Below are 115343 nucleotides of genomic sequence, written 5' to 3'. Positions count from 1 at the left end.
AGCCACAGGGTCAGGAAGATGAACAGGATGTTCAGGCCGCCATAGACCCAGAAGGTGTTGGCGCTGCCCAGCGAGTTCAGCATGGTCAGGAAGGTCGCGCCGACGATCATGTTGGCAATCCAGTTGGTGGCCGTTGAGCAGGTGATACCGAAATCACGCCCTTTCAGCGGCTGGATTTCGGAGCACAGCACCCAAATCAGCGGGCCGGCGCTCATCGCAAAGCCAACGATAAACATCAGCAGCATCAGGACGGCAAAGTACTGCGCCGTGGCGGAGTGGATGCCGATATGCATCATGCTGCCCAGTACGCCCATGCCGAGCGCCATAACGATAAAGCCGAGGATCAGCGTCGGCTTACGGCCCCAGCGGTCAACCAGTCCGATGGCGATAAAGGTCGCCAGAACGTTGGTCAGCCCCACGATGACGGTTCCCCACATCTGTTCGGTGGTGTTGGTATAGCCCGCCAGTTCAAAAATCTTCGGCGCGTAGTACATGATGACGTTCATACCGGTGAACTGTTGCATCACCTGCAGCAGGACGCCGAGGAATACCGCACGGCGGAAGTTGCTGTTTTCTTTAAACAGCGACCAGCCGGACTGTTTTACCTTCAGGCTTTCGCGGATCTCATCCAGCTCGCGTTTCGCTTCAGCGCTGGTGTCGCGCAGGCGCAGCAGGACGCGTTCGGCGTCGACAAAGCGGCGCTTAGCGGCAAACCAGCGCGGGCTGTCAGGCAGGAAAACCACGCCAATCAGCAACAGCACCGCCGGGATAATAATCACCCCGAGCATCCAGCGCCAGGCGCCGCTGTAGCTGAATGCCGTATCGGAAAGATAGGCGCCGAGAATACCAATGGTAATCATCAGCTGATACATCGAAATCATGCTGCCGCGGATTTTTTCCGGGGCGATTTCAGACAGATACAGCGGGGCGGTGTAGGAGGCGACGCCCACGGCCAGGCCGAGCAGCACGCGGGAGAGCAGCAGCACTTCCACGTTCGGTGCGGCGGCGGAGAACAGCGAGCCGGCAACGAACAGGATGGCGCCAATCATCAGGCTTTTTTTACGCCCGAGTTTGAAGGAGAGCCAGCCGCTGCCCACCGCGCCGACGGCGGCGCCGAACATCATAGAGCTGACCACCCACTCCTGAGTGTGGGCGCTTATCTGGAACTCGTTGGCAATAAAGGGTAAGGCACCCGCAATAACACCGATATCAAGGCCGAACAGCAGGCCAGCCAGTGCGGCAAGGAAACAGACAAAGAACGTCATCGTCTTGTTGGAACGCCCTTGTTTTTTGTTGTCAGGCATAACGCCCTCCGGTTGAGTTATTGATCTTGTCGATGCGTAGGGTAGGTAAATACGTCGTAAAAAAATGTGATAGTAATCACGGCCGTGTAATCGGTTACACTAGAGTAAAGAAACGTAATGACTATAAACGCATTTAAATCAGTATATTAATTAAGTTTAGCTCAAGAAATTAAAAGCGCTAATCGGACTTTACTGAAATATTGTGTAACAAAGTGAAGTCTTATTACATTTTGCATGCAATAACGGAAAAGGTTTGCTCTGCATATGATGTAATCGCTTCCATAAAAGGGAGTTGCAGGCGGTATGCCGGGCGGCTGAGGGGCGTAAAATAAAAAGGCCAGCGCGAGGCTGGCCTTGAAAGCGAGGAGAGCGGCGTCTTATTTCAGACCGGACGCTTCGCGCAGCTGGGCCGCTTTGTCGGTTTTTTCCCACGGGAAATGCTCGCGGCCAAAGTGGCCGTATGCCGCCGTCTCTTTGTAGATCGGGTGCAGCAGATCCAGCATCTGAATCAGGCCATACGGACGCAGGTCAAAGAACTCGCGCACCAGCAGGGTCAGCTGCTCAGAAGGCACTTTTTCGGTACCGAAGGTTTCAACCATGATTGAAGTTGGCTCCGCCACGCCGATGGCGTAGGAAACCTGGATTTCGCAACGATCGGCCAGGCCGGCGGCAACGATGTTTTTCGCCACATAGCGCGCCGCGTAGGCCGCAGAACGGTCCACTTTAGACGGATCTTTACCGGAGAACGCGCCGCCGCCGTGACGAGCCATGCCGCCGTAGGTATCAACGATGATTTTACGCCCGGTCAGGCCGCAGTCGCCCATGGGGCCGCCGATAACAAAACGGCCGGTTGGGTTGATAAAGAATTTGGTTGCGCTGTTCAGCCACTCGGTCGGCAGAACCGGTTTGATGATCTCTTCCATCACCGCTTCCTGCAGCGATTTCTGATCGATGCTTTCGGCGTGCTGTGTGGAGAGAACGACCGCATCAATACCGACAACTTTGCCGTCGTCGTACTGGAAGGTGACCTGGCTTTTCGCATCCGGGCGCAGCCACGGCAGGGTGCCGTTTTTACGCACTTCAGCCTGACGCTGCACCAGACGGTGCGCATAGGTGATCGGCGCCGGCATCAGCACGTCGGTTTCGTTAGTGGCGTAGCCAAACATCAGGCCCTGGTCGCCCGCGCCCTGTTCCAGCGGATCGGCACGGTCAACGCCCTGGTTGATGTCCGGAGACTGTTTACCGATGGCGCTCAGCACCGCGCAGGAGTTGGCGTCAAAGCCCATATCGGAATGCACGTAGCCAATTTCACGGACCGTGTTGCGGGTGATCTCTTCGATATCAACCCATGCGCTGGTGGTGATTTCACCACCGACCAGAACCATACCGGTTTTGACGTAGGTTTCACATGCTACGCGCGCTTTCGGATCCTGTTCGAGGATCGCATCCAGCACGGCGTCGGAGATTTGGTCAGCAATTTTGTCGGGATGCCCTTCTGATACGGACTCTGACGTAAAGAGGTGTTTTGCCATGTTTTATTTCACCTGTGGACGATTCGGGTAGCTCATACTGTTGTGTAGAATGGCTTTGACGGATGACTCTACCAAAGCTTGCAGGTAGTGACACGAGCAGTCTGAGTGTTAATCAGTATAGATGGATTAACTTCTGGACGGCTATTTTAGGGCAGTTCTTGACCCCATTTCCAGCCTTTTTTGATATTCGTCGCATTTATAGAAAAAGGGCAGTGGCAATTTTTCCTGACAATACCCGGCAACGCGCATATTTTTATTTTGCTTTTTACCCCGCTTCTCGGTATAAAACGCCGCGCGCGGCTCATTAAAACAGCGCACGAGCACTCACCTCGTGACGCCACTTCCAGCCGGGTTAAGCAGTCTCTATTGACAGAGTCCCGCAGCGGCGTTTTCGCTGGCTGTCCGGAACCTATAGCTTTGGCTTGTCGCTGGCCCGACTCGGGGCAGTGTGGAGGTGATACCAGATAATGAACCCACGTTTTTCGCCTGATTCGTCGCGTCGTTCCGTCGCGCGTCACTACTCCTCAATCCGCATCTCTCTCATGCAAACCAGCCGATGTTCTACCCATCTCGGCGCTTCTCAGGATTCCCGGGCCGGCAGGCTGCTGGAAAACTGAACAAGGGCGCTCTTGCGATAGCAAGGGTTTTCTCGTGGTTTCTCCGGACTGTCATACTCCGTTCGGGTACGTGTTTTACGATGATATGAATAAGAAACCGGTCGCTCAGCCGCAAGACCAGCACTATCTACTGGGATTTCGGACTGTTTATGGGTTGTTATCGCTTCTTCGGATTGCGATAGTAGTCAACTGTTTTACACTTGTTACTAAAATTTGAGGTTCGCTATGTCTGACGACATGTCTTTATCTTCGCCTTCGTCAGCAGGCGATCACGGTGTACTACGTTCCATGCAGGAGGTTGCGATGAGCTCCCAGGAAGCCAGCAAGATGCTACGTACTTACAATATTGCCTGGTGGGGTAATAACTACTACGACGTTAACGAACTGGGCCATATTAGCGTCTGCCCGGATCCTGACGTCCCGGAAGCGCGCGTTGACCTTGCCGAGCTGGTGAAAGCGCGTGAAGCTCAGGGGCAGCGCCTGCCTGCGCTGTTCTGCTTCCCGCAGATTTTGCAGCACCGCCTGCGTTCGATTAACGCCGCCTTTAAACGCGCGCGCGAATCTTATGGCTATAACGGTGACTACTTCCTGGTTTATCCGATCAAGGTTAACCAGCATCGCCGCGTGATTGAATCGCTGATCCACTCCGGCGAGCCGCTGGGCCTGGAAGCCGGCTCGAAGGCCGAGCTGATGGCAGTACTGGCGCACGCCGGTATGACCCGCAGCGTGATTGTCTGTAACGGTTATAAAGACCGTGAATATATCCGCCTGGCGCTGGTGGGCGAAAAGATGGGCCACAAGGTCTATCTGGTCATCGAGAAAATGTCCGAAATCGCCATCGTGCTGGAAGAGGCCGAGCGGCTGAACGTGGTGCCGCGTCTCGGCGTGCGCGCGCGTCTGGCTTCGCAGGGCTCCGGTAAGTGGCAGTCCTCCGGCGGCGAAAAATCCAAATTTGGCCTCGCGGCGACCCAGGTTCTGCAGCTGGTTGAAATTCTGCGCTCAGCCGGGCATCTGGACAGCCTGCAGTTGCTGCACTTCCACCTTGGCTCGCAGATGGCCAATATTCGCGATATCGCCACCGGCGTGCGTGAATCGTCGCGTTTCTACGTTGAGCTGCACAAGCTGGGCGTGAATATTCAGTGCTTCGACGTTGGCGGCGGTCTCGGCGTCGACTATGAAGGGACCCGTTCGCAGTCCGACTGCTCGGTGAACTATGGCCTGAACGAATACGCCAACAACATCATCTGGGCGATTGGCGATGCCTGTGAAGAGAATGGCCTGCCGCACCCGACGGTGATCACCGAATCCGGCCGCGCGGTCACGGCGCACCACACCGTGCTGGTATCGAATATTATCGGCGTTGAGCGTAACGAATATACCGAGGCGACCCCGCCCGCGGAAGACGCCGCGCGTCCTCTGCAAAGCATGTGGGAAACCTGGCAGGAGATGCAGGAAACCGGCAATCGCCGCTCGCTGCGCGAATGGCTGCACGACAGCCAGATGGATCTGCACGATATTCATATCGGCTACTCCTCCGGCACCTTTAATCTTCAGGAGCGCGCCTGGGCCGAGCAGCTGTATCTCAATATGTGCCATGAAGTGCAGAAACAGCTCGATCCCAGCAACCGCGCGCATCGCCCAATTATCGACGAACTGCAGGAGCGTATGGCGGATAAGATCTACGTCAACTTCTCCCTGTTCCAGTCGATGCCGGACGCCTGGGGTATCGATCAGCTATTCCCGGTGATGCCGCTGGAAGGGCTGAATATGGTGCCGGAACGCCGCGCGGTGCTGCTGGATATCACCTGCGACTCCGACGGCGCGATTGACCACTATGTGGATGGCGACGGTATTGCGTCCACCATGCCGATGCCGGAATACGATCCGGATAACCCGCCGATGCTGGGCTTCTTTATGGTAGGCGCCTACCAGGAGATCCTCGGCAATATGCACAACCTGTTCGGCGATACGGAAGCCGTCGACGTGTTTGTCTTCCCTGACGGCAGCGTCGAAGTGGAGCTGTCTGATGAAGGGGATACCGTCGCGGATATGCTGCAGTACGTGCAGCTCGATCCGAACACGCTGTTGACCCAGTTCCGCGATCAGGTGAAAAAGACCGATCTCGACGCTGACCTGCAGCAGCAGTTCCTTGAAGAGTTCGAGGCCGGTTTATACGGCTACACTTATCTGGAAGACGAGTGATCTATGCCCTCTCCGTAGCGGAGAGGGAAGAGGGAGGGAGAGGCCTGGTTCACCACTTGCCAGACTCACTTGAACGCGTAGACATTTACGGCGATAATTCGGCCAACTAAGCAGTAAACTCATTCAAACCCTTCCTCGTCGGGCCTAACGACGCGGAAGGGTTTTTTTATATTTGTATTTCAATACAACGACTGTAAAAGAGGTCATACCCATGAGCACCTTAGGTCATCAATACGATAACTCCCTGGTATCCAACGCATTTGGTTTTCTGCGTCTACCGATGAATTTCATGCCGTACGACAGCGATGCGGACTGGGTCATCACCGGCGTACCGTTTGATATGGCGACCTCCGGACGCGCGGGCGGCCGTCATGGCCCGGCGGCGATCCGCCAGGTGTCGACGAACCTTGCGTGGGAGCACAACCGCTTCCCGTGGAATTTTGACATGCGCGAGCGCCTGAACGTCGTGGACTGCGGCGATCTGGTTTACGCCTTTGGCGACGCGCGTGAAATGAGTGAAAAGCTGCAGGCCCACGCGGAAAAACTGCTGGCGGCAGGAAAACGCATGCTCTCTTTTGGCGGCGACCACTTTGTGACGCTGCCGCTGCTGCGCGCTCACGCGAAGCACTTTGGCAAAATGGCGCTGGTGCATTTCGACGCCCATACCGATACCTACGCCAATGGCTGCGAATTTGACCACGGCACCATGTTCTACACCGCGCCGAACGAAGGCCTGATCGATCCGAATCATTCGGTGCAGATCGGTATCCGTACCGAGTTTGATAAAGACAACGGCTTCACGGTGCTGGATGCGGGCCAGGTCAACGATCGCAGCGTTGACGATGTGATTGCGCAGGTGAAACAGATCGTCGGCGATATGCCGGTGTACCTGACCTTTGATATCGACTGCCTGGATCCGGCGTTTGCCCCGGGTACCGGTACGCCGGTGATCGGCGGGCTGACTTCCGATCGTGCGATCAAGCTGGTGCGCGGCCTGAAGGATCTGAACATCGTCGGCATGGACGTGGTGGAAGTCGCGCCGGCCTACGACCAGTCAGAAATCACCGCCCTGGCGGCGGCGACGCTGGCGCTGGAAATGCTCTACATTCAGGCGGCGAAAAAAGGCGAGTAATTAGGTCGCTCACAGCGTGCGTTTTCCTCGAACGACCTGGAGGCGCAGTGCTTGCACCGGCCTAAGAATAAGTGCAGATTGTGTTGCCGGGTAAGGTGTGAGCCGCTACCCGGCATACCGATAAGCTCCCCCAATTCTGTTTGTTATGCCACTTGGGGAGCCGGGGCTTACTTAATCCCGTCGGCCTTCATGCGATCGCGGATATGCTGAGCGCGGGCTTCCGATGCCGGGTGGTCATCAAACATGGAGCTTTGGCGTCCGGCTTCCAGCTGCGCCAGTTTCTCGAAGCTGGTGGCAAGTCCTGCCGGATTAATGCCGCGCTTGCGCAGCAGATCGTACGAGTAGTCGTCCGCTTCCGATTCCTGACGCTGGGAGAACTGCGAGTTCACCAGCTTCTCGCCCAGATCGCCCAGCTGCGACTGCGACAGGCTGCCGACGATGCCGCCCGCGGAGGCCGCCGCCGCGCGTACCGCGTTGGTGCCCAGCGCTACCTGCATCCCTTTCTTCACGTGGCCCAGCGCGACGTGGCCCATTTCGTGGCCGATAACCGCTTCGACTTCATTATCATTCATCAAATCCATCAGTCCGCTGTAAACGCGGATGCAGCCGTTAGCCATGGCGAAGGCGTTAACGTCTTTAGTTTGATACACCTTGTAGTTCACCGGCTGACCGTTAATGTTATCCCCCAGCGCGGCGGCGATTTTACTCAGGCGTTTGCTGTATTCACTGCTGGCAGGCGCGATAGTCGCTTTCGCATCCATCTCCTGACAGGCTTTGTCGCTTAAGGTTTTCACCTGCTCGTCGCTGAGCGAATAAGCCTGGAAAGCCTCCGCGCCGGAGCTAAGCAGGCCGTTGGAATCCATGTTCTGGCATCCGGTAAGCGTGGCTGCGATCCCAAGGGCAAGAAGAGCTGAGCGAATTTTCATTTTTTTATCTTCCACAATCTTATGGTTATTTATCCGAAAAAACGGCGATGGCTGCCTGCCGTATCCTGTGCAAATTATAAATACTATATGAGAATGCGGGCGAGAGGATTACGCCGTAGCACAACGTGTTCCAGAGATTTCTTAAACGGCAAAAGGATGCTCCATGTACATGCTTTGCCGCTTAGGTTACATTGTTCACACTTTTTTCCGGCGTAGCCCAAAACGCGCTGTCGTCAAGTCGTTGCGGGCATGGCCTTCATTATCCGATCTGGAGTCAAAATGTCCTCACGTAAAGAGCTTGCTAACGCTATTCGTGCGCTGAGCATGGACGCAGTACAGAAAGCCAAATCCGGTCACCCGGGTGCCCCGATGGGTATGGCTGACATTGCCGAAGTCCTGTGGCGTGATTTCCTGAATCATAACCCGCAGAACCCGTCCTGGGCCGACCGCGACCGTTTTGTCCTGTCCAACGGCCACGGTTCCATGCTGATTTACAGCCTGCTGCACCTCACCGGTTATGATCTGCCGATTGAAGAGCTGAAGAACTTCCGTCAGCTGCACTCTAAAACCCCGGGTCACCCGGAAGTCGGCTACACCGCGGGCGTGGAAACCACCACCGGTCCGCTGGGGCAGGGTATTGCGAATGCGGTTGGTATGGCCATCGCGGAGAAAACTCTGGCGGCGCAGTTCAACCGCCCGGGCCACGACATTGTTGACCACTTCACCTACGCGTTTATGGGCGACGGCTGCATGATGGAAGGTATCTCTCACGAGGTATGCTCCCTGGCCGGTACCCTGAAACTGGGCAAGCTGGTGGCGTTCTATGACGACAACGGCATCTCTATCGACGGTCACGTGGAAGGCTGGTTCACCGATGACACCGCGAAGCGTTTTGAAGCCTACGGCTGGCACGTGGTGCGCGGCGTTGACGGTCACGATGCTGACTCGATTAAACGCGCGGTAGAAGAAGCGCGTGCGGTCACCGACAAACCGTCCCTGCTGATGTGCAAAACCATCATCGGTTTCGGTTCGCCGAACAAAGCCGGTACCCACGACTCCCACGGCGCGCCGCTGGGCGACGCGGAAATCGCGCTGACCCGCGAAGCGCTCGGCTGGAAACACCCGGCGTTTGAAATCCCGTCTGAAATCTATGCCCAGTGGGATGCCAAAGAAGCAGGCCAGGCGAAAGAGTCCGCGTGGAACGAGAAATTCGCCGCCTACGCCAAAGCCTTCCCGCAGGAAGCTGCCGAGTTTACCCGCCGTATGAAAGGCGAGATGCCGGCTGATTTCGACGCGAAAGCGAACGAATTCATCGCGAATCTGCAGGCTAACCCGGCGAAAATCGCCAGCCGTAAAGCATCCCAGAACGCCATTGAAGCTTTCGGCCCGCTGCTGCCTGAGTTCCTCGGCGGCTCTGCTGACCTGGCGCCAAGTAACCTGACCCTGTGGTCCGGCTCTAAGGCCATCAACGAAGACACTGCCGGTAACTATATCCACTACGGCGTACGTGAATTCGGTATGACCGCGATTGCCAACGGCATCGCCCTGCACGGTGGTTTCCTGCCGTACACCTCCACCTTCCTGATGTTCGTCGAGTACGCGCGTAACGCGGTACGTATGGCGGCGCTGATGAAACAGCGTCAGGTGATGGTCTACACCCACGACTCCATCGGTCTGGGCGAAGACGGCCCGACGCACCAGCCGGTTGAGCAGGTGGCTTCCCTGCGCGTCACGCCGAACATGTCCACATGGCGTCCGTGCGACCAGGTGGAATCCGCCATCGCGTGGAAATACGGCGTAGAGCGTCAGGACGGCCCGACCGCGCTGATCCTCTCCCGTCAGAACCTGGCGCAGCAGGAGCGTACCGAAGAGCAGCTGGCGAACGTCGCCCGCGGCGGCTACGTGCTGAAAGACTGCGCGGGACAGCCGGAGCTGATCTTCATCGCCACCGGTTCTGAAGTGGAGCTGGCGGTTGCCGCTTACGAAAAACTGACTGCCGAAGGCGTGAAGGCGCGCGTGGTTTCCATGCCGTCCACCGACGCGTTCGACAAGCAGGATGCCGCTTACCGTGAAGCCGTGCTGCCGAAAGCCGTCTCTGCGCGCGTGGCCATCGAAGCGGGTATCGCCGACTACTGGTTCAAATACGTGGGCCTGAACGGCGCGATCGTTGGCATGACCACCTTCGGTGAGTCTGCGCCGGCGGAGCAGCTGTTTGAAGAGTTTGGCTTCACCGTGGATAACGTGGTCGCGAAAGCGAAAGCGCTGCTGTAGTTCTTTTACCGCCTCCGGGCTACGGGCCAGCGCGGTCGGGTAGCCCGGGAAGGTGCGCAGCACCGCCTCCGGGTAAAAACTCTGGCTGCCACCGTAAAAAACGGGTCGCTCTGGCGGCCCGTTTCTTTTTCAGACCATCCTCAGCACTCTGCCTTTTTCCAGAAGCACCCGGCGGGAAAAGTGCCGCCGTGTAAACGCCTCATCGTGGCTGATGGCCACTACGCTGGTCCCTCTTTTGCGGCAAACCGCCAGCCACGCTTCAAATATTGCCAGCCAGTGCTGGTCAAAATCGCGGCTGGGTTCGTCAAGCAGCAGTATTTCTGGCGCCATGGCTTCCAGAGAGGCGACGGCGACCATCCTGCGTTGGGCGGTATGTAAATCCAGCGGATGCGCGTCGGCTACGCTCTCCAGCCGGCATAATTTCAGCGCCGCCGCGGTGCGTTGCGCAACCTCCGCAGGAGGCAATTTCTGGAGCCGCAGCCCAAAGGCGACCTCTTCCGCGACTTTGCTGTGGAAGAGCTGGTTTTCGGCCTCCTGAAACAGCACGCCGATGATATTGGCGCGTTGACGGTTTTTGTATTGCGCAATCGGCTTATCCAGCAAATTGACGGTACCGGACGTGGCGGGTAGCAGTCCGGCCATCACCCGCAGCAGGGTGGATTTTCCCGCGCCGTTATCGCCGGTGAGCGCCAGCCATTCCCCCTGGCCGAGCGCCAGCGAGATATTTTGCAAACAGTCAGCCGTCGCGCCGGGCCAGCGCCAGGTCACCTGATTCAATGTTAGCATAGCGGGGAAAGCGCTCCATCGTGCAGTCGCCATCCCTGCTGACACCAGGCAAGAAAAGGCGAAGGGGGGCGTTCAAAAAGGATAATCAACGAACGCTGCGCCAGCGCCCAGTGCCCCAGGCGCTCCAGAAGCATAGCGCTTGCCTGCGCCGTCAGGCGGCTAAAGGCTTCGTCAAGGATCAGTAGCGTTGGCCGCATAGCCAGCGCGCAGGCGATCGCCACGCGCTGGGTTTCTCCCCCGGATAGGGTGGAGGGGTGGCGATGTCGTAACGCCTGGCACGCCGTCAGCGTCAGCGCTTCGTCAATACGGCGCATAATCTCCTCTTCGCTGAGGCAGAGATTTTCAGGGCCAAAAGCGACCTCTTCTTCGACGCTGAAGGTACAGCCGGAAAGCTGGAGATAGGGTGATTGCTGGACCAGCTGGATGGTCTGCGCCCGTTCGACCAGCGATTGCTGCCCGATGGGGATACCAAGCAGGGTGCCTTTACCTTCGATATCGCCGGGCAGAAAATCCGGATACCAGCCCGCCATAATCTGCGCCAGAGTGCTTTTCCCGCTGCCGCTATCGCCAAAAATCGCCACAATGCCGGGCTGCGAATAATGAAAATCAAAGCATGCCGCAGATCGCGCCGCCTGGGTCGGGTGATAGCGGAATTGTTCTAACGTAACCATAGCCAGGCTCCAGCTTCAGCGACCATCGCCAGCAGCATGCCGTAACGCGCCAGACGTTGTAAGGCGCTGTCTTTCGGCGCCCAAAGCGTGGTGCGCCGACGATGTAAACGAAATGCCCGCATATCCAGCGCCGCTCCGCGTATCGCCAGATCGTTAAGCGCGTTGTGGGTCAGAGGGATAATGAGCGCAGGCATAGCGCGCAGCCGCTGATAGCCGTTCTCGTCCAGCGGTACGCCGCGGGCGCGTTGGGCCTCGTGGATAATCGTCAGCTGGCGCTTTAGCTGTTCGACAACCAGCAGCGGGCCAGCGAACAGATAAGCGACGCCCGGCGGCAGGCGTGAAGCAAACAGGGCGCGAATAAAGCGTTGTACCGGTACGTACTCCATCCACAGCTGTGACGTTGAAACAATCGCCAGAATTCTCAGCCACAGCGTGATGGCGCTGGCCCAGCGCTGCGGGTCGCGAGGGTGGCCGCTCAGCCACTGGGTAAACCAGCCGCCGTGGACCAGCCACAGGCCAATGCCCAGCGAGAAGAGGAGCCAGGCGACGTATTTTGCCCGTCGCCGCGTCGCCCTGAACAGCAGCAAGCTGAGAAACGCCGCTGCGCTATAAATCGGCAGCGCCGTCTCTGCGGGCAGCAGCAGCGTAGTCGCCGCCGCCAGCGCCCAGAGAGTTAATGACGTAAAAGGGTGCATTAGCGTACGGCAGACATCGCAGGAAACTGACGCAGCGTGCGCAGCGGCAGCTGGCGCAGCAGGATCCAGACGATAATCGCGGTAAGGATTTTATCCACCAGATTAGCGCCTAAGACGGTAATCGCCACCGATTCCAGCAGATTCTGACCTGCCGAATGGATCCAGGCGACAAACAGATCCGCGCCGCTGCCCGTCACGCCGCCGAACAGCGCCGTACGCAGCGGTACGGCGACCGCGGTCACGGCGAGGGTAATGACAACGCCGCTAATGACCACCTTCGGTAAGGTGCGGAACCATCCCGCGCGCGCCAGCCATCCGGCGACCAGACCAATCACCATCGCCACCGGCGCAAAGGCGGCGGCAATCGGATCGGTCAGCAGCCCCCACAGGAGGTTGGTCAGTAACCCGGTCAACATGCCAATGACCGGGCCGAGTAAAACCGCGCTGATTAAGGTGCCGATCGAATCGAGAAAGATGGGAAGCTTTAACAGACTGATGAGCTGTCCGCCGATCATATTGATGGCGACGGCGATCGCAATCAGCACCAGGGACTGGCTGGTAAATTGGCGACGAGCCATAGAAACCTCTTTAAGGGGAAAAGTTATCGGGATGAAATGACCAGTTCGTCATAGCCGGAAACCGCGCACGGCTGACGGCTAAACGCCAGGGAGGTCAGTTCGCCTATCACCAGCTCAAGGGTGGTGCGGACGGTACAGCCGGGCATCATATGGCCGCCGAGCATGGCGCCTTGCGGATCGGATATCGCTAAATGGAGATGTTCACCTTGCCATTCCAGCGTGCCGTTCAGGGAGATAACCTCATAGGTTCCGGTCAATAAAGTTGTCTCATCCTGGCCGGCAAAACGTAATGCCGCATCGCTTAAGCTGCCGGTACAGCCGGCTATCCAGGCGGCCTGAATCTGTTGCTCTTGTATGAAGGCGCGCAGGCGTGAAAAAACCTCATCGCCCGGAAGTAAGCGAAGCGCATAGTAACGAGCCGCAGAGGGCTGCAAGTGGGGGATTGTCATTTTTTCGAGGGACTCCGAGACTCGGACGTAACGGTCATCATATCGCCGCTGTACGGTATAGTTTCTGATATAAATCAGTGTTTGCCGCCCGGCAACGAAAAGATTTTGCTACGCTTATTCGTCATTGTGGAATAGGGAATAAATTCCGCGGCAGAGAGGGTAAAAGTGTGATGTAAGTCAGATAAATGGTTTCTCCGGCTGGACAATCATTCCTTTTATTCCTTGTTTGGCTTATTCTAGCTGAAGCGTTTCAGTCGTCTAAATGTTCGACAATTAATCAATCAGTCGCAGTTTGCGACAGGTAAGGTTTCCCTTAGAGCGTTGCTGCATTACTCTGTCAGCCACCTCATATCATGGATAGCCTTGCAGGAGACCTATGACCATACGCATTGCGATTAATGGCTTCGGTCGCATCGGGCGTAACGTGGTTCGTGCTTTGTATGAATCCGGGCGTCGTGCGGAAATTACCGTGGTGGCAATCAATGAACTGGCGGATGCTGCCGGCATCGCGCATTTATTGAAATATGACACCAGCCATGGGCGCTTTGCCTGGGATGTACGTCAGGAGAGAGAGCAGCTGTTTGTTGGCGACGATGCCATTCGTCTTCTGCATGAATCTTCCCTTGAGGCGTTGCCCTGGCGGGAACTGGCGGTTGATGTGGTGCTTGACTGTACCGGCGTTTACGGCAGCCGCGAGCATGGCGAAGCCCATCTTCAGGCCGGCGCCAGAAAAGTGCTTTTTTCACACCCTGGCGGCAACGACCTCGACGCGACGATCGTTTTTGGCGTAAACCATGCTGAGCTCAGAACCGAGCACCGTATCGTCTCCAACGCCTCCTGCACCACCAACTGCATTATTCCGGTCATTAAGCTGTTAGATGATGCCTACGGCATAGAGTCAGGAACGGTAACCACGATCCACTCATCAATGAACGATCAGCAGGTCATTGATTCCTGGCATCCGGATTTACGCAGGACGCGAGCGGCCAGCCAATCAATCATCCCGGTTGATACTAAGCTTGCTGCGGGGATCACGCGTTTTTTCCCTCAGTTTAACGATCGCTTTGAAGCGATCGCGGTTCGTGTACCGACGATTAATGTGACGGCGATCGACCTTAGCGTAACGGTGAAAAAACCGGTAAAAGCAAGTGAAGTCAACCAGTTGCTGCAAAAAGCAGCACTGGGTGCATTTCATGGTATAGTTGACTATACGGAATTGCCGTTAGTCTCGATAGATTTCAACCACGATCCCCATAGCGCCATCGTCGATGGCACACAAACGCGGGTAAGTGGCGCGCATTTGATCAAAACGCTGGTCTGGTGCGATAACGAATGGGGCTTTGCTAACCGGATGCTCGACACTACGTTAGCGATGGCCGCACAAGGTTTCAGGTAAGGCGCTCAGGCGCCTGCAAAACTTTATCAAGAATCAACGAGAGGATTCACCATGTCTGTAATTAAGATGACCGATCTGGATCTGGCTGGTAAACGCGTTTTTATCCGTGCGGATCTGAACGTACCGGTTAAAGAAGGGAAAGTAACCAGCGACGCGCGTATCCGTGCTTCTCTGCCGACCATCGAACTGGCCCTGAAACAGGGTGCGAAAGTGATGGTCACTTCCCACCTGGGTCGTCCTACCGAAGGCGAGTACAACGAAGAATTCTCTCTGCTGCCGGTTGTTAACTATCTGAAAGACAAACTGTCTAACCCGGTACGTCTGGTTAAAGATTACCTGGACGGCGTTGAAGTCGCTGCCGGTGAGCTGGTGGTTCTGGAAAACGTTCGCTTTAACAAAGGCGAGAAGAAAGACGACGAAGCGCTGTCGAAAAAATACGCTGCGCTGTGCGATGTATTCGTCATGGACGCGTTCGGTACCGCTCACCGCGCGCAGGCTTCTACTCACGGTATCGGCAAATTCGCTGACGTCGCTTGCGCAGGCCCGCTGCTGGCCGCTGAGCTGGACGCCCTGGGTAAAGCGCTGAAAGAACCGGCTCGTCCGATGGTCGCTATCGTGGGTGGTTCTAAAGTTTCTACCAAACTGACCGTTCTGGACTCCCTGTCTAAAATCGCTGACCAGCTGATCGTCGGCGGCGGCATCGCCAACACCTTCGTTGCCGCTCAGGGCCACAACGTCGGTAAGTCCCTGTACGAAGCCGATCTGGTTGACGAAGCGAAACGCCTGCTGACAACCTGCGATATCCCGGTTCCGACTGACGTTCGCGTGGCAACCGAGTTCTCTGAAACCGCAACCGCTACCCTGAAATCTGTTAACGACATCAAAGATGACGAGCAGATTCTGGACCTGGGCGATGCTTCCGCAGAGAAACTGGCTGAAATCCTGAAAAACGCGAAAACCATCCTGTGGAACGGCCCGGTCGGCGTGTTCGAATTCCCGAACTTCCGCAAAGGTACTGAAATCGTGGCTAACGCCATCGCAGACAGCGAAGCGTTCTCCATCGCAGGCGGCGGCGACACCCTGGCGGCAATCGACCTGTTCGGTATTGCTGACAAAATCTCCTACATCTCCACCGGCGGCGGCGCATTCCTCGAATTCGTGGAAGGTAAAGTTCTGCCGGCAGTAGCCATGCTCGAAGAGCGCGCTAAGCAGTAATTCAGTTCAGGCGGGGAGACCCGCCTGTTTTTCAGCGCGCGTAAAAGCTCGCGAACCTTCTTCAACGGTCGAAGATACAGATACAGGACTACGTAACATGTCTAAAATTTTTGATTTCGTAAAACCGGGCGTCATAACTGGCGACGACGTTCAGAAAGTGTTCCAGGTAGCTAAAGAAAACAACTTTGCTCTGCCAGCGGTAAACTGCGTGGGTACTGATTCCATCAACGCCGTTCTGGAAGCAGCTGCAAAAGTTCGTTCTCCGGTTATCGTTCAGTTCTCTAACGGCGGCGCTGCGTTCATCGCGGGCAAAGGCGTGAAAACTGACGTTCCTCAGGGCGCAGCCATCCTGGGCGCTATCTCTGGCGCGCATCACGTGCATCAGATGGCTGAGCACTACGGTGTTCCGGTTATCCTGCACACTGACCACTGCGCTAAGAAACTGCTGCCGTGGATCGACGGTCTGCTCGACGCGGGTGAAAAACACTTCGCCGCAACCGGCAAACCGCTGTTCTCTTCTCACATGATCGACCTGTCTGAAGAGTCCCTGCACGAAAACATCGAGATCTGTTCTAAGTACCTGGCGCGTATGGCCAAAATGGACATGACTCTGGAAATCGAACTGGGCTGCACCGGCGGCGAAGAAGACGGCGTGGACAACAGCCACATGGACGCTTCTGCTCTGTACACCCAGCCGGAAGACGTTGATTACGCGTACACCGAGCTGAGCAAAATCAGCCCGCGTTTCACCATCGCCGCTTCCTTCGGTAACGTACACGGCGTTTACAAGCCGGGCAACGTGGTACTGACCCCGACTATCCTGCGCGACTCTCAGGAATACGTTTCTAAGAAACACAACCTGCCGCACAACAGCCTGAACTTCGTATTCCACGGTGGTTCCGGTTCTTCCGCTCAGGAAATCAAAGACTCCGTAAGCTACGGCGTGATCAAAATGAACATCGATACCGATACCCAATGGGCAACCTGGGACGGTATCCTGCAGTACTACAAAACTAACGAAGCTTACCTGCAGGGCCAGCTGGGCAACCCGAAAGGCGAAGACCAGCCGAACAAGAAATACTACGATCCGCGCGTATGGCTGCGCGCTGCACAGACGTCCATGGTGACCCGTCTGGAGCAGGCATTTAAAGAGCTGAACGCGATCGACGTTCTGTAAGAAAGGTTTGTTGCTTACCCGGAAGCCCGCAGAAATGCGGGCTTTTTTATTATCTGAACAACATGAAATGTTGCTAAATAAATGTGATCAATTTGGCAAAACGCACTCTTATTGTTTACCCTTAACCTGTTTGTAATTATCAGGTTTGGTTATTTTTTCCCCGTCCGGGTATCCATAAGGAAAGTTGAATGGAAGATTTGAACGTTGTCGATAGCATAAATAACGCCGGTTCATGGCTGGTGCGCAATCAGGCGTTACTGCTGAGCTATGCCGTCAACATTGTCGCGGCTATCGCGATTATTATTGTCGGTTTGATCGTGGCGCGGATTGTTTCCAACACCGTCAATCGCCTGATGCGGGCGCGGCATATTGATGCCACCGTTGCCGATTTTCTCTCTGCGCTGGTACGCTACGCCGTTATTGCTTTTACCCTGATCGCCGCTCTCGGCCGCGTGGGCGTGCAAACCGCCTCGGTGATCGCGGTGCTCGGCGCCGCGGGCTTAGCCGTCGGTCTGGCGCTGCAGGGCTCGCTGTCTAACCTTGCCGCTGGCGTCCTTCTGGTGGTCTTTCGCCCGTTCCGAGCCGGTGAATACGTTGACCTTGGCGGTATCGCGGGAACCGTGCTGAACGTGCAGATTTTCTCCACGACCCTGCGCAGCGCGGATGGCAAAATCGTGGTGGTGCCGAACGGTAAAATCATTGCCGGGAATATCATCAACTTCTCCCGCGAGCCGGTGCGCCGCAACGAGTTTATCATCGGCGTGGCCTACGACGCTGATATCGATAAAGTGAAGCAGCTGCTCACCAATATCATCGAATCGGATGAACGTATCCTCAAAGATCGTGAAATGACCGTGCGTCTCAATGAACTGGGCGCTTCTTCGGTGAACTACGTGGTGCGCGTATGGAGTAAGAGCAGCGATCTGCAAAGCGTATACTGGGACGTTCTGGAGCGTATTAAGCGCGACTTTGACGCCAATGGCATCGGCTTCCCGTATCCGCAGATGGACGTTCACGTCATTCGTCCGCAGGAAAAAGCAGAGTAATTCTCCTCTTTTATACAGGCCGGTTTGTCCGGCCTTTTTTCTGCGCCCTATTAGTAGTTCTTATTAACGATTAAAATTTTCAATTTCCTCTAATGATTTCCGCGCGCTATATTCCCCGGCATTGACTCTTTCAGTGGAAATCACTTGCGATGTTATCGTATTACTTTCAGGGCCTTGCCCTGGGAGCGGCCATGATTTTGCCGCTCGGTCCGCAAAACGCCTTTGTGATGAATCAGGGCATTCGTCGTCAGTACCACCTGATGATTGCTCTGCTGTGCGCCATCAGCGATCTGCTGCTGATCTGCGCCGGGATTTTTGGCGGCAGCGCGCTGCTGATGCAGTCACCGTGGCTGCTGGCGCTGGTGACCTGGGGCGGCGTCGCTTTTTTATTGTGGTACGGCTTTGGCGCGCTGAAAACGGCCTTGAGCAGCAATCTGGCGCTGGCCAGCGCGGAAGTGATGAAGCAGGGACGCTGGAAAATTATCGTCACCATGCTGGCTGTCACCTGGCTGAATCCGCACGTGTATCTGGATACGTTTGTGGTTCTCGGCAGCCTTGGCGGGCAGTTGGCGATGGAGCCGAAGCGCTGGTTTGCCTTAGGTACCATCAGCGCCTCATTCTTATGGTTCTTTGGGCTGGCCCTGCTGGCCGCCTGGCTCGCCCCGCGCCTGCGTACGGCAAAGGCGCAGCGCGTTATCAACGTGCTGGTCGGTCTGGTGATGTGGGTCATTGCCTTCCAGCTGGCGAAGGACGGCTTCGCTCATGTGCAGGCGCTGCTTAACTAAGCCTTGTCCGATGGACTTTCTCCGCGTACGCGCTAAGCTTGCAGGCATGCGTCTGCGTATAGACGACCAATGTAAGATGGAGAAACGACAGTGAAGTTAAAAGTCATGGCCCTGGCGGCGGCACTCGGATTTAGCGCAATGGCAGTTCAGGCAAATGAGTTGCCAAACGGCCCACATATCGTCACTTCAGGTACCGCCAGCGTCGCTGCGGTTCCTGATATCGCTACGCTGGCGATTGAAGTAAACGTCTCCGCGAAAGACGCGGCATCCGCTAAAAAGCAGGCCGATGAGCGCGTGGCCCAGTATCTCTCCTTCCTGGAGAAGAACGGCATTGCGAAGAAAGACATTAACTCAGCTAACCTGCGTACCCAGCCTGATTACGACTATCAGAACGGTAAAAGCATTCTTAAGGGCTACCGCGCGGTGCGTAGCGTTGAAGTGACGCTGCGCCAGCTGGATAAGCTCAACGGTCTGTTAGATGGGGCGCTTAAAGCCGGTCTGAATGAGATCCGTTCGGTTTCACTGGGCGTGGCGCAGCCGGACGCTTATAAAGATAAAGCGCGTAAAGCGGCGATTGATGATGCCATTCACCAGGCTCAGGAGCTGGCTACCGGGTTCCACGGCAAACTGGGGCCCGTCTACAGCGTTCGCTATCATGTCTCCAACTACCAGCCGAGCCCGATGGTGCGGATGATGAAAGCCGATGCGGCGCCGGTTTCTGCTCAGGAAACCTACGAGCAGGCGACCATTCAGTTTGATGACCAGGTGGACGTGGTGTTTGAGCTGCAGCCGACACAGCCTGCGCCAGCACCTGCGGAACCGGCGAAACCCGCTGAAGAACCCAAAGCCGCGCAGTAATCCTGTCGCCCGGCCTTCGCGCCGGGTTTTTTCTGTCACTATCTGTAAAATTGAGAGCGCGACAAAAGTCTTTTCCCTGAATAAAGTAAGGATATATCCCTGTTCTACGATGAGGTGAGCATGGATATCTTTATTTCGAAAAAGATGCGCAATTTCATTCTGCTGGCGCAGACCAATAATATTGCCAGAGCGGCGGAAAAAATTCATATGACCGCGTCTCCCTTCGGCAAAAGCATCGCTGCGCTGGAGGATCAGATCGGCTATACGCTATTTACCCGTAAAGATAACAGCATCAGCCTCAATAAAGCGGGGCAGGAGCTCTATCAGAAGCTGTTTCCCATTTATCAGCGCTTATCGGCCATCGATAACGAAATTCACTATTCCGCGCACCGCTCGCGCAACATCGTTATCGGCATCGACAATACCTATCCAACGATTATTTTCGATCAGCTCATCAGCCTGGGCGATAAATACGATGGCGTAACCACCCAGGCCGTGGAGTTCAGCGAGAATGGCGTGATTGATAACCTGTTCGATCGCCAGCTGGATTTTATTATCTCGCCGCAGCATGTTTCGCCCCGCGTGCAGGAGCTGGAAAATTTGACCATTAGCGAACTGGCGCCGCTGCGTCTGGGGTTTCTTGTTTCCCGCCGTTATGAAGATAAGCCGCCGCAGGATCTGTTACGTGAGCTGCCCTGGCTGCAGATGCGTTTCCAGAACCGGGCCAATTTTGAGGCGATGCTGGACGCGTATATGCGCCCCAGCGGGATCAACCCGACGATTATCTATCGCCCCTACAGCTTTATGGCCAAAATTAGCGCCGTAGAGCGCGGGCAGTTTTTGACGGTTATTCCTTACTTCGCCTGGCGTCTGGTGAATCCGGCGAAGCTGAAGTACTTCGACGCGCCCGGCAGCGCGATGTATGTGCAGGAGTATCTCTATTCGCTGAAAAATCATCGCTATACCGCCACGATGCTTCAGCACATTACTGAAGATCGCGACGGCGCGGAGGGCTAGCCGAGCATTGAACCGTGCTCAAGCAGATTACGATGCAGGTCGAAGGTGTGGGCGAGGTCGTGGTGAATATGTCCGCCGGGAGCGCTCTCCAGATAGCGATGTAAATAGTCCCGGTAGAGCGGATGCGCGCAGTTATCAATGATGGCGCGGGCGCGCTGCAGCGGCGATAGCCCGCGCAGATCGGCGATACCCTGCTCGGTAACGATCGCCTTCACGCTGTGCTCGCTGTGATCGACATGGCTGCACATCGGCACGATGGTGGAGATCTTCCCGTCCTTGGCGATGGACGGCGCCATAAAGATAGAGAGCCAGGCGTTGCGTTCAAAATCGCCGCTGCCGCCGATGCCGTTCATCAGATTCACCCCGGCTACGTGCGTCGAGTTGGCGTGACCGTAGATATCAAACTCCAGCCCCACGTTGAGGGCGATAACCCCCAGACGGCGGATAATTTCCGGATGATTGGAGATCTCCTGCGGGCGCAGGACAATGCGGCTGGCGAAGAAATCCATATTGTCGTAAATCTTGCGCAACGAACCGGCGGATATCGTCAGGCTGGAGGCGCTGACGCCGGTGATTTTCCCCGTTTCCAGCAGATGAACCACCGACGCCTGTAAAACTTCCGAGTACATCATAAAAGCGGGGATATCCGGATTTTCGCCCAGCCGCGCCATGACCGCGTTGTTGATATTGCCCACGCCGCTTTGCAGCGGCAGAAATTCAGGCGGGATGCGTCCGCGAGCCACCTCTTCCAGCAGAAAGGTGACCACGTTATCGGCAATTTTCTGACAAACCGGATTATTGTTATCCAGAACGTTTCCGGCGTCGGGCAGCTCGGTCTCCACCACAGCGACAATCTTTTTCGGATCGATTTGCACGTACCGGCTGCCCACGCGATCCATCGCATGAAAGATGGCGATACTGTTGCGCCGCGGCGGGGCGCCGGGGATCACGATATCGGCCAGCTCGGCAACCCGCGGGCTGTGGTAGTGATTCAGCTCAATGATCACTTTCTTCGCCCGCAGCAGCCAGGTTGGCGCGTTGCCGATACCGCTGGTGAGCCAGACCCGTCCGTCCGGCGCGATAGCCGAAGCTTCGATCACCGCGACATCAATCTCGCCAAAGAACCCATAGTTGACCATTTGCGCCACTTCGCTCAGGTGCAGATCGACAAACTTCACCTGCCCCTGGTTGATTTTTTGCCGCAGTCCGGAGGCGGTCTGATACGGCGCGCGCCACGAGACGGCATCGGCTGCCGATAGCGCATCATCGGCGGCGGCGCTGATGGAGGCGCCGGTCAGCAAGCGGATCTGAAAAGGCTTCTGCGCCCGATGTAATTCATCAGCGCGGCGAGCGATGGCCGCGGGCAGCGCTTTAGGCGAACCGGCGGGCGTGAATCCGCTGAACGCCACCATCTGGTCGTGCTGGATAATCTCCGCCGCTTCATCGGCGCTCATCCGTTTCATTTTATACTCCTTAATCCGGCGTGATTAATGGCCGACGAACTCAGGTTTACGCTTTTCCATAAACGCGCTCATGCCTTCCTGATAATCCACGCTGTCGTAGACGGCGCGACGCATTCCCTGAATACGTTCGAACTCATCGGAATTCATGGTGTGGGCTTCGCCAAGCACGCGCAGCTCTTCCTTAATGACCGCGATCGCCAGCGGCGCTTTCTCGGAGATGTGGTGCGCCATCTGCAAGGTAAAATCTTCCAGTTCGTCGGCGTCCACCACGTGATTGAGAATACCGACCGCCAGCGCGCGCTGGGCGGTAATCGGCAGGGCGGTGAAAATCAGCTCTTTCACGATATGAAAGCCGGCGTCGCGGGTCAGATTGTGAATGCCGACCAGGTTGTAGGGCACGCCGAGATTCACCGGCGTCATAGAGAACGTGGACGTGCTGGCGGCGATGATCAGATCGGAGCTCATGATCATCTCAAACGCGCCGCCCCAGACGCTGCCTTCGACCATGGAGATCACCGGTTTCGGATACTTTTGGATCATACGGGTGATCTGACGCAGCGGATCGTCATACGAGAGCGGATCGCGGCGCCCGCCGGGCAATTCGTGGATGTCATGGCCGGCGGAGAAAACCTTTGCTCCCCCGGGCGCGCGTAAAATGACGCAGCGAATTTCCGGCCGGTTGAGGTCGCTCAGCGCCTGCATCAGATCGTCGATGAACACCTTGCTTAAGGCGTTGAGCTTGCGGCTATAGTTGAACTCAATCACCGCAACCTTGCGGATAATTTCGACATTAACATATTGATAAGACATAAATATCCTTTTACGCAAAGTAATGATTCTGGAGGAATTCGCTAATCTGCCGCAGGCCGGTGCGCGGCGAGAGGCCGTTGTTTTTTACCGCCTGTAGCGTTTGCTGGAAGTAGCGCGCAAAGTCGGTTCGGGCAAACAGCAGGTGCAGCGCCTCGGTTTCGGCCTGTTTTTGCAGCCACTCCAGCGCCTGGCGCTGGCGCAGTTTTTCCAGATCGCCGCTGTCGGTGAGGGTGGTTTTGAAGTCAAGAATTGCGAGCCAGACGGCTTCGATGCCGCGCTGCTCCAGCGCGCTACAGCTCAAAACGCGCGGCTGCCACGCGGCGTGCTTGCGGCGCAGAATATGCAGGGCGGATTCATACATATGACGGGTGATTGCCACCCTGGCGCGGTTCTCGCCATCATCTTTATTGATAACCACGATATCCGCCATCTCCATAATCCCCTTCTTAATGCCCTGCAGATCGTCACCGCCGCCGGCGATCTGCAGCGAGATAAAGCAGTCCACCAGCCGGGAGAGTTCCGTTTCCGACTGGCCGACGCCGACGGTTTCGACAATCACCGCGTCATAGCCCGCCGCTTCGCACAGCAGTATCAGCTCCCGCGCGCGCAGGCTGGTGCCGCCCAGATGGCCGCTGGAGGGCACCGGGCGAATAAAGGCCGAATCCGATCGCGCCAGTTCGATCATGCGCGTCTTGTCGCCAAGAATGCTTCCGCCGCTGACCGGGCTGCTCGGATCGACCGCTATCACCGCGACCCGCAGGCCGTGGCGAATCAGCAGCATGCCGAAAGCTTCCAGAAAAGTGCTTTTTCCGGCCCCCGGCGTGCCGGTGACGCCGAGGCGCAGGGCGTTGCCGGTGAAGGGCATAATGGCATCCAGCAGCTGTGCGCTTAGCGCCTGATGGCGGGGATGCTGGCTTTCCACCAGCGTCATGGCCTGGGCGAGCGTGGCCCGCTCGCCCAGGCGTAGTCGCCGCACGGCGTCCGTCAGCGTGGCGTGGTTAATCATGATATTGGCTAATCCTCATCAGGACGTCGCGTACGCTCTCCAGCATCGGCGTACCGGGGCCGTAAATGGCGGCCACGCCGCGCGCCTGCAGGAAGGCATAATCCTGCGGCGGGATGACGCCGCCGGCGATGACGCAGATATCTTCCCGCCCCCATTTTTTCAGGGCATCGACCAGCTCGGGGATCAGGGTTTTGTGGCCTGCCGCCAGCGAGGAGGCGCCCACCACGTGCACGTCGTTTTCCACCGCCAGGCGGGCGATCTCTTCTGGCGTGGAAAACATCGGGCTCAGGTCAACGTCGAAGCCGAGATCGGAATAGGCGCTGGCGATCACTTTGGCCCCGCGATCGTGACCGTCCTGACCCATTTTGGCGATCAGAATGCGCGGGCGGCGGCCGCGTTCCGCGAGGAATTTTTCGGTTTGCGCAACAATAGCGTCGAACTCGCCGGCGGCTTTGTCTGACTGGTGGTAGCTTTGCGCAATCACGCCGGTGACGCACTGGCTGGGCACCAGGTAGCGGTCAAACGCCGCCTCCAGCGCGTCGGAAATTTCGCCCAGCGTGGCGCGGACGCGGGCGGCGTTGATGGCGGCGGCCAGCAGGTTTTCACCATGCTGCGCGGCGTGGGTGAGGGCGTTCAGCGCGGCTTTTACCGTCACGTCGTCCCGACTGGCGCGAATTTTTTTCAGCGAGGCGATCTGTTCGTTGCGCACCTTGACGTTGTCGATCTCCAGTACCGCCGTTTCATCTTCTTTTTCCAGCTTGTACTTATTGACGCCGACGATGACGCGCTTGCCCTGGTCGATCAGCGATTGTTCGCGGGCGGAGGCCTCTTCGATCATCCGTTTCGGCAGTCCGGCCTCGATCGCCTTTGCCATTCCGCCCGCGTCGTCGATCTGCTGCATAATGGCCCGCGCCTGCTTAACGATCCGATCGGTCAGCGATTCGAGGTAGTACGATCCGGCCAGCGGGTCTACGGTGCGGCAGATCTCTGACTCCTCCTGGATGATGATCTGCGTATTACGCGCGATACGGGCGGAAAAGTCGGTGGGCAGGCCAAGCGCCTCGTCGAAAGCGTTGGTGTGCAGCGACTGGGTGCCGCCGAGCGTGGCGCCGAGCGCTTCGATAGTGGTGCGGATTACGTTGTTATACGGATCCTGCTCGGTGAGGCTCCAGCCGGAGGTCTGGCAGTGGGTGCGCAGGGCTAAGGATTTCGGATTGGTAGCGCCGAAGCCGCTTACCGCTTCGCTCCACAGGTAGCGTGCGGCGCGCAGCATCGCGACGTTCATAAACAGATCCATACCGATGCCGAAGAAAAACGACAGGCGCGGGGCGAAGTCATCGATTTTCAGCCTGGCCGAGAGCGCGGCCTTGATGTATTCGATACCGTCGGCCAGGGTAAAGGCCACCTGCTGCACGCAGTTGGCTCCGGCTTCGCCCATGTGGTAGCCGCTGATGCTGATGGTGTTAAAGCGCGGCATGTTGCCCGAACACCAGGCGATGATGTCGGCGATAATGCGCATTGAGGGCTTTGGCGGGTAAATATAGGTATTCCGGCACAGGTACTCTTTCAGAATATCGTTCTGGATCGTGCCGGTGAGCTGTTCAGGCTCCACCCCTTGTTCTTCCGCCGCGACGATATAAAACGCCATTATCGGCAGCACCGCGCCGTTCATGGTCATCGATACGGACATCTTATCCAGCGGGATCCGATCGAATAAAATCTTCATGTCTTCGACGGTATCGATCGCCACGCCGGCTTTCCCCACGTCGCCCGCCACGCGCGGGTTATCGGAGTCATAGCCCCGGTGGGTCGCGAGGTCGAAGGCGACGGAAAGCCCTTTCTGCCCGGCGGCGAGGTTGCGGCGATAGAAAGCGTTGGACTCTTTAGCGGTAGAGAAACCGGCGTACTGGCGGATGGTCCACGGCTGTGCGGTGTACATGGTGGCGCGCGGGCCGCGAACGTAAGGCGGCAGGCCGGGTAGGGTGCCGGTCACTTCCAGATTATCAAGATCGGCTTCGGTATACAGCGGCTTAACGTCAATGCCCTCTGCCGTCTGTTTTACCAGGGCATCGACGGTTTTTTCCCGCCGGCTGAGCTCTTTGTTGGCGAGCGTTTGCCACTCCCGTAACTCTGACATGTTGTGCTCCGTATGCGCAATGAAATGGGATATTGCGAATACGGTGAGCTTTTTCATCGCCCCTGTCGCCAGCAAAAAATAGCCATCGATGCGTCGTTTTTTGCCGCATGAAATGTTTTATTTTGTGATGTATTTCAAAGATATGAACAGGAGAAGGTGGGTCATACAGGCCGGACGGCGCCGGCCTGCTTGCGGGGGTTAATCTTGTCTCAACACCTTGTGGCCGTAATCGATTAGCGCATCGGTCACCCGGCGCATCATGCGGCTTTCCGGAGCAAAACGGTGCCAGTAGAGCATCCGGCGCTGGAACAGGCCCGGCGTGAGGTTAATCAGTTCGCCGCTGTTCAGCTCTCTCTCAATTTGCAGATGCGGGATCATACAGCAGGTTGTTCCCTGGCGGGCCAGCTGCACAAAGGCTTCCGAGGAGTTCACGATATGGCAGGGCACGCTGCCCGGCGGCAAATCGAAGTTCTGCTGCAAAAAGGCCTGGTGCATATCATCGAGATGATCGAATGCCACCACCGGCGCTTTCAGCAGCGCCGAGCGGGTCACCCCGTTGGGGAAATAGCGCTGGGCAAACTCCTTCGAGGCGACGAACAGGTAGTCGAGGGCGCCGAGCTGATCGACCAGGCAGCTGGGCAGCGCCTGCGGCTGAATACTGACCGCGCCGACCACTTCGCCGCGGCGCAGACGTTCCTGGGTCCGGGTCTCGTCTTCCACCTGTAGGTTCAGCCGAATAGGGGAGTCGGAAAGCACGCTGGAGAGCGCGGGCAGCAGCCAGGTGGCCAGGCTGTCGGCGTTGACCGCCAGCGATAGCAGCAGCGGCGTGGAGCCGGTTTGTTCATCGCCCAGCCACTCCTCTTCCAGCAGTTCGACCTGACGCAGCAGGGCCAGCAGCTTTTGCCCCTGTTCGGTGGGACGCGGCGGTACGGTTCGCACCAGCAGCGGTTGTCCAAACATGTTTTCCAGCTGTTTGATGCGCTGAGAGACGGCGGACTGCGTAATACAAAGCTTCTGCGCGGCGCGCTCAAACCCTCGTTCCCTGATTACCGCGTCCAGCGCCTGTAGTGTTCTGTAGTCCGGTCGTTTCATTGCTCTGGCGTGCCCCCTAATACTTTTCGTTAACTCGCACTATGACATAAATTTGTTTTTGATGAAGATGAAAAATTGGCGACCGCGTTGTGTGATCGCCGTCGCAGGGACAATGACCCCCCTGATGTTCTATAATGCGCCTCAGGAATTCACATCTCGGACCATAATCATGACGCAAGATGAACTGAAAAAAGCGGTAGGCTGGGCGGCACTGCAGTATGTACAACCGGGCACTATCGTTGGGGTCGGTACGGGCTCGACGGCGGCGCACTTTATCGATGCGCTGGGTACCATGAAAGGGCAAATAGAAGGGGCGGTTTCCAGCTCTGATGCCTCTACTGAAAAACTGAAAAGCCTCGGTATCACGGTTTTTGATCTGAACAGCGTTGATCGTCTTGGTATTTACGTGGACGGCGCAGATGAAATCAACGGCCATATGCAGATGATCAAGGGCGGTGGCGCAGCGCTGACGCGTGAGAAAATTATCGCTTCGGTCGCCGACAAATTTATCTGTATCGCCGATGCTTCCAAGCAGGTGGATATTCTGGGTAAATTCCCGCTGCCGGTGGAAGTGATCCCGATGGCGCGCAGCGCCGTGGCGCGTCAGCTGGTTAAGCTGGGCGGCCGTCCGGAGTATCGTCAGGGCGTCGTGACCGATAACGGCAACGTGATCCTCGATGTGTTTGGTCTGGAAATTCTGGACGCTATTGCGCTGGAAAATACCATTAACGGTATTCCGGGCGTCGTGACCGTCGGCCTGTTTGCGAATCGCGGTGCGGACGTTGCGCTGATTGGCACCGCTGATGGTGTAAAAACTATCACTAAATAGTCTGATCCGAGGGAGCGAATCGCTCCCTCGCAAATATTTTTTCTCCAGGCCTATTTTGGTGACTTCTGTCACATTTATGCGCCTTGTCTTAGTAACAATCTACCTTTCTTTTACTTTCTGGTGTTTTGTCCTGCTATTTCCCGCTGATTGATATTTCTTCAGGTTGCCGACGCAAACGTTCATATTGCCGCAATAGTTTTTTTTGATATGTTGCTGAGAAGAACTTTCGTTCCGCACGACATCAGTTAAGACAAAAACAGGACGGGGAAATGGCTAAGGTATCACTGGAAAAAGACAAGATTAAATTTCTGCTGGTTGAAGGTGTGCACCAAAAAGCGGTGGACAGCCTTCGCGCAGCGGGCTACACCAATATCGAATTTCATAAAGGCGCGCTGGATAGCGAAGAGCTGAAAGCGTCCATCCGTGATGCCCATTTCATCGGCCTGCGTTCCCGTACTCATCTGACTGAAGAGATCTTCGCGGCGGCGGAGAAGCTGGTCGCGGTTGGCTGCTTCTGTATCGGTACCAATCAGGTTGATTTAAACGCGGCGGCGAAACGCGGTATCCCGGTGTTTAACGCCCCGTTCTCCAATACCCGTTCCGTTGCTGAACTGGTGATCGGCGAACTACTGCTTATGCTCCGCGGCGTACCGGCGGCAAATGCCAAAGCGCACCGCGGCGTATGGAACAAGCTGGCGGTCGGCAGCTTTGAAGCGCGCGGCAAAAAGCTGGGTATTATCGGCTATGGTCATATCGGCACGCAGCTGGGTATTCTGGCCGAATCGCTGGGGATGCATGTCTATTTCTACGATATTGAAAGCAAGCTGCCGTTAGGTAACGCGACTCAGGTCCAGCATCTTTCTGATTTGTTGAACATGAGCGATGTGGTGAGCCTGCACGTGCCGGAAAACGCCTCTACGAAGAACATGATTGGCGCGGAAGAGCTGGCGCTGATGAAACCCGGCGCGCTGCTGATCAACGCCTCTCGCGGCACCGTGGTGGATATCCCGGCGCTGTGCGATGCGCTGGCGAGCAAGCACCTGGCGGGCGCGGCGATCGACGTCTTCCCGACCGAGCCGGCGACCAACAGCGATCCGTTCAACTCTCCGCTCTGTGAGTTCGACAACGTTATCCTGACCCCGCACATTGGCGGCTCAACTCAGGAAGCGCAGGAAAACATCGGTCTGGAAGTGGCGGGCAAGCTGGCGAAATACTCCGATAACGGTTCTACGCTCTCGGCGGTTAACTTCCCGGAAGTGTCGCTGCCGCTGCACGGCGGGCGCCGTCTGCTGCATATCCATGAAAACCGTCCGGGCGTTCTGACCGCGATTAACCAGATTTTCGCCGCGCAGGGCATTAACATCGCGGCGCAGTATCTGCAAACCACTCCGCAAATGGGCTACGTGGTCATTGATATCGAAGCCGAAGAAGATGTCGCCCAGAGCGCGCTGCAGGCGATGAAGGCTATTCCTGGTACCATCCGCGCCCGTCTGCTGTTCTAACTCCTTTTATGCCAGCGGGCAGGTCATCGACCTGCCCCTTTTCTCCTGATAGACCCTTCTGCAATTTCCCGTCGCCACCCAAACGCTTTGCGAAGCTTGCCGCAAACGGCGATTAAAACCGTCGGATGTCGTTGTGCCTGAAAGAAAGGGATTTACGATAAAGACTCAGCGTGGGGCTGAAACGGGAAAGCCCCTACCGAGGCAGGGGCTCTAAAAGGAAAGGGACGATGATGAGACTCTTCATCATGCTGCTTATCCTGTTAATCATCGCCTGGCCAGCATATTAACAGAGAGAATGCAGGAGGGAGGTTCGCCTCCCTCACCCTTTACCCAGGAATTTAGGTGAAAAAAACAGCAATGTCAATTGTTCGGGCGTTTTACCAGAGCCAGGTTTTTGACGGCGTGATGACCGCTGGCAGCGGGATATCCCACTGCTCCGTCGGCAGCGCGTCAACCTGCTGGCAATCATGCGCGTAGCCGACCGGCTGCAGGCGATGCTGCCGCCAGTTTTGCAGCGTCCGGTCGTAAAATCCGCCGCCCATACCCAGGCGCTGTCCGGCGGCATCAAACGCGACCAGCGGCGTTACCAGTACATCCAGCTGGCTAAGCGGGAGGACATCGCGCACGTCGAGCTTCGGTTCGCGGATGTTCAGACGATTCACCACCAGATCGCTGCTTGGGTGGTAGTGCAGAAACAGAAGATTGCCGGGGCTGAACGGATGAAGCACGGGGAGATAGACCCGTTTGCCTGCCCGCCAGAGCTGATCAATCAGCGGCCGCGTATCCAGCTCGCCATCAAACGAAAGAAATACCGCGACCGTCTGCGCGAGCAGAACCGGCGGATACGCCATCATTCTGTCCGCCGCATGGAGGGCGAACTGGGTTTGCTGCTCCGGTGTTAACGCGCGTCGGCGCTGGCGGATCTGCTGACGAATTTGCTGCCTGGTAAAGGGGATATCTGACAATAGGGTCATACCTGAGTCTCATCGGTGAGCAAACGATACCAACAGGCGTAGTCTAATACACGACGGCAAAAGCCGAAAATTAACTTAGGGGGGGATGAAACGAAAAAGAAGGGAATCTCCGAGATGCCGCCGCAGGCTGTAACCCTTGAACCCTTGGTTCAAGGTGAATGTGTCGTCACAGTTTTAAGGCTTCTCGGACGGGCCGAGCATGCTCACCAACCGTGGAGCGCCACATTCTTGTGGTATGAAATATCGGCTCAGGGGACTGGCCCGCTTGCAAACATCTCAGAGAAATTTTGTTCTTGCGATTACTCTAACACAGTTAAATGCAAAGTGTTATTCAAACTTCTGCCCGGGTCTTTCGCTTATGCGACCTTGCTCAAGCAATGCTTGTTCGATGGTCTGCTGAAGCATCCGAATACGCTGCTCCATGCTGGCGGCGTAGTCGCGGGTTTTCGCTTTTTCCTGAGTCAACTCATAGCTGATGTTCAACGCGGCGATGAAGACCAGCTGCTCAGTATTTGTGACTCTAGTGCGTTCTTTTAAATCTTGCAACCGCTGATTCAGGTCGTCAGCTGCCTGGTTTAAGGCATCCCTTTGTTCAGGCGGGCAATTCACTCGTAGTGAACGGCCAAAAATTTGGAGATCTACGGGTTGTGCAGACATGCCACCTTCCTGCTGATTGACTGCGCGGCCTTCACGCCCTGGGAGGGTCTGCGAAGGGGCGACACTATAGCTACCCTGGTTTTAAGATACAAGCCCTATTCTGGTTCACCAGGGTCCAAAGTGGTAGCATATCATGAATATTCCTCCCAACGATGACGAATGCGCATGTCTATACAGAACGAAATGCCTGGCTACAACGCTGTAGACCAGTTACTGAACCAACAAGGGGTAGGATTAACCCCTGCCGAAATGCACGGTTTGATTAGCGGGATCCTGTGCGGCGGCAACAAAGACAGCAGCTGGCAGCCGTTGGTGCACGATCTGACTAACGAAGGCCTGGCTTTTGGTCACGAGCTGGCGCAGGCGCTGCGTAACATGCATTCCGCCACCAGCGATTCGCTGGAGGATGATGGTTTCTTATTCCAGCTCTACCTGCCGGATGGCGACGAGGTGAGCGTGTTCGATCGCGCCGATGCGCTCGCGGGTTGGGTGAACCATTTTCTGCTTGGGCTGGGCGTGACGCAGCCTAAGCTGGATAAAGTCAAAGACGAAACGGGTGAAGCCATCGACGATCTGCGCAATATTGCTCAGCTCGGGTATGACGAAGACGAGGATCAGGAAGAGCTCGAAATGTCTCTGGAGGAGATTATCGAATACGTACGCGTTGCTGCGCTGCTGTGCCACGACACCTTCTCTCTTCAGAAACCCACTGCGCCGGAAGTTCAAAAGCCGACGCTACACTAATCATTCATTAAATCGTTCAGGGGGCGTCATGACTCAGCAGGAATTTCTCTCTCGTCGCCAGGCTCTACTGGCGCAGATGCAGCCGGGCAGCGCAGCGCTCATTTTCGCCGCGCCGGAAGCAGTACGCAGCGCAGATTCAGAATATCCCTACCGGCAGAGCAGCGATTTTTGGTACTTCACCGGCTTTAATGAGCCAGAAGCGCTGTTGGTATTGATTAAAAGCGATGAGACGCACAACCACAGCGTGTTGTTTAACCGCGTGCGCGATCTGACCGCTGAAATCTGGTTTGGCCGCCGCCTCGGGCAGGAAGCTGCCCCCGCGAAGCTGGGCGTCGATCGCGCGCTGGCATTTAGTGAAATCAATCAGCAGCTGTTCCAGCTCCTTAACGGCCTCGACGCTATCTACTTTGCGCAGGGCGAATATGCCTACGCCGACGACATCGTGTTTAACGCGCTGGAAAAACTGCGCAAAGGCGTACGGCAGAATCTGCAGGCGCCAGGCTCGGTCATTGACTGGCGGCCGATGGTGCATGAGATGCGCCTGTTTAAATCGGCAGAAGAGCTGGAGGTCATGCGCCGCGCAGGGGAGATCTCCGCGCTGGCCCACACCCGCGCTATGGAAAAATGCCGTCCCGGGATGTTCGAATATCATCTGGAAGGCGAGATCCTTCACGAATTCAACCGTCACGGCGCGCGCTTTCCTTCTTATAACACCATCGTGGGCGGCGGCGAAAATGGCTGCATCCTGCACTACACCGAAAATGAGTGCGAGCTGCGCGACGGCGATCTGGTGCTGATTGACGCAGGCTGCGAATACCGCGGCTACGCGGGCGATATCACCCGAACTTTCCCGGTTAACGGCAAATTTAGCCCGGCCCAGCGCGAGATTTACGATATCGTCCTTGAATCTCTGGAAACCTCGCTGAAGCTCTATCGCCCAGGTACCTCAATTAAAGAGGTTAACCAGCAGGTGGTGCGGATTATGATTACCGGCCTCGTGCGTCTGGGGATCCTGAAAGGTGAAATTGATGAGCTGATTGCCAATAACGCCCATCGTCCTTTCTTTATGCATGGCCTGAGCCACTGGCTGGGGCTCGACGTGCATGATGTCGGCAGCTATGACGTTGACCGCTCGCGTATTCTTGAGCCGGGAATGGTGCTGACGGTTGAACCGGGGCTGTATATTGCGACGGATGCCGACGTGCCGGCCCAGTACCGCGGCATCGGCATTCGTATTGAAGACGACATCGTCATTACCGAAGACGGTAATGAGAACCTCACCGCCGGCGTAGTGAAAAAAGCGGACGATATCGAGGCGCTGATGGCGGCGGCGCGCCAGCTATGAGCGTCCTGATCGTCGGCGGAGGAATGACCGGCGCGACGCTGGCGCTAGCGATATCTCGCCTGACCGGCGGTACGCTGCCGGTGCATCTGGTTGAAGCATCTGCGCCGGATTCCGCGCAGCATCCGGGCTTTGACGCCCGCGCCATCGCTCTGGCTGCCGGCACCTGCCAGCAGCTGGCTCGCGTTGATATCTGGCAAGAGATAGCCGACTGCGCCACGGCCATTCAGCGCGTTCACGTCAGCGATCGCGGCCACGCGGGGTTTGTGACGCTCGAGGCTGAGGAGTATGGGCTGTCGGCGCTGGGTCAGGTGGTTGAGCTGCACGATGTCGGCCAGCGCCTGTTTGCGCAGCTACGCAAGGCGCCGGGCGTGACGCTGCACTGCCCGGCAAAGGTGGAAAATGTCAGCCGCAGCGAAGAGAGCGTCAGCCTGGTTCTGGACAACGGCGAAACCCTCAGCGGTAAACTGCTGGTCGCCGCCGACGGCTCGCGCTCGACGCTGGGGGCCCGCTGTGGTATCAGCTGGCAGCAGGAACCCTATGAACAGCTGGCGATTATCGCCAACGTCAGTACCGCGCAGCCGCATAGCGGGCGCGCGTTTGAACGCTTTACCCCACACGGCCCGCTGGCGATGCTGCCCATGTCGCAGGGCCGCTGCTCGCTGGTGTGGTGTCATCCGCAGTCGCGGCGTGAAGAGGTGCTGAGCTGGTCGGACGAACGCTTCCGCCATGAGCTTCAGCAGGCATTCGGCTGGCGTCTTGGCCGGATCGTCCATGCCGGAAAGCGCAGCGTGTATCCGCTCTCGCTCACCCGAGCCAGCCGCACGGTTGCGCATCGTCTGGCGCTGGTCGGCAACGCGGCGCAAACGCTGCATCCTATTGCCGGACAGGGATTTAACCTCGGTCTGCGCGACGTCATGAGCCTGGCGGAAATGCTGGCGCAGGCGCAGGCAGAAGGAGAGGATCCGGGCGGCTATCCGCTTCTGAGCCGCTATCAGACCCGCCGCGCCGCAGATAAAGCCGCCACCGTCGGCGTGACCGATGGGCTGGTGCATCTGTTCGCCAATCGCTGGGCGCCGCTGGTGGTGGGGCGCAACGTCGGCCTGATGGCGATGGAATTATTTACCCCGGCGCGCGATGCGCTGGCGCAGCGTACCCTCGGTTGGGTCCCCCGTTAAGGAGTGAAACGTGCAAAGTGTTGATGTCGCTATTGTTGGCGGTGGAATGGTGGGGCTGGCGGTTGCCTGCGGTTTGCAGGGCAGCGGGCTGCGCGTTGCGGTGCTGGAACAGGCCGCGCCTCAGCCGTTAAGCGCGGATGCGCCGCCGGCGCTGCGGGTGTCGGCGGTTAACGCCGCCAGCGAGAAGCTGCTGAGCAAACTGGGCGTCTGGCAGGATATTATCGCCCAGCGCGCCAGCTGCTACCACGGTATGGAAGTGTGGGATAAAGACAGTTTTGGCCGCATCAGCTTTGATGACCAGAGCATGGGCTTTAGCCACCTTGGGCATATTATTGAAAACGCCGTGGTTCACCACGCCCTGTGGCAAAAAGCGCAGCGCTGCGCGGACGTCACTCTACTGGCCCCGGCGCAGCTGCAGCAGGTTGCGTGGGGGGAGAACGAGGCCTTTCTTAGCCTGCAGGACGGCACGATGTTAACCGCCCGGCTGGTGGTTGGCGCCGATGGGGCCAATTCATGGTTGCGCAATAAAGCTGATATCCCGCTCACCTACTGGGATTATCACCATCATGCGCTGGTTGCCACTATTCGCACCGAAGAACCGCACGAAGCGGTGGCGCGTCAGGCGTTCCACGGCGAAGGGATTCTGGCGTTTCTGCCGCTGAGCGATCCGCACCTCTGCTCGATTGTCTGGTCGCTCTCTCCCGAAGAGGCTGAGCGGATGCGGCAGGCGGACGATGCCGCTTTTAACCAGGCGCTGAATATTGCCTTCGATAACCGCCTCGGCTTATGCGCCGTGGAGAGCGAGCGCCAGGTCTTCCCGCTCACCGGCCGCTATGCGCGTCAGTTTGCCGCCCATCGTCTGGCGCTGGTCGGCGATGCCGCCCATACCATTCATCCGCTGGCGGGGCAGGGCGTTAATCTTGGCTTTATGGATGCCGCCGAGCTGATCGACGAACTGAAGCGCCTGCACGCGCAGGGCAAGGATATCGGCCAGCATCTGTATCTGCGTCGCTATGAACGCAGCCGTAAACATAGCGCTGCGCTGATGCTGGCGGGGATGCAGGGCTTTCGTGACATGTTCTCCGGCCACAATCCGGCGAAGAAGCTGCTGCGCGATATCGGTCTTAAGCTGGCGGATACATTGCCCGGCGTGAAGCCGCAGCTTATCCGTCAAGCGATGGGGCTCAACGACCTGCCCGCCTGGTTACGTTAAGTACGTCACACTTCTCTCACCCGGCCGCCGCGCCGGGTTATCTCCTCTCATTTGAAATAATCTAATTTCACCTCGTTTTTCGCATTAGTTTTATTAATGTTACCTTTTTTTTGTTATAGAAATTAGGCCCGTCATTTCGCAGAAAATATCATCATGCGCTGCTTTTTTAATTAATGGGTTTGGTTTTGTGCGGGTTGAATCGCTTTATTGCAGATAAAAACTCTGTAGGCTCTGCGGCTGATTTTGGTCATAAGCTAATGTGATGTCCTGACCAGGCTTATGGTTTAGTGCGGATATCGGTGGTAAGTTCAGGCCAAAGAGAACGTTTGCGTCGGCGTCCTTTAGCGATGCTGGCGGCGTTTTTCGCGGCGCAAAAAACGCCAAAAATCGTGGCTGGTTCCGTTTTATTCGATGAGGAAAAGATGGCTCAACAGACTCCGTTGTTTGAACAACACACGCTATGCGGCGCGCGCATGGTGGATTTCCATGGCTGGATGATGCCGCTGCATTACGGATCCCAGATCGATGAGCATCATGCGGTGCGCGGTGATGCCGGAATGTTCGATGTGTCGCACATGACCATCGTCGATTTTCACGGCAACCGAATCCGCGAGTTCCTGCGCTATCTGCTGGCTAACGACGTTGCGAAGCTCACCGTGCCGGGTAAAGCGCTCTATAGCGGCATGCTGACCGCCTCCGGCGGCGTCATTGATGACCTGATTGTTTATTTCCTTTCTGAAGACTATTTCCGCCTCGTTGTTAACTCCGCCACCCGTGAAAAAGACCTCGCCTGGATCACCCAGCAGTCTGAATCCTATGGTCTTGAGATAACCGTGCGTGACGATCTATCCCTGATCGCCGTACAGGGTCCAAAGGCGAAAGAGAAAGCGGCGACGCTGTTTACCGACGCGCAGCGCCAGGCCGTGGAAGGCATGAAGCCGTTCTTTGGCGTGCAGGCGGGCGATCTGTTTATTGCGACTACCGGCTATACCGGTGAAGCGGGTTATGAAATCGCGCTGCCGAACGAGCAGGCGGTGGATTTCTGGCGCGGTCTGCTGGACGCGGGCGTTAAGCCGTGCGGCCTTGGCGCGCGCGATACGCTGCGCCTGGAAGCGGGCATGAATCTTTATGGCCAGGAGATGGACGAAGGCGTCTCTCCGCTGGCGGCTAACATGGGCTGGACCATTGCCTGGGAACCGGCTGACCGTGATTTTATCGGGCGTGAAGCGCTGGAACTCCAGCGTGAAAAAGGCACCGAACAGCTGGTCGGCCTGGTGATGACCGAGAAAGGCGTTCTGCGCGGCGGCCTGCCGGTGCGCTTCAGCGATGCCGATGGCAATCAGAAAGAAGGCATTATCACCAGCGGCACCTTCTCCCCGACGCTGGGCTACAGTATTGCCTTAGCGCGCGTACCGGAAGGCATCGGTGAAACCGCCGTGGTGCAGATTCGCAATCGCGAAATGCCGGTCAAAGTGACCAAACCCGTTTTTGTACGCAACGGCAAAGCCGTGGTGTGATTTCCCATTTGGAGATGAATTGATGAGCAACGTACCAGCAGAACTGAAATACAGCAAAGAACACGAATGGCTGCGTAAAGAAGCGGACGGCACCTATACCGTCGGTATCACCGAGCACGCGCAGGAGCTGCTTGGCGATATGGTTTTCGTTGACCTGCCGGAAGTGGGCGCCGCCGTAGAAGCGGGCGCCGACTGCGCGGTTGCCGAATCCGTCAAAGCCGCTTCCGATATCTACGCGCCGATTAGCGGCGAAATTGTTGCCGTCAATGAAGAGCTGAACGACTCCCCTGAGCTGGTCAACAGCGAGCCGTACGCCGGCGGCTGGATCTTTAAAATCAAAGCCAGCGATGAAGCTCAGGTTGCCGCGCTGCTGGATGCGACCGCATATGAAGCTCTGTTAGAAGACGAATAAATACGCTTCATCCTTCACGTGGCAGGGGCGTTGGCTTCCTGCAACGCGAATGATTTGCGTCTTCTGGCCCGGTTAGCGTCAGTGCTCGCCGGGCAAACCCGTCAGACAATCACGATTCACCGCACGTTCAGGAACCATCGCTCATGACCCAGACTTTAGGCCAGCTTGAAAACCGTGACGCCTTTATTGAACGTCACATCGGCCCGGATGCCCGGCAGCAGCAGGAGATGCTGAAAACCGTTGGCGCCGATTCGCTTAACGCCCTGATTGGCCAGATTGTGCCGCAGGATATCCAGCTGGCAACGCCGCCGCAGGTGGGCGAAGCAACCACGGAATTCGCCGCGCTGGCGGAACTGAAGGCGATCGCCGGTCGTAACAAGCGCTTCAAGTCGTACATTGGCATGGGCTACACCGCCGTGCAGCTGCCGCCGGTGATTCAGCGCAACATGCTGGAAAATCCGGGCTGGTATACCGCCTATACGCCTTATCAGCCGGAGGTTTCCCAGGGTCGCCTGGAATCACTGCTGAATTTCCAGCAGGTGACCCTCGACCTGACCGGGCTCGATATTGCCTCGGCCTCGCTGCTGGACGAAGCCACCGCCGCTGCGGAAGCGATGGCAATGGCCAAACGCGTAAGCAAACTGAAAAACGCCAACCGCTTCTTCGTCGCTGCCGACGTTCACCCGCAGACGCTGGACGTGGTGCGCACCCGCGCGGAAACCTTTGGTTTCGATGTGATTGTCGATGATGCGGAAAAAGCGCTCGACCATCAGGACGTCTTTGGCGTGCTGCTGCAGCAGGTAGGCACCACCGGCGAGGTTCACGATTACAGCAAACTGATAGCTGACCTGAAAGCGCGCAAAGTGATTGTCAGCGTCGCGGCCGATTTTATGGCCCTGGTTCTGCTGACTGCCCCGGGCAAGCAGGGCGCGGACATTGTGTTTGGCTCCGCCCAGCGCTTCGGCGTACCGATGGGCTACGGCGGCCCGCACGCGGCGTTTTTTGCCGCAAAAGATGAATTCAAACGCTCCATGCCGGGCCGTATTATCGGCGTATCGAAAGATGCGGCGGGTAATACCGCGCTGCGCATGGCGATGCAGACGCGCGAGCAGCATATTCGCCGCGAGAAAGCGAACTCCAATATCTGTACCTCCCAGGTGCTGCTGGCCAATATTGCCAGCCTGTACGCCGTGTTCCACGGCCCGGCCGGCCTGAAGCGTATCGCCAGCCGTATTCATCGCCTGACCGATATTCTCGCCGATGGCCTGCAGAAAAAAGGTCTTAAGCTCCGCCATGCTCACTACTTCGATACCCTGTGCGTGGACGTTGCCGATAAAGCTGCTGTGCTGGCGCGGGCGGAAGCGCTGCAGATCAACCTGCGCAGCGATATTCATCACGCCGTCGGGATCACGCTCGATGAAGCCACCACGCGCGAAGACGTCCTGAACCTGTTCCGCGCCATCGTGGGCGACGATCACGGCCTGGATATCGACACGCTGGATAAAGACGTGGCCCTGGACAGCCGTTCGATCCCGGCCAGCATGCTGCGTGACGATGCGATCCTCACTCATCCGGTGTTCAACCGCTACCACAGCGAAACCGAGATGATGCGCTATATGCACGCGCTGGAGCGTAAGGATCTGGCGCTGAATCAGGCGATGATCCCGCTGGGCTCCTGCACCATGAAGCTGAATGCCGCCGCCGAGATGATCCCGATCACCTGGCCGGAATTCGCCGAACTGCATCCGTTCTGCCCGGTTGACCAGGCCGAAGGCTATCATCAGATGATTGCCCAGCTCTCCGACTGGCTGGTTAAGCTGACCGGCTATGATGCGGTCTGCATGCAGCCGAACTCCGGCGCGCAGGGCGAATACGCGGGCCTGCTGGCGATTCGCCATTACCACGAGAGCCGCAACGAAGGGCATCGCGATATCTGCCTGATCCCAAGCTCTGCGCACGGCACCAACCCGGCTTCCGCGCAGATGGCGGGAATGCAGGTGGTGGTGGTCGCCTGCGATAAAAATGGCAACATCGATCTGGCGGATCTGCGGGCGAAAGCCGAGCAGCATGCGGCGAACCTCTCCTGCATCATGGTGACCTATCCGTCCACCCATGGCGTTTATGAAGAGACTATTCGCGAAGTGTGCGAAGTGGTGCATCAGTTTGGCGGCCAGGTTTACCTTGACGGCGCGAACATGAACGCCCAGGTCGGCATTACCTCTCCGGGCTTTATCGGCGCGGACGTCTCGCACCTCAACCTGCATAAAACCTTCTGCATTCCGCACGGCGGCGGCGGCCCGGGTATGGGGCCGATCGGCGTGAAATCGCATCTGGCGCCGTTTGTGCCGGGCCACAGCGTGGTGCAAATTGAAGGCATGCTGACCCGCCAGGGCGCGGTTTCCGCCGCGCCGTTCGGCAGCGCCTCCATTCTGCCGATCAGTTGGATGTATATCCGTATGATGGGCGCAGAGGGGCTGAAACAGGCGAGCCAGATGGCGATTCTGAACGCCAACTACATCGCTACCCGGCTGAAAGACGCGTTCCCGGTGCTGTATACCGGCCGCGATGGTCGCGTGGCGCACGAATGTATTCTGGATATTCGTCCGCTGAAAGAAGAGACCGGCATCAGCGAGCTGGATATTGCCAAGCGACTGATTGATTTTGGTTTCCACGCTCCGACCATGTCCTTCCCGGTTGCCGGCACGCTGATGGTGGAACCGACCGAATCGGAAAGCAAAGTGGAGCTGGACCGCTTTATCGATGCGATGCTGGCGATTCGCGGCGAGATCGACCGCGTGAAAGGCGGTGAATGGCCGCTGGAGGATAACCCGCTGGTGAACGCGCCGCATACTCAGGGTGAACTGGTGAGCGAGTGGAACCATCCGTACACCCGTGAACTGGCGGTCTTCCCGGCGGGGCTGAACAACAAGTACTGGCCGACCGTTAAGCGTCTGGACGATGTTTACGGCGATCGTAATCTGTTCTGCTCCTGCGTGCCGATGAGCGAATACCAGTAATCTGCTGATTAGACTATCTTTTAAAGGCGCTGCGGCGCCTTTATTTTTTGGGAGAATGGCATGACGATAGCTTTGGTGACGGGCGGCAGCCGGGGAATAGGTAAAGCGACGGCGCTGCTGCTGGCGCAGGAAGGCTATACCGTGGCGGTGAATTACCATCAAAATAGCGCTGCCGCGACCGGCGTGGTGAACGAAATTATCGCCAGCGGCGGCAAAGCCGTTGCGCTACGGGCGGACGTCAGCGATGAAGCGCAGGTGATAGCGATGTTTACCGCTATCGATCGCCTCGGCGAACCGCTCGCCGCGCTGGTCAATAACGCCGGCATTTTATTTACCCAGGGGACGATTGAAAGCCTTTGCGCGGAGCGGATTAACCGGGTGCTGGCCACCAACGTGACCGGCTACTTCCTCTGCTGCCGGGAAGCGGTAAAGCGGATGTCGTACAAGCACGGCGGTAAGGGCGGGGCGATTGTGAATGTGTCGTCCGCGGCATCGCGCCTCGGGGCGCCGGGGGAGTATGTGGATTATGCCGCGTCAAAGGGCGCGGTTGATACTCTGACCACCGGCCTGTCGCTGGAGGTGGCGGCGCAGGGGATTCGGGTTAACGGCGTGCGCCCCGGCTTAATTTATACCGACATGCACGCCAGCGGCGGTGAACCGGGGCGCGTGGATCGCGTGAAGTCGATGCTGCCCATGCGGCGCGGCGGGCAGCCGGAGGAGGTGGCTCAGGCCATCGTCTGGCTGCTGAGTGAGAAGGCTTCCTACGTGACCGGCAGCTTTCTGGAGCTGGCAGGCGGGAGATAATCGGCAACTCGTTTCCGGGGGGGGCTAACGCCTTGCCCGGGATACAAAATCTGTTTACCTCACCCCATCCCTGGCCCTGCTAAGCGCTGCGCAAGCAGGGAAATGCGCTACGACGCCAGCCACAGCCGCAGGCGCATCCCCCAGCCGCTGGTCCAGCCGGTGGTGACTGACTTCACCTCGCCGCGCGAGATCACCACAAGGGTCGGCGTGACCTGCACCTCCCACCGTTGGGATAGCTGACCGCTGGCGTCATTGATCGTCGGCAGCGCCATTTTTTTATGCGCCAGCCATCGCGCCAGAGCGGCGTTGTCGCCGGAGCGTAGCGCTATCGTCATCACATTGCCGCCATCGTTGGCTAAAGCGGCCACCGACGGGGTGGTATAGCGGCAAACGCCGCACCAGGTGGCCCAGACGTACAGCAGCAAAGGGCGCTCGTGGCTCATTGCCGCCAGATCGACCGTTCGGCCATCAAGCGTTTGCAGCGGCATGCTGGAGAAATTCTGCGGCAGCGCGGGCCTGCGCAGGTAATCCACCGCCAGGCTGACGGCGGCGACAATCAGCAGCCATATCAGGATCTGTCTGAAGACGTTTAGCATCATTTTTCTACATTGTGATGCGCCGGAAAGGCCGGCAGCGTGCGGCGTTGATTCACGAAGTCAGCGTCAGCGACTCAACGATTGATGTGGTTTATCTTATCGGCTGAGCGTGGGTTAGCAATGCTAAAGCTGTAAAGAAGTGTCTGTTTTGTGGTAAGTTTTGCCCCCTTCCGGCTGAAAAGGGGCAAGATGATTACAGTTTCTCGCCGTTGCTGGCGATAACCTCTTTGTACCAGTTAAAGCTCTTCTTGCGCGAGCGGGACATATCGCCGGTACCATCGTCATGTTTGTTGACGTAGATAAAGCCGTAGCGCTTGCTGTACTGACCGGTCGTGAAGGAGACGCAGTCGATGCAGCCCCACGGGGTATAGCCCATTAGCTCAACGCCGTCGTAAGTCACCGCTTTGATCATCTCTTCGACGTGAGCGCGCAGATAGTCGATGCGATAGTCGTCGTTGATGCTGCCGTCTTCTTCGACTTTATCGTACGCGCCGAAGCCGTTTTCGACGATAAACAGCGGCTTCTGGTAGCGCTCATACAGTTCACACAGCGCATAGCGCAGGCCGACCGGGTCAATCTGCCAGCCCCAGTCGGAGGCTTTGACGTGCGGGTTGGGCACGCTGCCTTCAAAGCCGGAGATCGCGTCGCCGGTGCCGCCTTCCGCTTTCACCGCGTTGGTCATGTAGTAGCTGAAGCCGAGATACGCGCAGGTGCCTTCGCGTAGGATTTGCGCATCGCCGTCCTCCATGTTGATATTGAAGCCGCGGCGTTCCCATTCGTTCAGGACGTAGCTCGGGTAGTAGCCGCGCAGCTGGACGTCGGTAAAGACGTAGCGTTCACGCATTGATTCCTGGGCAAACATCACGTCTTCCGGCTTGCAGGAGAACGGATAGAGGGCGACCATTGCCAGCATGCAGCCCACCTGCATCTCCGGATTGATTTGACGCGCTGCCTTCACCGCCAGCGCGCTGGCGACAAACTGATGGTGCAGCACCTGGTACATGGTCTCTTCCGGGTTTTCATGCTCGGTATAGACCACGCCGGAGCAGCAGTAGCCAAACAGCGGCGCGCGCCAGTTACGCTGGTTGTTGATCTCGTTAAAGGTCATCCAGTATTTCACTTTGTGCTTATAGCGCTCGAAGACCACTTCGGCGAAGCGCACAAAGAAATCGACCACTTTGCGGTTGGTCCAGCCGCCGTACTGCTGAACCAGATGCAGCGGCATCTCAAAGTGGGAGAGGGTAATAACCGGTTCGATGTTGTACTTCAGCAGTTCATCGAACATGTCATCGTAGAATTTCAGCCCTTCTTCATTCGGCTGGCTTTCGTCGCCCAGCGGGAAGATGCGCGTCCAGGCGATAGAGGTGCGGAAGCACTTGAAGCCCATCTCGGCGAACAGCTTGATGTCTTCTTTGTAGCGGCCGTGGAAATCGATGGCTTCGTGGTTCGGATAGTACTTGCCCGGCTCTACCTGCTGGGTTATCTCGCGCGGCACGCCGTGCGCGCCGCCGGTAAGCACGTCGCAGATGCTCGGGCCTTTGCCGTCTTTATTCCAGCCGCCTTCAACCTGGTGCGCGGCGACGGCGCCACCCCATAAAAAGTCTTTTGGTAAAGGAATTTTCTTCATCTTTGCTCATCTCGTCTTAATGACTTGTTGGCTGCGAGTCTAACAAAGGGAATATAAATGTCACGATATAACAATTTGCCCGGAATGGAATTTGTTACATCGAAAAAACACCCTGTTATTTTCAGGCGAGTTTGCGCGCTAATTTACGCCCAAGCGTTTCCAGAATATAAATGACCGGGATCTGGGTGGTAATGTCATAGACGCCGCCGATGCGCGTTTGCGGAACGTGCCAGGAGAGATTAAAGTCGGCAAGCTTTGCCAGCCGCGAGTGCTCGTGGCTGGTGATGGACATCACTTTACAGCGGTGCAGGCTGAACTGGCTGGCGAAGCGCAGGATCTCTTCGGTTTCGCCGGAGACCGACAGCACGATGGCCAGCGCATTACGCGCCATATCATTGGTCACCGGGAAATAAGGGTCGTCGATATGGTTACTGAATTTCCCGACGTTAGAAAAGAAACGCGCGCCATATTTTGCCAGCGCGCCGGAGGTGCCGGCGCCAACAAAAATAATACGTTCTGAAGACAGAATAATATCGACCGCCTGCTCAAGCAGCTGGTCAAATTCATCGTTATTAACGCTTTTAAAAAAGCTCATTATTTCGCTGGCACCGATATTTGCCTGTTGAGGCTCATTCTGCTCCAGATATAATTTAAAGCGTACGCGAAACTCCGAGTAGCCTTCGCACTGCAGCTTGCGACAGAAGCGCAAAACGGTAGTCGTGGAGACTCCGGCCGCTTCCGCCAGCTCGCGGATGGTCATGTACATCACTTTGTCGCGATTTTTAATGACGTAGTGATAGACCATCATCTCTAGATTATTGAGACTGGCGATAGCGGCGTGGGAGAAGATACTCACAGTGGCAAACTCACAATTCATAATGACCAGGACGGAATGATATCATGCAGCCAAATGACATAACCTTTTTTCAGCGTTTTCAGGACGACATCCTCGCCGGACGCAAAACCATTACCCTCCGCGATGCTGCGGAATCGCACTTTAAAACGGGCGATGTGCTGCGCGTTGGCCGCTATGAAGATGACGGCTATTTTTGCACCATTCGCGTGGTGGCCACCTCAACGGTGACGCTGGATACGCTGAGTGAACTGCACGCGCAGCAGGAGAATATGACCCTGGCGCAGCTGCGTGAGGTGATTGCGGAGATCTATCCTGAAGAAAAGCAGTTTTATGTTATTGAATTCGAAAAGCTTTAATTAAATAGTGAACGTCTGTTAGTTGAAATTTTTATGTAACCTATTGATTTTATACTGTTCATAAATATTCATCTTTTTATTTTAGCGAACAGGTGTTCACTGGAATCATTCTCAGTTAACCTAAGTGTGCATTGAAAGCGTACTTGTTTTCGGAGTCAAATATGGTTCGCAAATCGTTAATCACACAGGGATATTCTCTGGCAGAGGAAATTGCCAACAGCGTCAGTCACGGGATTGGGCTGGTGTTCGGTATCGTCGGTCTGGTGCTGCTGCTGGTGCAGGCGGTGGACAGCAACGCCGGCGCCACGGCCATTACCAGCTACAGCCTGTACGGCGGCAGCATGATTTTGCTGTTCCTCGCCTCGACCCTCTATCACGCGATTCCGCATCAGCGGGCTAAGCTGTGGCTGAAAAAATTCGACCACTGCGCCATCTATTTGCTGATTGCCGGGACCTACACGCCGTTTCTGCTGGTGGGGCTAAATTCGCCGCTATCGCGTGGGCTGATGATCGTCATCTGGAGCCTGGCGCTGCTGGGGATCCTGTTTAAGCTGACCATTGCGCATCGTTTTAAGATCCTCTCTTTAGTGACCTACCTGACCATGGGCTGGCTGTCGCTGATCGTCGTTTATCAGCTGGCGATTAAGCTGGCGGTGGGCGGCGTGACGCTGCTTGCCGTGGGTGGCGTGGTCTATTCGCTGGGGGTTATTTTCTACGTCTGCAAACGTATTCCGTACAACCACGCTATCTGGCACGGTTTTGTCCTGGGCGGCAGCGTGTGCCACTTCCTGGCCATTTATTTGTACGTCGGGCAGGTTTAAATTTCGCGAAATCTCCCGGCTCGCGCTACGCTTAGCCGGGCTACAGGTTCACCGTCGTCTGAGGGCTGGTAGCCCGGACATGGCGCGCCAGCGCCGCCTCCGGGACATTCTCCGTTGGTGATGGCTTGCCTGCCTGGGCTACGGCCCGGTGTTTTTATTCAGACCACGGCTTTCACGATATCCATTAATCTGCGGATATCTTCTGGCCGGGTATTGCCGGTTTGCGGGTCGATTATCGAGCTGTAAACATGGGGCATCACGCGAGGTACGCCTGCTTTCAGACAGCTTTGCAAAATAATGCCAAAGTTATCGAGATCGATTCCGCCGGTTGGTTCGATTAACGTCATCCCGTTACGGGCTGCCGTGGTCGCCAGCATATACAGCTCCGGTAACGACTTTTCGCCGCCCATGGGGAAAAACTTCGCCGCATGGGCCCCCATGTCCTGCATCATGCGTACCGCCGCATCGCAGGAGACGCGGGTCGGCGTGCCCTGACAGCTGCTGACGCCGGTGGAGATAAGAACCTCGCCAGGGGTTCCCGTCGGGCTGACCAGCGCGTTAATGCAGGTTTGCTGCCCCCCCGTAGCCGCCAGCGCCCCTGCGGCAAACCCGCAGCCGGTAAAGGTCTGATTAACGTGCGCCGGGTGAAGCGCTGACGCGATCATCGCCGCTTTGTAATACTGCGCAGGATCGCCGGCGCCCAGGCCTACGGAGATGGAGGGTATCTCCGCCATCCAGCGTTTTACCTCCTGAACACCTTCTTCCACGGAGGCAAACTGTGCCGAGAGGACGCCAATCGCCGCATGGCCTTCGGCGGCATCATAAATGTCCCGGGCGTTGGCGATATCTTTCGCCAGCACGTTAATCGCGACGCGTTGACGGTAAAAATTAATTTGCTGCATGGTCTGCAATCTCCTTTAGGCGCGCCACGATCAGGCTCATTTCACCCTCGGCTACCGTTCGTGGGTCCAGGCTAAAAACCCCCTGATGGAGGTTATAGCGCCGGGCGTAAATGGCGATCTCGCCGTTGCGCAGCTGTGCTTCGACTTCGCGGGCATCCAGGCCCAGCTCCTGGGCATTCACCTGAATGCGGATACGCCAGATCGCGCGTCCGGCTTCATCCTGCTCAATATCGGCTTGTAAGCCGTTTATCGTTGAGATCGCTTTCGCGACGGGCAGGAGTTCCTCGGCTGTGACCCCCTTCTGCCCCTGATGATAGTGTTCCAGCGCATAAACCAGACCGACCATATTCTCCTTGCCGATTTTCATCGCCCGGGCAATACCGTGATGCTGCGCCTTACACGCCGCTATCCACTGTTTTTTCCCGGTGATGAATCCGGAGGTGGGCGCGTTAAACGCTTTTGCCCCGCTATAGATAACCATGTCCGCTCCGCTCGCCGCCCAGACGCGTAAATCCTCCTCGGCGGCGGCATCGACAATCAGCGGCAGGTTGTGAGTCTGTGCGACCTGCACGAAATCCTCGATACTCAACATCCCTTTTTGCACGCAGTGGTGTGATTTCACATACAGCAGGGCGGCGGTGCTGGTAGAGATCGCGCTCTCCAGCTGCCAGCGCGCCGCCAGATTGCTTGAACCGACCTCCACAACGCGCCCACCGCCTAAGCGAATCGCGCTGGTGATGGGCGCGCCGTAATCGACGTTATGACCGCGGAGCATGACGACTTCGTTGGCCATACCGCGACTGTCCGGCATCTGCATCACTCGCGCCTGGTCGCCATGGGTAATCGCGGCGGCCACGGCGATGGCGATTCCCGCCGAGGCGCAGGAGGTGATATAGCTGTCCTCCGCGCCGGTAAAGCGGGAGACCCGCTCGCCGGTTCGGTCTACCAGCCTGTCGATTTCCACAAAGGCCGATGCCGCCCGCGCCGTTGCCTGCATCACCTCCGGCGCCACGCTGGAAACGCCCAGAATCGTCATTTTGCCGCAGGCGTTAATCACCTGTTTTAACCCCAGCTGTTGATAGATATTCTGCGTCATGGTTTACAGCACTCCCAGCAGCGAACAGACCACGCTGAGCGCGACAATTGACAGCAGAATGGTGGTGTAGCGCGGCCCTTTCTTCACCAGATAGAAGTAGATGGCAAACACCGCCGCCAGCGGCAACAGGCCGGGCGCGATAGAGTCGAGGATTTGCTGGACCACCACCTCCGAGCCCTTCAGCGCGCTGAGCTTTAAGGGGGTCGTTATTTTGACGTAGCTTGCGGAGAGCGCGCCCATCATTATCAGGCCCAGCACGTTCGCGCCGTAGATAAGCTCCTTAATTCGCCCTCCCTGGAGCAGACCGATGATTGAGTCGCGTCCCAGCGTGTAGCCTTTGTGCACCATGCCGTAGCTGATCGCCAGCGTAATGGCCGGATAGAGAATTAAGGGCACAATGCCGCCCATCGCGCTGCCGCTGGCGGCGAACGGGATGAAAATCGCAATCAGCAACGGCATGACGGCCGCCCAGATGATGGAGTCCCCCATTCCGGCCAGCGGCCCCATCAGCCCGGTTTTAATCCCGGTGATAGACGCGTCGCTAATCGGTTCACCGCGGGTTTTCTGCTCCTCCATCGCAATCGAGATCCCCTGAATCACCGCGCCAAAGGTCTGCTCAGAGTTGAAGAAGTTCAGATGGCGTTTTAGCGCCTCCACCTGCTCTTCTTTTTGCGGGTAGAGTTTTTTGATAATCGGCGTCATTGAGGCGCAGAAAATCAGGCTTTGTAAACGCTCATAGGAGCTGGAAACTTCTGCACCCAGCCAGTAAATAAACCAGGCTTTGGTGATGTCCGCTTTGGTCAGCGTGCTGTTCTCCCGCGCGCGCTCCACCAGTTCATGCTGCATTACATCGCTGCTCATCATGCTGCTCCTTCATTTTTCGCCAGGCCCTTAATCAGGAAGGCCACGCAGGTACCAAAGATTGCCATCGCCATAATGTCCACCTTCAGGTACAGCACCGCAAAGAATCCGCCGATAAACCACGGCAGCAGGCTCTTCTTACCGATCACCATGATGGTGATGGCAAAGCCCAGCGCCGGCAGAATGCCGCCCATAATTTCAAAGGAGTGGGTCAACCAGTGCGGCATCAGCTTGAGGAAACTTTCCACCACGTCCTGGCCAAAATAGTTGGCAGCAAACACCACCGGGAAACGCAGCACCAGGCCGAGCAACGCCGGGTAGAGGAACGCGCAGCGCATAATACCGCCCATGTTGGCCGTTTCCGCGTGTTTATCCGCCATATGCACCCACGCGGCGTTCAGCGTGCGTCTGAGCTGGTCAAGGAAAACGCCGATCACGCCAAACGGGATGGCCAGCGCGATGGCCAGGTTCGGGTCCATCCCGGCTTTTACGGCGATAGGAATCGAGATACAGGCGGCCAGCGCCGGATCTGACGGCACGTTACCCCCGGGCGTTGAGGTCACGCCGAGGTAAACCAGCTGCATACCTGCGCCAATAATCATCGCCGTTTCCATATTGCCCAACAGCAGGCCGACAAAAACGGCGATTACAACAGGTTGTAACAGCATGGCGGAGAAGGTGTAGCCAAGGCGTAAGCGGGCAAACCAGTAATACAACCCCATCAGGCTTGCGAAGACTAAAGTATCCATAATTATTTACCCTGTTATCAGAGGATTAGAATTTTTTCAGGATATCGTCCAGCGACAGCGGCTTATCTTCCGGGATAGTCTGGAAGACCGCCTTAATCCCTCGACTTTTCAGGTCGTGAAGAATGCCAACATCTTTTTCATCCAACGTGATGTTCTGGAAAACGACCTTGCGGTTCGGCCCGCCGCCTAAGCCACCAACCTGAATGGCGGAAACATCAAATCCGAGCTGTACGGCCTCCTGAATCGCCGCGAGAGAGGGGAACAGCACCAGCACGCTGCCGTCGCCAAGCTGGTTTTCTTTCCACGATGCGGCAAAGCTCTGATTGCTGTAGCAATCCACTTTGATGTTTGGCGGTGCCGCCATCAGATAGATATTTTTCATAAACGGATCGGCGTCCAGCTCATCACTCACTACCGCAATCCGGTTGGCCTGGGATTGTCCGACCCACTTCGTCACCACTTGTCCATGAATGAGGCGGCTGTCGATGCGACATAACACGATGTTAGCCATGATATTTTTTCCTTATTGTGATTGTTGTAATTGCCGAACGTGGGCGACAACGTCCAGACAGCTGCTGCGCGCGGCTTCCACTAATTCAGCTACGCAGGCGGATAGCGGTCCCTGTTCCCGCTTGTCCAGCGCCTCCAGCAGCAGCGAGGCATTCAGTCCGGAAATCACCGCCACCGGATAATCGGCGCTTAGCCGCGCGGCCACGTTAGAGGTGGTCCCGCCAATAAAATCGGTCAGAATAAGCGAGCCTTCGGGCAGGGTTTTCACGACGGCTTCTACGCGCTGATAAAACTCGCCCAAGGTATCGACGGGCATCAGGGCGATTTCCGTTACGCCTTTAATTTCGCCCGTCACCATGCACAGGCTGTTGCAGAGCTGTTGCCCCCAGCCGCCATGGGTCAGCAGCAGGATCTGGGACAAAGGTTCAGTGGTAATCAAAATGGCCTCCTGGCGCTATTACGTTGATATACGTAATAAGAGCAAAGGCTGTGCCAGAATTTGTGTCACATGGGGGGCGAAGAGGGGCAGGCGCGGCGTAAAGCCACGCCAGTTAAAGGATCAGCGATACAACAGTTCGTAGATATAAAAATATTCCGCGTCGGATAAACGAATGGCATAAGCCTCTTCGATCGGCTGGAAGGCGGATTTAATGACACTAAACGCGCGGACGTCCAGCGCGGGCTGGCTCTCCAGCGACATCTGTAACGGTTTCCGGTTAATTACGATACGCTCGACCATGCAACAGCAGTGGATCAGGAAGCGCAGTGTCACCTGGCGGCTGGGTTTCAGCGAAAGCGAGGTGGTTAAATGGTTAAACACCCCCTCCATCTCTTTGAGAATGCGCTGGGGATTGAGTACCGAAATATGATTGATGATGCTTTCCATGGTCAGCGCGCTGATGAAGCGCATCGCGCTGCGCTCCATCTCCAGACGGCGCTCACTGCTTGAGAGGTCCGGCGTGAGCAGGCTGAGCACCAGTTCCGGCCCCTGCTCGGAGAACAGCTCTTCAAGCGAGATAAACGGAATATCCGGCAGCCCCGGCTGGAAGGTGCCGACAATCCCCGCCAGTCGCTCACCGGCCAGCAGCGACTGCTGAACGCGCTCCAGGCTGCGAACCTCGTTGTAATCGAGGATCACCATTCGCGTATCCTGCGACATCAGCTCGCCAAAACTTTCCTCCAGCACTTTTTTGATTTTCTCTGCGGTTCCCATGCCGGTAATGCAGGAGATCACCAGCACCTTACCGCCGTTCTCCTGCTGCGGAGTACAGAGCTGACAGGGGATATTTTTACTCTGCAGTAATTCCGCCAGCTGCGGTAGCTCGCTGGTTTCATAGCTTAAATCCAGCCCCAGCTCCAGCAGACTGGTCAGCGTAATATTGGGCATTAACAGGACGTCAATCTGGAATAGCTTGCTGATGGTGCTGCCAAAATGCACCAGCGAGCCGATATCCACCATCAGAATTAGCCGCCGGTAGCGTTGGCTCTGGATCCGCTGGGTTAGCGTTTCCAGCGTGTCATGCACCGACTGCTCAAAGGGCATATCGATGGCGCTGAATAGCTCGCGCTCCAGCACCCGGTTGACGTACTGCGCCTGACTGGTCGCCGTCGTCGCGCCGTGGGCGATTAAAATGACGCCGCAGTCGGGACTGGCGTCGATCCGCTGGCGATAATGGCGGCACTCTTTCAGGAACAGACATAGCCAGACGACCTCCGTCGCCGGGCACTGAATATGCAGCAGTTCGTTGATTTTCCGGCACAGCAGAGTCGCGTTTTCATACTCGTCTTTGCAGCGGTCGAGGATCAGGCTGGAGGAGTAGAGCTGTGGGATCAGCCCGCGCTGCACGTAGCCAATCAGCGCCAGAAAGTGTTTACGCAGCGGATTCATCAGGTTTTCTGGCAGCGTAAAGCCCAGCACCTGTTCCACACAGCCAATTAGCAGGGTCACCCGCTCTTCAATCCGATCGCCATAGCGCGGCGGATGGGCCACGCTGTCGCGGCTGTAGAGACCATATTCAAAGATAGAACTGAGTTTGTTTTTGAGGATCGCCAGCGTCTCAGCCGGTGGGACGTTGCTGTTGCGCAGGTTGACGTATTCGCGGGTCAGGAAGCTGTAAAACAGATCGCTTTCTTCGATCTCCGCTCCTGTCGCCAGAGAGGTTTTCAATGCGGGTAACGTGCGCGCATCGACGCTTAGCCGATCCTGGCCGTCAAACAAGGTATCGACCAGCAGACGCTGTTCCGGGGTGGCGTTGAACGGCACTTCTACCAGCCGTTTATCCAGCTGGAGCGTGTCGTTATGCTCGGTCATTCCCGCGGCCCACGCCTGGGCGCAAAGAAACTGGATATCGCTTTTGAGCTGGCCGATATTGCCTTCCAGCGGTTTATTCAGCAGCCAGAGCAACAGCGTTTTGTCGATACTGACCGTACGCTCAATTTTGCGGCTCTCGCGCTGGAGAAAACCGACAATAAGTTCCACCTGTTCTTCCACCGAGCGCTGACGGATCCCGGGGAGATCGATACAGACCTGGATGCGCCTCTGGAACGTTCGCAGCAGGGCTGAGCTGACCGGTTCGGTGGTGGCGCAAATCAAGCGCACCGTGATGGACCGCGCCGTGGCGCTTGAACCGAGCGGGCGATATTGGCCTTTGTCGAGAATGGAGAAGAGTTTTTCCTGTCCTTCATACGGCAGGCGGTGCACCTCATCAAGCAGCAGATATCCGCCGTCAGCCTGCTCCACCAGACCGGCTTTATTCTCACTGGCGCCGGTAAATGCGCCCTGCCGATGGCCGAACAAATGCGAAGAGAGTAGCTCCGGGTTATGCGCATACTCGGCGCAGTTAAAGTAGACCAGCGGCGGGGGAGAACCCGCCGCATGCTCGCAGGCAAAACGGTGCATCAGCTCGGCAAAGAAAGTTTTACCTACTCCGGAGGGGCCGGTCAGCAATACGTGGAGCCCGTGAGGATAAAGCACCGCTGCGCGGCCTTTTTCCACCGCATCACGGAGGCTGCGATCGTAGCCAATCAGGCCGCTGAAGGGGTCATCCGTTGAGCAACCTTCCTGATGCGGCAGAAGGTCGGCAACCGTGCGCACTTCACATTCGGTATCATTCAGTCTGCGCCCCAGCAGCGTTTCCATTGCCTGGCGGTGCCAAAAGAACACGGGGCGTCCTCTGCTCTTAATCGCCAGGCCGTCGTTCCATAACTGATTGAGGTCTTTGCTGACCGAGTTGCGCGCAAGCCCGAGGTTAAAGCCGATGGCTTCCGCCGTAAATGCCGTTTCCTGTTCCAGATCCGCAAGATTCAGCCCGCGAGTTAACCGCTCCAGCTCTCCCAGTATGACCTCAATCCGTCTCATCTCTTTTACCGCTTAAGAAATAAATGATTGTTCAGAACATACACTATTCTTCTACGCAAGAAAGTGGCCTGGGCCAGAGATGGCGCATTTGCGCAAAGCGCGCGGCCGCGGGTGTTTCGTGGTTTGCGGGTGGGGTAGCCCAGACAGGCGCGGGATTGCCGCCTCCGGGGAGAAGGCGGCAGGGAATATCGCTTTAACTCTCTTCCAGCGAATACGGCAGCGGCTCGATGCTCAGGCTACCGGCATCATCGCGTACGCGAAACACGCTGTCCGGCTCCATATCGTTATTCATCACCACCTGTACCAGCAGGCGACCGTCGTCCAGCTGCACGGCCGCTAAAACGGTGCCGGTTCGGCGCCAGTTTTCACCCATCTTCAGCTCCAGGTCTTCCCCGGCCTCAGGCACGCGGCTGGCTGTTCCCGCCAGATACCACAGGGCGCGCTTGTTGGCGCCGCGGAATTTAGCGCGGGCAACCATCTCCTGGCCGGTATAGCAGCCTTTCTTAAAGCTGATGCCGCCCAGCGCCTGTAGGTTGGTGGCCTGCGGAATAAACTGCGCGCTGTTGGCGCTGTCGATAACCGGCAGCCCGGCTTCAATATTCAGCGCCAGCCACTGCTGGCTGTTGTTGAGCTGCGCTTCACCGCGTAGCGCATCGGTGATGCGGGTGGCGGTTGCCACATCGGTCACCAGCAGGAAACGCTCGGCCGGATGCGCAAACCACAGCACGCTGGTGGCACCTTCGCTGACAACCTGTTTCTCGGCGTTCGGCAGCTCACTAAACAGCGGCGACAGCGCAGCGCGCGCCTGAAACCCGGCAACGCCCAGCAGTACGGATTCATCATCGGCGGCGATGGTCACTTTAGAGAACACCGCGTATTTTTTCAGTTCGGTCAGCTGCGCATCGCGCAGGCTGCGGCGCTCAATCCACGCAAAACCCTCGTTGCGGCGGAAAACGCGCAGATTGCTCCACATCTTGCCCTTGGCGTCACAATGCGCGGCAAGCAGATGCTGCTCGTCGGTCAGGTGGCTGACGTCGGCGGTAATCTGCCCCTGCAGATATTTTTCGCCATCCGGACCGGTAATCGTCGCCAGCGCCCAGTCGTCCAGCGTCATCAGCGTTAACGGCAGACGAGCGGAAGAGGAAGGCTGACGCGGAGGAAAAGGTGTAAAAGCCATAGTCATATCCTGAATAGCTTAACGCAGAGTGTGTGACTAATGGTAAAAGAGCTATGGTGCAATGCAAGCGCTTTTGACAGGCCATTCGTGCCCTCAAAGACGGGGCGCTGAAACCAGCGAAATAATAAATGGCCTGATTATTTTAGGGTTTTCATGGAATAGCGCTCGCGAAACTTGATATTCCAGTGAAGTCAGCGCCGAAAACGGGTTAAACTAAGAGATATTTATAAGCAGGAAGTAAAACATGGACATTAACAATAAAGCCCGCATCCACTGGGCATGCCGTCGAGGTATGCGTGAACTCGATATCTCCATCATGCCGTTTTTCGAGCATGAGTACGATACGCTCAGCGATGGCGACAAAGCGTTATTCATCCGCCTGCTGGAAAACGACGATCCGGATCTGTTCAACTGGTTGATGAATCATGGCGAGCCGGCTGATGCAGAACTGCAGCGGATGGTAAAATTAATTCAGACACGGAATCGGGAACGTGGTCCTGTGGCAATCTGATTTACGCATCTCGTGGCGAGCGCAGTGGTTTTCGCTGCTGATGCACGGCGTGGTGGCGGCGCTGGTGCTGCTGATGCCCTGGCCGCTGAGCTATACCCCGCTGTGGCTGATACTGCTGTCGCTGGTGGTGTTCGACTGCGTGCGCAGCCAGCGGCGGATCCATGCCCGTCAGGGAGAAATCAAACTGCTGATCGACTCCCGTCTGCGCTGGCAAAAGGCGGAGTGGGATATCATCGGCACCCCGTGGGTGATTAACAGCGGAATGCTGCTGCGCCTGCGGAATACGGAAAACCAACGAACCCAGCATTTGTGGGTCGCGGCGGATAGCATGGACTCGGGAGAATGGCGAGACCTGCGTCGGCTGGTGTTGCTAAAACCGACGCAAGAGTAGGCAAGGACTCAGGAGAACTGCTCAGCCATTTCACCGAGGATTTGCTCGCACCAGTTCTGAATGCGCTCATCGCTCAGGTCGTACTGGTTCGTTTCATCAAGCGCCAGGCCAACGAACAGCTGCCCATCGGCAATGACCGGTTTCGGGCTGGTGAATTCATAGCCTTCAGTAGGCCAGTAGCCGATAAACTTAACCCCTTTGGTCGCCAGCTTATCGTGCAGCATGCCGAGCGCATCAAGGAACCATTCGCCGTAGCCTAGCTGGTCGCCCATGCCGTACAGCGCGACGATTTTACCCTGCAGATCCAGCGTATCGAGCTGCTGCCAGACCGCCTCCCAGTCCTCCTGGATCTCGCCGAAATCCCAGGTTGGAATGCCGAGGATCAGCACATCGTATTGCGTCATCAGGGCAGGGGAATCATCTTTCAGGTTGTGCAGCGTGACCAGTTCAGGGCCGATAATATCGCGGATTTTTTCCGCCGCCATTTCGGTGTAGCAGGTGCTGGAACCGTAAAAAAGACCTATGTTCATCGCGGAAACGTCTCAATTCTTGCTGTGACTTTGCGCTTAGTGTACCAGAAAGGCCGCGCCCGCCTGCAACTCGAATTATTTAGGGTATAATGGCGCCGTTTTAATAAGCAAAGAGGCCAGAGTGGAACAGGATCTCGCACAAATCGAGCAGTTTCTTGATGCCTTATGGCTGGAGCGGAATCTGGCGGAGAACACGCTAAGCGCCTACCGCCGGGACCTGACGATGGTGGTCGAATGGCTGCATCATCGTGGCCTGTCGCTTGCCAGCGTCAGCGGCGAAGATCTCCAGTCGCTGCTGGCGGAGCGGCAAACCGGCGGCTATAAAGCCACCAGCACCGCGCGCCTGCTAAGCGCCGTGCGCCGTTTCTTCCAGCATCTTTACCGGGAGAAAATTCGCCCGGACGATCCCAGCGCGCTGCTGGCCTCGCCAAAGCTGCCGCAGAGGCTGCCGAAGGATCTGAGCGAGGCGCAGGTGGAACGCCTGCTCCAGGCGCCGCTGGTTGAACAACCGCTGGAGCTGCGCGATAAAGCGATGCTGGAAGTGCTGTACGCCACCGGTCTGCGCGTTTCCGAGCTGGTGGGCCTGACCATGAGCGACATTAGCCTGCGACAGGGCGTGCTGCGCGTGATTGGTAAAGGAAATAAAGAACGTCTGGTACCGCTGGGTGAAGAGGCGGTGCTGTGGGTTGAGAATTACCTTGAATACGGGCGCCCCTGGCTGCTGAACGGCGTGGCGTCCGATGTGCTTTTTCCCAGCCAGCGCGCGCAGCAGATGACGCGCCAGACGTTCTGGCATCGAATTAAGCACTATGCCGTACTGGCGGGGATTGACAGCGAAAAGCTCTCCCCGCACGTGTTACGCCATGCGTTCGCGACGCATTTACTTAACCATGGCGCCGACTTACGCGTGGTGCAGATGCTGTTAGGACACAGCGATCTCTCCACGACGCAGATCTACACCCACGTGGCGACCGAGCGTCTGCGACAACTCCACCAACAGCATCACCCGCGTGCGTGAGTGCTGAAAAAAAGGACTGAGTATGAAAAAAGGTTTACTGATGTTCACTCTGCTGGCGACCACCTTATCCGGTGCGGCGCATGCCGATAGCGCGGCGATCAAGCAACTGCTGGCGAAGCTGGGCGTGCAGAGTTCGGACGTGCAACCTTCGCCGATCAAAGGCATCAGCACCGTATTGACGGACAGCGGCGTGATATACGTTACCGATGACGGTAAGCACATTATCCAGGGGCCGATGTACGACGTCAGCGGCGCGCAGCCGGTAAACGTCACCAATACGCTGCTGGCCGGTAAGCTGAACGCGCTGGAAAAAGAGATGATCGTCTATAAAGCGCCGCAGGAAAAACACGTCATCACCGTCTTCACCGATATTACCTGTGGTTATTGCCATAAATTGCATGAGCAGATGAGCGACTATAACGCGCTGGGTATTACCGTGCGCTATCTGGCCTTCCCGCGCCAGGGGCTGCAAAGCGAAGCCGAGCAGAATATGAAGGCTATCTGGTGCGCTAAAGATCGTAACAAAGCGCTGGATGACGCGATGAGCGGTAAGGGCGTGCAGCCGGCCAGCTGCGATGTTGATATCGCTAAACACTACATGCTGGGCGTGCAGCTTGGCGTTAACGGTACGCCAGCGATGGTGCTGAGCGACGGCACGCTGATGCCCGGCTATCGCGATCCTAAAGACCTGAAAGCGCTCCTTGATGAGCATCAAAAACAGACAAGCGGTAACTGATTCGCGTGAAACAACAGATACAACTACGCCGCCGCGAGGCGGCTGACGGCGTCGATTTACCTGCCGATCTCCCACCGCTGCTGCAGCGGCTGTACGCCAGCCGCGGCGTGCGTAGCGCGCAGGAGCTGGAGCGCGGCGTGAAAGGCATGCTGCCGTGGTCGCAGCTGACCGGCGTCGAAAAAGCGGTAGAGATGCTCTACGGGGCATTTAAGCAGGGGCTGCATATTGTGGTGGTCGGCGATTTTGACGCCGACGGCGCCACCAGCACCGCGCTGAGCGTTCTGGCCCTGCGGGCGCTGGGCTACGGCAACGTCTCGTACCTGGTGCCAAACCGTTTTGAAGATGGCTACGGCCTGAGCCCGGAAGTGGTCGATCAGGCTCACGCCCGCGGCGCGCAGATGATTATGACCGTGGATAACGGTATTTCTTCGCACGCTGGCGTCGATCGCGCCCATGCGCTGGGTATTCCGGTGCTGGTGACCGATCACCACCTGCCGGGGGATTCGCTGCCCGCGGCGGAAGCGATTATTAACCCGAACCTGCGCGACTGTGAGTTTCCGTCGAAATCGCTGGCCGGGGTGGGCGTGGCTTTTTATCTGATGCTGGCGCTGCGCACTTTTCTGCGCGATAAAGGCTGGTTTGAGGAGCGCGGCATTGCGCCGCCTAATCTGGCTGATCTCCTCGATCTGGTGGCGCTCGGCACCGTGGCGGACGTCGTACCGCTGGATGCCAACAACCGTATTCTGACCTGGCAGGGGCTGAGCCGCATCCGGGCGGGGAAATGCCGTCCGGGCATTAAGGCGCTGCTGGAGATCGCCAACCGCGACCCGCAAAAGCTGGCGGCAAGCGATCTCGGCTTCGCGCTCGGTCCGCGCCTGAACGCCGCGGGCCGGCTGGACGATATGTCCGTCGGCGTGGCGCTGCTGCTGTGCGACAACACCGGCGAAGCGCGGGTGCTGGCCAATGAGCTGGACGCGTTGAACCAGACGCGCAAAGAGATAGAGCAGGGGATGCAGGCGGAAGCCCTGACCCTGTGTGAGAAGCTGGAGCGCAGCGGTGAGACGCTGCCCGGCGGCCTGGCGATGTACCATCCGCAGTGGCACCAGGGCGTCGTCGGCATTCTGGCCTCGCGTATCAAAGAGCGTTTCCATCGTCCGGTTATCGCTTTTGCGCCCACCGGCGACGGTACGCTCAAAGGCTCCGGTCGGTCGATTCAGGGGCTGCATATGCGCGATGCGCTGGAGCGTCTGGATACGCTCTATCCCGGGCTGATTCTGAAGTTTGGCGGCCATGCCATGGCGGCGGGGCTATCGCTGGAAGAGGCGCGCTTTGAAGAGTTCCAGCAGCGCTTCGGCGAGCTGGTGACCGAGTGGCTCGATCCTGCGCTGCTGCAGGGGGAAGTGGTCTCCGACGGTCCGCTGGCGGCGGCAGAGATGAGCATGGAGGTCGCGCAGATGCTGCGCGACGCCGGACCGTGGGGGCAGATGTTCCCGGAGCCGCTGTTTGACGGCCGTTTCCGTCTGCTACAGCAGCGCCTGGTCGGCGAGCGTCATCTGAAGGTGATGGTTGAGCCGGTCGGCGGCGGCCCGCTGCTGGACGGTATCGCGTTCAATGTTGATACTTCCCTTTGGCCGGATAACGGCGTTCGCGAAGTTCAGCTTGCCTATAAGCTTGATATCAATGAGTTCCGCGGCAACCGCAGCCTGCAGCTGATCATTGACCACCTCTGGCCAAATTGAGAACAGTATATTAATGAGGGCGCGAATCCGGTAGAATTCCGCTCTTATCACCGCATTTTGACGAATCCATTAAAAGAAACCGACCATGTTTGAAATAAATCCGGTAAAAAACCGTATTCAGGACCTCACGGAGCGCTCGGACGTTCTTAGGGGGTATCTTTGACTACGATGCTAAGAAAGAGCGTCTCGAAGAAGTAAACGCCGAGCTGGAGCAGCCTGACGTCTGGAACGAACCAGAGCGTGCGCAGGCGCTGGGTAAAGAGCGTTCCTCGCTGGAAGCCATCGTTGATACGCTGGATCAGATGTCTCAGGGGCTGGAGGACGTTTCCGGCCTGCTGGAGCTGGCCGTTGAAGCCGAAGACGAAGAGACCTTCAACGAAGCCGTCGCCGAGCTCGATGTGCTGGAAGAGAAGCTGGCGCAGCTGGAATTCCGCCGGATGTTCTCCGGTGAATACGACAGCGCCGATTGCTACCTCGATATCCAGGCCGGTTCCGGCGGAACGGAAGCGCAGGACTGGGCCAGCATGCTGATGCGCATGTATCTGCGCTGGGCCGAAGCGCGCGGCTTCAAGACCGAGATCATCGAAGAGTCTGAAGGCGAAGTGGCGGGCATTAAGTCCGTGACCATCAAGATTATCGGCGACTACGCCTACGGCTGGCTGCGTACCGAAACCGGCGTTCATCGCCTGGTGCGTAAGAGCCCGTTCGATTCCGGCGGCCGCCGCCACACCTCTTTCAGCTCCGCCTTCGTTTATCCGGAAGTGGATGACGATATTGATATCGACATCAACCCGGCGGATCTGCGCATTGACGTTTATCGCGCATCCGGCGCGGGCGGTCAGCACGTTAACCGTACGGAATCCGCGGTGCGTATTACCCACATTCCGACCGGCTTAGTGACCCAGTGCCAGAACGACCGTTCACAGCACAAGAACAAAGACCAGGCCATGAAGCAGATGAAAGCGAAGCTTTATGAGCTGGAAATGCAGAAGAAAAATGCCGAGAAGCAGGCGATGGAAGATACCAAATCCGACATCGGCTGGGGCAGCCAGATCCGTTCTTACGTGCTGGATGACTCCCGCATTAAAGATCTGCGCACCGGGGTGGAAACCCGCAACACTCAGGCGGTGCTGGACGGCAGCCTGGATCAATTTATCGAAGCAAGTTTGAAAGCAGGGTTATGAGGAACCAACATGTCTGAACAACAAGCACAGGGCGCTGACGCGGCAATTGACCTTAATAATGAACTGAAAGCCCGTCGTGAGAAGCTGGCCGCGCTGCGTGAGCAGGGTATCCCGTTCCCGAATGATTTCCGTCGTGACCACACCTCAGACCAACTGCACGCTGACTTCGATGGCAAAGAAAACGAAGAGCTGGAAGCGCTGAACGTTGAAGTCGCCGTCGCTGGTCGCATGATGACCCGTCGTATCATGGGTAAAGCCTCCTTCGTTACGCTGCAGGACGTTGGCGGCCGCATTCAGCTGTACGTCGCCCGCGACGATCTGGCGGAAGGCGTCTATAACGAGCAGTTCAAAAAGTGGGACCTCGGCGATATCATCGCGGCGCGCGGTAAGCTGTTCAAAACCAAGACCGGCGAGCTCTCTATTCACTGCACCGAGCTGCGTCTGCTGACCAAAGCCCTGCGCCCGCTGCCGGACAAATTCCACGGTCTGCAGGATCAGGAAGCGCGCTATCGTCAGCGCTACCTGGATCTGATCTCCAACGATGAATCGCGCAATACCTTTAAAGTGCGTTCGCAGATCCTGGCGGGCATCCGCCAGTTCATGGTCGGCCGCGGCTTTATGGAAGTTGAAACCCCGATGATGCAGGTGATCCCCGGCGGTGCTTCCGCGCGTCCGTTCATCACCCATCACAACGCGCTGGATCTGGACATGTACCTGCGTATCGCGCCGGAACTGTACCTGAAGCGTCTGGTGGTTGGCGGCTTTGAGCGCGTGTTCGAAATCAACCGTAACTTCCGTAACGAAGGTATCTCCGTTCGCCATAACCCAGAGTTCACCATGATGGAACTCTATATGGCGTATGCGGATTACAAAGATCTGATTGAGCTGACCGAATCCCTGTTCCGCACCCTGGCGCAGGACGTTCTGGGCCATACTGAAGTGCCTTACGGCGATCAGACTTTTGATTTCGGCAAGCCGTTTGAAAAGCTGACCATGCGCGAAGCGATCAAGAAGTATCGTCCGGAAACCGAGATGGCCGATCTGGATAACTTCGATTCTGCAAAAGCCATTGCGGAAAGCATCGGTATCCACGTTGAGAAGAGCTGGGGTCTGGGCCGCATCGTGACCGAGATCTTCGAAGAAGTGGCGGAAGCGCACCTGATTCAGCCGACCTTCATTACCGAATATCCGGCAGAAGTTTCTCCGCTGGCGCGTCGTAACGACGAGAACCCGGAAATCACCGACCGCTTTGAATTCTTCATCGGCGGGCGTGAAATCGGTAACGGCTTTAGCGAGCTGAACGATGCGGAAGACCAGGCGCAGCGTTTCCTCGATCAGGTTAACGCGAAAGCCGCCGGTGACGACGAAGCGATGTTCTATGACGAAGACTACGTTACCGCGCTGGAGCACGGTCTGCCGCCGACCGCGGGCCTCGGTATCGGTATCGACCGTATGGTGATGCTGTTTACCAACAGCCACACCATCCGCGACGTGATCCTGTTCCCGGCGATGCGTCCGGTAAAATAAGCATTACGCGAATTAACAAACCCAGCAGAGCTGGGTTTTTTTATCCCTGCATGAACACCACCTCCTATGGAGGTGGTCAGCAATAAGTTGGCTCTGCCAGTAATGCTACTCATGGGAAAATCCGAATCTGTTATCCCCATAACTGATAAGGATTTAACCATGAGTAGATTCCAGAAAGCATCTCATGTGCACTGGTGTTGTCAATATCATATCGTATGGACACCCAAGTACCGATTTCGCATCCTTAGGAACAATGTTGGTAAAGAGGTCTATAAGCAGATAAGGATCTCAAGTGAGCAGCTTGGGATAGAAGTAGTGGAGCTGAATGTCCAGATAGACCATGTCCATTTGCTGGTAAAAGTGCCTCCACGGCTTTCGATTTCCCATGTAATAGGCCACTTAAAGGGTAAAACAGCCCTTCGATTGTTCAGTAAATTTCCCTACTTGCGTAAGAACAAGCTGTGGGGGAATCATTTTTGGGCAAGAGGTTATTGTGTCGACACCGTAGGTATAAACGAAGAAATGATAAGAAAGTACGTGAAGTATCAGGAAAAACATGAAGTTGAAGAGAGCCAGCTTCCACTGAAAGAAGTGTGAAGGGAAGGCTCTCTGAGTCTGGACTTAGTGCGCCCCTATGGGGCGAAATCAATGCCACCTGCTATGCAGGTGGTTTTTTACGCCTGGTTGCTAAAGCTGATTAATGCGTTACGCGCATTATCGTCCGCCGCCTGCAGCACCATCCACGGGCTAAAAGCCCAGGGCGTCGCGCGAATCCCGCTTAACACATCCGCAAGATTGCTCCACTGAAAATCCATCACTTCGTCAGGATTTATCCGTAACGCGCTGGCGACTCGTGCCGCATAGACCGGGCAGACCTCGTTTTCGACAATGCCATTCGGCGCAACGGCCCGATAGCGGAACCCCGGGAAGACCGGGGCGATGCGGGTAATCTCAACGCCGAGCTCAAAGCGGCAGCGGCGCTCAACGGCCTGTTCGAAGGTTTCGCCGGTTTGCGGATGCCCGCAGACTGAGTTCGTCCATACGCCTGGCCAGGCTTTTTTGCCCAGCGAACGGCGCGTGACCAGCAGCTGACCTTGTTCATTGAACAGCCAGCAGGAAAACGCGAGATGCAAAGGGGTATCGAGGGTGTGGGCGGCATACTTCTCCAGCATACCTGTAGGCTTATCTTGCTCGTCCAGCAAAATGACATGTTCCCCGGCCATGACAACTCCTGAAATAAAAAATGACCCGGCACAAACCCGCCGGGTCATGTACTCAGGCCACTAGGGTAGCCCATAAATGGGACAAAGGCATTACCAAAACAAGCCCTGGCAGCATGTTGGCTACCGGAAAGAGCTTAATGTTACAGATGCGCAACCCTGTCGCCACCATCAGCAGTCCGCCGGCGCAGGAGAAATCCGCCATCATGTCAGGCGAGATCGACGGCAGAATAACCACCGCCAGCATCGCCAGCGCCACCTGAATAATGACCTGCGGGACAGCAATGGTCATTACCGCGTAGCCCAGCAGCGTCGCAAAGATCCCGGCGGTAAACAGATCGAGAATCGTTTTGATATACAGAATCGACGGATCGCCGCTCATGCCTTCGGTCATCGCGCCGAAAATGCCGGTGCCGCTGGCGCAAAACAGAACCAGGATAGCGACGAATTTCTCGGTAAACTCTTCGTGGCCGAGGCCATTGACCGGCGGCAGCACCTTGTTGATCAAGCCGCGCGTGGAGCCTGCGGCTTTACCGATGCCTTTTTCCAGATGCAGCAGTTCGCCGAGGATGGCGCCAATCACCATGGCCAGCACGACGGCGGGCATATATTTCACTTTGAGCACCAGCGTGATGCCAAGACCAACGGAGCACAGGCCGAAGGTCATCGGCAGCGCCGTTTTTACGCGCTCGGGGAGCTTGCCGCCCGCCGCAGCGCCGATGAGTCCGCCGATAATCACGGCGGCTCCGTTTACATATGGGCCAATTAACATTGAGTCATTTCCGGTTAATTAATACGTAGCTCGCCTTCACCCCAGCGGGGGATGTTGTTGACCTGCAGGTCAAACAGATCGAGCGCGCGATTAACGCTATGGGTAACGATGTCGTCCGCCGTTTGCGGACGCTGGTAAAGCGCCGGGACCGGCGGAAAGATAATTCCGCCCATTTCGGTTACGGCGGCCATATTGCGGATGTGGCCAAGGTTCAGCGGTGTTTCCCGGGCCAGCAGCACCAGGCGGCGACGCTCTTTCAGCACCACGTCCGCAGCGCGGGTGAGCAGGTTGTCGGTCAGGCAGTGGGCGATGGCGCCTAAAGAACGCATTGAACACGGCGCGATCAACATTCCCAGCGTTTTAAACGAACCACTGGAGATAGCCGCCCCAAGATTCGCGATGGGATACACCACGTCGGCCAGCGCCATCACGTCGTCCAGGCGGTAATCCGTCTCCAGCTCGCAGGTTTTTTCCGCGCCTTTAGAGACGACCAGATGGACCTCAACGGGATGCGGGCGCAGCAGCTCCAGCGCCTTAACGCCGTACTGAAACCCGGATGCGCCGCTGATACCAATGATGATGCGTGTCGTCATGGTGTTCTCCCTTTATTCGAAATCCGGCAGGAAGCGCTTCACATCCACTTCTTTAAATCTGGAACGCTGGAAGGTGTGCTTCAGATGGAACGGCACCGTGCAGTCGAATATCGTTTTGCAGGACATTCCCTGCTGCAGGATGCTCGGGCTGTATTCCGGTACCTGCGACGGATCGAGCGGATGGCAGCGTACGCCGGGAATAACGATCGTATCGACATCGCCCTGGTAGCGGGTTTGCATGGCCCAAAGTACGTCATCGCTATCGAAAATATCGACGTCTTCATCGACCAGAATCACGTGCTTCAGTTCCGGGAAGGCAGAGAACGCCAGCAGGGCTGCCTGACGCTGACGCCCTTCGTCCGCCGGGGAGGATTTTTTAAACTGCAGCACCGCCAGCAGTTTGCCGCCTCCCGCGGAATGGGCGAAGACGTTCAGCAGCTTGCCGGGCATCGCGCGTTCGACCATATCCAGAATGCTGGCTTCGGTCGGGATACCGGCCATATTGACGTGTTCTTCACCTGGTCCTACGGTGGTGCGCCAGATGGGATTGATACGGTGAGTGACGGCTTTCACTTTGATGACCGGGATCGCCTCTTTAGCTTCGCCGGTGTAGCCCGGAAATTCGGGCATCGCGCGGCCGGTATGGGTGTTCTGATCTTCTCGTACGCGCGCGTTGGGCAGCAGTTCGCCTTCAATCACGATCTCAGCGTGGGCGATCGCTTTCTCGTTAATAGTTTTACACTGCGTCATCTCCACCGCTTTGCCGCGCAGCGCGCCGGCGATGCTTAACTCATTGAAGCCCAGCGGGGTGGTCGGCGGCTCAAAACAGGCGGCAATTTCAATGGCCGGATCGACGCCGATGCTGATTGAAATCGGCAACGGCTGGCCTGCCGCTTCCGCCTTCATGCGAAAAGCATCAATATGGCGGCCGGGCGTTAGCCACATGGAGAGCTCGTCGCGGCTCTGGACGCACAGGCGATGAATGGTGATATCGGACTCATGAGTTTCTGGATCGGAGGCGTAGCACAGACCCATAGTGATATAGGGGCCCGCGTCCTCTTCGGTATTCGTCGGCGCCGGCAGCAGCTTGCGCAGATCGAAATCGGCATCGCTCGCCAGGTGGACCACTTGCTGGCAGACCGCTGCGTCCTGAGCCATCACCGGCGCTATCGCATTCTCCACCGAATCCTTCAGCAGATGCCCCAGTTTTGCCGATTCACACTGGAGGAAATGGCTGACGCGCTGGCGTGAGCCATTCAGGCCAATCGCCACGCTGATATCTTTAAAGCCTTTGATTTTGTTGAAGACCATGACCGGGCCATTTTTGCGGGTCGGACGCTGGCAGGTCCCGCCGGCGCCTACGTAACGATAGACGCCGGAGAGTTCAGCATGCGGGTCGACTTCGGTATCGGTTTCAACATACTCGCCGGGAAGCGTTTTCAGCAGTTCCAGCGCGGAGCGTAAATCATGTACCGATGAGGGGGTTTTGTTATCACTATTTGCCATGGGATGTTTCCTTCGGAAAAAAAGTTTTGCTCCCTGCACAATATTTTCCCTGGTGCGCATAAACAAATACCGTTTACCGGATGGTCAGTAGATCAAAAAAGTTTATTTTAACAAGGTGTTAAATAATGATTAATTAATATGAGGCGCAGCGCTGCGGCTTTTTATTTCTCCGGCTAAGTGTGATACTGGTGATAAATTAAACTACGGATGATGGTGATGGATTTAAAGCGCTTACGCTATTTTTGTCGGGTGGTGGAAAAAGGTTCGGTTAGCCAGGCGGCGAAGTCGCTGAACATGGCTCAGCCGCCGCTCAGCAAGCGGATTCAGGAGCTGGAAGAGGAGCTTCAGGTATCGCTGTTTGTTCGCCGGGGAAACCGCATTGAGCCTACGGAAGCCGGTTTTTTCCTCTATCGGAAAGCTTGTGAAATATTACGCCAGGTAGAAGATACGGCGCGGGAAACGGCGGATATTGCGCATAAAAACAGAACTGAATTGCGAATCGGCTTAACTCACCTCTATCAGAATTATTTTAAAGCGTTGCTGATGGAGGTATATCGACGTCATCCGGATACTTCCATAAATATTTCCGTTACCGACTCCAGCCATCTCGAGACGTTATTAACTGAGGGCGTAATTGATTTCGCCTTAATCCAGCGCCCCTATCGCAGCGAAGGCTTTGATTATGTCTCTTTTGACCCGATTAAGCTGGTTGCGGTGATCAATAAAACGTGCCTGCCGGGGCCGCCGTCTAATCCTTATAGCTACACGTCGCTGGCGGCACTGCCGCTGGTGCTGCTCCATAGAGCAAAGGATTCAGGGACTTATGAGATGCTTATGGAGCTATTTCGTAAGTCCGGAATCAACGCGAAGGTGATTATGCATATTACGCAGCCGGGCGTGATCCTCGACTGGCTGGAGTCAGGACTTCAGGCGGCGACGCTGCTACCTTCTTCTGAAGTGGAAGCCGATAAACTTAGCCAGTGTTACGTAGTCGATGTTTTCCCCTCGCCGCAAATATTCTACCCGGCGCTGGTCAAATTGCCGTCTATGCCTTATCTGCCCGCGTTGATGGATATTATTACGCATGGCTATCCGTTTAATACTTCTGTATGAAGGGTAGCGATTGGGGAATGCCTTAGGGACTGGTATGATAATCGCCCTGGTTTTGAGGTGAATGTTCGTGTTAAGCGCAGGATGCCTGATGAGAAAACGCTTTGTTATTGCAATAATGTTGCTGAGCAGCCTGATCGTCGCGGGGTGTTCCAGCTCATCCGATTCCGGTTCTACCTACACCGTGAAGCGCGGCGACACGCTGTACGCTATCTCACGTTCCACTGGCACCAGCGTCAGGGATCTCGCCCGTCTCAATAATATTTCACCTCCCTATACCATCGAAGTCGGGCAAAAGCTGAAGCTAAACAGCGGTTCCGGGACCACGGCGAAGGCGGGGGCATCCGGCAAGAAATCGTCAGCGAAACGTACCGCCGCCGTGACGCCATCTTCGGCGGTGCCGCAATCCTCCTGGCCGCCGGTCGGGCAACGCTGCTGGCGCTGGCCAACCAGCGGTAAAGTAGTGCTGCCATACTCCACCAGCGATGGCGGCAATAAAGGTATCGATATCGCCGGTAAGCGCGGCCAGCCGGTGTATGCGGCAGGGGCGGGCAAAGTGGTGTACGTGGGCAACCAGCTGCGCGGCTACGGCAACCTGATTATGATTAAGCATAATGAGGACTATATCAGCGCCTACGCGCACAACGACAAGCTAATGGTGAATAACGGCCAGAGCGTGAAGATTGGCCAGCAGATTGCCACCATGGGCAGCTCGGACGCGGATTCCGTGCGCCTGCATTTCCAGATTCGCTACCGGGCGACGGCGATCGACCCGCTGCGCTATTTGCCGCCGCAGGGCAGTAAGCCTAAGTGCTAAAAGGTTATTTTATCGGCATTTAGCCTGGTTTGGGCTTGTCAGCGGGTGCGTAAGGTCTATAATGACCCTCGCACCTCCTCGCGGGCGTAGTTCAATGGTAGAACGAGAGCTTCCCAAGCTCTATACGAGGGTTCGATTCCCTTCGCCCGCTCCATTTTCAACTCTCCAGAACTCCACTAAATTCAACTACATCATGATTTAACTGGTTTTTTTGGCATTTTCTTGTCAACTGAACTCTACTTGGCTTACCCCAAATCAATAGCCTGTGTTGCATAGAAATGTGTATAGGCTCTCCTATACACTCTGGAACTATACACATAGCGAAATTTCAGAGGAGAAAACTATACATATGCCTCTTACTGACCTTGAGATCCGCCGCGCGAAGCCTGCGGAAAAAACGTATACCAAAGCCGATGGCAACGGTCTGTCTCTACAAATTGAGCCCAACGGTTCAAAGGGATGGCGATTCCGTTACCGCTTCGAAGGTAAAGCTAAAATGCTTTCTTTAGGGACATACCCGAAGGTTTCCTTATCCGAAGCGCGTAGACGGCGAGATGAGGCTCAGGATCTGCTGGCTACGGGTATCAATCCCAGTGATTCGCGTAAAGAGAAGAAACTGGCTCAGCAGGACAGGCTGGGGAATACCTTTGAGGCGATTGCCCGTGAGTGGTATCAGCGGCGTTACGATCTTTGGGCCGAGTCGTACCGCACTGAAATGATCGCTACTTTTGAGAAGGATGTCTTTCCTCATATCGGTCATCGTCCAATAGATTCGATTACGCCTATGGAGCTGATGGCAGTTTTGACCCGCCTTGAGAAACGAGGTGCAACGGAGAAAATGCGCAAAGTACGTCAGCGGTGTGGTGAGGTATGGAAATATGCAATCGCAACAGGGCGTGCTCTATTTAACCCTGCGCCAGATCTTGCCAGCGTGATGATGCCCCATAAGAAAGAACATTATGCGCACCTGGAAGTTTCGGAGTTATCAGACTTCTTTACCGTGTTGCAGGCGTACACGGGAAATATACTCGTTAAGCTGGCTATGAGGCTTCTGATACTGACGGGGACTCGTCCCGGTGAGCTACGTAAAGCGGAATGGTCAGAGTTCGACTTTGAAAATAACCTCTGGAGCATTCCTGAAGAGCGAATGAAAATGCGACGACCACACCTCGTTCCGCTATCCCGACAGGCGCTGGCTATTCTGGAAGAACTGAAAACGATGACGAGTGGTTATCAATACGTTTTTCCCGGTAGGCTTGAGAAGGTTAAGCCAATCAGCGATATGTCTCTTAACGTGCTAATTCGTCGTGTCGGTTACGGTGGCAGGGCTACCGGGCATGGTTTCCGCCACACGATGAGTACCATTTTGCATGAGCAGGGCTTTAATTCAGCATGGATTGAGCTACAGCTTGCCCATGTAGATAAGAACAGCATTCGCGGCACTTACAACCATGCGCAGTATCTGGATGGCAGGAGAGAGATGATGCAGTGGTATGCGGATTATCTAGACTCACTGAAAGCTTCGTAAGTAAAGCTGTAATCAAATAGTAAAGGCATCTGTCCATTAACGTTCGGGTGCCTTTTTGTTTTTTAACAACCGAAAATCAGGAGATTTTATCAATGACTACAACATGTCCTATATGTGGTTCTGAGCGCGTCAGCGAACGTAACATTGGGAGGAAGGCAGGAAGTATCGCTGGAGGTGTGGCAGGAGCACTTAGCGGCGCAGGTACGGGGGCTACAATTGGCTCTGTCGTGCCGGTAGTAGGGACAGCGGCAGGAGCTGTTATTGGTGCTGTGCTAGGGAGATTTGTGGCTGGTGCAACTGCGGGAGCGGTTACCGGCTCAGCCCTTGATGGACTCCTGTTTGACAGATACGAGTGCGACGATTGTGGTCATACCTTTGACTAGAAGGCTATGCTAAATGTCATATCTTTATGATTTTAATGAATAAAAAAACATCCACTACTTGCCTCATCAATTTTAATACACCACATCCCCCGCATAAACCGATCTACAAAAACGATCGATATCATTATAATGATAGTTATAAACTATCAAATATATTAAATTGATCGTTTATATCGATAGATTATGCAGATCAATTATTGAAATTCGATCGGTAATAACAATTTTACCTGCACTCGTAACCTCCCTATCTTAGAAAGGATTTGATTAGAATCAGGCCTGGATTCTCATCGGGTGACAATAAGGAGATGCACCATGAGCCTATAGCAAGGATGTTTCAATGCGGCAGGTAAAAGTCTGCCCATCCATTCAACATGTTTACCGGACAAAGTGACGGCATTAAACCACCACTTCAATGATTTATTGTTATTTTTCAAGGAGCCAACGATGGCATTTATTCTTTTACTTTTGTGGATCGGAGCATCGATAGTTATTGGTAAATTGGCTCAGGCCAGTGGCCGTTCGTTCTTCATATGGTTTGTTATCAGTATGCTTATAGACCCCATATTTGGTGCGATTCTTTTTGCTGTAGTCGTGAGGTCAAAATGAAACCAGACAGAGTTAAGAGGCTTTTTAAAGCCTATCTTGGCATTGGTTTTTTATTCATGTTAATTGTTTGTATAGGGATTGTTTTTTTGTTATGTCAATAAGGGGGGGATTACGTATTTTAATAATTATTTTATATTCACCGCCATACACCCCTCCTGTTCAATACTCTTGAAACATACCATTTTAACGTTCTCTGTAATATTTCAGTTATTATGTAAAGATAAGGAATTATCATGATAAACTATTATGAATATCTTGAGCTGGATATGAATGCCAGCGTTGATGAATTAAACGATGCGATACAAAAAGTAAGTGAACGTGATGATGCAGATTTAAAATTCATCCGTGAGATGAAATCCATTTTGTTAAACGATGAAGCCAGGGTGCTGTATAATAATAAATTGATTTCTTTTATTGTTGGCGATAGAAAAAAGTCTGATTTGGTAAGCGCTGAAAATATCTGTAAATTATTAAATATAGATAATTCGTCGCTACATGACAAATATATCTGGATTGCAACGGGATTGTTTGTTGTCGGCGTTTTAACAGCTTGTTTGTTTAGTTTAGCTGTCAACTATACGGTTAATTTGTTCGTTATGATTGCCCTGATTATTTTGTTTTATATGGACTGGAAGCTACTGGATAAACATGGCAAGGCAAGCTTTTCAAAATGGTGGATTCTTTTTTCGCCAGTCTATATTGCTAAACGTTGTAAAGCCGTTGGTCAGGGAAAAATGCTGTTGCTGGTCTGGCTTGGGATATGGGTTGTATATGGCATCGGGAACTTTGCATTCAACAGTAGCAAAACAATGCTGGAGCGCTCAGCATGTGAGGTGGTAACGGATATCTATCATAAGCAACTACGCCAGTACTCACAGCAATGTGAGAACGTAACGTTAACTGAAAGTGAAGGAAAACGGCACTATGGATTTGCTCAGATTAGTGATGGGACAACTAAAGATATTACCGTGACAGAACAATCAGATGGTAAGATTGTTGTATATATTGAATAGGCATTTTTGAGGCAAAGCACTTACCTTTGGGGTAAGTGCTTCTTATTTATTATTTATTTTTAGAGGAGGTTTGTATGAGATTTTTAAAGAAACTGAAATATGTAATCACTCTGGGGGTAATAACCGCCTCCTGTTCAGTAATGGCATCACCTTATGGAGATTCAGATGTTCTGTTCGGGTGTATCATAAAAGGTAAAACCACTAAAGAAGTAGCTGTGTTGAGGAATAATAATGAGGTCACTTATTTATTCGGTAAGTCGGATATTAACGGAGGGGGGGTGATTCCTGAAATCACTTTGGTAAAAAATGTGATCCAGCTAAGTCAGGCCTGGAATTACAGTAGGGCTGAGGGTGTGTCGATACATACATTGAACATACCAGAAAACGAGTATACTTACTCTGTTTCCTATATCGATGATGGAAAAAATACTGATGGGGAAATAACTGTTTTAAAACAGGGAAAAGAAATCAGTACGATAAAATGCGATGATGTCTGGGAACAACATCTGGGTGACAGCAATATGATGCATGGTATCCCCGATGAGTCAGATTGATATGTCTGGTTTGTACCAGCTCACATTCATGTGAGCTGGTACAAAAGATAGAAAGACTGACCTTGTTGGTAAATAATACTTTATAACTTCTCTAGAATCAGACTCGCAGTCTGGCAACCCCGGGGTCTGCTGCTTAATCAGGTAATAACAATCGGCGCAGCAGTCTCAAGAGTTCGTCGTTCCGTTCCGCTTATCCTTGAAGATGCTGAAAATGGTTTTAGCGACAGAATGCGCAGGACGATTGCAGAACTTTATGATCTCTTTAATGACCTTGGTCGTCTTAGAAACTTTTTTGATAAAGAAATTGATGTTGTGTGAACGAACTCAGAAGCCTGTCAGCGCATTGCCAAAGTCAAAGGCATTATCCCTAAAACGGGCCACGTGTATAAATAACCGGTAACTGTCAGATCAGGTCTGAGCTAATGCAGCTTATATTACTCCCTTGTACTTACACAAGAATGTTTTTTCACACTGCCCAGCTTTGTGATTCTGATAGCTTCTTTTTCAAGATCATATAGATCCGTTGAGCATATTTTAAAATAATCACCGCCAGTAAATGGACTTGATTGACGATAATTACGCTCATTATTTACAGCTAAACACCTAGCAGAATGTAAACAAGTTGAAGTAGAGAGTGCTAATCTGTCACTTACTTCACTTTGTTTGAGTAAATTTAAGACATAGCCTTCTGTATTTTCCGCTAACCAGTTTTTATATTTTTTCTCGCTGTCTTGTTGTTCCCCGCTATGGAAGCGGACGATTGATGCGCAGGTCGAATTTTTCTCAGAGATATATTGCATTGCCGCCAATAAATAGGAAGCTTTAAAAGTCACATCCTGGTAGTCCTTAGGTTGTAGACTCTCACTTTCTTCAAACCGCTCAATGAACGCCGCGACTTCACTTGAGTTAATTCGACTTATATTATCTTTCCCGTTTTTGATAATCAGTTTTTGCTCTTCAGCATAAAAAATAAAAGGTAATTTTCTCGAGCCTGTATACAACTCAACAGGCTGGGCGAAGTGCTCCAACATTAAATGGTAGAAATCTTTATAAATCATGATTATAGCTCCTGCACCATTTTAGCACTCAATAAATTCATGATTACTAGGTTGATCATCATGGGCCGTTATCGCCTCGTTACGGGGAAAACAGTGGATTGAACCTTGCCACTCACCTTGTACCAACTCACCGGATTCAAGATCGAAGGGCACACACCATAGAGATAAATTTTCATCAAAGCGAAAGGCCGGTAGCGGAGTTTCAAAGGATCGGTGATGCGGATAAATTAACATCATATCCCCCTTTCCTTGAAGATATTTTTGTCCATAGGCAAACATCTGATATAGGTCAGCCTGGCTGATTTCATACTTTTTCTGACTGTTATCTCCCCGGCTGTCTAAAAGTTTCCATTTAGCATCCAGTACTATCGCCTGTTTTCCTATGATGAGAAAATCAGGCTTAAGCATGAACCATTGCTGGGAAACACTTTCACCAGCAGGTGAATGTTCTAGTAAATAATGATGTTTTGCCTGCCCGATAAGCTGATAATCGTGATGCAAAGATAAGGTTAAACCACGTCCAACCCAGCATTCATACAGTTTTTCCATTGGGAACAATAGCGAGATCCCCTGATGTAACCCATGCTGAAAATCCGGATTCAGTTTTTCCAGAATAAGTTGGCACCATGGCTTGATGGTGCGATAGCCGAGGAGATATTTACCGTCGCTCCATTGTCCCATCGGTTGTGTTGTACCGCCACAAATCGGCTCTATGCCATCCAGTTGGTGACGAAGGGAATTTGCTTGCCTCCAGCTCTGCCCTTGTATGGTTATTTTAAGCACCAAATCCAAAGCCGTCCGTAACAGACGGTTTTCGATGCGCTGAGGGGAGAACTCCGCATAGCGCACATGAAAATGAGCGTCTCTGCCCGGAGGCATTCTCATTTGTGCAGTAACATTCAATTGACCCCGGATGAACGCGCTATGTTCGTCCTCAATAAGGTGATAATCGAAACGTAGTCCTTTGCGCACCAAATCAGCAAGATGTCGTAAAAACTCACTGATTATCCATTCATGTAACGGCTGGTCACTACGTTGCAATACGGCCTGGTTCGCCTCTCGAGGTGTAATTCCTATAGAGGCACTTAGCATTCGACGTAAAAGCTGGCGAAGAGCTACTATCTCAGCGGGAGCTTCAAGTGTGGTTTTTGGCAGAATTTCGATTGAGTCACCATTCGGGGATTGTAGATAACCGACATAGCTTCCCAAACGCAAAAACCGCTTCCCTTCCCGGCTGAGAATTTGAGAGGTACCACTCCACTTTTGTTGCAATTGCTCAAGCCAGGAAAAGGTTGCCTCAGAGACAATCCCCAAATCCATACTCGCTGGTTGAGAGTTATCACAAGTCAGCAGCGCATACTCCCGGACCTGGATCATCATGCGACAATACCCTGATAAGCTTCTGCCGACGCGAAAGCACGTTCATTGATACGGAAGCGCCTGTCAGACAAACTATCCGCAATATCTTTCGGGAATAGTGCAGAAAGTGATGGTAGTTGTGCTGACTGCTGCAACAGAATAAAACGGTTTTCTTTCACTTTTACCGAGTCATTAAGCACCCAACCGATACGCTCATAATCATCAAAGAAATACTCTCTCAGCAATGGAATGATTTTGTCCTGGAAGATACTGGCAAGGCAGGTTTCGCGGTCGGCATTATTTTCTAATTTCTTTAGTGGCATAAAGTAAGCATGACCAATCATATGCTCACTATCCAGCAGCGCTTCGATACGCTGATTAATACGCGTTAGCAACTGCGCGGCATCAACGCCAAACGCAGTGATCCCAGCTAACAACTCCGGTCGTGCAGGCATTTCTGTAAAGCTAAAACGGCGCCTTAACGCCAGGTCCATCTGAATGAGCGATTTATCCGCAGTATTCATCGTCCCAATGACATAAACATTTTGCGGTACTGAGAATGTTTGTTTCGAATAAGGGAGCATCAGCGACCGCTCATCATCAGCCCCTTGACGTTTGTCAGCCTCAAGAAGCGTAATCAGCTCACCAAATATACGCGCTATATTACCGCGATTGATTTCGTCTATTATCAGTACATGTGGGAGATCCTGACTATCAACATTCTCAACTGGAGCCAACAACTGAGTTAATTTTTCACGATCAATCGTCGTATCCTGCAGCTCATAAAGGGTCATCTGAGATAACGATTTGGCGAAAATTTGTTCTTTAGGAAGGCTTGGGGTGTATGTTCTTAGCCATTTCACAGAGCGCATCTGATGGTAATATTCACGCTCATCGTTGGGTAAATAGCTATACTCACCCGTAATTTCAGCTATTGCACGGAACTTGTGGTTTCCATCAGAGACGACGACTATATCGCCATTCTTAATAATATTTTTAAAGGTATTCACGGCAACAGCCATATAGTTACTGGTGCCTTCCAATGACTGTTTTTCTGATGCAATCCGAGCTTTAACTGACTCATAGGTAGAGCAGTTACTAAAATCGATATCCTCTCCCCAACCTAGCAGGACATAATTGTTTGCCAGGCAATCCTCATACACATCCTCTTCTCCACCCATGGTATTCCCCAAAGACATCTTCCAGATCCGCCGACCTTTGAGCGAGATAGATTGTGTTGCACTCCCCTGAACCTTAACTCTGGCATTCAGGCACAGCTGTTTAAAAATACCATCCACAACTTCGTAGCGAAGCGCGCCCGATTTTTCATCAGTAGTCGCGCGAATCCCTTCGATAAAATCCTCATAGGAGAAGCTTTGGTGGAAGGTGGTAAACATAATGCGCTGCTTTTCTACCAACGCCTTATAGCGCTCTTTTACCAACTCCCGTAAGTCATTGCCATGATGTTCGCGCGTAGCCTGTTGGTACCATGCATTATCAGCAATTTTGACCGCCATTTCGGTGGTACTGTAGGTTTTACCCGTGCCGGGTGGTCCGAAGAGAATCTGGTTTAAGGGATACATGAACGATTGTTCCTTATTTTCGTTGTCTCTTTTTAGTCCGGGTTGGGTAGTTATAGATGGTTGACCACCCAGTAAAGCCACCAGTACCTGCAGCGCTTCAACTGACTCAACATCAGCCGCGAAACCATATTGGGACGTACCGTTATCTTTCGGATAACGGCGGTAGCTGGTGCTTTTTACTTTTTCCCAAAGGCAGTGGATACCCGCAATGCGATCAATTTCCGCTTTTAAGGCAAGGGTTTCTGGTGCAAGAACCAATGGGCTCTTGTTAACCACGCCGTCTCGACTGCGTTTGACATACAGATACTTTCCATTACCGAGAGCATGCTCAGAAGCATAGCTTGGTTCGAATTTTCCAGCCTCAAGACGGTAACCCAATTCATTCAACGCCTGGTATATCTCGAGAGAATTCAGCATTTCCTACACCACTCCTTGATGAAAAAGCATTAAGCCCCTTTCAACATATCAAACACCACACGGGCAAAGCCCTTTGCCAGCTCAGGATTAGAGAGATATTGCACCATCATCTCCTGCTGGGCGTCGTTGCTGTCCATCACGGCATCATCAATCGCCTTCGGGAAATCACCCAGCATTGCCTGCTCACGCGTATTGTTGGCAATCTGGGTCATCACCGCCTGGTTTTCTGACAGCTTGTCGCGCACCGCGAAGGCATAGTTGATCATGTCTTTATCGGTCAGATTGTCGGTGACGAACAGCTCGTTAAGACGCGCCAGGATATTCGACAGAAACTCTTCTTTCTTGTCCTTCGGCTTTGCCGTACCGACATCATTACCCGGTTTGATTTTGTATTCTTCAGCATCCTCTTGCAGCTTCAGGTGTTGTTCGTAAAGCTTCGACAGGCGGTAATGGCTCATCTCCACGTTGCTTAAATCAATCTCATCTTCTTCGATGCGCTGTTCGTGCAGCAACGGACGCAAATGGCGGGCAAACAGGCTCAGCTTTTCCAGGTCCTTGTCGTCGTAATCGACGATTTGCGACATAAACTCGTAAAAGCGAACAAAGCTTCCGAGATCTTTCTTGAAGATATCCAGCTTACTTTTTTCTTTCTCGCACTCTTTGAAGGTGTTTTCCGCATTGGTGATCAGCACCACATCGCCGGTCTTCTTGGTGCGTTCAAACATCTCTTTGGCCAGCACATACGCATCAATCGCCGAGGTGTAACGATGCTTCCAGCGCTCCACCGCAGGTTTGCAGATATTACTGATGGCCGCGTTGGATTTGTTTTTGCTGAAGAACGCCTCGCAGAACTGCTCCACTTCGTTCCACAGAAAAATTCCGCTGGTACGCAGCTTTTCAAACAGCTCAAAGACGAGCTGCGGGTCGCTGACATCTGTCAGTTCCGCTGTCTGGTAGTACGGCTGGAAAGCCTCCAGAATCTCGTCGGGTTCATTGTAGAAATCAAGCACAAAGGTGCCGGACTGCGCTTTCCCTGGATAGGTACGGTTCAGACGCGACAGCGTCTGTACGCACTCCACGTTGGCCAGCTTTTTATCCACATACATGGCGCACAACTTGGGCTGGTCAAAACCGGTCTGGAATTTGTTGGCCACCAGCATCACTTGGTAGTCGTCGGTATCAAATGCTTTGCGCATATCCCGCCCTTTCAGGCCCGGGTTCATATTGATCTCGGTGAACTTCTGATTAAGCAGCGCCAGGCTGTTATGGTCATCTTCAGTGAATTCCACTTCCCCGGAGAACGCCACCATTGCGCTGATTTTGTCGTAGTGTTGCTCAGCGATGTATTTATCGAACGCCAGCTTGTAGCGCACCGCCGCTTTACGTGAACTGGTCACCACCATTGCTTTCGCCTGGCCGGCAAGTAAGTTCATCACATGCTTGCGGAAGTGCTCAACAATCACCCTCACTTTCTGCGACACGTTATGATCGTGCAGCGTCACCCACTGGTTCAGTTCGATTTTCGCTTTTTTGCTGTCCACTTCCCGGTCAGGATCGTTCAGCTTTTGCAGCAGCTTGTACGCCACTTTATAGTTGGTGTAGTTCTTCAGCACATCAAGAATAAAGCCCTCTTCGATGGCCTGCCGCATGGAGTAAACGTGGAACGGTTCCGGTTTATTGTTTTTGGAGGCCGGTTCCAGTGGATTAGGGCGGCGCCCAAACAGTTGCAGCGTTTTGGCTTTCGGCGTGGCGGTAAAAGCATAATAATTGAGGTTGCTGCTGCCTTTACGTGCGGCGACGGTGGCATCCAGAATATCTTCTGAAGACATCTCTACGTCGTCATCCGTCTCCTCAGTCATCAGCACTTCTTTCAGCTGACGCGCCGTAGAGCCGCTCTGCGAGGAGTGCGCTTCATCGGCAATCACCGCGTATTTACGCTGCTTGAGGCTGACGCTGTTTTCAATCGCCTTCAGGACAAACGGGAAGGTCTGAATGGTGACGATAATAATCGGTTGAGAGTTTTCCAGCGCGCTCGCCAGCTTTTCTGATTTAGAGCCGTCGCCTTCTTTGTTATTAATACGCCCGACCACGCCATCCTGATGTTCAAACTGATAAATGGTGTCCTGCAGCTGATCGTCCAGTACGGTGCGGTCCGTCACCACAATCACCGAGTGGAACTGCTTCTCGCCATTTTCATCGTACAGGCGGGAAAGCTGATGGGCCGTCCAGGCAATGGAGTTCGATTTGCCCGACCCTGCGCTGTGCTGAATCAGGTATTTATTGCCGGTGCCTTCCACCGTGGCGGCGGTAATCAGTTTGTTCACCACATCCCACTGGTGGTAGCGCGGGAAAATCAGGCTCTCACTTTTGTACTTCAGGCCAATGGCGTTTTCTTTTTCGACGATTTGCAGATGCACGAAGCTCGCGAGAATTTTCAGCAGGTTGTCTGGCAGCAGCACCTCATTCCACAGGTAGCTGGTGGCGTAATCGTTGGCATCTTCCGGGATATCGTTCCCCGCACCGCCGTCATGAGTCCCTTTGTTAAACGGCAGGAAGAAGGTTTTATCGCCCTCGAGCTTGGTCGCCATAAACACTTCATACTGGCTGACGGCAAAGTGCACCAGCGCCCCGCGTTTAAAGGTCAGCAGCGGTTCGGGTTTATTGGTGCCTGGGTCCTTTGGCAAACGCGTTTTCTTATATTGCGTGATGGCGTTTTGCACTGTCTGCTTAAATTCAGACTTCAGTTCGAGGGTCGCTATCGGCAGGCCATTGACGAACAGTACCAGGTCAATACGCCATTTCTTTGCCTTAACCCCCGTTTCTTCAAACGCGGCGTTTGACGCATGAGGGCTGTAAACCAGCTCCGGCACGATGCGGCAGATATTTTGTTTGTAGCGGGTCAGGGTTTCCGGATTAAGGTTATGTTCCGGCTTAAACTGACACAGTGAAAAACGCGCGTTACGGCTTTTGATACCGTGACGCAGTACGCCGAGCGTGCCGTAAGTGCGCGAAAGCATATCAGTAGCGTTGATGTCCGCTTTTTTCAGTTGCGCCACCAGCGCATCGAGAAAATGACGCTCGGTATCCGAAGGATAAATTTTGGCAAACTTCTCCCATTCCTGCGGCTGTGTGGTCTGCACAAAGGTCAGTGCATCCTGCGAGTAAAGCGCACGTTCGCGATCGTAGCCTTCCGTTTTGCCACAAATCCAGCCTTTTGCTTCCATCTGAGCAATCATCTCATTCTGGAAAATAAGCTCTTTGGTGCTGTCCATGCTCATGCGGCGGCCTCCTGTGGCTCCTCAATATCCTGTGTATCCGGGGCAACCCAGTCGCGGACGTCAATTTTTCCGGTGACGGCGGCGGAGATCAGGGCGGTGCGGCGTTCTTGCATAAAAGCGACTGCCTGAGTAGCTTTAGCAATAGTGCAGCTCAACTTTTCACATTCACTATTTAAATATCTAACAATATCTAGTGATTCTTTAAGCGGTGGAAACACAAATCTTGTAGATTTGAAATCTCCAAGTGAAACTCTTTTTCTTGTACCCTCAACACTTATATCATTGACCACCATACGGCCAAAATCAGAGTTCAAAAGATAAACAATAAACTCCGGGCTAAACTGCGCCATATTTACTCTGATTCGTATTACATCCTGAGTGATTATTGCACTCGGTTCTCCAACAGGATAAACACATGCATCCCCAGGAGGATCGCCAACTTTAGAAACGACGACATTTCCAGGCTCAAGTTTGCATACATCAAGTTGCTTGGCTTTCATTGGTGTAACAAATACAGTGCTCTTTCGGGAGTAACCAGTAGGTTTAATATCCCTTATATATACTACGGGCACGCCATGATCTCTAAGCTCTTCAGCAAGCAAGTCACTGCCAAATGGCCCATTAACAAAACTTCCTCTTGACCCCTCTGAAACATTAACCAATTTCTGCTTTATCCAATGCGCAGGTACTTCCCCCAACCACCGAACACCAGAATCTTTCATCGGCACATCAGGATTTAGCCCTTTGGTGACGGCATGGCTAATCACCGCCTGACGTTTTTCTTTCAGTAGTTCAATCAGTTGCTGTTGCTTCTCGATCAGGTTATCGATTTTTGCGGTTTCGTGATCGAGGAAGTCCGCAATTAGTGCTTGTTCTGCGTACCCTAGCGGCGCTGATAGATACAAATCGGAATATTTTTCTGCGCTAACATTTTGAATCGTAGCCTGAATTTGACTACCACTAACATATTGCCAGTATATTGATGATTGGAAAAACCAGTATGCTAATCGCGGAACTATTTTATCACCATCAAATCTCGCTCTGATTAAATATCCTGCAAAGCAAGATGGTCCAAAAATAGATTTATAATAAAACGATTTACCAACAGTCGCACCACTTCGAGCTAACAGTATATCTCCATCGATTAACATATATGGTTCGGATATGACTTTAGGTAACGATTTAAAAGTATCATTACGCAAAGTACCATCGGGATTCATATCTGTAATGCGAATATAACGAGGGTTATCTGGATTGTCGTCTAATGCAGCCTCATTAGCCCCATAAACCAGTGGTTCAGACAAACCAAATTTTAATTTAAATACGCGCCATGTCAGCGGTACTTCACCTAACAACTCAACCCCAGAATCCTTATACTCCGGATACGCCTTATACTTAGCCATCAGGAATGTACCTCCTGCAGCAGTTTCATAATCTCGGCGCTGACCGCATCCAGGTCGGCATCAATCTCGGATAGCGGGCGCGGTGGCTGATAGACATAGAAATGGCGGTTAAACGGAATCTCGTAACCGACAATCCCCACCTCACCATCTTTTGCATCGCGCTTATCGGCGTTAATCCACGCGTCATTCACATGCGGCAGAACTTCTGCTTTGAAGTAGTTTTCAATCAGGTCGCTGGTGGAGACCGCCGGGTTCAGCGGCACGTTCTCGTTATCGCGCAGTTCGCCGTCTTGTTCAAACTCAACAACCTTGCCTTTGTATTCAAATGCCCCGTACAGCGGCTGAGCGGCTTCTTTCAGCGCCTTTTTCACCACCGGCTCGGCATTCGGGTTTTTGGTGGTGATAACATCGATAAACTGCTTACTCTCTTTCGTATCCAGCTTCACGCCGGCCGTTTTGATGGCCCCTTTCAGGGTCAGCTGGAACTGATTGAAGTCATTACTCACCAGCGTTTTGCCACCCGCCTGCGCACCCAATGCTTCCTGAATCTGCTGTGCTTTTTCCATCAAGGCGCGCTGCGCCTGCCACAGTTTGCTGTCGAGCAGGTCTTTAATCCGCTTCTCTTTCAGCTCAGCAAATTCAGCTTTGATGATGCCACGCGCTTCTGCTTCCAATCCCGTGAAATCACCATAGCTAACTTCCTGCCACTGGGCCGCGAACTCTTCATGCAGGCGTTCCATCGGTGCATTAAACGGCTTCGGTGCAAAGCGCAGGGTCGCAATCGCCTCATCCGTCACCTGAGCGGATAAACGCAGTGGTCGTTCGACGGTCAGGCGGCGATAGCCAAAGTCCGTGCTGTTAAAGGTTTTGCTGGCGAAGGTTTTCGGTGCTTCAGTTTTGGCCGTCGCTGGCTGACGGCCACGGCTGGATTTTTGCTCGGCGGCTTTTTCCAGACCCAGTTCTTCCAGGGGTGTGGCATCCACCACCTTAAAATCACCGAAGGTCTGGGTGATCAGTTTGATATCATCATCGCCCATCAGGTTACGCTTGGAACCCAGCGATTTACGCATTTTTCCGCACAGGCTGGTGCCATCAATCAGCTGTACTTTGCCTTTACGCTCAGGTGCTTTCTTGTTGGAGAGGATCCAGACGTAGGTAGCAATTCCGGTGTTGTAGAACATGTCCGTTGGCAGCGCGACAATGCCTTCCAGCAAATCGGCTTCCAGAATGTAGCGGCGGATTTCGCTCTCACCACTGCCCGCACCACCGGTAAACAGTGGGGAGCCGTTAAGGATAATCCCGATACGCCCGCCGTTGCTCACGGAACCATCCACGTTATGGCTGTCGCGCATTTTGCTAATCAGGTGCATCAGGAACAATAACGAGCCGTCGGAAACACGCGGCAGGCCTGGGCCGAATCGACCGTTAAAGCCTTTCTGCGTATGTTCGTCGTTAATCTCGCCCTCAATCTTCTTCCAGTCCACGCCAAACGGCGGGTTAGAGAGCATGTAGTCGAACTGATCCTGCGGTAACTGATCGTTGGAGAGGGTGTTACCCAGCTTGATGCGGCTGACGTCCTGACCTTTGATCAGCATATCGGCTTTACAGATTGCGTAGGATTCCGGGTTCAGCTCCTGACCAAAGGCACGCATAACTGCTTTAGGGTTCAGCTCGTGAACATATTCCATGCCTGAAGAGAGGAAACCACCGGTCCCGGCTGTCGGGTCGTAAATGGTGCGGATGATACCAGGCTGCGTCAGAGCTTCATCATCTTCCATAAACACCAGCGAAGTGGTCAGACGCACGATATCGCGTGGGGTAAAATGCTCACCGGCTGTCTCGTTAGAGCTTTCCGCGAAACGGCGGATAAGCTCTTCAAACACCAGGCCCATTTCATAGTTAGAAATCGCTTTCGGGCTGAGATCAGTGGTAGCAAATTTCTTCACCACTTTGAACAGCAGGTTGGCATCTTCCAGCAGGCCGACAAACTCGCTGAATTTGAAGTGTTCGAAGATTTCACGCGCATCGGGCGAGAACGCCTGTACGTAGCTTTCCAGGTTGGCTTTAATGTCGTTCTGCCCCATCTTGCCAAGATCCATCTTTGAGGCATTGAAGAAGGAAAGCCCGCTGGCGCGCAGCAGAAACTTCTCTTTGGCATCTTCCGGCAGTGGGCTGGTTTTTAACTCCTCAGCTTTCGCCACAACCGCGTCTTTGGTCTCCGCCAAAACACACTCAAGGCGACGCAGCAGCGTAAAGGGCAGGATCACGCGCCCGTACTGGGACTGTTTGAAGTCACCGCGCAGCAAGTCAGCCACCGACCAGATAAACGCAGCCGTTTGAGAAAAGTTAGTGTTAGTCATGAAGCCCTCGGAAGAGATCGCAGCCCTGGAGCAAAATGCTCAGGCAAAAATTCAATTTTGGAATGCAGTTCGCAAAATGATACCCGGAACGGGGACGATTACAAACGGCATCGCGTCAAGAAGTTTGCTTTTGAAGGGTAAAAAAGAAGAAACTAGAGCACCGTCTCGCTTGTTTATGCTGCTTTTACCGTTCATCCCTTGAATGACTGGTGCCAATCAGGAGTAACAGAGCGATATGGTGACAACCAGTGTAACGCAATCAATTATTTATTGATTACGTTGTCGGTGGTAACTCTTATTATGGATAATATATTAAACGGGTAAAACAATGTCCTGGCTTAATTCCCTCTTAGTGGCGCTTACGTCTGTGGAACCTCATTGGGTTCCCGTCACCGTTATCGTCCTTGTTAGCTTTGCCGTCATCTGCTTTATTTTCTTTTATTTATCAAGAGCCATCAAAATTGTTAACGGCCTAAAAAAATATACAAAATTAATCAGCAGCGTTGAAAACAGTGCACCAGAGGCCCAGCTTGAGCATCTTAAGAGCCTGTTTCAGCGGCCTGAGCTCAGGCATGCGTGGAATGAGTTCAAAGAATCGTTACACCCGCAGCGCGAACTGGAGAACGGGGAAGAGAAAATCGTCCGCATTAGAGCTACTGCACCAAGTGCCAGCTTTTTCTCGGAGCAACAACTGGTCGATATTCCGCTGAATACCGAATTCTTCAAACACTTACCTGGAATCCTGACCGGTGTAGGGATTATTGGTACCTTCTATGGCCTGATGATTGGTCTCAATCACTTCGATCCCAGCACACCAGAGCAGGTCTCCAGCAGCGTCAATAATCTGTTGCACGATGTGTTGTACGCCTTCCTGGGTTCGGCATTTGCTATTTTCGCCTCCATTATTGTCACCTGGCTGGAAAAGCTATCCATCGCCAAGTGCTACAAATATCTGGAAAAATTCACAGCTGCCCTGGACTCCCTTTATGACAGTGGTGTTGGTGAGGAGTACCTTGCCTCGCTGGTGAAATCCAGTAATGAAAGCGCGACTCAGGCTCGCCATCTGAAAGAGAGTCTGGTCACCGATTTACGCGATATGTTGCTGCAACTGGCAGATAACCAGAAAGTAGAAAACGAACGGTTAGCAGCCACGCTTAGCACTACCTATCGTGAATCAGGGCAACAATTTGCCGAGCAAGTCAGTGGCGCGATTGAAAACAGCCTGAAGTCGCCGCTAGATAAAATTGCCGGTGCAGTGCAGACCGCCAGCGGCGATCAAAGCGGCATGGTACAAAACATGCTGCAGGATGTGCTGACTGCGTTTATGGCGAAACTCGACACCACCTTTGGTCAGCAGTTTACAAACCTCAACGACATGATGGGGCAAACCGTTGGCGTGATTCAGACAATGCAAACTGGATTTGCTGCGTTGTTACAGGACATGCGTCAGGTGAGTGATGATTCCCGCCAGGGTAGCGCGCAGCTCATTGAGCAACTGTTGTCAGAGATGAAGTCTGGCCAGCAAGCTATGCAGGCTGGTATGAATGACATGCTCACTAGTCTTCAGGCATCGGTGGCTAAAATTGGCGCCGAAGGTGAGGGGGCCGGAGAGCGTATGGCTCACCAACTGGAAAAAATGTTCGCCGATAGTGAGGCACGAGAAAAGGCGCAGGCAGAGCATATGGCTGCCTTTATCGAAGCCATCCAGAGCTCGGTGCAGCAGGGACAAAGTGCCACAATGGAAAAAATGGCAACTTCTGTCGAGGCGCTGGGTGAGCAATTAGGGAGCCTCTTTGGGCAGATCGATAAGGGGCAGCAACAGATTTCAGCAAATCAGCAAGCGAATCAGCAGTCCCTGCATGAACAAACTCAGCGAGTGATGAGTGAGGCAGACGGTCAGATTAAACAACTGATTGAAACAGTTGCCAGTCAACACCAGGGCACCACTGAAACCCTTCGCCTGCTTGCCGAACAAACCAACCGACAGATTCAGGATATGCAAAACGGCGCGGATAAAATGCGTCAGGCTGCCGAACGCTTTGAACATGCAGGTGAGCGGGTGTCGGAAGCAAACCACCTCACCGCTGATGTGCTGAATAAAGCGCAATCAGCAGGTTCATCTCTCTCTCTTGCCACCAGCGAACTCGCGTCTGTTGTTGCTGATTATCGTAACAATCGGGAAGCTGTTAGCAAATCTATTGCCATGCTGGAGTTGCTCGCCGCAAATACGCAGTCTGAACAAACCACGCGCAGTCAATTTATCGCCGACCTTAAGCAGCACGGTGAGCATTTGCAGAGTTATAACAGGGAGGCTCAGACCTTTATGGAAAATGTCAGTGACGTGCTCGGGAAAGGATTTGAAGACTTCTCTGAAGGTGTTTCACGCAGCCTGGATAAAACGCTGGGCAAACTGGACGTCGAAATGGCGAAAGCCTCTAATCTACTCGCCAGTTCTGTCGAACAGCTCGGAGAAAGCGTCAGCGAGCTTGACGATGTCCTGTCACGCGTGCGTGCGTGAGGGGTGACAGCTGATGTTTGGAAACGCATTTGGCGTTAAAAAACGCCGTAGCGATGAGGCGGAGAAACCATTCTGGATCTCTTATGCCGATCTGATGACGGCTATGATGGTGTTATTTCTGGTTGTCATGGTTGCGTCGTTGAGTTCCGTGACACAGCGTATTCAACGTGCGGAGCAAGGTGAAAAAACAAGGGGGCAGGATATATCCAGATTGTGTGAGCGCCTGGAACTGCATGCCCGCAACGTGAACAAAACTATCGTTGTGGATTGCCATGATAACCGCATCAGCTTTGGTGAGGCCGGACGCTTCGATCACAACCGTTTTTTCCTGAACGCTGAGGGGCAAAAAGCACTGCAGGATGTTGTTCCGCTTGTGTTGGATGCAGCCGACAGTGAAGAGGGTAAGAAGTGGTTCAAGCAAATCGTTATTGAAGGGTTTACCGACACTGATGGCTCATATCTGTACAACCTACATCTCTCCCTACAACGCTCTGAATGGGTCATGTGTAGCCTGCTCGATAGCCGCAGCCCACTGCAAAAAAGTATTTCCGCAGAACAACAGATCCAAATCCGTAAACTTTTCCTTGCAGGGGGAGTCTCCTTCAATAATGCCAAGGAAAGCAAGGAAGCCAGTCGTCGCGTTGAGTTACGTATGCAGTTCTTCGGGCTCAAAGATAAACGAGATAAGGCTGATGAGGTGGATTTCCCCCCTGTGGTTAATAAAGAAGTTTGCCAGCTGGTAATGCCCCAATGACGCCCGCACTGAATTCTCTTTCTCAACGCATTGCTGCGAAGCTCTCTTCCATTCAACGGGATGACGATTATCTGCGTAATGATTTCCATACGTTAACATCCGCGGCCCTGGATATGGAAAGACGGTTTGATAAAGCAGAAAGAATTCCTTCGCCGCCACAAGAAATGCGGCTGGAGGCTCTGCGTCGCCTCCGCCTTGCGGAAGAACTCACTGAGAGAGAATGGCGGATGGTATTTTATAGTCTTGCCGATAACGATCCGTTATATCCTGACCGGCCAATCTTGCTGGAGGATGATATATTTTTCCCTGAGGTCGACAACGCTATCAAGACGCGGCTTGAATCTAAGGCGTTGAAACGCAAGGATTGGACTGCACTTTGTTCAAGTTATTTTGCTTATCAGCATGAGTCGCCCGAGAAAAATCCACACTGGTGCATACTACGTGGACATATTGCCCAAGGTTACTTCGTGGTGAAAGCCGCTATACGACGCGAAAAATCATGGATGAAGACAATAGAGCTTTATCACGACATTTTTACCCCGCAAGCTGGAGGCGTTATTTCCAGGCAGTTACTTGCGGGTGAAAACAATTCGCTCTCGTCATTAGATAAAATCGCGCAAATCCCCGATAGCAGCTGGCTATGGAAGCGGATCTTCGCGGTGCTTTTAGCGCAACTGGACACACTTGACGATCCTCAGTTTCTGGAAAAAATTAGCTGGCTGTTAGGTCTGGCTTCACAGTGGGTTCGCTTTCGTGATGACATCATGACGGAGACTCTGACCCGCTATTACTACTCTGTCTATCGCGATCAAGAACATTCAGCGTTGAAGCAAGCTGCGCTGGAATTCTGGGATAACCCCCAGTTGAAAAGCCAGCAGAATAAATGGCATCAATATGTCTCCGAGCCGGTTGCTGCAATGGTCCGGGGATGGTTAGCAAAACAGGACCTGACACATTTCTTCGAGCTGTTGCGCGGTAATGGCGATGTCGATCAGGCACGATTGCACTATTGGTTGCGTTTCGCCAATCAAATGGGATTCACTCGTATCGTCATGGGACCTGATGCCTGGCAAGACCGTGGAAGTGACTTTGTGAAATTCCGCGAAGAAAATAAGGGGCGATTGAGCTATTTACGAGGCGGACGTAGCTTTGATAACGCCATGATTATGCAAATCAACGATTATCTATTCGTCGAATTTTCCGGGACAGGAAATGCGATGTACGCCTATCGAATAGGCCACGCACCATTTAACCCTGAATCACGTACGATTGATATCAACATTCATCTAAAAGATCAGGGGCGCTGCGCGCTCAGGTTGCCCCATGCACCTCGTGCTGAGGGGTATAACAAAGTCCGGATAACCGGCTGGATGCTGAAATACGACGATGAGCTACGCAAGTTGGGCGTTCGGTGGATGGCGGAAGAACCCGTCAAGTTTGTCGATAAAAAAGCCTCCTCTCCCGCTTCTTTGTCTGGCATCAAAATCATTAATCCTCTGCGTGATACGGCAATTCAAAGCTTGGTTGAAGGTGCTTCATGTGTCGTCAGCGATAATCGACAAAAAGGTGGCGTACTGTCTGTACTGCTCAATACGCCTGACGACACCATAGAAAGAGAGTTGTTACGACTAGGCTTTACGCCTGTGGCAAAAGAACCGCATCGTTACTGGATCAAATAATGCTGAAACGCCTCTTAAGTAAACTGACGGGAAATCGTCAGCAGATAGAGCACAATCTTAAGAATCAGTATCAGGTTGAGGAAAGCGGACTCAGTTTTCCGCTATCGCTGGTTGATGATTCGCAGCTTTGGGCACTGGCATCCTGGCTTGAGCAACTGGCTGAAGAAGACTATCTGATATCACTAACAGACCGGTGGTTATTGAGTTGGGATGCCTTGTACAGTCTTCTGGATGATGACGAACATGCCAGTAGCCTGCCTCTTATCGGTGTACCAGAGATACTTCCTTTACGCGCAAGCCTGAGTTCACGTGGTGCATTAAGTGACAGTGATTTTCGCATCTGGATTGCAGAATGGGCCACACTTCCTGAACGTCACCCTATCCGTTTCAGCCGTACTGGTGCCATTTTTACTTTTGAGAATCAGCAATATCTGTTATCCAGGGAAAACTGGGTACTCATACAGGCAACAGAACGACTTAGTACACAGCAAAGCCAGGTTCCCGGCGAAACCACTAACCAACTTGGATGGGCTGCTATCCGCAAATGTGCGAAACAAGCCTCCGCAAAATTTGATGATTATTTAGAAAAAACGCATGTCGTCAAACCGACGTCATTGTCATTACGTTTGCGTAAAGCAACGGTTGCTGACACTGCGGTTATCGAAATTGAACCCCATTTTGAGGAGCAGCCTGCTAACTGGCTGGGTAGTTTTGACAAGAATTCACAGGTTCATGATAGCTATCGCATCCCAGGAGAGAACGGCGAACTTAGCCATGTCATCATTACTCCTGAAGTGAAAGAAGTCCTGAATTCCATACACTCAATCCCTGGCCGTCGAGTGGCGGGAAGTGAAGCGCTTTCGTTTGTTCGTAACCCCTATTCATTTTTAGGTGAAGATGCTGCCGATGTTCTGGCCCCCGAAGAACATGAACAGGCGTTGTTTGATGCCAGGATTTTCTTTCATCATTTCAGGTTGATACCCCAACAGAGCGATGAGAATAAGATAATCGAAGTTACGCTGGTACTTGAACCTATTTCACCTGTTCCCCAGCCAGAGGTCACTTTTGTGTTCTCAGCTCCCTGGGAGCTTGAAAAATTTATACAGCAACTCGGTATTAGCGTTGCAGCGCAGATGCCTGCTGGATCCTGGCAAGGTTACGAGCTGGAGTTAAGCCAGTTCACTGAACAACAGTGGTACGATTGCCAGGCCCTATTTACACGCTGGCAGCAAGAAATTGAAGGAGAAGAATTTAGCGATGTTCTGGATATTGCGAAGTATGGCGATCGGGTGATTGGTATTGGTGAATTTGAAAAAATTTCCTCGCCCTGGCTGACCAAGGCACAAAGTGAAAACTGGCTTCCAGATGACATCGATTTCTCAGTATTTTCGGGCGAAGTACTGACTGGTTGGCAACCCGAAAATCTTCACCACTTAGGTGAATTGCAGGAGAGAATTACTCAGGCAGAAGCTGCTGGTGAAACGCATATCGCCGCGCCATGGAATGATAGCCAATTACCGCTGGATACAGTCAAAACCTTCATTAAAAACTGGGCAAAACAGCAGAGCACTGAAAATGGATCTCAAGACAACGTTGCTGATAAAGCTGTCCGGGCTGTGCTCAAAATTGAGCAGAATATTGAAGAAGCTGCCTACATCAAACAGCGCCGTGATTCACTCCTCAGTGCGCGCAACGCAGAACCTGAAATTCCCCTGAGTCTTAAAGAGAATATCCGACTCAAAGATCATCAACGCGAAGGCGTGGCCTGGCTACAGCAACTCTTCCTTCGTTCACCAGAGGAAACCGCTGGCTGTCTGCTTGCTGATGATATGGGCTTGGGGAAAACGCTGCAAATTCTGAGTTTCCTGGTATGGTTTATTGAAAAGTTTCCACAGGAACCGCCAAGTCTGATTGTTGCCCCTGTCTCTCTTTTAGATAACTGGGAACGTGAGCTGGATAATTTCTTCTACACCGCGGGTATTCCTGTGTTGAAATTGTACGGTGAGACCATCAAAGTGGTGAAATACTCCAAACAGGCTATACCCGCTCATCTGCAGTCTCAGGGGATTAAAAACCTGCTTAAACCTGGCTGGCAAGGTGAGGCGAAAATCATACTGACGACTTACGAAACGCTTCGCGATCAAGAATTTTCTCTGGCACGCCAACCGTGGTCCATTATGGTATGCGACGAGGCTCAAAAAATAAAAAATCCAGCTGCGTTAATCACTCATGCTGCCAACGCAATACAAGCCCGGTTTAAAGTGGCGTGCACCGGTACACCTGTCGAGAATACACTTGTAGACCTGTGGAGTTTATTTGATTTTGCGCAGCCAGGATTGTTAGGGGCGCTGAATGAATTTGGTAAACACTATGTTCGCCCTATCGAAAATGAGGCAGGCCGCGATACGGAACGACTGGAACGCTTACGAGCACTGATTGAGCCCCAGACATTACGCCGAACTAAAGAAGAGGTTGCGCGTGATTTACCACAGAAAATTGAAGTGGAAAGTTGCAAGCAGTTGATGTTGTCTGGAGTGCAAAAACAGCTCTACCTTTCGTCTGTTGCAAACTGGCAACAGCAACAGGCGCTGAGCGAAGGCATGCAGCAGGCTGGAACAGGTATGCTGGGGTTGCTACACCGATTGAAGCTTATTTGCGCACACCCTGCAGTTGTCAATCCAGAGCCGCGTTTTCGTGATAACTCACCCAAGCTTAACTGGTTGCTGAAAATACTCGCAGAAATAAAAAGCACTACGAAAGATAAAGTCATTATTTTTACTGAGCTTCGAGACTTACAGCGTGAACTTCAGCATGCGATCCATCAAAAGTTTGGTATCCGCCCTGTCATTATTAACGGTGATACCAGCACTAAAAGTAATAGTCAGAATAGCCGCCAGAGGCTGATCGATGATTTCCAGGTTCATCCTGGATTTGGGGTGATTATTCTCTCTACGGTTGCAGTCGGTTTCGGTGTTAACGTACAGAAAGCCAATCATGTTATTCATTTCACTCGTTGCTGGAACCCAGCCAAAGAAGATCAAGCAACAGATCGGGCGTACCGGATTGGGCAAATTAAAGATGTGTATGTTTATTATCCGACGGTGAGGGATCCCGAAATCACCACATTTGAAGAAACTCTGGATGACCTTCTGCTGCGGCGGCGTTCATTAGCAAGAGATATGCTGTGTGCAACTCCTGACTTGAGTGGCGCTGATTTTGAGGACATTTTGAAAGGGGCGTTGGACTGACCCCGCCCCGGTAGACGATCCTGCCCTAGAGTTGGCCTGGCGGCAGAGATGGAGTAGACCGCTGAATGTCAACGGTCGTGTAGAATACTGGTATCTCTGCGTGACAATCATGCGTCACGTGAGCCCAGCAGTGCCTGTAAGGCTGGATTGGCCCCTATATTTCCATACACTTTTTATCACTTAACCCATAACTGGTTCGCCGCCGCAGATATTCCCGTGGTGAACGATATCCAAGTGCACTATGCGGATGCCATTCATTGTAATGTTCGAAGGCCTCCGCAAGGTTCTTTACCGCTGTTAACCTGTCAGGCTTCGGCATGATGCTGATGTAATCGCGCTTCATCGTTTTCACGAAGCTCTCCGCCATCCCGTTGCTTTCCGGGCTACGTACCGCCGTATGTTTAGGCTCCAGTCCTACCATTCTGGCGAACTGACGCGTCTGATGGGAACGGTACGCTGAACCGTTGTCTGTCAGCCACTCAACGGGGGATGCCGGCAGGCTATTACCGAAGCGACGCTCCACCGCACCCAGCATGACGTCCTGCACGGTTTCACTGTCATATCCACCGGTACTGGCCGCCCAGTGCAGTGCCTCACGATCGCAACAGTCCAGCGCGAACGTGACCCGCAGTTTTTCACCGTTATCACAGCTGAACTCGAAGCCGTCAGAGCACCACCGCTGGTTACTTTCTCTAACGGCCACTTTCCCTGTATGCACCCGCTTCGATGGCGGTATTGCCGGTTTACGCTCAAGCAGCAGCGCATTCTGACGCATGATGCGGTATACGCGTTTGGCATTGACCACCGACATGTCGGCAGTTTCTGATTGTCTGCGCAGCAGTGCCCATACCCGACGATAACCATAGGTGGGCAGATCGCCGATAACGGTATGGATACGGGCCAGCGCTTCAGTATCATCAGGCTTGCGCTTGCACCGACGATCCTGCCAGTCCTTCGGCCGACGGGCCATGGCATGAAGTTGCGCACGTGAGACCCGGAGGCAACGACTGACAAGGCTTATTCTCCATCCTCCGGTAACAAGGGCACGTGCGCTATCCACTTTTTTTGACGGCCATATTCAACAGCTTCTTTCAGCAGCTCGTTTTCCATGGTTTTCTTGCCCAGCAGGCGCTGCAGCTCTTTAATTTGCTTCATCGCAGAGGCCAGTTCCGACGCGGGCACAACCTGTTCTCCTGCGGCAACGGCTGTGAGGCTACCTTCCTGATACTGCTTACGCCACAGGAACAGCTGACTGGCAGCAACACCATGCTGACGGGCGACCAGCGACACGGTCATTCCGGGCTCAAAGCTCTGCTGAACAATGGCGATTTTTTCCTGAACACTGCGCCGTCTGCGCTTCTCTGGACCTAAAACATCAATCATCCGGACTCCAACGACTAGTCTAAAAACTAGTATTAAGACTATCACTAACTTAAGTGATACCAACTGTCTGGAGATTCATGGGGCCAGTCTATCCAGCGGGAACGCTGATAACCGAAATCGCCGGGAGAATGCTTCACAAGCTCACGCAGCAATGCGCAAATATGTTCGAACGGCCAGCGCCTGCCACGTCCTGACGGTAATGACTTCAGGCCTTCAGCACCAGACAGAGTGAACCAGTTAATCCAGCGACCAATCGATGAGCGGGCACAGCAGAGTGTTCTGGCCACATGACTGACGCGCTCGCCCCGGTGCAACATCAGCATGGTGGTCAGTCTGCGGGCATAATTTTTATCACGCGTTTTATGGATAGCTTTCTGCATCAGGCGTCGTTCGTCACGGGGAATTGGTGCTATGATCGGCATCGCTCAGTCCGGTTGGTGATTTGGGATATTCAGCGATTGATCAGATCGCGCAATTCGGGCTGAGTTCCCTCAAAGTGATCTACTATTCCGAACAGTTATTTAGGATTTTGAGTTGAAAATAAAACCCTACTTCCATTTTAAATGAAAAACCTAAAAGAAAGAACCAAACAATCTGACACCTGACTTATTATTTTCAATACAAAAGTCATGGTAACCATCCACAAAAAAAGAAACAATATTTATGTATATCAAAAAACATCACATTAAAAACAAACTCAACAAGTAAAAAATAGACAACTAATCCTTTCCGAAACGGAAAGTCAATGAATGAAACAGGAAGGCTTTCTTGAGTTTCACGCATGACAATTATTCGAGCATGTAAAGATACGGATTGAAATAAAAAAAAGACACAGTCCTGATTTTGCTGTGGCGTTACGTCCTCAAAGTGAAGTATAAAAACGTCTAGAGCCTGTACATAGATTTGTGTAATTGCCTGATTTTGATATGTTCAATCCAACATCAAAAGCAGGTTAATTTATGGACGTAAAACAGTTGCAGGCTCTGGCTAACGAACTGGCCAAAAATATCAAAACCCCTGACGATCTCAACCAGTTCGATCGCCTGCTGAAAAAAATTAGTGTCGAAGCAGTGCTCAACGCCGAATTGACCCATCACCTCGGCTACGATAAAAATCAGCCCAAACCGGCGACCAACGCCCGCAACGGCTATACCAAAAAGACCGTCATCACTGGCGATGGCCCGCTGGAGTTCCGTACGCCACGTGATCGTGATGGCTCTTTCGAACCGCAACTGGTGAAGAAAAACCAGACCCGGTTCACCGGGATGAATAACCAGATTTTATCGTTGTACGCAAAAGGGATGACTACCCGTGAGATAGCGGCGGCGTTCAAAGAACTGTATGACGCTGATGTCTCACCGGCGCTGGTCTCGAAGGTCACCGACGCCGTGATGGGGCAGGTTAGCGAATGGCAGAATCGTCTACTGGATGCAGTCTATCCCATTGTTTATTTTGACTGTATCGGCCTGAAAGTCCAGCAGAACAGTCGCGTTATCAATAAATTCGTGATCCTGCCGCTGGGTATCAATATCGAAGGCCAATAAGAGCTGCTGGGTATCTGGCTGGCCGAAAACGCGGGCGCGAATTTCTGGCTAAATGTGCTGACAGAACTAAAAAACCGCGGCCTGAACGACATCCTCATCGCCTGTGTCGGCGGTCTGAAGGGCTTCCCGGACGCGATCAACACAGTGTATCCGGAAGCCCGCATCCAGCTGTGCATCGTGCATATGGTGCGCAACAGTCTGCGGTTCGTCTCCTAGAAGGACTACAAAGCCGTCACCCACGACCTGAAAGCCATCTATCAGGCCCCGACGGATGACGCAGTGAAGAAGGGGCAATCCAGGCAGCGTCACAAAAATAGACGATGCCGCTGAGGGACTGCCGTATGGCGATGAGCCGCTTTATTATCGAGTTCGGTGATCGCCTGGACGGTCACTTCTGAGAAAAGGCATTTACACAGAATCGTGTACTGGGTCCAATGGACTTGTACAGGCCCGTCACCGGACTTGCTTCAGTGCCAGTGCAGCGGCGGCTGTGCGGTTATCCACGCAGAGTTTTCGATACACCAGTTCCAGATGCTTGTTGACGGTACGCGGACTGAGCTCCAGGATTTCACCGATCTCTTTATTGCTTTTACCGCGCGCAATCCACAGCAGCACTTCAGCCTCTCGCTGCGTCAGCTTCAGCCTGCTGCGCAGAGCGTCCGTTTCCTGCCCGTCCGTTTGCTCAACCACCTCTTCAAGGCGCAGCAGATACTCATTATCTGCCGTCTGGCGCGACCAGAATACCCTGACGGGCAGCGACAACAGTGAAAGGTCGAGGGGATGCATCACGGCCTGCGCGTTGCTCAACCAGCTGAGCAAACGCTGCACCACCGCCCGGCTCGGCTGGAAATCCGCATCACAGCAGGTTTTAATCAGTTGCCAGGCATTCGGCGTTGCCCACAGCAGCTTGCCTTCAGCGCTAAAAACGCACAAAGACTGGCCCACAAAATCCATCGCATTCCACGCGCTGGCGGTCAGTCTGGAATTTCGCAAATGGGTGCGCATTCGCACCAACAACTCTTCAATGCGGATAGGTTTCACCACATAATCCACGACGCCCGCATCAAACGCGTTCACAATGTTTTCTGTTTCGCTCAGACCGGTCATAAAGATAATCGGCGTATAGCGCAGCCCCGGACTTTCCCGCAGGCAGCGGCTGGTCTGATAGCCGTCAAGGTGCGGCATAACGGCATCCATCAGGATAATATCCGGCGTGATCTGCCGCGTGACCGACAGCGCCTGATTCCCTTCCAGCGCCACCAGAACGGTAAAACCCGCCTCGTCCAGATTATCATTCAGCATGCTGACCGTATTGATATCGTCATCAACAATCAGCACGGTGGGTTTAGAGGCTGTCATCTCGATCTCCTGCGGATCTGTTCAGGTTACTGACTATTTCATCAAAGCGAAAACGCCCTGCCAGCTCTTCTAACTGCTCAGCCTCGGCCAGACCGATCTGCCCTTCGTCGCGCATACGGCTCAACAGTTCCCGAAAGCCCCTGACGTAGCCCAGGCTGGCCGCCTCAATCAGCTCGCGGCGGTGCTGCGCAGACAGCGTAGCTTTTGCCGCCGTGCCCGCCACGCGGGCCACGGTGGTGCCCTCGCGGATCCATTCGAGGTTCAGCATTTCACCCATATTTTCCAGCAGCAGGAGCATCTGCACCGGTTTGACCAGATAGCGAACTTCACCGCGGTTTTTAATGTTCCGCCACTTACCCTCATCGGCCTCTGCCGAAACCATTATCACCGGCTGCAAGTCTCCCCGGGTACGCAACCTGTTCAGCAGCTGCCAGCCTGACATTCCCGGCATTGCCACATCCAGCAGCCAGATATCCGGCACCGTCTCCACACTAAGCTGCATGGCCGCCGCCGCACTGCTGGCGGTGTGTACAATAAAACCCAGCGGGGTCAGCAGATCGTTCATTAACAGACGGTGTGATTCGTCATCGTCAACCACCATCACTCGCCGTCGCGGGCCGCTGTAACCGGCCACCGGTGCCGCCTCCGCTGGTACATAGCTCACCCCACTGTGGCTGGGCAGCATCAGGCTGAGCTTAAAGGTGGTTCCGGCACCACGCACACTTTCGACCTGCAGATCGCCGCCCATGATATAGGTCAGCAGGCGGGTGATAGTCAGGCCCAGCCCGGTTCCCACCCGGCCGCTGTCTTCGGATACCCGTTCAAAGGGTTTGAAAATGCGTTCAAGATTGGCTTCATCAATACCGATCCCCGTGTCGTGAATCGAGAAAAAAGCCACTTCGCTACGATACTGGAAGTCCAGCGTCACATCGCCACGATCGGTGAATTTTATCGCATTGGACATCAGGTTAATCAGGATCTGGCGCAGGCGCTTTTCATCAGTCATTACCACGTCTGGTACCCAGTGTGGGGGGTTGTAGTTAAAGGTCAGCCCCTTATCACTGGCCTGCTGATCGAACATCGCGACCAACTGCTGCACCAACTCGCCAATGCGTACTCCTTCGCGATGAATTTCCAGCTTACCGGCTTCGATTTTTGAGATATCGAGCAGGCCTTCAATCAGGTTGGCCAGGTGTTCTCCGCTGCGGCGAATAATACCAATGCCGCGCTTTCGCGCCGGGGGGATATCATCGGCTTTTTCCAGCAGTTGCGCATAGCCGAGCATGGCATTCAGCGGCGTACGCAGCTCGTGGGTAATGCCGGTCAGATAGCGACTTTTCGCCAGATTGGCCTCATCTGCAGCCTCTTTGGCCTGCTTCAGCTGCCCGTCGGTCGCCTCGTGAGCAATGATCTCCTTCAGTAACCGGTCGCTTTGCAGCCGCAGTTCTTCCTGTGCAATCTGGCGACTTTTATTGGTCAACACAAACAGCCAGGTGGTGATCCCGGTGACAATCAGCAGAATGAAGAAGACCTTCCACAGCGCGGCGGCCAGCAGTTCCGCTTCGCCGGAAAACGCGGTGCGCATCTGCACAAAAACCAACATCAGCAGAATACCGATGACCGAACTGAACAGCAGTAAAATGCTGAGGAAGCTCCAGACTCTGGGATCGATCGCCCGTAGCATTTTTCCTCGCAGGAAATAACTCAGAAAATTAAACAGCTGCTCGCCATAGCGCGCCTGAGGTTTACAGGCATCGTTACACTGCACATCCAGTGAACAGCACAGCGAACAGATGCTGCCCTGATAGAAAGGACAATAGCTCATTTCCGGTTTCTCGAAATGGTTGCCGCAAATGCAGCACTCATCAACAATTGCCTTCACGGGGGAGCGAGCCAGATAGTAATGGCCCCCGGTCGACCAGGCGATCAGCGGCGCAGCGACAAACGTCACCAGCAGCGACAGCAGCGAGGCATAAGCATGGGCTATCGGGCCGAACCAGCCCATCAGTGCCGATAACCCGCAGAGCATCGCCAGACACATTGACCCGATGCCAACCGGATTGATGTCATACAGGTAGGCGCGGCGAAACTCGATCTCGCGTGGCCGTAGCCCCAGCCATTTATTCAGCGTCAGATCCGCCACCACGCTGCCAAGCCAGGCGGTGGCCGCAACGGCATAAATACCCAGGATATCCTCAAAAACCCGGTAAACGCCCAGTTCCATCAGCAGCAGGGCGATACCCACGTTGAAAAAGAGCCACACCACCCGTCCCGGATGCCGATGGGTCAGGCGCAGAAAGAAGTTTGACCAGGCGATGGAACCGGCATACGCATTGGTGACGTTAATTTTCAGCTGGGAGAGCACCACAAAGATCCCGGTCAGTGCCAGCATCGTTGAAGATGAACTGGTGACGTAGCTGAAGGCCACCATATACATATGCGTGGGTTCCACGGCCAGCTCGGTGCCAAATCCGTTCTCGTAGGCCAGCACGGCGAGGAAGGAGCCCAGCATAATTTTCACGGCGCCAATCACGATCCAGCCGGGCCCTGCGGCTATTACGCCGCACCACCATTTCCAGCTTTTGCCAGGCTGTGCCGCAGGCAGAAACCGCACCTGGTCGACCTGCTCGCCGACCTGGCTGACCAGTGACAGCAAAACGGAACAAATGGCGCCAAGCTGGAGCAAATCGAAAGACCCGTTCGCCGACATAAAACCCTGATAGTGGGTCCAGCGGCTAACCGCTCCGCTATCACGCAACAGGATGATCACAAACGGCAGCAGCTGCAGCAGCAGCCAGAAAACGTGCGTAAACTGCTGAAAACGAGATATAAATGTAAATCCCCAGGTGACCAGCGGTATCACCACTACCGACCCTATCAGATAGCCAAAGTGCAGCGGTAGCCCAAACAGCATATTCAGCGCCATCGCCATAATCGCCGCTTCGAGGGCAAAGAAAATAAAGGTGAAAGAAGCATAAATCAGCGAGGTGACGGTGGAACCCAGATAGCCAAATCCCGCCCCGCGCGTCAGCAGATCGATATCCAGCCCGTTGCGGGCCGCCGTGACCGCTATCGGCATTGACAGCAGAAAGATGATCAAACTGACCAGCAGCACGGCAAGCGCCACATAGCTGAAACCATAGGTCAGCGTCAGCGCCCCTCCTATGGCCTCGAGCGCAAGAAAGGTAATCGCACTGAGTGCGGTCATCACCACCCGCCCTGCACTCCAGCGCCTCGCCGAAAGCGGCGTGTAGCGCAGCGCGAAATCCTCCAGCGTCTGGTTGGTCACCCACTGATTGTACTGTCGCCGGGACTTGAATGCTTTTTGCTGAACGGTCATCGTCGCCCCTTTTCCTGCCCGAAGCCTGATTTAATGGGGAGTTAACTCCACCTGTTGCTTAACATCTTTCACCTGCGCGCCCCTGAAAATAGCGATCCCGGGCCGTTATTCCAATACGTCAAATGACGTAATGACTGCGTCACCTGACGCATAGAGCGGATGCGTCACTGTCCGGCATGATGGCACTCGCTGACGAGATTACACACAACCGATGATGAGGGCCACCATGAACGACTACGCACTTTCTCCACTGCCGCCAGATAAAAAACACCCCGACAGTCGCTTTCTGAAACGCTGCGGGATACGGGTAAAACTTCTGGCTGTGGCCAGTCTGATGTTCGCCGTTCAGGCCGCGATGGCCGCGCCGGATACGGCAGCGGTGAACAGCACCGGGCTGGCGGTCACCGACAGCAGCGTCAAAGTGGGGATCCTGCATTCTTCAACCGGTACCATGGCAATCAGTGAAACCGGTTCGATCCAGGCAGAGAAACTGGCGATTGAACAGATCAACGCCAGCGGCGGCGTGCTGGGCCGTAAGATTGAGTACGTACAGGAAGATGGCGCCAGCGACTGGCCTACCTTTGCGGAGAAAGCCCGTAAGCTGCTGGTCAGCGACAAGGTTGCTGCTATCTTCGGCGGCTGGACATCCGCATCGCGTAAAGCCATGCTGCCCGTTCTGGAACAGTACAACGGCATGCTTTACTACCCCACCTTCTATGAAGGGCTGGAGCAGTCACCAAACGTCATCTACACCGGCCAGGAAGCCACGCAGCAGATCATTTCAGGCATCGACTGGGTGGTCAAAAACAAGCATGCCAAATCGTTCTATCTTCTCGGTTCTGACTATATCTGGCCACGTACCGCCAACAAAATTGCCCGTCATCATATTGAAAAGTTGGGTCTGAAGGTGGTCGGGGAAGACTACTATCCGCTGGGCAACACGCAGTTCAACTCGGTGATCAACAAAATCAAGCTGAAAAAACCCGATGTGATCTACGCCATTGTGGTTGGCGGCTCTAACGTGGCGTTTTACAAACAGCTGAAAGCCGCCGGCATCGATATGTCACAGGAGAAACCGCTGCTGTTAACCATTTCGGTGACGGAAGACGAAATTCGCGGCATTGGCGGTGAAAATATTGCAGGCGCTTACGCCTCCATGAAGTACTTCCAGAGTATGGACAACCCCGCTAATCATGCTTTTGTTGCCGCGTTTAAAAAGCGCTGGGGCGATGACATGGTCATCGGCGATGTGACTCAGGCTGCGTACCTTGGCCCGTGGTTGTGGAAGGCGGCAGTAGAGAAAGCTGGCTCCTTTGATATCGATAAAGTTCGCAAGGCCTCGCCGGGTATTGAACTGAAAGATTCACCCGAAGGCTACGTCCGCATCCACGAAAACCATCATCTCTGGTCTAAAACGGTCATTGGTCATGCCAGAGCCGACGGGCAGTATGACGTGATTTATCAGACGCCTGAACTGATCGAACCCAATCCTTTCCCGAAAGATTAACCGCACTCCCCCGCTGACCGCGGGGGAACGTTCCAGCGCACTGGGGGTATGACATGTTCAGTGATTACAGTTTTGCCGATCTCGCGTCCATCATGGTGATGCAGGGATTTGCGGGTCTTAGCCTGTTTGCCGTTTTCGTTCTGATGTCGCTTGGGCTGGCGATTATTTTTGGTCAGATGGGCGTGATCAACATGGCCCACGGTGAGTTTATGATCCTCGGAGCCTATGTCACCTGGCTGACCGGGAAATTTTTCAGCAGTTACCTGCCTTCACTGTTTGGACTCTATTTTTTTGTGGCGATCGTGCTGGCCTTCCTCTGCACCGCCGCGCTCGGCTCGCTGGTGGAGAAGGTGCTGATCCGCCACCTCTACAAGCGACCGCTGGATACGCTGTTGGCCACATGGGGCCTCAGCCTGATTATGCAGCAGTGCTACCGTTCCGCTTTTGGCCCACGTGAAGTTGGCGTTGACCTGCCGGAGTGGCTGATGGGTTCCTACCGTTTCGCCGACAACATCGATATTCCGATTAACGGCGTGTTTGTTCTGCTGCTGACTGCCGTGATTACCGCCCTCGTCGGCTGGCTAATGTACCGTTCCGCCTGGGGATTAAAAGTGCGGGCCGTGGTCCTTAACCGACCGATGGCCAGCGCGGTTGGGATTAACACCGCCCGCGTCGATAACCGCACCTTCGCACTGGGCTGTGGCATCGCCGGTATTGCCGGAAGCGCCTTCACTATGATCGGTTCGACAGGCCCGACCGCCGGTCAGCAGTACATCGTCGACACCTTCCTGGTGGTGGTGTTTGGTGGCGCACAAAGTCTGATCGGTACGCTGGCTTCAGCCTTTGCTATCTCCCAGTCCCAGTCCACGCTGGAGTTCTTCCTGAGCGGTTCGATGGCGAAGGTCATCACACTGCTGATCGTTCTGGGGATCCTGCTGCTGCGTCCGCAGGGCCTGTTCGCCAGCCGCGTGCGTCGTTAGGAGCCGAATAATGAAACAACTTAAACCGTATCCGTTTGTTGGTCTTGCCCTGCTGGCGCTCCTGCTGCTGGTGATCATGCCGCTGGTGCTGGATATCTTTCGCCTGAATCTGATGGGGAAATATCTGACTTATGCCTTCGTAGCGGTGGGGCTGGTGCTGTGCTGGGGTTACAGCGGCATTCTCAGCCTGGGACAGGGCGTATTTTTTGGCCTGGGCGGATACTGCATGGCGATGTTTCTGAAGCTGGAGGCATCGACCCCGGCCGATACCCGAATGCAAACCACACCGGGGATCCCTGACTTCATGGACTGGAACCAGCTGACGGCCCTGCCTTCATTCTGGTACCCGTTCCATTCATTCGGATTGACGCTGCTGGCCATTCTCATCGTCCCGACGATTTTCGCCTGGATCCTCGGCAGTGCCATGTTTCGGCGGCGTGTCGGCGGCGTGTACTTTGCCATCATCACCCAGGCGATTTCAGCCATTCTGACCATCCTGATTATAGGTCAGCAGGGCTACACCGGCGGGATCAACGGCATCACCGATCTGCGCACTCTGCTTGGCTGGGACATTCGCACCGACAGCGCGCGCTACCTCTTGTATTTCGTCAACGCCGGGCTGCTGATGCTAGTGCTGATGGCCGGCTATTTTATCGTTAACAGCAAGTTTGGCCGGCTGATGGTCGCCATCCGCGATAAAGAAGATCGGGTACGTTTTTCCGGTTACGACGTGGCGAGTATCAAGACGATGGTGTTCTGCATCAGCGCGCTGTTCTCCGCGATTGGGGGGGCCATGTTCACCCTGCAGGTCGGCTTTATGTCGCCGGGGTTTATCGGCACCGTGGCCTCCATTGAAATGGTGATTTTCTGTGCGGTCGGTGGCCGGGGTTCCCTGCTGGGTGCCGTTTTTGGGGCCTTAATCGTCAATGCAGCCAAAAGCCGTATATCAGAAAGTTTCCCGGAACTGTGGACCATCGCAATGGGAATGTTGTTTATCGGCGTGGTACTGGTGTTCCCCAAAGGGCTGGCGGGGATTTATCAGCAGCATGTTCAGCCGCGGCTGGCGAAATATATTCCGGGAAAAACAGCAAGAAAAAGCTGGAATAAATCGAAGGCGAATTCGGGAGCAGCAAAATGAAAAAATCCAACCGGGAAATTATCCTCGCCGTAGAAGGGCTGACGGTGTCATTTAACGGATTTAAAGCAGTAGATGATTTTTCCATGTACATCGATGAAGGGCAAATATACGTGATCATTGGCCCCAATGGAGCTGGGAAAACCACAGTGCTGGATCTTATTTGCGGAAAGACGCGGCTGACCGGCGGCAGCATCAAATTTAAAGATAAAGAAATCAGCCGAATGAAAGAAAATAAAATTGTGCAAACCGGCGTGGGTCGGAAATTCCAGAACCCGTCGATTTATGAAAATCTGACGGTATTTGAAAATCTGGAACTGTCGTGGCCGAAAGGGAGAAGTGCATTTGGCGCGATGTTCTTTCGCCGCACCGACGAGGTTATTCAGGCCGTCAGACATGTCGCTGAGGAAATCTTCCTGACTGATTTCCTCGACGTGCAGGCCGACCTGCTGAGCCACGGGCAAAAACAGTGGCTGGAGATCGGCATGCTGCTGATCCAGAACCCCAGCCTGCTGATGCTGGATGAACCGGTCGCCGGTATGTCGGTGAACGAGCGGGAAAAAACGGCACTTCTGCTGCGCAAAATTGCAGCTCGACGCTCGGTCCTGGTAATCGAACACGATATGCAGTTTGTCGAAGATATCGCCGACCACGTCACGGTAATGCATCAGGGCAAGGTGCTATCGGAAGGCAGCATCAGCAAGGTCAAAAATGACCCGCGCGTCATCGATGTTTATCTGGGGCACTGAGGAGAAAAGCATGCTGAACCTTACCGATTACGCGGTTTCCTACGGCCAGAGCCAGATTATACAGGGGCTGAATCTGTCGATTGCACCGGGTGAGATTGTGGCGCTGGTGGGCCGCAACGGCATGGGCAAGACTACGCTGATGAAGTCACTGATTGGCATGATCGAAAGCCGTGTGGGAAAAGTGTTATTTGACGGCAGCGATATTATTTCGCTGGCCAGCCATGAGCGCGTGCATCGCGGATTAGGTTTTGTTCCGCAGGGGCGTATGGTTTTTGCCACCATGACGGTTGAGGAAAATATCAGAACCGGCATGAAATCCGCCAGAGACACCCGCGTACCCGACCATCTGTATGACTATTTTCCGGCGCTGTGGGATTTACGTAAACGCATGGCCGGAAATTTATCCGGCGGCCAGCAGCAGCAGCTGGTTATGGCCCGCGCGCTGGCCGGGCAACCCAAATTACTGTTGCTGGATGAACCAACGGAGGGAATACAACCCTCCATTATTAAAGAGATGGCGAAAATACTTCGCCGCATTCGTGACCAGGAAGGTCTGACTATTTTGGTCTCTGAACAGGTATTAAGTTTTGTTCTGGATGTATCCGACAGGATCGTAGTGATGGAAAAAGGACACATCGTACATCAGGAACAACGTGAACATGCCGATCGCGAAAAGATCGCATCTTATCTTGCCGTTTAAACTTTTAATTCATTCACGATGAGAGGTCTATTATGGGTAGCACCGGAAGTGTCAGTTCCTGGGATGAAGCGTTATTAATTGCCGCCATTCAGTATCCTGTCCCGGTTATTAAAGGACCGGAGGATATTCAGGTTCAGGTTGATAAGATCTGTAAAGCCGTTGACTCCACGAAAGCCGGCTATCCCGGTCTGGACGTTATCGTTTTCCCTGAATATTCAACCCAGGGGCTGAATACCAAAATCTGGACATATGATGAGATGCTGTTAACTCTCGACAGCCCGGAAATTGGGCAGTTCAAAGAAGCATGCATTCGCAACCGTATCTGGGGCGTGTTCTCACTGATGGAACGCAACGAAGACCCCACCTTACCGCCCTATAACACCGCGATTATCATCAACGATCGCGGCGAGATCGCCCTGCACTACCGTAAACTGCAGCCGTGGGTGCCGATTGAGCCCTGGATGCCGGGGAATATGGGCATGCCGGTCTGTGACGGGCCCAAAGGTTCACGCCTTGCGGTCTGTATCTGCCACGACGGCATGTTCCCTGAACTGGCGCGCGAAGCCGCCTACAAAGGCTGTAACGTTTACATCCGTATTTCCGGTTACTCCACCCAGGTAAATGACCAGTGGATTTGGACCAACCGTACCAACGCCTGGCAGAACCTGATGTACACCGTGTCCGTTAACCTCGCCGGTTACGATGAAGTGTTCTACTACTTTGGCGAAGGCACCGTCTGCAACTATGACGGCAATGTTATTCAACAGGGGCACCGCAATCCATGGGAAATTGTCACCGCCGAACTGTTCCCTCGACTGGTCGACAAGGCGCGGGAAAACTGGGCGCTGGAAAACAATATCTTTAACCTCGGCTGCCGGGGATACGTCGGTAAACCCGGCGGCGAGCGCGAGAACTATCTGACCTGGGTACGCGATCTTGCCAACGGCGAGTACAAGTTGCCGTGGGATGAAAAAGTTAAAATCCGCGACGGCTGGGAATATTATCCTGATGGCGTTAAACTCGGGCCACTGCCGAAAAAGTAACTCTGTCAGTTTATTGCCCCTAATATGAACCGAGGCCCGCTCGGGCCTCGTGAGACACTCATCACCCAGGCCACGGATAAACAGCATCACGTTAACTTACGCGATATCATTACTGTTCATGTAAAAAAAACGCCCCAACCCTACGTCACGTTAAGGAGGTAAACTCCCTCCCACCAGTTGTCCAAATGATTTTGCTTCCACCCGTTTCTGAAGTAATGTCAAACCTTCCCCCGAGCGACTCAGGAACGCTGTAAGCGCCATCACGGCGGTCTCTGATCCATATCTCTCGGCTGCTTTCAGCATATTTTCGTGGTCAAATACACCATTCTCAGTTAAATAGCTATACATTTCTTCAATAAATACGCCATTTTTATGCAATGGTTCTAATTCAACAATTATTTGAGAAATCATTGATATGACTTGGAAACTATTGCAGTATGCAAGTGATGCAGATTCAAAAATATCTTTATGTTGTTCCGAACCGCCATCAACATCGTCATTCAACATGAGGGCAGCTCTTTCCATTTCCTGTAAGGAATGCGCACTATTGCGCACGATTATTCTTAATAACCCTTTGTGCGTGTCTACTTTAGGGAACAACCTCTTAATTACATGATGTAAAGCCGACAGTTCTCTTAGTTTTTTGATGCTTTTGGCAGTGGCATTTTTACCCGTGACATACTGATGTCTTGTCACTCGGAAGCTAGCAACATACACAAACCGAATAACCACACAAATGATGCTAATACTCAGAATATTTACATCAATTGTCATGTCATTTTCCCCGTGATATTTTTATATAAATGCGGTTCATGTTAATCAGTCAGACACCTTTAGCTTTGTCAATAGCCTGCTGAAGACGATAGTAATCCGGCGCACCAGGCATCACCGTAGTCGTCTTGTTTTGTGGGTGTTTAATGTTCATGACAATAAATACCGGCGTTCCATTATAGTTGAGCTTATCCGCCAGCATCATGTTTGCATCTAGCACGCTCTGCAGCTGGTCACGCAACTCTGTGTACAGAAGGAAGTTTCCGTGTTCGTCCAGGATATCTTTATATCCTAAATGCTGAAGCAGCGTTGACCTGCTCCCCGTTGATTAATACACCACGATATTAGTAATGTCTTCATAAGCCACATGAGGGCATCCCCATGAAGAAGCGTTTTTCCGACGAACAGATCATCAGTATTCTCCGCGAGGCTGAAGCCGGGGTATCTGCCCGTGAGCTCTGCCGTAAGCACGCCATTTCCGACGCCACCTTTTACACCTGGCGTAAGAAGTATGGCGGTATGGAAGTGCCCGAGGTTAAGCGCCTGAAGTCGCTTGAGGAAGAGAACGCCAGACTCAAGAAGCTACTTGCCGAAGCCATTCTGGATAAGGAGGCGCTTCAGGTGGCTCTGGGGCGAAAGTACTGACGACAGGCCAGAAGCGGGAAGCCGTGGTGTTGATGTGTGATGCGACCGGTCTGTCGCAACGTCGTGCCTGCCGGCTTACAGGTTTGTCCCTGTCGACCTGCCGCTACGAAGCTCAGCGTCCGGCTGCCGATGCACATTTATCAGGGCGTATTACTGAGCTGGCGCTTGAACGCAGACGTTTTGGTTATAGGCGCATCTGGCAGTTGCTGCGTAGGGAGGGCCTTCACGTCAATCACAAGCGGGTATACCGTATTTACCACCTTAATGGACTGAGCGTAAAACGCAGACGACGCCGTAAACGGCTGGCGACCGAACGGTTTCCGCTTCTGCGCCCGGATGCACCGAACCTGACATGGTCGATGGATTTCGTTATGGACGCACTGGCCAGCGGTCGCAGGATCAAGTGCCTGACCTGTGTGGATGATTTCACGAAGGAATGTCTGACGATCACCGCTGCTTTCGGTATTTCAGGTGTTCAGGTCACGCGTATTCTGGACAGCATCGCGTTGTTTCGGGGGTATCCGACGACAATAAGAACCGATCAGGGCCCGGAATTTACCTGCCGCGCGCTCGATCAATGGGCCTTTGAGCATGGTGTGGAACTACGGCTTATCCTGCCAGGTAAGCCAACACAGAACGGATTTATTGAGAGTTTTAACGGACGCTTTCGCGATGAGTGTCTGAATGAACACTGGTTCAGCGATATTCTTCATGCCCGGAAAACGATTAATGACTGGCGGCAGGATTATAACGAGTGCCGTCCCCATTCATCGCTGGATTACCAGACACCAGCTGAATTCGCAACGGACTGGCGAAACAGGAAATATGAAGAAAAAACCAACCGACATTACTAACTGAAGGTTGTAGCTAGGCTGTGTCCCTTAATCGTCTGAGCTATAGTAACCATCTGTTTCTACAACATATTGAACTATGGCCCGCTACGACCTTCCTGATGAAGCATGGGATATCATCCAGCCTTTACTGCCCGCTCAACCTGCAACACCACGGGCCGGACGCCCATGGGCGGAGCATCGTATGATCATCAATGGCATGTTCTGGGTGTTGTGCTCTGGTGCCCCATGGCGTGATTTACCTGAACGATACGGCCCATGGAAAACCGTATATAACCGCTTTAACCGGTGGTCTAAGTCGGGTGTGATTAATATTATTTTCAACAGGTTGCTTTCTTCTCTTGATGCTCACGGCCTCGTTGACTGGTCAGCTACTGCGCTGGATGGCAGCAATATCCGGGCACTCAGGTGCGCCGACGGCGCGCAAAAAAACATCCCGATATCGCCGGAGATCATGGGCTGGGTCGCTCTCGCGGTGGTTTTGGCACCAAAATCCATATGGCGACGGATGCAGGCGGTCTCCCGTTAAATATCGTGCTGAGTCCCGGACAGGCTCACGAAAGCCAGTTCGCATTACGCCTTCTGGACGGAATTGGTGTTCAGCGCCAGAACGGCAGCATGAAACGTCGTGGTTATGCGGTGCTGGCTGACAAAGCCTACTCAGGACATGCGCTTCGCAATGAGCTGAAACGAAAAGGGATAAAAGTGGTTATCCCGCGGAAATCTAATGAAAAAATGGCAGCAGATGGTCGTTCACAGCTTGATCGTGATGCTTGATGCTTATCGTAATCGCAACGTTGTTGAGCGGTGTTTTGGCTGTCTGAAAGAATACCGTCGCATTGCCACGCGTTACGACAAAACGGCGAGGAATTATCTGGCGATGGTGAAACTGGGTTGCATTAGACTGTTTTACAAAAAATTATGCAATTAAGGGACACTGCCTAATCTCGGGGGCAGGTCAACCGCTTTAGAGTTTTTCCAGTATCGGTTTTCCGATTCGTTTGGGGGTAACCCACCGTTATAGTCATGCGGCCTTAGCGAGCTGTAATATCGGACGATATAGTCTGTGATCGCATGAGCAGCTTCGCTAAAGTTTATATAACCTGTCACTGGCACCCACTCGTTTTTCAGACTTCTGAAGAAGCGTTCCATCGGGCTGTTGACGCTCCTATGTCAAGAGCGGGCGATTGGCATATGCGAGGTCCGATAAAATCAATGGATAGAGCTCACGGACGATGTAGCGTTTTAGGCATCTCAGGATCTCTTTAGTCGATAGCCCTTCACCAGTTCGTCTGTCGACATAGATTCTCGTGCGCGGATCGCTACGCATACGCACAAGGGCTATTGTCCACAGGGCATTGTTTGCTTCACGTGAGCCACCACGGTTTAATCTGTGCCTTACCGTTTTTCCTGATGATGCGGGCAGTGGATTTACGCCACAGAGCGATGCCAGGGCCGCTTCATTTTTTAAACGCTCGGGGTTATCACCTGCAACTGCTAGCAGTGTTGCAGCCGTCTGTGGCCCAACGCCAAACTGGCTACGAAGGTTACTAGCATACTTGCGTGTCAGTTTATCCAGTGATTCGTCCAGTTCATTCAGCTCTTCGGTCAGGGCCATCCATCGTTTCGCAAGGCTTCGAAGCGTACTGCACAAGGCTATACGTAATGGCGAGTGCTCTGACACTTCGCTGTTAATGCAGGCGGTTACGCATTCTTGTGGTTTCGATTTCCAGAGTTTGTCGCGAACATCCTGCGGGGCACTAACCAGCAGTGCACGAAGCTGATTAATCGCCTGCGTACGGGCTTTTACTGCACTACGTCGGGCAACACTAATAATCCGGAGAGCTTCACACGCACCTGACTGCATTTTTGGTATGGCCTTGCTGCTCCCTGAAAGCACTGTCCGGGCTGCATTTTCTGCATCCAGTGGATCTGACTTCCCTTCAAGGCGGCGTTTTGAGCGATCTGGCCGGTTAACTTCAACAACATAAATACCATTCTTGATGAGATAGCGTGTTAATGCAGCACCATATGTTCCTGTTCCTTCGATGCCTGCTCGTTCGAGGATCCCGAAAGAACGTGTCCAATCAAGTAGTTCCTGATAGCCCGCTTGATTTGTTTGAATAATGTGAGTTCCGAGCAGCTTACCTGCCTGACTGATAACAGCGCCGACATGAACATCAAGATGGGTATCGACACCCAGAATCACGATTACAGAAGATTTGCGGTCGTTTTGCATGGTTTGCCTCCAGATGCTGGTAGCACAACCATCCCCATCGCAGGACAGGACACTCGGGATGCAGCACAAAGCTCCTATCAGGTCACAAACTCTGGGCCCGGTTATGCCCGGGAAATACCAGAATCGGACGACAGGTCAACACAAAGGCATTTGAGCCAATCCCAGCACGGGTCAGTCCGATCCGGTATTTGAAAGTATATTAGAATGAGTGTCCCAACAGTTTCCACGTCGGCTCATACTCTGCCTGATCCGGCAACGCCACAGTAACTGCCGGAACTGCCTGCTTGTATAGTGGCTACCCTGGTCACTGTGGTAAGCGTACAGCAGGAGCCGTATTGACGAAGAGGGTTATTCCGCTGGCAGCGTGACGCGCCACGGTAGCAACTCGCTGACCCGGTTGACCGGCCAGTCAGCTATGACGTTGAGCACATGACGGATATAGCTCTCTGGATCCACCCCGTTCAGTTTGCATGTACCGAGCAGACTGTACAGTAGCGCTCCGCGCTCACCACCGTGGTCAGAGCCGAAGAACAGGAAGTTTTTGCGACCCAGACTGACCATCCGCAGTGCATTTTCAGCGATGTTGTTATCGGCTTCGGCCCAGCCGTCTTCTGCATAGTACGTCAGTGCCGGCCACTGGTTCAGAGCATACGTGAACGCCTTCGCCAGCTCTGAGTGCCTCGACAGCGTTTTCATCTTTTCACGCAGCCAGCTTTCCAGGGATTTCAGGCGCGGTTTAGCTTTCTGCTGACGTTCGCCAAGGCGCTGCTCTGCCGGCATTCCCCGTATTTCAGCCTCGATGGCATACAGGTCGCCTATACGTTTCAGGGCTTCCTCCGTCAGCGCTGATGGCGTGCGAACGTGCACATCATGGATCTTGCGGCGGGCGTGAGCCCAGCAGGCTGCTTCCGTTATCTGTCCATTGCGGTACAGTTCGTTGAACCCGGCATACGCATCCGCCTGCAGCACGCCGCTGAAGCCGGCGAGATGGCTCTGCGGGTGGATTCCTTTTCTGTCCGGGCTGTAGGCGAACCACACCGCCGGTGCCAGCTCTGACCCGGCGTTGCGGTCATCACGAACGTACGTCCACAACCGCCCGGTCTTCGTCTTCTTATTGCCCGGTAGCAGGACCGGTACAGGCGTATCATCGGCATGAAGTTTGCCGTCGGTCAGCACATAGTGCTGGAGGGCTTCATCCAGCGGTGCCAGCAGGCGGCAACACGCATCCACCCAGCCTGACAGCAGTGAGCGACTCAGCTCCACACCCTGGCGGCCGTATATTTCAGTCTGGCGGTACAGCGGGGTGTGCTCTGCATACTTTGAGGTCAGCACGCGGGCCAGCAGCCCCGGACCGGCGATACCCCGCTCTATGGGCCGTGAAGGCGCGGCTGCCTGCACGATGGCATCGCACTGATTACAGGCATGTTTTTCACGTACTGTCCGGATAACCCGGAAGGCGCTGCGCATCAGTTCCAGCTGTTCGGCGGCATCTTCACCCAGGTAACTCAGCGAACCACCGCACTCCGGGCAACAGGATTCGGCCGGAAGTATACGCTTTTCATCACGCGGGAGTGATTCGGGGAACGGTTTACGGGTACGGGTCTGACGCAGCGGGCGCTGCACTGCCGGATCATCAACCCGGCCGGTCAGCGTATCGCTTTCTTTCTGCAGTGCCTTCAGGTCAGCTTCCATCTGTGCGATACGGCGGGATACCTTTTCGGAACGACTGCCGAAGTTCATCCGGAGCTGCTTGTCCAGTTGCGCCTGCAGGTGGTCTATTTCGCGTTCACGATCGGCCAGTTTTTCCAGCAGAGCACGGTTCAGCGCTTCCTGTTCGGCCAGGCGCTGTTTCAGCAGAAGGATGTCGTCAGAAGAGGTGTCGTTCATAAGCCCATATTTTACCAGGCTTATTCTGCAACAACCAGGATAAAGAGATTTACAACATGGTCAGGGATGTCAGCAACCGCTTCGGCTGTCTCCAGTCGATGCCTTCCATCAACATCGCCAGCTGCGCCGGCGTCAGGAACACTTTGCCATCGCGGGCTGACGGCCAGGTGAAGCGGCCGCGCTCCAGCCGTTTGGTCAGCAGGCACAGTCCGTCTCCGGTAGACCAGAGCAGTTTGACCTAGCTACCGCTGCGCCCCCTGAAGATGAAGACGTGGCCGGACATCGGATCATCTTTCAGCACCGTCTGCACCTTTGCTGCCAGGCCGTTGAAGCCATTTCTCATATCGGTGATACCGGCAACCAGCCATATTTTGGTCCCTGAAGGTAACGGGATCATCGCTTCAGTTCCTGTATCAGCAGAGTCAGGAGGTTTTCGCTGACAGCTCCGTTGAGACGAAGCGCCCCGTGCCGGAACGTTACCTCACAGCTGATACTGAGGGTCTCAGGGTTTTCTGCGTGCGGTTCTGGCTGTACGGCGGTGGCATCGAGAGTCACGGGAAGTAGCTGAGGACTCTCAGAGGAAGGTAATAGCAGCTTTCCTTCGCGCCACTGCTGACGCCATTTGAACAACAGATTGGCGTTAATGCCGTTTTCGAGCGCCAGTTTTGATATCGACACACCGGGTTCACAGGAAGCAGCAACGAGCTGTTGCTTGAATTCGGGAGGATAATTAGGACAGCCTTTACGCCTGCCGGAAGTCACATTTTTCTGCATATCTGACACTTTGGTTCCCACCACTATTTGGTGTACACCACTTTGTCGGATACATCAGATTATGACCAGACGGCTCTCGCTGGACGCTTACTCTTCTCACAGAGCCTGAGCAAATGGATTTATACTATTGAGCGTATATGCTCAAACGATAGGGCAGGATCGTCTACCGTGGCGGGGTCAGTCCATATACGTCCGCATCTTGTATCAATCGACGGGGGCGGTATCAAAAGAAATACTGTCTTCCATTACTGACAGGTCTCTTTAACTATTAATCATCATCATTAATTTTGCGTGCATAAAAATGTTCCTTACCTCTAGACGACATACAGCTATATGCTGCGCCTGTTCAGTCTGGATATGTGTGAATAACGTATAAGTTCGCAATGGACGAGGCGCTGGGTTGGTCAGTCGGCTCCAGAGGAGTTCAGTGAGTTTATTATTATCCGATAACAAAAGGGGCAGGGCTTAGCCCCACAATACTGACGTTTACATTGTTCACAGATCCAGCGAGACCTTTTATTCACTGTATTAACTCTCGGTGGTTGAGTCCTTTGGTTAGTGCCGGAAGTACGATGAGCAGACATTGTTAATGCCCCCTGGAGGCCTCAATACGTTTTTTTAACCATGTCTTTACTTCACTTTCAGTCCAGCGAGAGCTGCGGCCCAATTTAATCGGCTTCGGGAATCCTCCGTCCTTGATAAGCTTATAAAACCATTTGTCTGTTAATCCGGTGTAAGCAGTAATAAAAGCCATATCTACAAGGCGATCTTTTGTGAAGTCTGTATCTGACATATGATTATTATTTTTCTGATTAAATGTTGATGCCTGTTCTTTCATTATTAATTCTCATTCGGTAAAAATACAATGCACGGGTTTATTTGAAGCTTAGACTTATTTGTTTTTCTAAACGCCATCTTTTTAACATGCAACTGCGCGAAGCAAAATTATCGTCGAATATTATAAATCTCATCATTCAGGATAGGACATGAATTAATAGCGATTTTTTGTATCTATCGTTAATCTTCCTATATGCTGCGTGAGTTGCTCTGGTAACAGCAATAAAAAATTGAATAGATTGTGCTAGCTAGCATTACATCTACAAGATCTGATTGGTATCGGGCGATTGTTTATCCAGTCGTCCAGTTCTGACTCCAGCCAGCCAACTGATTTAGTACCCAGGCGACGCTGCTTAGGGAACGTTACGTCATATCGTGGTGATTTTGGATTCAGCCAGTCGTATATGGTGGATCTTTTGATCCCGGCTTTCTTGACTACTTCAGGTAACCTTAAAATCTTCATATCTTGTGTGGACATGGCTCATTGCTCTTGATTGCTTTAGATTGGTGCTTATATTAATGCGGGGATTAGTATCGAAAAAGCTGCCTTCATAAAGTATTTTTTTAGTTTTGCTACTTCACATTCACATTTTGGTAAACAAATGAAAAATAACGACTTTGATATCCTTTTTGAAGAGGTTTTAAATGAGTTTGAGAAAGCGGTAGTGAAAGTGAAAACTTCCACTCACTTTGAGCCGTGTTCTGGCGAAGAGATGGTGCGTAAGCTCAAGGAAGATGCCCATACTGCCATTACTGATTACCAAAAATGCAGGATTCAGTCTTACAAACATGCTTACAGGGAACGTACTGTTGAAGAGTACATAAGCAGTATGAAGTCTCAAGCTATGTGGACGGGTACACCCGGCAAACTTCTGGAATGCGCTTTTGTATCACATAAATGGGGAATATCTCAGTACAGACAGGGCCGCAAAGCTGAAGGTCGTAAACATGTTTTGATGGCACTAAATTTGATAAACATGTGGAATGGAGCCTGCTGGGCTCTGGAAATGGTAGAATTTAAAGAAGAGTCTAATAAGTTAAAACGAGAAGCAGCAAGCCTCGGTGGTAAAAGAAAGTCGCAGAAATACAGGCCAGTCAAGGATGAAGTCATTAGGCTATTAAAGAAAAATAAGCCTGAAGACGGGTGGAAAAGTAAAGCTGCTGCTATTAATTCTTTAGAGGAAGAGATTTCTAAGTTTATTGAACTTGATTTCCATAAAAATAGTGATTGGACATCATGGGATAAATTATATAGAACCATTAGCGACTGGTCTAGAAATGACATCGAATTGAAGAATGCTTTCGCTGATGTTGTAAAGAGATAACTGATGAAAATAAGCGAATGAAAATGATTTTCAGAGTGTTAGATGTGGAGCCTGTCCGTAATTCTGTGTAACTTCCATCGTATTAAAGGTGATCGCTCAGGCGATCACCGAACTCGATAATAACGCGACTCATTGTCAGCAGTCATTTGAGGCCTATTATTCAATGGTGAAAATAAATGAGTTGAAAGGAGGGGGTTGAGAAAATAGAACATATAAATATCAAAACCTCAATGCTGGGGAGTCACTAAGAGTCAAATGTTTATAACTGGTGATGTTTTTTATATGAATGAATTGCTGCTATTGTCTGCTACCAGTAGCAGACAATAGCAGCTCTTTATCGGTGATTATCGATGGATAGTGATTATTTCGCTCATAGTTCCATTGTTGTTTCTCAATTTCTGGATACTCACCTTCCTTTCTTGCTCAAGGAATTCTAAAGCGGCGTTGAGTTTGATTTTATTTCTTAATTTATAAGGTCCTTTTCTTCTTATTTCCGTTTTGTTTATATGGGTGGTATAACTATAGTGGTTCTCTTTGTGAGAGAGCAGCCAGGCATAGAGTAAATCAGCATTCTGCTCCACTGTTTCACTACGTAAACCACCCGAAGTTAATAAAT

At 53.8% G+C, this 115343-nt stretch carries 98 protein-coding genes, 1 tRNA gene, 1 other RNA gene and 8 pseudogenes (2 of these 108 cut by a window edge); 55 read left to right on the top strand and 53 right to left on the bottom strand.

The genetic code is table 11. The features are described 5' to 3' along the window. Positions 1-1304, bottom strand: partial view of a sugar porter family MFS transporter gene (locus tag ABLU96_RS22915; protein ID WP_004854145.1) — the 5' portion only. 91 nt of this gene lie to the left of the window's left edge; 1304 of the gene's 1395 nt are visible here — the first part of the coding sequence; the start codon lies at positions 1302-1304; its stop codon lies off the left edge, out of view. A 377-nt stretch (positions 1305-1681) separates the two neighbouring features. Continuing rightward, positions 1682-2836 carry a methionine adenosyltransferase gene (gene metK / locus ABLU96_RS22910; RefSeq protein WP_014226830.1) on the bottom strand — a complete coding sequence of 385 codons (1155 nt, stop codon included), beginning with the start codon at positions 2834-2836 and terminating at the stop codon, positions 1682-1684. Positions 2837-3303: 467 nt separating this feature from the next. On the opposite strand from metK, the gene ABLU96_RS22905 reads away from it, so the two are divergent. The 4 genes from ABLU96_RS22905 to speB all read left to right on the top strand — a co-directional run bounded on the left by ABLU96_RS22905 (position 3304) and on the right by speB (position 6787). Next, positions 3304-3453: a hypothetical protein gene (locus ABLU96_RS22905; RefSeq protein ID WP_155774231.1), complete on the top strand. Its 150-nt coding sequence runs from the start codon at positions 3304-3306 to the stop codon at positions 3451-3453. Positions 3454-3538: 85 nt separating this feature from the next. Further along, positions 3539-3670, top strand: coding sequence for an acid stress response protein YqgB (yqgB, locus tag ABLU96_RS22900; RefSeq protein WP_075210876.1), 132 nt, complete (start codon positions 3539-3541; stop codon positions 3668-3670). Positions 3671-3678: 8 nt separating this feature from the next. Continuing rightward, positions 3679-5655, top strand: a complete 1977-nt coding sequence (gene speA / locus ABLU96_RS22895; protein WP_074189003.1) for a biosynthetic arginine decarboxylase — start codon at positions 3679-3681, stop codon at positions 5653-5655. Positions 5656-5866: 211 nt separating this feature from the next. Beyond that, entirely contained in the window at positions 5867-6787 is a 921-nt protein-coding gene (speB, locus tag ABLU96_RS22890; RefSeq protein ID WP_004205166.1) for an agmatinase, read from the top strand. A 167-nt stretch (positions 6788-6954) separates the two neighbouring features. Here the strand turns inward: speB and ABLU96_RS22885 are convergent, their stop codons facing one another. After that, positions 6955-7713 carry a M48 family metallopeptidase gene (locus ABLU96_RS22885; RefSeq protein WP_025105944.1) on the bottom strand — a complete coding sequence of 253 codons (759 nt, stop codon included), beginning with the start codon at positions 7711-7713 and terminating at the stop codon, positions 6955-6957. Positions 7714-7992: 279 nt separating this feature from the next. On the opposite strand from ABLU96_RS22885, the gene tkt reads away from it, so the two are divergent. Further along, the gene (gene tkt / locus ABLU96_RS22880; protein WP_064404235.1) at positions 7993-9984 is read left to right on the top strand and encodes a transketolase; all 1992 of its coding nucleotides are present in this window, start codon (positions 7993-7995) and stop codon (positions 9982-9984) included. A 129-nt stretch (positions 9985-10113) separates the two neighbouring features. Here tkt and ABLU96_RS22875 read toward each other — a convergent pair whose 3' ends face one another. From ABLU96_RS22875 to ABLU96_RS22855, 5 genes are read right to left on the bottom strand one after another with little or no spacing between them, the layout of a single operon-like run. Then, positions 10114-10770 (bottom strand): ATP-binding cassette domain-containing protein, encoded by a 657-nt coding sequence (locus ABLU96_RS22875; RefSeq protein WP_049078801.1) that lies wholly within the window; start codon positions 10768-10770, stop codon positions 10114-10116. After that, on the bottom strand, positions 10764-11441 hold the full coding sequence (locus ABLU96_RS22870; RefSeq protein WP_025105947.1) for an energy-coupling factor ABC transporter ATP-binding protein: 678 nt from the start codon (positions 11439-11441) through the stop codon (positions 10764-10766). The genes ABLU96_RS22875 and ABLU96_RS22870 overlap by 7 nt, the downstream gene beginning before the upstream one ends. Next, complete coding sequence (locus ABLU96_RS22865; RefSeq protein WP_038423621.1) at positions 11429-12136, bottom strand: energy-coupling factor transporter transmembrane component T; 708 nt, start codon at positions 12134-12136, stop codon at positions 11429-11431. The genes ABLU96_RS22870 and ABLU96_RS22865 overlap by 13 nt, the downstream gene beginning before the upstream one ends. Next, positions 12136-12714 (bottom strand): ECF transporter S component, encoded by a 579-nt coding sequence (locus ABLU96_RS22860; RefSeq protein WP_014226821.1) that lies wholly within the window; start codon positions 12712-12714, stop codon positions 12136-12138. The genes ABLU96_RS22865 and ABLU96_RS22860 overlap by 1 nt, the downstream gene beginning before the upstream one ends. Before the next feature lie 23 nt (positions 12715-12737). Beyond that, positions 12738-13163, bottom strand: a complete 426-nt coding sequence (locus ABLU96_RS22855; RefSeq protein ID WP_048260411.1) for a PPC domain-containing DNA-binding protein — start codon at positions 13161-13163, stop codon at positions 12738-12740. A 376-nt stretch (positions 13164-13539) separates the two neighbouring features. On the opposite strand from ABLU96_RS22855, the gene epd reads away from it, so the two are divergent. The 7 genes from epd to ABLU96_RS22820 all read left to right on the top strand — a co-directional run bounded on the left by epd (position 13540) and on the right by ABLU96_RS22820 (position 20657). After that, on the top strand, positions 13540-14559 hold the full coding sequence (gene epd, locus ABLU96_RS22850) for an erythrose-4-phosphate dehydrogenase (protein WP_014226819.1): 1020 nt from the start codon (positions 13540-13542) through the stop codon (positions 14557-14559). 51 nt (positions 14560-14610) lie between these two features. Next, a complete protein-coding gene (gene pgk / locus ABLU96_RS22845; protein ID WP_004105627.1) occupies positions 14611-15774 on the top strand; it encodes a phosphoglycerate kinase in 1164 nt (387 codons plus the stop codon). A 97-nt stretch (positions 15775-15871) separates the two neighbouring features. Continuing rightward, positions 15872-16951 (top strand): class II fructose-bisphosphate aldolase, encoded by a 1080-nt coding sequence (gene fbaA, locus ABLU96_RS22840; protein ID WP_009654956.1) that lies wholly within the window; start codon positions 15872-15874, stop codon positions 16949-16951. A gap of 188 nt (positions 16952-17139) precedes the next feature. Then, on the top strand, positions 17140-17997 hold the full coding sequence (locus tag ABLU96_RS22835; RefSeq protein ID WP_014839522.1) for a small-conductance mechanosensitive channel MscS: 858 nt from the start codon (positions 17140-17142) through the stop codon (positions 17995-17997). Between the two features lie 149 nt (positions 17998-18146). Next, positions 18147-18782, top strand: a complete 636-nt coding sequence (gene argO, locus ABLU96_RS22830; RefSeq protein WP_014226816.1) for an arginine exporter ArgO — start codon at positions 18147-18149, stop codon at positions 18780-18782. A 90-nt stretch (positions 18783-18872) separates the two neighbouring features. Further along, positions 18873-19640, top strand: a complete 768-nt coding sequence (locus ABLU96_RS22825; RefSeq protein WP_048260402.1) for an oxidative stress defense protein — start codon at positions 18873-18875, stop codon at positions 19638-19640. A 120-nt stretch (positions 19641-19760) separates the two neighbouring features. Beyond that, complete coding sequence (locus ABLU96_RS22820; RefSeq protein WP_064404231.1) at positions 19761-20657, top strand: LysR family transcriptional regulator; 897 nt, start codon at positions 19761-19763, stop codon at positions 20655-20657. Here the strand turns inward: ABLU96_RS22820 and ABLU96_RS22815 are convergent. From ABLU96_RS22815 to argP, 5 genes are all read right to left on the bottom strand, one after another. Next, a complete protein-coding gene (locus tag ABLU96_RS22815) occupies positions 20654-22120 on the bottom strand; it encodes a succinate CoA transferase (RefSeq protein WP_348862839.1) in 1467 nt (488 codons plus the stop codon). The two genes, ABLU96_RS22820 and ABLU96_RS22815, sit on opposite strands and share 4 nt — an antisense overlap. 24 nt (positions 22121-22144) lie before the next feature. Next, the gene (gene scpB, locus ABLU96_RS22810) at positions 22145-22930 is read right to left on the bottom strand and encodes a methylmalonyl-CoA decarboxylase (RefSeq protein WP_014226812.1); all 786 of its coding nucleotides are present in this window, start codon (positions 22928-22930) and stop codon (positions 22145-22147) included. A gap of 10 nt (positions 22931-22940) precedes the next feature. Next, a complete protein-coding gene (gene meaB / locus ABLU96_RS22805; protein WP_064375475.1) occupies positions 22941-23936 on the bottom strand; it encodes a methylmalonyl Co-A mutase-associated GTPase MeaB in 996 nt (331 codons plus the stop codon). After that, positions 23929-26073, bottom strand: coding sequence for a methylmalonyl-CoA mutase (scpA, locus tag ABLU96_RS22800; protein ID WP_348862838.1), 2145 nt, complete (start codon positions 26071-26073; stop codon positions 23929-23931). Before scpA ends, meaB begins: the two co-directional genes overlap by 8 nt. 198 nt (positions 26074-26271) lie before the next feature. Continuing rightward, complete coding sequence (argP, locus tag ABLU96_RS22795) at positions 26272-27165, bottom strand: DNA-binding transcriptional regulator ArgP (protein WP_004105608.1); 894 nt, start codon at positions 27163-27165, stop codon at positions 26272-26274. Between the two features lie 169 nt (positions 27166-27334). Here argP and rpiA point away from each other — a divergent pair, with 169 nt between their 5' ends. Together rpiA and serA are read left to right on the top strand one after the other, a co-directional pair. Further along, positions 27335-27994, top strand: coding sequence for a ribose-5-phosphate isomerase RpiA (gene rpiA, locus ABLU96_RS22790; protein ID WP_004125006.1), 660 nt, complete (start codon positions 27335-27337; stop codon positions 27992-27994). Positions 27995-28263: 269 nt separating this feature from the next. Continuing rightward, positions 28264-29496 (top strand): phosphoglycerate dehydrogenase, encoded by a 1233-nt coding sequence (serA, locus tag ABLU96_RS22785; protein ID WP_004115297.1) that lies wholly within the window; start codon positions 28264-28266, stop codon positions 29494-29496. Positions 29497-29873: 377 nt separating this feature from the next. Here serA and ABLU96_RS22780 read toward each other — a convergent pair whose 3' ends face one another. The 3 genes from ABLU96_RS22780 to zapA form a co-directional block, all read right to left on the bottom strand. Then, the gene (locus tag ABLU96_RS22780; RefSeq protein ID WP_014226809.1) at positions 29874-30470 is read right to left on the bottom strand and encodes a 5-formyltetrahydrofolate cyclo-ligase; all 597 of its coding nucleotides are present in this window, start codon (positions 30468-30470) and stop codon (positions 29874-29876) included. A gap of 102 nt (positions 30471-30572) precedes the next feature. After that, positions 30573-30756: non-coding RNA, 6S RNA (gene ssrS / locus ABLU96_RS22775), on the bottom strand. 41 nt (positions 30757-30797) lie between these two features. Next, positions 30798-31127, bottom strand: a complete 330-nt coding sequence (gene zapA, locus ABLU96_RS22770; RefSeq protein WP_004105598.1) for a cell division protein ZapA — start codon at positions 31125-31127, stop codon at positions 30798-30800. A 165-nt stretch (positions 31128-31292) separates the two neighbouring features. Here zapA and ABLU96_RS22765 point away from each other — a divergent pair, with 165 nt between their 5' ends. The 8 genes from ABLU96_RS22765 (at position 31293) to ABLU96_RS22730 (ending at position 41354) form a co-directional block, all read left to right on the top strand. Then, positions 31293-31871 carry a YecA family protein gene (locus tag ABLU96_RS22765; RefSeq protein ID WP_004133578.1) on the top strand — a complete coding sequence of 193 codons (579 nt, stop codon included), beginning with the start codon at positions 31293-31295 and terminating at the stop codon, positions 31869-31871. 28 nt (positions 31872-31899) lie between these two features. Then, positions 31900-33216, top strand: coding sequence for a Xaa-Pro aminopeptidase (gene pepP, locus ABLU96_RS22760; protein WP_014226807.1), 1317 nt, complete (start codon positions 31900-31902; stop codon positions 33214-33216). Beyond that, positions 33213-34391, top strand: a complete 1179-nt coding sequence (gene ubiH, locus ABLU96_RS22755; RefSeq protein ID WP_047722933.1) for a 2-octaprenyl-6-methoxyphenyl hydroxylase — start codon at positions 33213-33215, stop codon at positions 34389-34391. The genes pepP and ubiH overlap by 4 nt, the downstream gene beginning before the upstream one ends. A 10-nt stretch (positions 34392-34401) precedes the next feature. Next, complete coding sequence (gene ubiI / locus ABLU96_RS22750) at positions 34402-35604, top strand: FAD-dependent 2-octaprenylphenol hydroxylase (RefSeq protein WP_014839515.1); 1203 nt, start codon at positions 34402-34404, stop codon at positions 35602-35604. A 422-nt stretch (positions 35605-36026) separates the two neighbouring features. Further along, positions 36027-37121 (top strand): glycine cleavage system aminomethyltransferase GcvT, encoded by a 1095-nt coding sequence (gcvT, locus tag ABLU96_RS22745; protein ID WP_064404342.1) that lies wholly within the window; start codon positions 36027-36029, stop codon positions 37119-37121. A 22-nt stretch (positions 37122-37143) separates the two neighbouring features. Beyond that, positions 37144-37533, top strand: coding sequence for a glycine cleavage system protein GcvH (gene gcvH / locus ABLU96_RS22740; RefSeq protein ID WP_004854088.1), 390 nt, complete (start codon positions 37144-37146; stop codon positions 37531-37533). 143 nt (positions 37534-37676) lie between these two features. Continuing rightward, on the top strand, positions 37677-40550 hold the full coding sequence (gene gcvP / locus ABLU96_RS22735; RefSeq protein WP_014226805.1) for an aminomethyl-transferring glycine dehydrogenase: 2874 nt from the start codon (positions 37677-37679) through the stop codon (positions 40548-40550). Between the two features lie 60 nt (positions 40551-40610). Further along, positions 40611-41354, top strand: a complete 744-nt coding sequence (locus tag ABLU96_RS22730) for an SDR family oxidoreductase (protein ID WP_064375482.1) — start codon at positions 40611-40613, stop codon at positions 41352-41354. Between the two features lie 107 nt (positions 41355-41461). Here ABLU96_RS22730 and ABLU96_RS22725 read toward each other — a convergent pair whose 3' ends face one another. The 3 genes from ABLU96_RS22725 to ABLU96_RS22715 all read right to left on the bottom strand — a co-directional run bounded on the left by ABLU96_RS22725 (position 41462) and on the right by ABLU96_RS22715 (position 44427). Beyond that, the gene (locus ABLU96_RS22725; RefSeq protein WP_064404228.1) at positions 41462-41953 is read right to left on the bottom strand and encodes a protein disulfide oxidoreductase; all 492 of its coding nucleotides are present in this window, start codon (positions 41951-41953) and stop codon (positions 41462-41464) included. 190 nt (positions 41954-42143) lie between these two features. Further along, entirely contained in the window at positions 42144-43577 is a 1434-nt protein-coding gene (gene bglA, locus ABLU96_RS22720; RefSeq protein WP_025105966.1) for a 6-phospho-beta-glucosidase BglA, read from the bottom strand. A 121-nt stretch (positions 43578-43698) separates the two neighbouring features. Beyond that, entirely contained in the window at positions 43699-44427 is a 729-nt protein-coding gene (locus ABLU96_RS22715) for a MurR/RpiR family transcriptional regulator (protein WP_025105967.1), read from the bottom strand. A 50-nt stretch (positions 44428-44477) separates the two neighbouring features. Between ABLU96_RS22715 and yqfB the strand changes: the two genes are divergently transcribed. Together yqfB and ABLU96_RS22705 are read left to right on the top strand one after the other, a co-directional pair. After that, positions 44478-44789 (top strand): N(4)-acetylcytidine aminohydrolase, encoded by a 312-nt coding sequence (yqfB, locus tag ABLU96_RS22710; protein ID WP_032720089.1) that lies wholly within the window; start codon positions 44478-44480, stop codon positions 44787-44789. Positions 44790-44950: 161 nt separating this feature from the next. Then, positions 44951-45610 (top strand): hemolysin III family protein, encoded by a 660-nt coding sequence (locus tag ABLU96_RS22705; RefSeq protein ID WP_014839509.1) that lies wholly within the window; start codon positions 44951-44953, stop codon positions 45608-45610. A gap of 158 nt (positions 45611-45768) precedes the next feature. Here ABLU96_RS22705 and ABLU96_RS22700 read toward each other — a convergent pair whose 3' ends face one another. From ABLU96_RS22700 to ygfZ, 8 genes are all read right to left on the bottom strand, one after another. Then, positions 45769-46512, bottom strand: coding sequence for a 2-dehydro-3-deoxy-phosphogluconate aldolase (locus tag ABLU96_RS22700; protein ID WP_064404226.1), 744 nt, complete (start codon positions 46510-46512; stop codon positions 45769-45771). Then, entirely contained in the window at positions 46499-47608 is a 1110-nt protein-coding gene (gene dgaE / locus ABLU96_RS22695; RefSeq protein ID WP_064404224.1) for a D-glucosaminate-6-phosphate ammonia lyase, read from the bottom strand. The genes ABLU96_RS22700 and dgaE overlap by 14 nt, the downstream gene beginning before the upstream one ends. 3 nt (positions 47609-47611) lie before the next feature. Next, positions 47612-48472, bottom strand: coding sequence for a PTS system mannose/fructose/sorbose family transporter subunit IID (locus tag ABLU96_RS22690; RefSeq protein ID WP_163520767.1), 861 nt, complete (start codon positions 48470-48472; stop codon positions 47612-47614). Then, the gene (locus ABLU96_RS22685; protein WP_004124968.1) at positions 48469-49218 is read right to left on the bottom strand and encodes a PTS sugar transporter subunit IIC; all 750 of its coding nucleotides are present in this window, start codon (positions 49216-49218) and stop codon (positions 48469-48471) included. The genes ABLU96_RS22690 and ABLU96_RS22685 overlap by 4 nt, the downstream gene beginning before the upstream one ends. 25 nt (positions 49219-49243) lie before the next feature. After that, positions 49244-49729: a PTS system mannose/fructose/N-acetylgalactosamine-transporter subunit IIB gene (locus tag ABLU96_RS22680; protein ID WP_064404222.1), complete on the bottom strand. Its 486-nt coding sequence runs from the start codon at positions 49727-49729 to the stop codon at positions 49244-49246. A 12-nt stretch (positions 49730-49741) separates the two neighbouring features. Beyond that, the gene (locus ABLU96_RS22675; RefSeq protein ID WP_004854067.1) at positions 49742-50167 is read right to left on the bottom strand and encodes a PTS sugar transporter subunit IIA; all 426 of its coding nucleotides are present in this window, start codon (positions 50165-50167) and stop codon (positions 49742-49744) included. 120 nt (positions 50168-50287) lie between these two features. Further along, positions 50288-53086 carry a transcriptional regulator DagR gene (gene dagR / locus ABLU96_RS22670; protein ID WP_014226794.1) on the bottom strand — a complete coding sequence of 933 codons (2799 nt, stop codon included), beginning with the start codon at positions 53084-53086 and terminating at the stop codon, positions 50288-50290. A gap of 193 nt (positions 53087-53279) precedes the next feature. Next, complete coding sequence (gene ygfZ / locus ABLU96_RS22665) at positions 53280-54263, bottom strand: tRNA-modifying protein YgfZ (RefSeq protein WP_014226793.1); 984 nt, start codon at positions 54261-54263, stop codon at positions 53280-53282. 244 nt (positions 54264-54507) lie between these two features. Between ygfZ and sdhE the strand changes: the two genes are divergently transcribed. Both sdhE and ABLU96_RS22655 read left to right on the top strand, forming a co-directional pair. Continuing rightward, positions 54508-54774 (top strand): FAD assembly factor SdhE, encoded by a 267-nt coding sequence (sdhE, locus tag ABLU96_RS22660; protein ID WP_004124953.1) that lies wholly within the window; start codon positions 54508-54510, stop codon positions 54772-54774. Then, on the top strand, positions 54755-55165 hold the full coding sequence (locus ABLU96_RS22655) for a protein YgfX (RefSeq protein WP_064404221.1): 411 nt from the start codon (positions 54755-54757) through the stop codon (positions 55163-55165). Before sdhE ends, ABLU96_RS22655 begins: the two co-directional genes overlap by 20 nt. An 8-nt stretch (positions 55166-55173) precedes the next feature. Here the strand turns inward: ABLU96_RS22655 and fldB are convergent, their stop codons facing one another. Beyond that, positions 55174-55695 (bottom strand): flavodoxin FldB, encoded by a 522-nt coding sequence (gene fldB, locus ABLU96_RS22650; protein WP_014226792.1) that lies wholly within the window; start codon positions 55693-55695, stop codon positions 55174-55176. Between the two features lie 121 nt (positions 55696-55816). On the opposite strand from fldB, the gene xerD reads away from it, so the two are divergent. The 6 genes from xerD (at position 55817) to tnpA (ending at position 62496) form a co-directional block, all read left to right on the top strand. Continuing rightward, positions 55817-56713, top strand: a complete 897-nt coding sequence (gene xerD, locus ABLU96_RS22645; RefSeq protein WP_004105555.1) for a site-specific tyrosine recombinase XerD — start codon at positions 55817-55819, stop codon at positions 56711-56713. Positions 56714-56735: 22 nt separating this feature from the next. Further along, positions 56736-57449, top strand: a complete 714-nt coding sequence (dsbC, locus tag ABLU96_RS22640; RefSeq protein WP_004854054.1) for a bifunctional protein-disulfide isomerase/oxidoreductase DsbC — start codon at positions 56736-56738, stop codon at positions 57447-57449. A 5-nt stretch (positions 57450-57454) separates the two neighbouring features. Beyond that, positions 57455-59188 carry a single-stranded-DNA-specific exonuclease RecJ gene (gene recJ / locus ABLU96_RS22635; protein WP_032751182.1) on the top strand — a complete coding sequence of 578 codons (1734 nt, stop codon included), beginning with the start codon at positions 57455-57457 and terminating at the stop codon, positions 59186-59188. 85 nt (positions 59189-59273) lie between these two features. After that, a protein-coding gene (gene prfB, locus ABLU96_RS22630) for a peptide chain release factor 2 (RefSeq protein ID WP_100248296.1) occupies positions 59274-60372 on the top strand; the annotation gives its coding sequence in 2 pieces (ribosomal slippage) (positions 59274-59348 and positions 59350-60372; 1098 coding nt in all). A 9-nt stretch (positions 60373-60381) separates the two neighbouring features. Next, positions 60382-61899 (top strand): lysine--tRNA ligase, encoded by a 1518-nt coding sequence (gene lysS / locus ABLU96_RS22625; RefSeq protein ID WP_004134430.1) that lies wholly within the window; start codon positions 60382-60384, stop codon positions 61897-61899. 159 nt (positions 61900-62058) lie between these two features. After that, entirely contained in the window at positions 62059-62496 is a 438-nt protein-coding gene (tnpA, locus tag ABLU96_RS22620; RefSeq protein ID WP_064404340.1) for an IS200/IS605 family transposase, read from the top strand. Between the two features lie 77 nt (positions 62497-62573). Here the strand turns inward: tnpA and idi are convergent, their stop codons facing one another. From idi to ABLU96_RS22600, 4 genes are read right to left on the bottom strand one after another with little or no spacing between them, the layout of a single operon-like run. After that, entirely contained in the window at positions 62574-63122 is a 549-nt protein-coding gene (gene idi, locus ABLU96_RS22615) for an isopentenyl-diphosphate Delta-isomerase (protein WP_025105973.1), read from the bottom strand. A gap of 52 nt (positions 63123-63174) precedes the next feature. Beyond that, a complete protein-coding gene (locus ABLU96_RS22610) occupies positions 63175-63891 on the bottom strand; it encodes a DUF554 domain-containing protein (RefSeq protein WP_038423599.1) in 717 nt (238 codons plus the stop codon). 14 nt (positions 63892-63905) lie between these two features. Then, positions 63906-64484: a UbiX family flavin prenyltransferase gene (locus tag ABLU96_RS22605; RefSeq protein WP_064404219.1), complete on the bottom strand. Its 579-nt coding sequence runs from the start codon at positions 64482-64484 to the stop codon at positions 63906-63908. A 12-nt stretch (positions 64485-64496) separates the two neighbouring features. Next, a complete protein-coding gene (locus tag ABLU96_RS22600; RefSeq protein ID WP_064404217.1) occupies positions 64497-65990 on the bottom strand; it encodes a UbiD family decarboxylase in 1494 nt (497 codons plus the stop codon). A 216-nt stretch (positions 65991-66206) separates the two neighbouring features. Between ABLU96_RS22600 and ABLU96_RS22595 the strand changes: the two genes are divergently transcribed. The 8 genes and pseudogenes from ABLU96_RS22595 to ABLU96_RS22560 form a co-directional block, all read left to right on the top strand. Next, complete coding sequence (locus tag ABLU96_RS22595) at positions 66207-67103, top strand: LysR family transcriptional regulator (RefSeq protein WP_064404214.1); 897 nt, start codon at positions 66207-66209, stop codon at positions 67101-67103. An 88-nt stretch (positions 67104-67191) separates the two neighbouring features. Then, complete coding sequence (actS, locus tag ABLU96_RS22590; protein WP_004124922.1) at positions 67192-67917, top strand: amidase activator ActS; 726 nt, start codon at positions 67192-67194, stop codon at positions 67915-67917. 80 nt (positions 67918-67997) lie between these two features. Then, positions 67998-68071, top strand: a tRNA-Gly gene (locus tag ABLU96_RS22585). Positions 68072-68266: 195 nt separating this feature from the next. Then, on the top strand, positions 68267-69445 hold the full coding sequence (locus tag ABLU96_RS22580; protein WP_047683744.1) for an integrase arm-type DNA-binding domain-containing protein: 1179 nt from the start codon (positions 68267-68269) through the stop codon (positions 69443-69445). An 827-nt stretch (positions 69446-70272) separates the two neighbouring features. Beyond that, positions 70273-70434, top strand: a complete 162-nt coding sequence (locus tag ABLU96_RS22575) for a hypothetical protein (protein ID WP_040216727.1) — start codon at positions 70273-70275, stop codon at positions 70432-70434. Positions 70435-70667: 233 nt separating this feature from the next. Then, positions 70668-71447, top strand: a complete 780-nt coding sequence (locus ABLU96_RS22570) for a hypothetical protein (RefSeq protein WP_064362533.1) — start codon at positions 70668-70670, stop codon at positions 71445-71447. A 74-nt stretch (positions 71448-71521) separates the two neighbouring features. Further along, complete coding sequence (locus tag ABLU96_RS22565) at positions 71522-72001, top strand: hypothetical protein (protein ID WP_048268191.1); 480 nt, start codon at positions 71522-71524, stop codon at positions 71999-72001. A 120-nt stretch (positions 72002-72121) separates the two neighbouring features. Beyond that, positions 72122-72316 (top strand): annotated as a pseudogene (locus ABLU96_RS22560) (IS110 family transposase); the annotation flags it as partial. Positions 72317-72435: 119 nt separating this feature from the next. Here ABLU96_RS22560 and ABLU96_RS22555 read toward each other — a convergent pair. From ABLU96_RS22555 to ABLU96_RS22530, 6 genes are read right to left on the bottom strand one after another with little or no spacing between them, the layout of a single operon-like run. After that, positions 72436-73059 (bottom strand): hypothetical protein, encoded by a 624-nt coding sequence (locus tag ABLU96_RS22555; RefSeq protein ID WP_048268190.1) that lies wholly within the window; start codon positions 73057-73059, stop codon positions 72436-72438. Positions 73060-73080: 21 nt separating this feature from the next. Continuing rightward, entirely contained in the window at positions 73081-74439 is a 1359-nt protein-coding gene (locus ABLU96_RS22550) for an McrC family protein (protein ID WP_048268189.1), read from the bottom strand. Further along, on the bottom strand, positions 74436-76418 hold the full coding sequence (locus tag ABLU96_RS22545) for an AAA family ATPase (RefSeq protein WP_048268187.1): 1983 nt from the start codon (positions 76416-76418) through the stop codon (positions 74436-74438). The genes ABLU96_RS22550 and ABLU96_RS22545 overlap by 4 nt, the downstream gene beginning before the upstream one ends. A 29-nt stretch (positions 76419-76447) precedes the next feature. Next, positions 76448-79696 (bottom strand): DEAD/DEAH box helicase family protein, encoded by a 3249-nt coding sequence (locus tag ABLU96_RS22540; protein WP_048268186.1) that lies wholly within the window; start codon positions 79694-79696, stop codon positions 76448-76450. After that, positions 79693-81099 (bottom strand): hypothetical protein, encoded by a 1407-nt coding sequence (locus tag ABLU96_RS22535; protein WP_064362549.1) that lies wholly within the window; start codon positions 81097-81099, stop codon positions 79693-79695. Before ABLU96_RS22535 ends, ABLU96_RS22540 begins: the two co-directional genes overlap by 4 nt. Further along, positions 81099-83459 (bottom strand): class I SAM-dependent DNA methyltransferase, encoded by a 2361-nt coding sequence (locus tag ABLU96_RS22530; RefSeq protein ID WP_348862833.1) that lies wholly within the window; start codon positions 83457-83459, stop codon positions 81099-81101. Before ABLU96_RS22530 ends, ABLU96_RS22535 begins: the two co-directional genes overlap by 1 nt. 328 nt (positions 83460-83787) lie before the next feature. On the opposite strand from ABLU96_RS22530, the gene zorA1 reads away from it, so the two are divergent. Genes zorA1 through zorD form a run of 4 tightly spaced genes read left to right on the top strand, consistent with a single transcriptional unit; the run spans position 83788 to position 91658 of the window. Next, on the top strand, positions 83788-85977 hold the full coding sequence (gene zorA1 / locus ABLU96_RS22525) for a type I Zorya anti-phage system protein ZorA1 (RefSeq protein WP_048268183.1): 2190 nt from the start codon (positions 83788-83790) through the stop codon (positions 85975-85977). Positions 85978-85990: 13 nt separating this feature from the next. Further along, on the top strand, positions 85991-86731 hold the full coding sequence (gene zorB1 / locus ABLU96_RS22520) for a type I Zorya anti-phage system protein ZorB1 (protein WP_048266230.1): 741 nt from the start codon (positions 85991-85993) through the stop codon (positions 86729-86731). Further along, positions 86728-88410 carry a type I Zorya anti-phage system protein ZorC gene (zorC, locus tag ABLU96_RS22515; protein ID WP_048268182.1) on the top strand — a complete coding sequence of 561 codons (1683 nt, stop codon included), beginning with the start codon at positions 86728-86730 and terminating at the stop codon, positions 88408-88410. Before zorB1 ends, zorC begins: the two co-directional genes overlap by 4 nt. Continuing rightward, positions 88410-91658, top strand: a complete 3249-nt coding sequence (gene zorD / locus ABLU96_RS22510) for a type I Zorya anti-phage system protein ZorD (RefSeq protein WP_048268181.1) — start codon at positions 88410-88412, stop codon at positions 91656-91658. Before zorC ends, zorD begins: the two co-directional genes overlap by 1 nt. 154 nt (positions 91659-91812) lie before the next feature. Here the strand turns inward: zorD and ABLU96_RS22505 are convergent. Beyond that, positions 91813-93041, bottom strand: a protein-coding gene (locus ABLU96_RS22505; RefSeq protein WP_164881490.1) for an IS3 family transposase whose coding sequence is annotated in 2 segments (ribosomal slippage) — positions 91813-92726 and positions 92726-93041 — 1230 coding nt in all. Because the reading frame shifts where the segments join, the coding sequence is not laid out codon by codon here. A gap of 92 nt (positions 93042-93133) precedes the next feature. Beyond that, a pseudogene (locus ABLU96_RS22500) lies at positions 93134-93463 on the bottom strand (helix-turn-helix domain-containing protein); the annotation flags it as partial. Positions 93464-94000: 537 nt separating this feature from the next. Here ABLU96_RS22500 and ABLU96_RS22495 point away from each other — a divergent pair. After that, positions 94001-94983, top strand: a pseudogene (locus ABLU96_RS22495) (IS256 family transposase). A 55-nt stretch (positions 94984-95038) separates the two neighbouring features. Here the strand turns inward: ABLU96_RS22495 and ABLU96_RS22490 are convergent. Both ABLU96_RS22490 and ABLU96_RS22485 read right to left on the bottom strand, forming a co-directional pair. Further along, entirely contained in the window at positions 95039-95944 is a 906-nt protein-coding gene (locus ABLU96_RS22490; RefSeq protein ID WP_048268177.1) for a DNA-binding response regulator, read from the bottom strand. Continuing rightward, a complete protein-coding gene (locus ABLU96_RS22485) occupies positions 95931-99284 on the bottom strand; it encodes an ATP-binding protein (RefSeq protein ID WP_048268176.1) in 3354 nt (1117 codons plus the stop codon). Before ABLU96_RS22485 ends, ABLU96_RS22490 begins: the two co-directional genes overlap by 14 nt. A 226-nt stretch (positions 99285-99510) precedes the next feature. Here ABLU96_RS22485 and urtA point away from each other — a divergent pair, with 226 nt between their 5' ends. Genes urtA through ABLU96_RS22455 form a run of 6 tightly spaced genes read left to right on the top strand, consistent with a single transcriptional unit; the run spans position 99511 to position 105398 of the window. Further along, entirely contained in the window at positions 99511-100791 is a 1281-nt protein-coding gene (gene urtA, locus ABLU96_RS22480; RefSeq protein ID WP_048268175.1) for an urea ABC transporter substrate-binding protein, read from the top strand. Positions 100792-100844: 53 nt separating this feature from the next. Continuing rightward, complete coding sequence (gene urtB, locus ABLU96_RS22475; protein ID WP_048268174.1) at positions 100845-101771, top strand: urea ABC transporter permease subunit UrtB; 927 nt, start codon at positions 100845-100847, stop codon at positions 101769-101771. 10 nt (positions 101772-101781) lie between these two features. Next, positions 101782-102909, top strand: coding sequence for an urea ABC transporter permease subunit UrtC (gene urtC / locus ABLU96_RS22470; protein ID WP_048268173.1), 1128 nt, complete (start codon positions 101782-101784; stop codon positions 102907-102909). Next, a complete protein-coding gene (urtD, locus tag ABLU96_RS22465; RefSeq protein WP_048268172.1) occupies positions 102906-103655 on the top strand; it encodes an urea ABC transporter ATP-binding protein UrtD in 750 nt (249 codons plus the stop codon). The genes urtC and urtD overlap by 4 nt, the downstream gene beginning before the upstream one ends. A gap of 10 nt (positions 103656-103665) precedes the next feature. After that, positions 103666-104355, top strand: coding sequence for an urea ABC transporter ATP-binding subunit UrtE (urtE, locus tag ABLU96_RS22460; protein WP_048268171.1), 690 nt, complete (start codon positions 103666-103668; stop codon positions 104353-104355). A 32-nt stretch (positions 104356-104387) separates the two neighbouring features. After that, the gene (locus ABLU96_RS22455; protein ID WP_048268170.1) at positions 104388-105398 is read left to right on the top strand and encodes a formamidase; all 1011 of its coding nucleotides are present in this window, start codon (positions 104388-104390) and stop codon (positions 105396-105398) included. Positions 105399-105548: 150 nt separating this feature from the next. Here ABLU96_RS22455 and ABLU96_RS22450 read toward each other — a convergent pair whose 3' ends face one another. Together ABLU96_RS22450 and ABLU96_RS22445 are read right to left on the bottom strand one after the other, a co-directional pair. Next, positions 105549-106172, bottom strand: a complete 624-nt coding sequence (locus ABLU96_RS22450) for a hypothetical protein (protein ID WP_048268169.1) — start codon at positions 106170-106172, stop codon at positions 105549-105551. A 49-nt stretch (positions 106173-106221) separates the two neighbouring features. Next, complete coding sequence (locus ABLU96_RS22445; protein ID WP_227525386.1) at positions 106222-106374, bottom strand: hypothetical protein; 153 nt, start codon at positions 106372-106374, stop codon at positions 106222-106224. Between the two features lie 176 nt (positions 106375-106550). Between ABLU96_RS22445 and ABLU96_RS22440 the strand changes: the two are divergent. The 3 genes and pseudogenes from ABLU96_RS22440 (at position 106551) to ABLU96_RS22430 (ending at position 108596) form a co-directional block, all read left to right on the top strand. After that, positions 106551-107672: pseudogene (locus ABLU96_RS22440) on the top strand (IS3 family transposase). A gap of 72 nt (positions 107673-107744) precedes the next feature. Then, on the top strand, positions 107745-108194 hold the full coding sequence (locus tag ABLU96_RS22435) for an IS5 family transposase (RefSeq protein WP_048268166.1): 450 nt from the start codon (positions 107745-107747) through the stop codon (positions 108192-108194). Beyond that, positions 108164-108596: pseudogene (locus ABLU96_RS22430) on the top strand (transposase). Before ABLU96_RS22435 ends, ABLU96_RS22430 begins: the two are co-directional and overlap by 31 nt. On the opposite strand, the pseudogene ABLU96_RS22425 reads toward ABLU96_RS22430, so the two are convergent. The 8 genes and pseudogenes from ABLU96_RS22425 to ABLU96_RS22390 all read right to left on the bottom strand — a co-directional run. Continuing rightward, positions 108593-108826 (bottom strand): annotated as a pseudogene (locus ABLU96_RS22425) (integrase core domain-containing protein); the annotation flags it as partial. The pseudogenes ABLU96_RS22430 and ABLU96_RS22425 overlap by 4 nt on opposite strands. A 7-nt stretch (positions 108827-108833) precedes the next feature. Further along, positions 108834-109904 (bottom strand): IS110 family transposase, encoded by a 1071-nt coding sequence (locus ABLU96_RS22420; protein WP_064362542.1) that lies wholly within the window; start codon positions 109902-109904, stop codon positions 108834-108836. A gap of 210 nt (positions 109905-110114) precedes the next feature. Then, positions 110115-110219: pseudogene (locus ABLU96_RS22415) on the bottom strand (DDE-type integrase/transposase/recombinase); the annotation flags it as partial. A 33-nt stretch (positions 110220-110252) separates the two neighbouring features. Further along, a complete protein-coding gene (locus ABLU96_RS22410) occupies positions 110253-111791 on the bottom strand; it encodes an IS66 family transposase (RefSeq protein WP_064362539.1) in 1539 nt (512 codons plus the stop codon). A 49-nt stretch (positions 111792-111840) separates the two neighbouring features. Continuing rightward, positions 111841-112188: pseudogene (tnpB, locus tag ABLU96_RS22405) on the bottom strand (IS66 family insertion sequence element accessory protein TnpB). Then, positions 112185-112565, bottom strand: coding sequence for a transposase (locus ABLU96_RS22400; RefSeq protein ID WP_074181176.1), 381 nt, complete (start codon positions 112563-112565; stop codon positions 112185-112187). Before ABLU96_RS22400 ends, tnpB begins: the two are co-directional and overlap by 4 nt. A 586-nt stretch (positions 112566-113151) precedes the next feature. Beyond that, on the bottom strand, positions 113152-113358 hold the full coding sequence (locus ABLU96_RS22395; RefSeq protein WP_064362561.1) for an AlpA family transcriptional regulator: 207 nt from the start codon (positions 113356-113358) through the stop codon (positions 113152-113154). 288 nt (positions 113359-113646) lie between these two features. Continuing rightward, a complete protein-coding gene (locus ABLU96_RS22390; RefSeq protein ID WP_040216486.1) occupies positions 113647-113880 on the bottom strand; it encodes an AlpA family transcriptional regulator in 234 nt (77 codons plus the stop codon). 124 nt (positions 113881-114004) lie between these two features. Here ABLU96_RS22390 and ABLU96_RS22385 point away from each other — a divergent pair, with 124 nt between their 5' ends. Beyond that, positions 114005-114727 carry a hypothetical protein gene (locus ABLU96_RS22385; RefSeq protein ID WP_040216488.1) on the top strand — a complete coding sequence of 241 codons (723 nt, stop codon included), beginning with the start codon at positions 114005-114007 and terminating at the stop codon, positions 114725-114727. Positions 114728-115071: 344 nt separating this feature from the next. Here ABLU96_RS22385 and ABLU96_RS22380 read toward each other — a convergent pair whose 3' ends face one another. Beyond that, positions 115072-115343: the final stretch of a YfjI family protein gene (locus ABLU96_RS22380; protein ID WP_064158542.1), read on the bottom strand. Its footprint extends 1174 nt past the window's final position; the window shows 272 of its 1446 coding nt (coding positions 1175-1446); the start codon falls outside the window, past its right edge; it ends in the stop codon at positions 115072-115074.

The organism is Klebsiella sp. CN_Kp106, assembly GCF_040064575.1.
Classification (GTDB): Bacteria; Pseudomonadota; Gammaproteobacteria; order Enterobacterales; family Enterobacteriaceae; genus Klebsiella; species Klebsiella michiganensis.
The sequence above is the reverse complement of the archived record's forward strand: the minus strand, read 5'-3'. Positions and strand labels throughout refer to the sequence as shown.

Bases quoted from the DNA above. Each gene is read 5' to 3' on its own strand.
- metK (WP_014226830.1), bottom strand. From the start codon at position 2,836: ATGGCAAAACACCTCTTTACGTCAGAGTCCGTATCAGAAGGGCATCCC.
- ABLU96_RS22905 (WP_155774231.1), top strand. From the start codon at position 3,304: ATGAACCCACGTTTTTCGCCTGATTCGTCGCGTCGTTCCGTCGCGCGT.
- yqgB (WP_075210876.1), top strand. From the start codon at position 3,539: ATGAATAAGAAACCGGTCGCTCAGCCGCAAGACCAGCACTATCTACTG.
- speA (WP_074189003.1), top strand. From the start codon at position 3,679: ATGTCTGACGACATGTCTTTATCTTCGCCTTCGTCAGCAGGCGATCAC.
- speB (WP_004205166.1), top strand. From the start codon at position 5,867: ATGAGCACCTTAGGTCATCAATACGATAACTCCCTGGTATCCAACGCA.
- ABLU96_RS22885 (WP_025105944.1), bottom strand. From the start codon at position 7,713: ATGAAAATTCGCTCAGCTCTTCTTGCCCTTGGGATCGCAGCCACGCTT.
- tkt (WP_064404235.1), top strand. From the start codon at position 7,993: ATGTCCTCACGTAAAGAGCTTGCTAACGCTATTCGTGCGCTGAGCATG.
- ABLU96_RS22875 (WP_049078801.1), bottom strand. From the start codon at position 10,770: ATGCTAACATTGAATCAGGTGACCTGGCGCTGGCCCGGCGCGACGGCT.
- ABLU96_RS22870 (WP_025105947.1), bottom strand. From the start codon at position 11,441: ATGGTTACGTTAGAACAATTCCGCTATCACCCGACCCAGGCGGCGCGA.
- ABLU96_RS22865 (WP_038423621.1), bottom strand. From the start codon at position 12,136: ATGCACCCTTTTACGTCATTAACTCTCTGGGCGCTGGCGGCGGCGACT.
- ABLU96_RS22860 (WP_014226821.1), bottom strand. From the start codon at position 12,714: ATGGCTCGTCGCCAATTTACCAGCCAGTCCCTGGTGCTGATTGCGATC.
- ABLU96_RS22855 (WP_048260411.1), bottom strand. From the start codon at position 13,163: ATGACAATCCCCCACTTGCAGCCCTCTGCGGCTCGTTACTATGCGCTT.
- epd (WP_014226819.1), top strand. From the start codon at position 13,540: ATGACCATACGCATTGCGATTAATGGCTTCGGTCGCATCGGGCGTAAC.
- pgk (WP_004105627.1), top strand. From the start codon at position 14,611: ATGTCTGTAATTAAGATGACCGATCTGGATCTGGCTGGTAAACGCGTT.
- fbaA (WP_009654956.1), top strand. From the start codon at position 15,872: ATGTCTAAAATTTTTGATTTCGTAAAACCGGGCGTCATAACTGGCGAC.
- ABLU96_RS22835 (WP_014839522.1), top strand. From the start codon at position 17,140: ATGGAAGATTTGAACGTTGTCGATAGCATAAATAACGCCGGTTCATGG.
- argO (WP_014226816.1), top strand. From the start codon at position 18,147: ATGTTATCGTATTACTTTCAGGGCCTTGCCCTGGGAGCGGCCATGATT.
- ABLU96_RS22820 (WP_064404231.1), top strand. From the start codon at position 19,761: ATGGATATCTTTATTTCGAAAAAGATGCGCAATTTCATTCTGCTGGCG.
- ABLU96_RS22815 (WP_348862839.1), bottom strand. From the start codon at position 22,120: ATGAAACGGATGAGCGCCGATGAAGCGGCGGAGATTATCCAGCACGAC.
- scpB (WP_014226812.1), bottom strand. From the start codon at position 22,930: ATGTCTTATCAATATGTTAATGTCGAAATTATCCGCAAGGTTGCGGTG.
- meaB (WP_064375475.1), bottom strand. From the start codon at position 23,936: ATGATTAACCACGCCACGCTGACGGACGCCGTGCGGCGACTACGCCTG.
- scpA (WP_348862838.1), bottom strand. From the start codon at position 26,073: ATGTCAGAGTTACGGGAGTGGCAAACGCTCGCCAACAAAGAGCTCAGC.
- argP (WP_004105608.1), bottom strand. From the start codon at position 27,165: ATGAAACGACCGGACTACAGAACACTACAGGCGCTGGACGCGGTAATC.
- rpiA (WP_004125006.1), top strand. From the start codon at position 27,335: ATGACGCAAGATGAACTGAAAAAAGCGGTAGGCTGGGCGGCACTGCAG.
- serA (WP_004115297.1), top strand. From the start codon at position 28,264: ATGGCTAAGGTATCACTGGAAAAAGACAAGATTAAATTTCTGCTGGTT.
- ABLU96_RS22780 (WP_014226809.1), bottom strand. From the start codon at position 30,470: ATGACCCTATTGTCAGATATCCCCTTTACCAGGCAGCAAATTCGTCAG.
- zapA (WP_004105598.1), bottom strand. From the start codon at position 31,127: ATGTCTGCACAACCCGTAGATCTCCAAATTTTTGGCCGTTCACTACGA.
- ABLU96_RS22765 (WP_004133578.1), top strand. From the start codon at position 31,293: ATGTCTATACAGAACGAAATGCCTGGCTACAACGCTGTAGACCAGTTA.
- pepP (WP_014226807.1), top strand. From the start codon at position 31,900: ATGACTCAGCAGGAATTTCTCTCTCGTCGCCAGGCTCTACTGGCGCAG.
- ubiH (WP_047722933.1), top strand. From the start codon at position 33,213: ATGAGCGTCCTGATCGTCGGCGGAGGAATGACCGGCGCGACGCTGGCG.
- gcvT (WP_064404342.1), top strand. From the start codon at position 36,027: ATGGCTCAACAGACTCCGTTGTTTGAACAACACACGCTATGCGGCGCG.
- gcvH (WP_004854088.1), top strand. From the start codon at position 37,144: ATGAGCAACGTACCAGCAGAACTGAAATACAGCAAAGAACACGAATGG.
- gcvP (WP_014226805.1), top strand. From the start codon at position 37,677: ATGACCCAGACTTTAGGCCAGCTTGAAAACCGTGACGCCTTTATTGAA.
- ABLU96_RS22730 (WP_064375482.1), top strand. From the start codon at position 40,611: ATGACGATAGCTTTGGTGACGGGCGGCAGCCGGGGAATAGGTAAAGCG.
- ABLU96_RS22725 (WP_064404228.1), bottom strand. From the start codon at position 41,953: ATGATGCTAAACGTCTTCAGACAGATCCTGATATGGCTGCTGATTGTC.
- bglA (WP_025105966.1), bottom strand. From the start codon at position 43,577: ATGAAGAAAATTCCTTTACCAAAAGACTTTTTATGGGGTGGCGCCGTC.
- yqfB (WP_032720089.1), top strand. From the start codon at position 44,478: ATGCAGCCAAATGACATAACCTTTTTTCAGCGTTTTCAGGACGACATC.
- ABLU96_RS22705 (WP_014839509.1), top strand. From the start codon at position 44,951: ATGGTTCGCAAATCGTTAATCACACAGGGATATTCTCTGGCAGAGGAA.
- ABLU96_RS22700 (WP_064404226.1), bottom strand. From the start codon at position 46,512: ATGCAGCAAATTAATTTTTACCGTCAACGCGTCGCGATTAACGTGCTG.
- dgaE (WP_064404224.1), bottom strand. From the start codon at position 47,608: ATGACGCAGAATATCTATCAACAGCTGGGGTTAAAACAGGTGATTAAC.
- ABLU96_RS22690 (WP_163520767.1), bottom strand. From the start codon at position 48,472: ATGATGAGCAGCGATGTAATGCAGCATGAACTGGTGGAGCGCGCGCGG.
- ABLU96_RS22685 (WP_004124968.1), bottom strand. From the start codon at position 49,218: ATGGATACTTTAGTCTTCGCAAGCCTGATGGGGTTGTATTACTGGTTT.
- ABLU96_RS22680 (WP_064404222.1), bottom strand. From the start codon at position 49,729: ATGGCTAACATCGTGTTATGTCGCATCGACAGCCGCCTCATTCATGGA.
- dagR (WP_014226794.1), bottom strand. From the start codon at position 53,086: ATGAGACGGATTGAGGTCATACTGGGAGAGCTGGAGCGGTTAACTCGC.
- ygfZ (WP_014226793.1), bottom strand. From the start codon at position 54,263: ATGGCTTTTACACCTTTTCCTCCGCGTCAGCCTTCCTCTTCCGCTCGT.
- sdhE (WP_004124953.1), top strand. From the start codon at position 54,508: ATGGACATTAACAATAAAGCCCGCATCCACTGGGCATGCCGTCGAGGT.
- fldB (WP_014226792.1), bottom strand. From the start codon at position 55,695: ATGAACATAGGTCTTTTTTACGGTTCCAGCACCTGCTACACCGAAATG.
- dsbC (WP_004854054.1), top strand. From the start codon at position 56,736: ATGAAAAAAGGTTTACTGATGTTCACTCTGCTGGCGACCACCTTATCC.
- lysS (WP_004134430.1), top strand. From the start codon at position 60,382: ATGTCTGAACAACAAGCACAGGGCGCTGACGCGGCAATTGACCTTAAT.
- tnpA (WP_064404340.1), top strand. From the start codon at position 62,059: ATGAGTAGATTCCAGAAAGCATCTCATGTGCACTGGTGTTGTCAATAT.
- idi (WP_025105973.1), bottom strand. From the start codon at position 63,122: ATGGCCGGGGAACATGTCATTTTGCTGGACGAGCAAGATAAGCCTACA.
- ABLU96_RS22610 (WP_038423599.1), bottom strand. From the start codon at position 63,891: ATGTTAATTGGCCCATATGTAAACGGAGCCGCCGTGATTATCGGCGGA.
- ABLU96_RS22605 (WP_064404219.1), bottom strand. From the start codon at position 64,484: ATGACGACACGCATCATCATTGGTATCAGCGGCGCATCCGGGTTTCAG.
- ABLU96_RS22600 (WP_064404217.1), bottom strand. From the start codon at position 65,990: ATGGCAAATAGTGATAACAAAACCCCCTCATCGGTACATGATTTACGC.
- ABLU96_RS22595 (WP_064404214.1), top strand. From the start codon at position 66,207: ATGGATTTAAAGCGCTTACGCTATTTTTGTCGGGTGGTGGAAAAAGGT.
- actS (WP_004124922.1), top strand. From the start codon at position 67,192: ATGAGAAAACGCTTTGTTATTGCAATAATGTTGCTGAGCAGCCTGATC.
- ABLU96_RS22580 (WP_047683744.1), top strand. From the start codon at position 68,267: ATGCCTCTTACTGACCTTGAGATCCGCCGCGCGAAGCCTGCGGAAAAA.
- ABLU96_RS22575 (WP_040216727.1), top strand. From the start codon at position 70,273: ATGGCATTTATTCTTTTACTTTTGTGGATCGGAGCATCGATAGTTATT.
- ABLU96_RS22570 (WP_064362533.1), top strand. From the start codon at position 70,668: ATGATAAACTATTATGAATATCTTGAGCTGGATATGAATGCCAGCGTT.
- ABLU96_RS22565 (WP_048268191.1), top strand. From the start codon at position 71,522: ATGAGATTTTTAAAGAAACTGAAATATGTAATCACTCTGGGGGTAATA.
- ABLU96_RS22555 (WP_048268190.1), bottom strand. From the start codon at position 73,059: ATGATTTATAAAGATTTCTACCATTTAATGTTGGAGCACTTCGCCCAG.
- ABLU96_RS22550 (WP_048268189.1), bottom strand. From the start codon at position 74,439: ATGATGATCCAGGTCCGGGAGTATGCGCTGCTGACTTGTGATAACTCT.
- ABLU96_RS22545 (WP_048268187.1), bottom strand. From the start codon at position 76,418: ATGCTGAATTCTCTCGAGATATACCAGGCGTTGAATGAATTGGGTTAC.
- ABLU96_RS22540 (WP_048268186.1), bottom strand. From the start codon at position 79,696: ATGAGCATGGACAGCACCAAAGAGCTTATTTTCCAGAATGAGATGATT.
- ABLU96_RS22535 (WP_064362549.1), bottom strand. From the start codon at position 81,099: ATGGCTAAGTATAAGGCGTATCCGGAGTATAAGGATTCTGGGGTTGAG.
- ABLU96_RS22530 (WP_348862833.1), bottom strand. From the start codon at position 83,459: ATGACTAACACTAACTTTTCTCAAACGGCTGCGTTTATCTGGTCGGTG.
- zorA1 (WP_048268183.1), top strand. From the start codon at position 83,788: ATGTCCTGGCTTAATTCCCTCTTAGTGGCGCTTACGTCTGTGGAACCT.
- zorB1 (WP_048266230.1), top strand. From the start codon at position 85,991: ATGTTTGGAAACGCATTTGGCGTTAAAAAACGCCGTAGCGATGAGGCG.
- zorC (WP_048268182.1), top strand. From the start codon at position 86,728: ATGACGCCCGCACTGAATTCTCTTTCTCAACGCATTGCTGCGAAGCTC.
- zorD (WP_048268181.1), top strand. From the start codon at position 88,410: ATGCTGAAACGCCTCTTAAGTAAACTGACGGGAAATCGTCAGCAGATA.
- ABLU96_RS22490 (WP_048268177.1), bottom strand. From the start codon at position 95,944: ATGACAGCCTCTAAACCCACCGTGCTGATTGTTGATGACGATATCAAT.
- ABLU96_RS22485 (WP_048268176.1), bottom strand. From the start codon at position 99,284: ATGACCGTTCAGCAAAAAGCATTCAAGTCCCGGCGACAGTACAATCAG.
- urtA (WP_048268175.1), top strand. From the start codon at position 99,511: ATGAACGACTACGCACTTTCTCCACTGCCGCCAGATAAAAAACACCCC.
- urtB (WP_048268174.1), top strand. From the start codon at position 100,845: ATGTTCAGTGATTACAGTTTTGCCGATCTCGCGTCCATCATGGTGATG.
- urtC (WP_048268173.1), top strand. From the start codon at position 101,782: ATGAAACAACTTAAACCGTATCCGTTTGTTGGTCTTGCCCTGCTGGCG.
- urtD (WP_048268172.1), top strand. From the start codon at position 102,906: ATGAAAAAATCCAACCGGGAAATTATCCTCGCCGTAGAAGGGCTGACG.
- urtE (WP_048268171.1), top strand. From the start codon at position 103,666: ATGCTGAACCTTACCGATTACGCGGTTTCCTACGGCCAGAGCCAGATT.
- ABLU96_RS22455 (WP_048268170.1), top strand. From the start codon at position 104,388: ATGGGTAGCACCGGAAGTGTCAGTTCCTGGGATGAAGCGTTATTAATT.
- ABLU96_RS22450 (WP_048268169.1), bottom strand. From the start codon at position 106,172: ATGACAATTGATGTAAATATTCTGAGTATTAGCATCATTTGTGTGGTT.
- ABLU96_RS22445 (WP_227525386.1), bottom strand. From the start codon at position 106,374: ATGATGCTGGCGGATAAGCTCAACTATAATGGAACGCCGGTATTTATT.
- ABLU96_RS22435 (WP_048268166.1), top strand. From the start codon at position 107,745: ATGGCCCGCTACGACCTTCCTGATGAAGCATGGGATATCATCCAGCCT.
- ABLU96_RS22420 (WP_064362542.1), bottom strand. From the start codon at position 109,904: ATGCAAAACGACCGCAAATCTTCTGTAATCGTGATTCTGGGTGTCGAT.
- ABLU96_RS22410 (WP_064362539.1), bottom strand. From the start codon at position 111,791: ATGAACGACACCTCTTCTGACGACATCCTTCTGCTGAAACAGCGCCTG.
- ABLU96_RS22400 (WP_074181176.1), bottom strand. From the start codon at position 112,565: ATGCAGAAAAATGTGACTTCCGGCAGGCGTAAAGGCTGTCCTAATTAT.
- ABLU96_RS22395 (WP_064362561.1), bottom strand. From the start codon at position 113,358: ATGTCAGATACAGACTTCACAAAAGATCGCCTTGTAGATATGGCTTTT.
- ABLU96_RS22390 (WP_040216486.1), bottom strand. From the start codon at position 113,880: ATGTCCACACAAGATATGAAGATTTTAAGGTTACCTGAAGTAGTCAAG.
- ABLU96_RS22385 (WP_040216488.1), top strand. From the start codon at position 114,005: ATGAAAAATAACGACTTTGATATCCTTTTTGAAGAGGTTTTAAATGAG.